A 92,884-nucleotide genomic window follows, 5' to 3' on the forward strand; every position below is an offset into this window, starting at 1 on the left:
GGACGTTGCCGTGCAGCTCTTTTTTTGTTATAATAGCTTTAACTTATTCCGCAATAGCTCAGTTGGTAGAGCGCACGACTGTTAATCGTGTTGTCGCAGGTTCGAGCCCTGCTTGCGGAGTTTTTTTGTACCCAATTATCAGGAATCTTCTGAATAGATCGTTTTATAATCTGTACTCAGCGTTCTTCATAGTTAAGGAAACAGTCAGTTTCTTAATCTGTGAAGAACATTTTTTTATGCTCGAAATACCTTCATGAACTGATTATTTAATTTAGATCTGTTTCTAGCCTATAGTCTAAGAAAAAACTACCCCCATATAAAATGGAGGCAGTTTTTTAGTGTATGTGTATTCTATGATTCTGCTTTTACAAAATTACTCTGCTTCATGGAAATGATAAATCGGTTCGTCTTTCTGTTCGTCGTAGTCAATTTCGAGGTCATAGCCGCTGAAAAACCAGTGGTCGTGCTCATTGGCGAAGTAAGTGACCCCATTTATTTCGGTCTGACCAAGAACTGCACCTTCAGGCTGATCGACACTCATTCCGACCGAGAAGCCGTCGTGTACTTCTGTCTTGCCATAGGTTTTACCGAAGAAGCGGATGGCATCTCCTTTTTCCAGCAGTAATTCCTTTTCAAACCAGTTAACGGCTTTATCAGTTACTGTTATATTCATCTAAAACATTCCTCTCTACTTATGATGGAGCATATATCTACTGTATCATTATTGGCAGTAAAGTAATATGAAAACAGACTCTTAATTCTCTTTTACGGGAAACCAGTTCGGTATTTGTCTAATAGTATGCCATAAATTCTCTGGGATGTAATAGGCCTGGGGCTGAGAAAGATTAATAGTTGTCTGAATAGTTTTTTCCTTACCTTCTTCGACCTTTTGTACCCATTTGGGATCGATTATCAGTTGTTTGCCGAGAGATACAAGGCTGGCATAGCGCAGCGTTTTCTCAGCGTCTACGGGCGTTTTAATCGCACCGACACCGATGAGAGGCACTCGATTATCGATATACTGTCCAATTTGCTCGGGAATCTGTTTCTTGTATTCTCTGAAGCCGACAATGGAAGGCTGAAAGTAGTGATTGACCGATAAATGCAAGTAATCAATATTTTCTGTAATTAAGGCATCCAGCAAGATATAGGTGTCGTCTAAACGGATACCAGGGGTCTCGATTTCTTCGGGAGAGAAGCGGTAGCCTAAGAGAAAACTCGTATCAGCATGTTTTTTGATTACTGACTGGCAGTGTCTAACAACTTCCACAGGAAAACGCAACCGATTCTCAATGGAACCACCCCAGTCATCTTTTCGTCGATTCGAATGGGGAGAGAAAAACTGCTGAAGGAGGTAAGTGTTCGCTCCGTGAAGTTCGACTCCGTCAAATCCGGCTTCGATTGCACGCTTAACGGCTGTTCCAAACTGGTTAATCAGAATGGTAATACCGGCGTCTGTCAATTCTTTAGGGGTATCGGCCCATTTCCTCTCTGCTCGTATCGCAGAAGGCGAGACGGGCTGTCGGCCACCATTGAATTGCCTTTGACTCATTCGACCGCCATGATATATTTGAAGGATGGCCTTCGAACCTTGCAGTTTAATAATCTGGGCAAGTTTTTTCAAGCCGTCAATATGACTGTCTTTAGCCACGCTCATCCCATTGGGAAACGCCTGGCCTTCTGATCCGATATAGGCACAGGCTGTGATAACTGCACCTGGACCGCCTGATCTGACCAGGTAATAGATTAGTTCTTCTTCAGTCACTTCTCCTTCAGGGGAACTGGAGCTGGTAGTCATGGGAGCCATTAAGATTTTGTTTTTTAAGGTTAGTCCATTTTTAAAGCGGTAGGGCTCTAAAAAACTATAAGTCATAAGATTCTCTCCATCCCTGTAAACGAGTCGGCTGAACCAAGTCGCTTAGTCAAGATACTTTATAAAAGTAAGTTCTCTATTCATTTTAAAGATTAGCTATTCAGTTGTCAATTAGCTCTCACTAAAGGATTTTGAGTAGATGTTATAGTATATAGCTATAGAATGGCGAAAGAGAAATGGGGCTGAAGGAACTATGAAAACGGAAAAGGAAAAAATGTGTGCAGGGGAAGTCTACAATCCACAGGACAACGAACTGGTTAAGGAAAGAGAGCGTGCGCATGGACTGACGCATATGTATAATCAGCTGGAAGACGACTATGCCAGAGACAAGTTGATACGAAACATTTTTCATACGATAGAAGGAAGCATACGTGTCGAACCCGGGCTGCGCGTGGATTACGGTTATAATATCCGAGTGGGAGATAACTTTTATGCCAATTTCAACTGTGTGCTGCTGGATGCCTGTCCGATAAACATAGGAAAAAATGCCCTTCTGGGACCAGGTGTATCGCTAGTCACACCGGATCACCCGCTGGATTCTGTTCAGCGTTACAATGGCCTGGAGTTTGCGAAGCCGATAACAATAGGTGATAACTGCTGGATAGGGGCGAATGCCACTGTCGTTGGAGGGGTGACGCTGGGTGATAATGTTGTCATAGGTGCAGGAGCAGTCGTGACCAAATCATTTGGTGATAATGTCGTACTGGCAGGGGTCCCTGCAAGAGTAACAAAAACTATTCCATAAAAAAAAGCTGGAAGGCTAGCCTTCCAGCTTTTTGCTTTGTAGACTCATTTATTGTGCAGTATAGCCGCCTTCGACAGGTAATGTAATACCGGTCAAGAACTCATTTTCTGCAATGAATATCACGGCATGAGCAATTTCTTCGGGCTGTCCCAGACGACCGATTGGGTGTTTGTCTACGAGGTTGTCGTAGTATTCCCCTAGAGCTTCTCTGTTTACCATGCCTGATTCGACATAGCCAGGTGCTACTGCTGCACAGCGAATATTGTCTTTTGCATATTGTAATGCAAGTGATTTGGTCATCAGGACCACAGCACCTTTAGATGCATTATAGGCATAAGCTGTTGGTTCGCCGACCAATCCAAGAATGGAGGCACAGTTAACAACGACTCCGCCACCGTTCTTTTTCATTTGCTGGACAGCGTATTTGTTACCGAAGAAAACACCGTCCTGGTTGATTTTAATGACTTTGTGATAATCTTCATAGGTTAACTCATGTGTTTCTCCTTGTGCACCAATACCGGCGTTGTTGAAGATGACATCAAGTGACCCATATGTTTCAACAGTCTGCTCAACTAGCGCTTTAACGTCCTCTTCTTTAGAGACGTCTGCTTTGATGAAGGTGACATCACCTTTATCACTTAGCCGATCAGCGTGTTTTTTACCGTCTTCTTCATTGTAGTCACTGAGAACCACTTTAGACCCTTTATCTAGGAAGGCCTCAACAGTTGCCAGTCCAATTCCTGATGCTCCACCTGTCACGATGACGACTTTTCCTTTTAGATCATTCATCCAACACACTCCTGTTCGTATTTTATTTCACAAGTTCATTATACAACAGTTGACATATTTTACAACAGCAAAGGCTTACATGGTTAATGATGTAAGGTTTTAACCGACAAATCAAAATTAATTTCAGTGAAATGAATAAATGTGAGGTGTCAGAACCCATCAGGTGTTAAGGGCTTAGTCACCTTGCACAAAACATTTCCACTTTTTTTGTGCACGTTTACATAGCATGAATAAACCGTTTACAATAGAATAGGGATTGTCAACTAAACAATGTTTTGATTCCAGTAACTCGAGAATCAATTATCTTTGTAATAGGAAAGGTGATTATTAATGGTAGAAATGGCAATGAAAAATATTTATAAGCGTTATGATAACTCAGACGATTTTGCGGTATCCGATTTTGACATGCGTGTCAAAGACAAAGAATTTATCGTATTCGTTGGACCTTCCGGTTGTGGTAAGTCTACAACACTTCGTATGATTGCTGGTTTGGAAGAAATTACAGACGGCGAACTATGGATTGGTGACACAATGATGAACGATGTTGCACCTAAAGATCGTGACATCGCGATGGTATTCCAGAACTACGCGCTATACCCGCACATGACTGTATTTGACAACATGGCTTTCGGTCTTAAGTTACGTAAGTATAAAAAAGACGAAATCAAGAACCGTGTAGAAAATGCTGCCAACATCTTAGGATTGACAGAACTGCTTGACCGTAAACCGGCTGCTTTATCCGGTGGACAGCGTCAGCGTGTGGCGTTAGGCCGTGCGATTGTTCGTGATGCTAAAGTCTTCCTGATGGATGAGCCTCTATCTAACTTGGATGCAAAACTGCGTGTAGCGATGCGTGCGGAAATTGCGAAACTTCACCAGCGTTTGAACACAACTTCAATCTACGTTACACACGATCAGACTGAAGCGATGACAATGGCTGACCGAATCGTTATTCTTAAAGACGGTTTCATTCAGCAAATCGGAACACCTAAAGAAGTATACGATACTCCTGTCAACATTTTCGTTGGTGGATTTATCGGCTCACCAGCTATGAACTTCTTTGACGTAACGCTTAACGGCAACAAAATTACCAATGGTGATGGCCTGACTCTTGAAGTGCCACAAGGTAAATTGAATACATTAAACGAACATGGCTTCAAAGACGGTGCGAAACTGGTATTTGGTATTCGTCCGGAAGACATTAAGAGTGAGCAGGTAGCACTTGATGCTTCTCCTGGTTCAGTTGTTACTTCAAAGATTACAGTTTCCGAGCTTTTAGGTGCGGAAACAATGCTTTACTCACAAGTCGGAGATACCGAGTTTATTGCTCGAGTAGATGCGCGTGACTACCATACACCGGGTGAAAATGTTGACCTGGCATTCGATATGGGTAAATCACACTTCTTCGACCCTGAATCAACTGACGTTATCCGTTAATTTTAGGGTAACCTGGTTGACCTAATTTAGCCCCCTTTTTTCCTCTCTGGTATGCAGTTGTATACTCAGAGAGGTTTTTTATTTGTCAAAATAACGTTTATAAAGCCTGTTTTTTAGTGTAAAATAGAATTATTATTATAAAATAATGTATAAGATAGAAAGGGGATTATGCTGCAGCCATTATGCATGCAGCAGACTATACAATATGACTAAAAATAGAGGGTTTGAACCCGTATCAATATATGAAAAAAATTCAATCGATTTACCCAAACGGGCTACCAAAGGATCGGCAGGCTACGATCTGACGGCTGCAGTGGATATCACAATTCCATCCGTATTTAAAGCCTTAAAAGCAGAGGACCCTGAAGGCAATCCAATGAAATCTACACTGATTCCAACGGGAGTCAAAGCCTATATGCCGGAAAATGAATACCTTCTGCTGGCTAACCGGTCAAGCAATCCGATGAAAAGACAGCTGGCTGTACCAAACGGTATCGGAGTTATAGATGCTGATTACTACAATAACGAAGGCAACGAAGGCGAAATTTTTGTCCAGGTGATCAACTATGGGCTGGAAGATGTTCAGATTAAAAAAGGCGAGCGTATCGCTCAAGGCATTTTCACCCCTTATCAGGTAGTGGACAATGAGACAGATGAGTACGATGTGCGTACAGGCGGATTCGGCTCAAGCGGAAGATAATTGAACTGTAAAAGGAGTTTCCAATTTGGCAAAGAAAAAGGCAACAGTATTTGTATGTCAGAACTGCGGAACAGAATCACCGAAGTATTTAGGCAAATGTCCTAGCTGCGGTGCCTGGAACCAGATGGTGGAAGAAAAAATACCGGACAAGACAGACAGCCGCAGTCGGGTGACAATGGCTGGAAAGAAATCCAAAGCCGAACCGATTACGGACGTGACTCTGGAGAAAGAAGAACGAATCAAAACGGACCTGGTTGAGTTTAACCGCGTTTTAGGTGGAGGTGTGGTCCCTGGTTCGCTTGTTCTGATTGGTGGAGACCCCGGTATCGGAAAATCCACACTGCTTCTTCAAGTGTCTGCTCAATTGAATCAGAAAGGCGGCAAGGTTCTGTATGTATCCGGGGAAGAAAGTTCGTCTCAAATAAAAATGCGGGCCGAACGACTGGAACTGAGAGGGGCCGATTTCTATCTGTATGCTGAAACAGAGTTGACGGCCATCCAGGAAACCATTGAAGACCTGAAGCCGGACTACGTGATTATTGATTCGATTCAGACGATGCATCACGCAAACATCGATAGTGCGGCGGGAAGTGTCTCCCAAGTAAGAGAGTCAACCTCATCATTGATGCAGATTGCCAAAATGAATGACATTGCCATCTTCCTGGTCGGACACGTGACCAAGGAAGGAAACATTGCCGGACCGAGAATGCTCGAGCACATGGTGGATACCGTTCTTTACTTTGAAGGAGAAAGACACCATACATTCCGTATTCTCAGGGCAGTCAAGAACCGTTTTGGGTCGACTAATGAAATAGGTATTTTTGAAATGAAGAATGGCGGGCTGGAAGAAGTCTTGAACCCGTCACAGCTGTTTCTCGAAGAACGTCTCTCAGGAGCGACCGGTTCAGCAGTTGTCGCTGCAATGGAAGGGACCCGTCCCATCCTCGTTGAAATTCAGTCACTGATTTCGCCGACAGTCTTCGGCAATGCCAAACGTACGGCAAGTGGATTGGATTACTCACGCGTGTCCTTAATTATGGCTGTGCTGGAAAAAAGAGCGGGACTGCTTTTACAGAATCAGGATGCCTATCTGAAGGCTGCCGGTGGAGTTAAGCTGGATGAACCAGCTATTGATCTGGCAATAGCCATTAGTATTGCCTCCAGTTACAAGGAAAAAGAAACGAAACCGACCGATTGCTACATTGGTGAAATTGGGTTGACGGGTGAAATACGCCGAGTCTCAAAAATTGACCAGCGCGTGAATGAGGCAGCAAAATTAGGATTTAAACGTGTATTTGTACCGAAAAATAACATGGACGGCTGGACATTTCCAAAAGATATAGAAGTTGTCGGCTGCACAACGCTGCACGACGCAATCAGGCGAGCCTTTTCGTAAAGAAAAAGGCGGCCTGAGTTCGTTTTTCAGCGTTTACCTGTTATACTTATAGAGCAATAGACTAGTTAAAAGGAGGGAAGATATGGTAGCAAAATTGATAATTTTAACCTTTGCTCTGGTTGGAGGCAGTCTGGGATATAACCTGTTCCCCGACTTGGTCGACAATTGGGCAGCGGCGCCTGGCTGGCTGCAGAATCCGGTAGTGGGCATGGTAATTGGAGCGGGGTTATTTTCTATACTATCCTTTCAGTCAATCAAACCGATTGAAAAAGGGATTCAGCGGGTTGAAAAAGCATTCGGGCAGTTAAGCATTGCCTACCTCATGTTCGGAAGTGTGGGTGCGATTATTGGACTTATTCTTGCTGTATTAATTAATTTATCACTCATTGCACTGAATATGATTATTATTAGTGACGTCGTTCCACTGATTGTCACCGTTGTTCTGGCTTATATGGGCTTCCAGTTTGGAACATCAAGACGAGAAGAAATTAGACGATTCTTTACCACAAAGACGGCGAAGACGGAAAATGATGATGTGCTTGACCGTAAGGAAGGCGATTCTTTCAGAAAGTATAAGGTGCTGGATACCAGCGCCATAATAGACGGTCGCATTCTCGATGTGGTTCAGACAGGCTTTCTGGAAGGGACCTTTGTGGTTTCACATTATGTCCTGAAAGAGCTTCAGTACATTGCCGACTCTTCAGACAGCTTGAAACGCGTGAGAGGGAGACGTGGTCTGGATATTTTGAATGCGATGCAAAAAGACGAGGCAATTCAGCTGGAAATGGATGACAGTTCTATTCCTGAAGCGGAAGAAGTTGACTTGAAATTGGTGCATCTGGCAAAAAAACTGGATGGTATGATTGTAACCAATGATTTTAACTTAAATAAAGTAGCCGAATTTCAGAATGTTTCCGTACTGAACATCAACCAGCTGGCCAATGCGGTCAAACCGGTTGTAATTCCCGGAGAAGAAATGCGAGTCATGATTGTCAAGAACGGAACTGAGCGGGCTCAGGGTGTGGCCTATCTGGATGATGGGACGATGGTTGTTGTCGAAGAAGGCAAGCACCATATGAATGAGCGCGTAGATGTGGTGGTCACGAGCTCTCTGCAGACGAATGCAGGGCGCATGATTTTCGCCAAATTAGTTAACGATCAGAAAACATTGAATGACCGGAATGATGGGGAATGACGGACGACTATGCAGCGATTTTACTTGCAGCCGGCTCTGCTTCACGGTTTGCTAATGAGGACCGGTTAAATAAAGTATTAATGCCCTTGAATAACCGGCCGGTCTTTGACTATTCCCTGCGTCTTTTCCTTGAAGACGAGCGGTGTCAGACCGTCGCGCTGGTTACCAGAGAAGATGAACAGGCGCTCTTTCAGGAGCAGCTGGAGTGCCTGTATGGCACGATTCCAGCTAAGGTAAACTGGGTTGAAGGTGGACCGGAACGGCAGGACAGCGTTTCTTTGGCACTGGCTGAAGTGACGGTGGAAGACAGTGGTACTGTGCTGGTGCACGATGCTGCGCGCCCTTTTCTTACAATGGACCTGATTAATAAGTTAATGGCTGAACTGAGGGAAAGCGAGGCCGTCATCCCTGTTATTCCTGTAACTGATTCGCTGAAAGAGGTAAAAGGAAATGTAGTTTCAAGGTCTCTGTACCGTCCGGATATCCGACGCGTTCAGACACCACAGGCCTTTTCAGTAGCAGTTTTAAAGGAAGCCTTTAAGCAGGCAAGGGATGAGCAGTTTTATGGAAATGAAGAAGGTGAACTGGTTGAACGATCAGGTCATCAGGTGAAGACAGTTGTCGGTGAGGAAATGAATTTTAAACTGACGACGCAACTGGATTACCAGCTGGCCATCTCTTTAGTGGCTAACGGCTGGCTGAATAAACTTGACTAACGGTTATTGTGGCGGAAGCAGCCGAATAATGGTAAGTTAAGACTATTGCAAGAGGAAAAAGGAGAGAATATAACATGACAGATAAAGTCCGTGTACGTTACGCGCCTAGTCCGACTGGGCATCTGCACATTGGAAATGCTCGAACCGCACTATTTAATTACTTATTTGCCCGTCATCACGGTGGGGATTTCATTATTCGAATCGAAGATACAGACCGCAAGCGCCAGGTGGAAACAGGCGAACAGAGCCAATTGGACAACCTTAAGTGGCTTGGCATTGACTGGGATGAAAGTGCAGATGTAGGAGGCCCTTATGGACCATACCGCCAATCTGAACGACTGGATTTCTACGACCCGCTTATCGATCAGCTGCTTGCCAGCAACCGTGCGTATAAATGCTACTGTACGAGTGAAGAACTGGAAGCTGAACGTGAAGCGCAGCGTGCCCGCGGAGAAATGCCGCATTACAGTGGCAAGTGTGCTAACTTGACTGCTTCTGAGCAGCGTGAAAAAGAAGAAGAAGGCATCACGCCGGTTATTCGTATCCGTGTACCGAAAGGCAGCACCTATACTTTTGACGACATGGTAAAAGGCACGATTACATTCGAAGCTGATTCTGTTGGAGGCGACTGGGTTATCCGCAAGCGTGACGGCATGCCGACGTACAACTTTGCCGTTGCCGTTGATGATCATTATATGAAAATCACCCATGTTCTGCGTGGAGATGACCACATTGCCAATACGCCTAAACAGATGATGGTTTATGAAGCCTTTGAATGGAAAACACCTGAATTCGGGCATATGACGCTTATTATCAACAGTGAAACAGGTAAGAAGCTAAGCAAGCGTGACGAGACGATTCTTCAGTTCATTGAACAGTACCGCGAACTGGGCTATCAGCCGGAAGCATTGTTTAATTTCATTACATTGCTGGGCTGGTCTCCGGTGGGAGAAGATGAGCTGTTCAGTAAACAGGAATTTATCGATATGTTTGACCACAAGCGTTTAGGGACATCACCGGCTGCATTTGATGACAAGAAGCTGGAATGGATCAGTAACCAGTACGTGAAAAATATGGACTTGGATGAACTGACATTAAAAGCTGTTCCTCACCTTGTTAAAGCAGGCTACGCGAGTGAAAATCCGACACCGGAACAAAGTGAATGGGTTAAAAAGTTAGTCAGCCTTTATCAGGAACAAATGAGCTATGCTGCAGAAATCACGAAGCTGGCTACATTATTCTTTGAAGATTCACTGGAATTTTCCGATGAAGAAAAAGAAATATTGAATGGCGAAACGGTGCCACAAGTGCTGGATGCCTTTGCTAGCCAGCTAAAAGAAGTCGAGCCTTTTGAAGCTGCTGCCATTAAAAAATCAATCAAAGCTGTTCAGAAGGAAACCGGAGTAAAAGGCAAAAACCTCTTTATGCCGATTCGTGTGGCCGTTACCGGTCAGCAGCATGGACCTCAGCTGAATGATGCCATTGAACTGCTTGGAAGAGACAAAGCTCTGGCGAATCTGGAAAAAGCGAAAGCTGCCATTCAGTCTTAAAAAAGTTTAGGGAAACGAATGCGAACGAGGCAAGCCATAGCCATGCAACCGGAACGGTGTTCAACGGGTTGTATGGCTTTTCCCTTTAATTCACCTGGATAAAGGGAAGCAGCCGGAGCTAAATTCTTGTATACTATAAGTGACTACTGAAAGAGAAAGGAGTCTGTGCATGATTCAGCTGTACAACACATTGACTCGAAAAAAAGAAACCTTTGTCCCGATTGAAGAAGGAAAAGTAAGAATGTACGTCTGTGGACCGACTGTCTACAACTATATTCATATCGGTAACGCACGCAGCACGGTTGCCTTTGATACCATCAGGCGCTACTTGACTTACCGTGGATTTGAAGTCAACTATGTGTCCAACTTCACTGATGTGGATGATAAAATTATCAACGCGGCTGCCGAGCTGGGCAAAACTGCTCCGGAAGTGGCCGATACCTTCATTAAAGCTTTTTACGATGATACAGAAGCTCTTGAAGTCCAGAAGCCGACGCACTCCCCTCGTGTGATGGAAAATATTCCCGAAATCATCAGCTTCATTGAAGCACTGATTGACAACGGCTATGCTTATGAAAGTGACGGCGATGTGTACTACCGGACGCGTAAATTCAAGAAGTACGGAAAATTGAGCCGAATTTCACTGGATGAACTGGAACTGGGCGCCAGCAACCGTTTAGGCGAAGAAGCTACTAAGAAAGAGGATCCACTCGATTTTGCCTTATGGAAAACAGCCAAAGAAGGCGAAATCAGCTGGGATTCACCTTGGGGACTCGGACGACCGGGCTGGCATATTGAGTGTTCTGTTATGGCAACGAAATACTTGGGCGATACGATTGACATTCACGCCGGTGGTCAGGACCTGACCTTCCCGCACCATGAAAATGAAATTGCCCAGACGGAAGCGAAAACATGCCAGACCTTTGCGAATTACTGGATTCATAACGGTTTTGTCACGATGAATGATGAAAAAATGAGTAAATCGATAGGGAATGTCGTTCTCGTTAAAGAACTGCGCGAACAGCATGACCCTAAAGCCCTGCGCTTCTTTATGTCGACAGCTCATTACAGACGTCCCATCAACTATTCTCAGGAAGCAATAGAAGAAGCCAAGACGAACTTGAACCGGATTGAGACAGCCTACTTTAACATGCGCCACCGTCTGAATCAGGCAGAAGCCTCTCAGGAAAATGACGACAAACTACTGACGCAGATTACTAACTTCAAAGACCAGTTCATCACTCAGATGGATGACGATTTCCAGAGTCAAAATGGCATTACTGTTGTCTATGACTTGGTTCGATTCATGAACCGCTACATGGAAGGAGCTACTGTATCCCAGCGTGTGTTGGAAGCCGGGATTGGTCTCTTAGACGAGCTGATGGATGTTTTCGGCATTCAACTCTCAGTAGAGGATGACCTGCTGGATTCGGATATCGAAGCACTGATTGAAGAAAGAGAACAAGCCAGGAAAGACAAAAACTTTCAGCGTGCGGATGCCATCAGAGATCAGTTGAAAGACCAGAATATTATTCTGGAAGACACACCTCAAGGCATTAGATGGAAGCGAGGCAGCGGGAATGACTAGAACCGTTGACCCCAAACTCATCAATGGACTGGCGCTTGCCTATATGGGCGATGCCGCTTATGAGTTGCGAATCAGGGAGTATCTGATTTTTGAAGGCCAAACAAAGCCCAACGTCCTGCACAGCACGGCGACCCGCTATGTATCCGCCAAGGCACAGGCTTTCCTGGTCGACCGTCTGACAGAAGCAGATAAACTGACAGAAGAAGAGTGGTTATACTTCAAGCGTGGCCGGAATGCGAAAAGTTACTCCAAAGCAAAAAATACCGATGCACAGACTTACAGCTATTCAACCGGTTTTGAAGCCGTCATGGGCTTTTTACACCTGACGGAACAGACGGACCGCTTGAACGACTTGATCAGCTGGTGTATTGAAGAAATCAGCCAGACACTATAGAATCGACCGAAAGGAGAAGTGACATGCCAAAAAAACCGTATAACAAAAAAGGAAACGACAGAAAACCAAAGAAGAGTCGTATTCATTCAAATAAAGAGACGAAACGACCCGATGTCGTGGAATCAGACAGTGAATCTGATGAAATGGTCTACGGACGCAATCCCGTACTGGAAACCTTGCGCTCAGAACGTGACGTGAACAAACTGTTCGTTCAGGACGGTTTATCCGGCGAAAAAATCGACCGAGTGGTCAATGAAGCCAAGAAACGAAAAGTTCAGCTGTCCTTTGTACCGAAAAGCAAGCTCGATACCTTATCTGACGGAGGCAATCATCAGGGGCTGGTTTTAGCCGCAAGTCCAGTCAACTATGCGTCGATAGATGACTTGTTTGACGTAGCGAAACAAAAAAATGAAGAACCGTTTTTCCTATTACTCGACGGCATTGAAGACCCGCATAACTTGGGGTCCATTTTAAGGACAGCCGATGCCAGCGGGGTACACGGCGTCATCATACCGAAACGCCGTGCAGTTGGCCTGACCTCTACTGTAGCAAAAGCCTCAGCCGGAGCGATTGAACACGTTCAAGTTGCCCGGGTCACCAATATGGCCCAGACCATTGACGAACTGAAAGAGCGTGGCCTGTGGATTTTCGGAACCGACATGAAAGGGAAAGACTACCGTCACTGGGACGTTTCTTCTCCAATCGGACTTGTCATCGGCAGTGAAGGAAAAGGCCTGTCCCGACTGGTTAAAGACAAAGTTGACGAAACGCTGACGATTCCCATGATAGGAGACGTTCAGAGTCTGAATGCCGGTGTGGCTTCCGGCCTGTTGATGTATGAAGTCTACCGCAAGCGTCATTCGCTGTAATTAAAAAACAGGGTAAAGGTAGCGGTTCAACCGCTGCCTTAGCCTATGTTAAACATATGAAAATTTCTGAGAGGAGGGGAGTCAAGTGAAGAAAGAACTGTTATTTGTGGATGGTTATAACATGATAGGAGCCTGGCCGGAATTGGTCAAGCTGAAGCGACAAGACAAGATTGCCGATGCCCGGGACGCCTTGCTGCACGAGTTGAGCAACTACGCTAACTTTGAAGGCATTGAAGTGCGGATTGTGTTTGATGCCCAGCTGGTACCCGGACTCACCAAGCGCTACGACAAGTATAACGTGGCCGTCATCTTTACCAGTGAAGGCGAGACAGCCGACAGCTACATTGAGAAAGCAGTCGGGGAGGAAAATTTGCTGATCACACACGTGCAGGTCGCTACATCTGATTTGGCCGAACAGTGGATTATCTTTCAAAGGGGCGCAACCCGAAAGTCCGCCAATGAACTGTATAAAGACATAAAGTCTGCGAAGAAAAAAATCGCTATCGACAGCGCCCTTTACCGCATGCAAAGCAAAACACGCAACTCCCCTTTGAAAGAAAAAGATCAGGACTTGCTTAAAAAGCTCTATGTTGAAATGATTGGAAAAAAGTTTGAAAACAAAAAGTGAAACGGTGCACATATGAATCGTGTAGAATATGAGAAGTCATATTCTATGCGGTTTTTTTGTATCTATCGACTTTTTTTCATGAGAATAATCTCACAATTGTAATAATGTTAATGACTATTTAAATAAAAGGATAGTATAATAAGTGAAACGCTTTCATGTGATACAAACTACTACTATAATAATTGCTCTGCTCTGTAATTGAAAAATACAATCTACAGAAGGAGAGAAAGGATGCAGACGACTAACGAAGAAACGATTGCTTTTAAAGAGAAAAAAACGTTTAAAGATTTCAGTGAGCCGGTTGACGATACCCTTATTCAAAGAATTCAATCCGGAGAATCGCAGCTTTATCCCGAACTGTTCGATCAGTGTCAGCCCATTATTAAGCGTACTACGTATCGACGATACATAAAGGGATACGAAAGAGACGATTTATATCAGGAAGCTTGTCTGGTAATAGTCCAGGCGAGTCAAAAGTACGAGTGTAATAAAGGGATGAATTTTAACCAGTATGTCTGCCTATGTATTGATAACCATTTCCATCGGCTTATTCGTTGGAACAACGCGGTGAAGAGACGATCGATACGGGAGTCATTGTCGCTGGAAGGTGTCATAGAGGAAAACGGGTATCAGCTGGTCGGCTTCTCACAAGCAATTCAGCCGGAAGACAAGCCGATAATCAATGAAACCGTAGAGGAATATCTGTGCAAACTGTCCACTTTTGAAAAAGAAGTGTGTTTGAACTGCTATTTAGGTTATTCATATGATGACATTGCTGAAAAATTAAACTGCACGCGAAATAAGGTAGTAAATGCTAAACATCGATGCACTGAAAAATATAGAAAATTATATCTATAGAAAATTAACAATAGGGCATATGTTCGAGTATTAGAATGATCAGTGAAGAGTTTCAGTATTGTGTAAAGGAAAAAGATGATGAGAGGACTATCAAAGAGGCGGAGTGATACCAATAATCACTGTGCTTTTTTTGTGGAGATGTTCATATGCGCCATTGAGCGCATATGTTCTTTCTTAAGGAACCTTAAGTACTTTTTCCATTTAACTCAACTGATGAAAAAATGGTGAGTGACTAGTTAATCGCATATAGACCAGTGACTCAGAGAGAAAAACATCTGGAGATTAGGGTTAAAATGTCTTTAACCCTACACTCAAAGGAGTAGGCTGATGGAGTTACCGGTCAACTGCCGTTACACCCGTACTCACGGAAAATATTGACCTGAGCTGCTGGTCAAACAGCCTTTGTCCGGCAACCCAAACAGAAAAAGCAGCTGAGATACTGGCCAAATCAGCTGTCCTTAGGCACTCAAAATTATTTTTGCATCGAGTTACGGGCCAAGACTCAAGGCATGCATCCAATTCCTCTAGGATAAGGGGCAGCTGTATGTAGTCTAAGTTTTCACTAGAGGACATATTTAGTTACAGACAAAAAACCTGTTTCTTGAATAACTGACATTCAGGAAACAGGGCTTTATCTTATACTAACGTATTGGCTATCTGCTTATGGTCGTTTTTACTGCTTTTTTTTTCCTCATGCGCCTTTTTGAAGCGTTGGATGGTGGTGACATGGGCCATTAAGAAATTGGCTGCGATGCCAATGCCGATACCGGACAAGATGCCGAAAAAGGAAAGGACGGGTAGGTATAAAAGCACCGTCCAGGTCTGCGCAATGGTACTGGCCACTAAGAGCTGGCCCAGGTTATGGAGAATCCCGCCTGTCGCACTGACACCAATCACGGTGACACGTTTGCCGCCGATAAATTTGACGATGAGCATGCCAACATAACTCAGCATGGCTCCCGCAAAACTGTACATAAAGGTAGAAATTGTTCCGCCGAGTAAAGTGGTCATCAAAAGCCGCATAATGACGACTTTCAGACTATCTTTAAAAGGAAGCGTATAAATAGCTACAATAATAATTAAGTTGGCCACACCGAGTTTCGCCCCGGGGGCAAAGGCGAATGGAAAGGGTATGCTGCGTTCGACCAGACCGAGTATGACGGCTTGAGCGGAAAGCAGGGATATATAGATCATTTTCTGGGTACGATTCATTGGAATCCTTCTTTTCTAGAGTGGTTTCTTCTATAGAGTATTGTCGCACAAAACGGCTCATCAAGCTATAATGATTAAAGCAATTTTATGTTGAATCTAATCTTGTGAAAACATAGACAGAGTACCACTATTACTGTAAGATGTACAGTGAAAAAGAAAGGGAAGGAAACTGACTATGTTTACGTGTAACAAGACAAAAGCATTATCAATTATATTGCCTGTATTATCACTTACACTATTTGCCTGTAATGAAGAAGACTCAAGAAATTTGGCTAATCAGCCTTATGAACGGACTGAATTCTTGTTAGGAACAGTTGCGAATATGCGCGTCTTTAATGAAGGCGGAGAAGAAGCCATGGACAAGGCATTTGAGCGCGTTCAGGAACTCGATGAATGGTTTGCGATGCAGAATCCGGACTCCGAGATTTCGGAAGTCAACCGTCAGGCTGGGATTGAACCGGTAGAAGTATCAGACGAAGTCTTTTTAGTCATGGAACGGGCCCTTCACTATGCTGAAGAGTCAGGTGGCAGTTTTGATCCGACCATTGGAGCTATTACCTCACTCTGGGGAATCGGACAGGAATACGCAGCCGTACCCGATCAGGATGAGCTGGATGCCGTCCTAGAAGTAGTAGACTACCGACTGGTGGAACTGGATGAAGAAAATCAGACGATTTTCCTACAAGAAGAAGGCATGGTCCTGGATTTAGGCGCGATTGCTAAAGGCTACATTACGGATGAAGCCGCTCGTGTACTGGTTGAAGAAGGCGTCAATACAGCCATTGTTGACTTGGGTGGCGATATCGTCGTTGTGGGAAACAGCACGCGTGGGCCGGACGATCCATGGAATGTCGGCATTCAGAATCCTTACGGTGACCGTGGGGATATTATTGGCATGGTTCCAGTTACAGACCGTGCAATTGTCACCACAGGGATTTATGAGCGACTGGTTCGTGACGGAGATGATGAATACCATCACCTGATGAACCCGGACACCGGCTACCCGTTCCAGAACAACATTTCAGGAATCAGTGTGATTGCGGACAACGCGATGGATGCGGATGCCCTGGCCAATATCGCTTTTTCTTTAGGAGTAGAAGACGGCTTGGATTACATCAATGGTCTTGAAGGTGTGGAAGTCATCTATACAACTAATGAGCGGGAAGTATTTGTTTCAGAAGGCATCACCGATGATGTAGAAATTAACCACAATGACTTCGAAAAGGTTAATTAAGCCGATTTGACAGTGTTTTCAGTTAATGGTAAAGTAATGAAGACTTTGAAATAATGTCAGATGAAACTGAAGTGAGGAAACAATCCAATGAAAAAGAAACTGGCTTTGGCCTGTATTGAATGCGGATCGCGTAACTATACGAAAGAAGTAGGCGCAAAAATCCGAACAGAACGTCTTGAAGTAAAAAAATATTGCCGCTATTGTAAAAAACACACACTGCACAGAGAAACAAAGTAAGCAGCTGAAGCAGTGACAGACCGACTAAATACCTTTTAGCGAGAGGAGTTCCCAATGAATAAAGTTAAAAAGTTTCTCGGAGAAGTAAAGTATGAACTGAGCGAAACAACCTGGCCGACTAAAGAAGCAATGAAAAAGAATACCGCTACTGTTTTTGGAGTGATGGCATTCTTCGGTGTCTTCTTTTATGCCGCTGACTCAGTGATTACCTTTTTATTGAACTTAATTTGACAAACAGGATTAAGAGTAGATTTAACAAACCTGACGTGCTATACTACGTAGCGAGAACAGGCGGAAAACCTTTCTTCCAGATAATGGAGGAAGGTTTTTTTATTACAGACAAAGAAAAAGGAGACTATTAAAATGAGCGAATTAGAAAGTGCTAAAGCATGGTACGTTCTGCACACCTATTCAGGTTATGAGAATAAAGTGAAGCAGAACCTTGAATCCCGTGCCAGCAGTATGAAAATGGAAGACAATATCCTGCAGGTTTTGATTCCTGAAGAAGAAACAACTCAGGAAAAAGACGGCAAGGTTGAGTCAGCTACAGAGAAAATCTTCCCGGGCTACGTTCTGGTTGAAATGATTATGTCAGACGATGCCTGGTATATAGTAAGAAATACGCCTGGCGTAACAGGTTTCGTCGGCTCTCACGGAGCTGGAAGCAAGCCGTCACCACTGTTGCCTGAAGAGGTAGACCAGATTCTGCGCAGCATGGGCATCAACCCACGTAAAGTACAGATGGATGTTGAAGTGGGCGAGCGCATTAAAATCGTTGGTGGAGCATTTGCAGGCATGGAAGGTACCGTTACGGAACTTGAAGGTGACAAGGGTAAAATCAAGGCATCTGTTGAAATGTTCGGACGCGAAACCAATGCGGAACTGGACTACAATCAAATTTCCAAGCTGGACGACTAAAAAAGTATTGCAGAAAGAACCGAGTAGTGGTATACTATATCAGTGCGCCTTGTATGCTTATGTATACGAGAGGGCATGTTTTATAGTGGGAGAGGAAAACTGAAACCTCATTTAACCACTCACGGACTAAAGTCAAGGAGGTATGTCTCGTGGCAAAAAAAGTTGTAAACGTCGTGAAACTGCAGATACCCGCAGGGAAAGCTAATCCGGCTCCCCCAGTAGGACCTGCACTAGGACAAGCGCAAGTAAACATTATGGGATTCTGTAAAGAATTTAACGCTCGTACAGCAGATCAAGCTGGAATGATCATTCCGGTTGTAATCTCAGTATACGAAGACCGTTCATTTACATTTATCACAAAAACTCCACCTGCAGCAGTATTGCTTAAAAAAGCAGCTGGCGTTGAGTCTGGTTCAGGCGAACCAAACACTAAAAAAGTGGCATCTGTAACACGCGATCAAGTTAAAGAAATCGCAGAAACAAAAATGGAAGACCTAAACGCAGCTGATGTAGAAGCAGCTATGCGCATGGTTGAAGGTACAGCACGCAGTATGGGATTCACTGTCGAAGGATAATGAATTTGCCCCCATTGCTTGCTGCCTCCGCGACCAGCTGACTAAGGAGACTTGTTCAGCCAAGCTGTAAAGACAATGGTTTTTACGCTTTTGCGGAGATCAAGTGGGAGGTTAAACCGCTAATACCACACTAAGGAGGAAATATAATGGCGAAAAAGAGTAAAAAGTTCGTAGCTGCTTTGGAAAAAGTAGACCGCGAAAAACAATATGATGCGACTGAAGCATTAGAATTAGTTAAAGAAATCGACTACGCCGGATTCGACGCTACTATCGAAGTAGCTTACCGATTAGGTGTAGACCCTAAACAAGCTGATCAGCAGATTCGTGGCGCAATGGTATTGCCGCACGGAACTGGTAAAACTCAGACTGTAATCGTATTTGCTAAAGGCGACGCTGCTAAAGCTGCTGAAGAAGCAGGAGCAGATTTCGTAGGAGACAGCGACCTTGTAGAAAAAGTTCAAGGTGGATGGTTAGACTTCGACGTTGTTGTTGCTGCACCGGATATGATGGCTGAAGTAGGTAAACTTGGACGTGTCTTAGGACCTAAAGGCCTTATGCCTAACCCTAAAACAGGAACAGTTACACCTGACGTAGCTAAAGCTGTTAACGATATTAAAGCTGGACAGGTGACATACCGTGTTGACCGTCAGTCAAACGTACACGTGCCAATTGGTAAAGTATCATTTGATATCGACAAACTGAAAGAAAACTTGGCAGCTCTTCACGATGTTATCGTGAAAGCAAAACCTGCAAGTTCTAAAGGTGTTTACATCAAGAACATGGCAGTTGCAAGTACTTTCGGACCTGGTGTTAAAGTAGACACAAGCACAGTTCTTAAATAAAAAATTTAATTTTTCTTGACCTGCACGACATAGCTTGCTATAATAGTGCAGGTTAAGGAATTAACTTTAATTGAATATGCATTGATGAATGAGAGCTAATTGACGGTAAGGTGATTACCGGATAGGCAGCTTGATAATACCGAAGACAGTATGTGGCCTTGTGCCTTAATATCATACCGAGGATAAAGTGATGAACAATCAATTTACACTCCCTCTATGTCTACGGTGACATGGGGTTTTTTTATTCCATAAATTTCGTTGAGGAATATGGTATAAAGTTGAATCCTCATTTCAATCGATCAGGAGGTGAAACATCAATGAGTAAAGAGCATGTTATCGCGAAAAAAGAAGAGATTGTTAAAGATCTGACTTCTAAATTTCAAGAAGCACAAGCAGTAGTAGTTGTAGACTACCGTGGTTTGACAGTAGGCGAAGTAACTGAATTACGTAAGCAATTGCGTGACGCAGGTATCGAAATGCGCGTATTGAAAAACACCATGTTACGTCGTGCGGCTGAAGCAGCTGAATTATCAGAATTAGTAGATGTCTTCAAAGGACCTACAGCTGTAGCATTCAGTAATGAAGAAGTTGTTGCACCTGCTAAAATTATCGCAGAATTTGCGAAAGACGCAGAAGCACTTGAAATCAAAGGTGGCGTATTGGAAGGTAAAGTTGCAACTGTTGAGCAAATCAACAAAATTGCTAAACTACCAAGCCGCGAAGGCCTACTTTCAATGCTATTATCTGTCCTACAGGCACCTATGCGAAACACTGCATTGGCAGTCAAAGCAGTTGCAGAGAAGAAAGAAGAAGAGGAAGCTGCATAAAGCAGATTTTCCCACTAACAGCGAACTGTGCTTAGGCACAGCCTGTTAAACCCAAAAAACCTAAATTAAATGGAGGAAAACAAAAATGGCATTAGATATTGAAAAAATCATTGCTGACTTGAAAGAGTCAACAGTTGTTGAATTAAACGACTTAGTAAGCGCAATTGAAGAAGAATTCGGCGTTGAAGCAGCAGCACCAGTAGCAGCAGCAGGAGCTGGAGCAGCAGCAGCAGCAGAACAAACAGAATTTACAGTAGAATTAGCATCAGCTGGTTCAGCTAAAATCAAAGTAATCAAAGCAGTTCGTGAAGCTACTGGTCTTGGCTTGAAAGAAGCTAAAGCATTAGTAGACGGAGCTCCTTCAGCAGTTAAAGAAGGCGTTTCTAAAGACGAAGCTGAAGAATTGAAAGCTAAATTAGAAGAAGCTGGAGCTTCAGTAGAAGTTAAGTAATCCAACTTTTCTAAATAAATGCGATTTAAATCCCTCTGACGTAAGTATTTATGTCAGAGGGATTTTTTGCATTCTACTTTTTTGTGTCATTTTTCAGATTGTGTAGGAATACGGCCGGATATTTGATAAAATTGTTCTTTGAAGTGACATGTCACTTTTGCCTATCAGAATTAGGAAGAGAAATAGAAAGGACAATTAAAAAATGAAAAACGAAACGTATCCTCAGCGTATTGACTATGGGGTCATCTTATCGGTCATGCTGCTGGCCATTATCAGTATAGCCTCGCTTTATTCCACCACCGTCTTAATTGACGGGGCCGGTCTGGGAATGACCATCAGACAAATTGTCTGGTATGGTGTAGGGGTTATTGCCGTTCTTGTCATCATGCAGTTTAACTCCGAACAGCTATGGAAAATGACGACGTACCTCTATGTAGCCGGCTTGGTTATTTTGTTATTAACTTTGGTGTTTTACGATCGCGAAATCGCGGCCAGAACTGGAGGGAACAGGTGGGTTACGCTAGGACCTTTAGGAACAGTACAGCCATCTGAATTCGTAAAGATTCCTTATATCCTGATGCTCGCTAAAGTCGTAACGAAGCATAACAGCTTGTACCGAGTGCGTGAATATAACTCTGATTTTCTTTTGATTGGAAAGTTAGCTGTGATTGGGCTTGTTCCAGTAGTTATCGTATTTATGCAGCGTGACTTAGGAACAGCTTTGGTCTATATTTCCATCTTGATTGGTGTCCTTTTGTTATCAGGTATTAAATGGCAAATATTACTGCCGGTCTTCTTATTTGTTACAGCAGTCGGAGTAACACTTATTGTTCTGGTTGTCTACAATAGGGAGTTCCTGTTGAATACCGGCTTGTTTAGACCGTATCAGTTCGCGCGTATCGATACGTGGTTGAATCCGCATCAGGGAACGAGTGACACCTCCTATCAAATTGTTCAGACCTTCAAGGCAATCGGCTCGGGCGGCGTATTTGGGAAAGGCTTTGGCGTCAGTGAAGTCCATGTTCCGGTTAGAGAATCCGATATGATTTTTGCGACAATTGGGGAAAACTTCGGTTTTGCCGGCGGCGCTTTTCTGATTTTTGTTTATTTCATCCTTGTGTATCATATGATTAAAGTGGTTTATGACACAAAAAATGAATTTTATGCTTATATTGCCACTGGGGTTATTATGATGATTGCGTTCCACGTGCTGGAAAATGTTGGAATGAATATCGGCCTGCTGCCGATGACAGGTATTCCTTTGCCTTTTGTTTCTCAAGGGGGATCATCCCTTCTAGGGAACATGATGGGCGTCGGCTTGATTATGTCCATGCGTTACCATCATAAATCGTACTTCTTTTCTGGAGAAGGCGAAGAGTTTCACCCAGGTACGTAACGGGTTGAAGGAGAGAGGGTTATCAGAATGTTGCGAGATCGAATCAATTATGTAGACAAGTTAATTGTCATTCCCTATTTTACCTTGACGCTGTTCAGCATTATCATGGTTTACAGCGCAAGCAGCTACAGCGCCCTGATGGATTACGGGAACCCCCATCATTACCTGCCCCGTCAGGCTACTTATGTGATTATAGGTTATATAGTCTTTGTCTTTGCGTTTACTTTTCCGATTAAAGCAATGAAGAATAAACGGTTCGTCCAGATGGGTACAATTGTTACAGCAATCTCTCTGCTTCTTCTATTGATATTCGGGCGTGAAATTTATGGTGCAAGACGATGGATTGAAACACCCTTCTTTAATATACAGCCGGCTGAATTTGCTAAATTTATGGTGATCTGGTACTTGGCCTATATTTTGTCTATTAAACAGAAGAAGATTGCCGAAGATTTTTTTAAAGCAATTGTGGCGCCAATGATTCTGGTATCTGCCATTGTACTGTTTATCTATATCCAGCCGGATACCGGTTCGTCCTTTATCATTGTCCTTATTGGAGCCGTTATGATCTTCGCTAGTGGCGTCTCGCCTAAGTTAGGTTTGGGCTTTGGTGTAGCAGGTGTCTCACTGCTGCTGGGTTTGTCTCAGTTAATCAGACAATACGGCACGCGGCTGTTCTTTCTAAATGAATACCGCTATAACCGGTTCCTGGGTTTTTGGGATCCGTTTACGCTAGCTGAAGGCGCAGGAATGCAGCTGGTTCACTCCTACTATGCACTGAGTCGAGGCGGTATTTTGGGCGTCGGCTTTGGAGACAGTGTTCAGAAGACCGGTTTTCTGCCATTTCCTTATACAGATTTTATCGTATCGATTATTGGAGAAGAATTTGGCCTGGTGGGCATTTTTATCCTGCTGGCGACATTAACTATAATGGTGTCCAGACTATTTCTGACAGCGGTAAGAGCTCAGCACTCTTTTGATTCACTCCTGTGCATCGGTATCGCAACCATGTTTATGGTTCAAGCCTTTATCAATTTAGGCGGTGTGATTGGCATCATGCCCATTACCGGACTGACTTTTCCATTTGTGAGTTACGGCGGTTCCAGTATGATTGTGCTTTCGGCTTCCATTGGACTGGTAGCGAATATCTCTGCCCGCGTCAATTACAATAAAGCCATCAGACTATACGGTAAGGAGGAATAATATGCGTTTATTTATCAAACAGCAAGTATTCTCTTTAAATGACAAGTTTTCTGTGAAAGATGAAAATGAAGCTGACCGTTTTTATGTGGAAGGGCAGTTCATGGCTTTGGGTAAAAAGTTGCGTGTCTACACGCCTGATCATGAGGAAGTCATCTACATTGAACAGCAGTTATGGAAACTTCTGCCGGAGTATGACTTATACAGTGGGGAAGAAAAAGTAGCGACCATTAAAAAGGAGTTTGCCTTTTTCAAAAACAACTACACCATTGAAGGGCCGGGCTGGGAAATTGACGGATCGATTACTGCTCATGACTATGTCATAAAAAGTCAGGGGCGAGTCATTGCTGATATCAACAAAAAATTTCTATCGTGGGGAGATACCTATGAAATCATTATTCACGACGAATCTCAGCTCCATTTGCTGCTGGGCATTGTCATCGTGATTGATTGTGTAATTTCCGCATCGAGAGCAAATAACAGTTAAAAAAAGCGCCAGACAAGAGAATGCATCTTGTCGAGGCGCTTTTTCTGTGTTCGCTCTCAGTCTTTTATGCTGTGTCGCAAAGAAGAAAAGAGGATGAATAAGTTGATGCCGTGAAAGACCAGTGCGGTCACGAAGGCAGGCACATAGGATCCGGTAAAATCAAAGACGTAGCCGACGACGGTCATGGACAAGGCGCCTCCGACACCGGCGATAAATGAGATAATCGGAAAGATACGAACATATAGCTCCTTTCCGAACAGTTCGGTGGTCAGAAGCGGGAAGGCAACTGCCGGAACTGAGAAGACAGAACCGAAGACGAAAGACCCGGCTATCTGAGCCGCCGGATGCGATACAGACAAGAGCAGAAGAATGCCGGCAATGTTAATCAGTATCATGATGACGGCAGCCTTCATAACGCCAATCGTATCACTGATAAAACCAATCAGCAGCTTGAAGGAGATGTTACCGACCATTACAGCGGAGAGCATAATTCCCCCGACCTGTGTTGATAACAGGTTAGATTCTGCAAAACCGGGCAAGTGCTGGGAAATCCCTGTGATGGACGTATGCATCAAGCCGATTAAAGCAAGCAGCACAAAAGATTTTTGTGTGTATGAGAAATTTGTCCAGTTTGCTTTCCTGATGACTTTCCGCGAGCCCTCTTCATTCTCGTCGTGACCATACGGCAAGTAACCGTCATCTTTGGGATTGAAACTGTAAGGATACAGGATGGCAGGCAGGACAAAGAGAAACATTACCAGTCCCATTACAATAAAACTGTTTTCCCAGCCGACGGATTCAATCAGGGAAGTAAAGACGGGAGAAAAGATAGCCCCGATAATGCCGCTGAAGCCGAAGGAAAGACTCATGGCGAAGCCTTTTTTCTTTTCAAACCAGTTGTTGACTATGGTGGACAGTGGAACCATGGCGTAAAGGCCGGTTCCGATTCCTCTGAGGATACCTAACAAGTAAAAGACCCACATCGTAGTGGTGAACGCCATAAGAATGGTCGATAGAGAAGCAAGCAGTGCCGAAGCAGTTAAAACAGGCTTCCAGCCGAACCGGTTTAGTAGTGGAGCGAAGTATAAAGACACAAAGGATAAGGCCAGTGTTGAAAGTGTGGCGTGCATAGCAAACGTTCCTCTGTAAACGTTCAGACTTTCTGATACCGGTGTGTAAAACACGCCGATAACATTCAAGTTTATACCGACTGCGCTGGCGGACATGCCGCATGCAATAGCCAGTACCAACCAGTGCTTAAGTGATTTAGCTGGATTTGTCATATATGAATGTACCTCTTTCTAAGTATAGTTACTAACTAGTATACTAGTCCCCTATAACTAAAGCAAAGCCGGAATGATAGGAAAAAATTTCAAACAGCAGTTGCATTATTTTTGACAGACTGGTACACTAATAGCAGCAAAGCTCCTTTAAATCTATCCCGTGAGGTAGAAAAGGATGGAAAAACTTCATTTTCTATTAATTGAACGGTCTAAACGTGCAGGCAGAACTGTACTACCGATGAATTAGTGGATTCCATCTTACTCTAAAGGTCCTTTTGCGTAATGTAAAGGGCATTTTTTTATGCCTAAAAAACGACAAAAGAGAGGACGATAAGTAATGGCAGTACAACAACGACCGTTAATACTAGATGTGGAGGCAAAACCTGCACCACTCAAAGGACTATTTTTAAGCTTACAGCACGTATTTGCAATGTTCGGGGCTACGATTCTAGTGCCCATCTTACTGAACATGCCCGTATCCGTCGCACTTCTGGCAAGTGGAGTCGGAACAATCATTTATCAGATAGCTACAAAAGCGAAGGTACCCGTTTACTTGGGATCATCTTTCGCCTACATTGCCGCCATGCAGATTGCAATGGAACAGATGGGCGGAGACATCAGTGCAGCACAGACCGGAGTCATCATGGTCGGTTTACTCTATGTTATTATAGCAGGCATTATTAAATACACTGGGACAGCCTGGGTTGATAAAATTCTACCCCCAATCGTTATCGGCCCGATGATTATGGTCATTGGTCTTGGCCTGGCAGGCAACGCGGTCACAAATGCCGGTTTTGTCGCAGATTCAGACTGGCGCATCATATTCGTCGCCGTAGCAACTTTCCTGATTACAGCATTTATTAATACGAAAGCCAAAGGATTTTTCAAAATCATCCCCTTCCTGATGGGGATTGTCGGAGGCTACATTATAGCAGTGGTGCTCGGCATAGTCGATTTCTCACCGGTGGCAGAAGCAAACTGGTTTGCCTTGCCGCAGATTCACCTGCCATTTCAAACAGAGACATTTGACAGCTACTCCTTCTACTTTGGACCGGAAACGTGGGCGCTTCTGCCAATCGTTCTGGTGACAGTAGCGGAGCACATCGGCGATCACTCTGTTTTAGGTAAAATCTGTGACCGCGAATTCCTGAAAGAGCCCGGATTAAAACGCACATTGATTGGTGACGGGGCTGCAACAGCTGTATCAGCTTTCTTCGGAGGGCCGGCTAATACAACTTATGGTGAAAATACCGGTGTCATCGGCATGACCCGTATCGCATCTGTTTCGGTAATCAGAAACGCAGCGTTTATCGCGATAGCCTTAAGTTTCATGGGTAAATTTACAGCCTTAATCTCAACTATTCCAGCACCTGTACTCGGCGGCATGTCCATTCTGCTCTACGGGGTCATCGCCAGTAACGGACTAAAAGTTATGATTGAAGACAAAGTCGATTTCAATCAGACAAGAAACCTGATTATTGCCAGCTCCATGCTAGTCATCGGACTGGGCGGAGCAGTGTTCGACATCGCCGGCTTCGTGACACTTTCCGGAACAGCCCTGAGCGCTATGGTCGGAATCATCCTGAACCTGATTCTACCAAGAGAAGAACCTGAATATGAATCACAACTCCAGGAAGACGTTGAACAGAATAAATCAGACAAGACATCTAAAGCGGGCAAGCTGCACCTGAGCAGTGAAGCGTAAAACGCCAGCTAAATGAAAGAAAGAATAAACAGCTGTTCTGCTTCTGATGGGGCTTAAGCAGAAGGCAGTCTGTTAGAACCATCAATATTATTATATACAATAAACTGATAACACCTTTCTTGAACTGAGCGACTAGGCTTTGTAATAAGGAAGGTGTTTTTACATGCTTTTATTAGATGATATGTTTGGTATAGTAAAGATGTTAGATTAGGTGAACAAAGAACAAGGGTGCAAAACTATACTAATCAAAGGACTGATCATATAATGGCATCGCCACTTGATAACCCATTTCTTAATAAAGGAACGGCATTTACCTTGGATGAAAGAAAACAGTACAATCTTCAGGGGCTGATTCCTTCTAAAGTAGAAAGCATTGAGGAACAGGAACAGAAAATACTTAATCAATTGAACAAGCTAGAAACACCTATAGATAAACACCATTACTTAATGTCCATCTATGCGGATAATAGAACATTGTTTTTCTATACTATAGAAAGACACGTCAAAGAGATGCTGCCAATTATTTACACACCTACAATTGCTGAAGCGGTTAGAGGATTCAGTGAAAAGTACTCCTCTTTTCAGGATGCAGCTTATTTATCGGTAAATGAGCCGGAAAACTTAGAATCCAGTTTGCGAAATGCAGCAAAAGATTTGAAAGACGTTAAATTGATGGTCATAACAGATGGAGAGGGAGTACTTGGCATTGGTGACTGGGGGATCAATGGGGCAGCCATTTCAATTGGCAAGTTAGCAGTCTATACTGTTGCGGCTGGTATCAATCCTAGCCAGGTCTTACCTGTAGTCATAGATGCGGGTACGAATAATGCAGAATTACTGAAGTCACCAGACTACCTTGGACATAAACAGAACAGGCTGGAAGGAGAGAGCTACTTATCTTTTATTGAAAAGTTTGTACAGACAGCTACTCAATTATTTCCTCATGTTTTACTGCACTGGGAAGATTTTGGCAGGGGACATGCGGAAGAGATATTAAACACCTATAGTCAATCCCACTGTACATTTAATGATGATATACAAGGAACGGGAATCATGATGGTAGCTGCACTTAATTCTGTAGTTAAGATAACCAGAAAACCTCTATCCGACCAGAAAATAATGATTTTTGGAGCGGGAACTGCCGGTGTAGGCATAGCAGATATGATTTATATGGAACTGTTGGCTAAAGGGTTATCAAGCGAAGAAGCCAAGCAGCGGATTGTACTCTATGACCGTTATGGTGTGATTCACACTGGACAAAGCAACTTGACAAAAGGACAGTCGAGATATGTAATTCCTGAGGAAATATTACCAGCTATCTCAGACAGTCTTTTAGAGGCAGTGCATGCTTTCAAGCCAACAGTGTTGATAGGCAGCTCCGGCCAGACAGGGGCATTCAGTAAAGAAGTCATAAAAGCTATGTACCAATACAACAGTCGGCCTGCAGTTTTCCCGATTTCAAATCCGTCAGAATTGGCGGAGGCAAAAGCTGAAGATATCATAAAATGGACCGAAGGGAATGGATTAGTTGTTACGGGAAGTCCGACAGAACCATTTGAGTATGGTGAGCATACTTACGCTATTGGCCAGGCTAACAATGCCTTGCTGTACCCAGGCCTGGGTCAAGGACTCGTCCTTACAGAATCCCACCATGTAACGGATGGCATGCTTCTGGCTGCTGCGCATTCAATCAATGATATGCAGGATTTTTCAGAACCAGGAGAAGCGCTTCTCCCAGATGTCAGTCAATTGAGAGAAGTATCAAAGCTGGTCGCGACAGCGGTTGTCAAAAAGGCAGTAGAAGATAAAGTTAACCGTGTGTCCATAGATGATCCAGAAAAAGTGGTAGAAGAAAATACATGGGGAGCTGAATACTGAACGATTTTTAAAATAAACAGTATAATTGAGTTTAATGCAAAGAACTGGTCGTAACTGGCTATGATGGTGTGATGCTTAGAAAGGTTGTTGGAATTATGAATAAACGAGTAGCGAAAGATGCGTTTGGTAAAATTGAAATTGAAGAGGATCGTCATTGGGGAGCTCAGACGCAGCGCAGCTTACAGAATTTTGCGATTGGATCAGAGAAAATGCCGATAGAACTGATTCGCGCGTATGCATTAATTAAAAAAATGGCAGCTGTAACGAATGCTGAACTGGACTTGCTGGATAAGGATAAAGCTGATGCAATAGCAGAGGTCTGCAATGAAGTGATTGATGGCCAGTGGGACGATCAGTTTCCGCTAGCCGTTTGGCAGACTGGTAGCGGTACGCAGACAAATATGAACATAAATGAAGTTGTCGCACATATTGCATCTGAAAGAACCGGCTTGAGTATTCATCCCAATGATGATGTCAACAAAGGTCAGAGTACGAACGATACTTTCCCAACGGCCATGCACATCGCCTCAGTTAATTTATTGAAGGAAAAACTGATTCCCGTTCTCCAAAATGTTCAGGAAACACTGGAACAACTAGAAGATAAATACAGTGATGCGATAAAAATCGGGCGCACCCATTTACAGGACGCCACTCCGGTTACATTCGGGCAGGAAGTGAGTGCCTGGAAAGAGATGATGAAACAGAACGAGGCAATGATACATCAGACGTTAACGCCACTGCTCAGCTTACCGCTTGGCGGCACGGCAGTCGGAACAGGATTGAATACACATAAAGACTTTTCGATGAGAGCAGTAGAGAAAATCTCAGAGGCAACCGGCATAGCTTTTGAAGACAGTCCCAATAAGTTTCACGGCTTAGCCAGTAAAGATGCTTTCGTCTTTGCTCACGGGGCTTTGAAATCACTCGCGGCAAATGCCATGAAGATGGCTAATGATGTGAGGTGGCTGGCCAGTGGTCCTAGAAGTGGACTGGGAGAAATCACCATCCCGGCTAATGAAGCAGGCAGTTCGATTATGCCTGGAAAAGTGAACCCGACTCAAGCTGAAGCTTTGACGATGGTCTGTGTACAAGTAATGGGAAACGACACCACTATAGGGATTGCAGCATCACAAGGTAATTTTCAATTAAATGTCTATATGCCGCTTATCGCCTACAACATGCTTCAAAGCATCACGCTTCTCAGTGACAGCCTGGATTTGTTCAACGAGAAGTGCCTGAAAGGTCTTACGGTGAATGAAAAGAAAATGGATCAGCTGGTTGAACAGTCTTTGATGCTGGTGACAGCATTGGCACCCCATATCGGCTACGACAACGCCAGTCAAATTGCCAAGAAAGCCCATGAGGAAGAATTGACATTGAAAGAGGCAACGGTGCAGCTGGAAATCTTGACTGAAGAAGAGTTTGATACACATATTAAGCCTTCAGATATGGTTTAAGGAGCAGAACTGTAAGTATACAGCGGGGAGAACGCTCCTCTTTTAAGTAGAAATGAAGTTCAGGGCTTTAAAATTTTGCTGAACTAAAGAATACTCCAGAAATATGAAGTTCGCTGCAGCGAAGCAAGTCTGAACTTCAGCAAACGGGACATCAGTGAAGTTCAACAAGCATAAAGAACGCTGAGCTCCACCACTACAGGCTTGTCGCAGGCTGGACAGCATAGTATACTGAAAGTAACGCTTAATTATGAAAAAAGAGGAGACGCGACATGTCCGATCACTACTTTACGTCCAAACCTACTACTAAAAAAAATGAAAAAACAATCGAAGCTACTTTAAAAGGAAACAAGCTGACTTTCACCACCGATGCGGGCGTTTTTTCTAAAGACCGGGTGGATTTCGGTTCCCAGGTCATGATTGAAGCCATAGATGATTCTGTTTTTCCAAACGAAACGGTTCTCGATGTCGGCTGCGGTTATGGACCGGTTGGACTATCGCTGGCTAAGGCCAACCCTAGTCTCAAAATTGACATGATTGACGTCAATGAACGTGCACTGGATTTGGCGAAAAAGAATGCAGAGAATAATGAAATAGATACAGTTTCTGTCTTTCAGTCATCAGTCTATGATAACGTGGAGAAGACAAACTACGGGGCGGTTATTTCCAACCCACCTATCCGAGCAGGCAAACCGACCGTGCACAAGATTATCACGGATGCAAAAAATCACCTGGCAGACGGAGGCGTGTTGATTATCGTCATTCAGAAAAAACAGGGAGCGCCGAGCGCAAAGAAAGTCATGGAAGAAACATACGGGAACGTCACCCGAATTGGTCTGGATAAAGGCTACTGGGTTCTGCAGTCCGTCAAATAAAGAATAGACTCCTGAGTGCTGGTCATAATAGAACAGCGCTCAGGAGTTTTCATTTGACATTTGACTCTTGACATCTACTTGATTTTTATGTAAACTTAATAGACGCTAAACAAAGTATGAAAATAAAACCCGTACGAAATATTGTCCGGACGCGGTTTTTGAAGCAAAACAAAAGAATGTGTGATGATTCAGGATGATTCTTTCACGACTCTTTTGTATTTTTTTTGGTCTAAAATAGGGTTAACGCCCTGTTTTTAAACGTTTGTTAACAATTGTAACACAATTGTAATATAAAAAAACGGGTGATCAAATACAGCAATTGCTTTTGAATATGACGGCTAGTGATTATTTATGAGGGGTGAAGAGGTTGGCAGGCCAAGATGTGAAATACGGCAAGCACCGTACACGTAGAAGTTACTCACGAATTAAAGAAGTATTGGAACTTCCAAATTTAATTGAGATTCAAACTAACTCGTACAGATGGTTTTTAGAAGAAGGATTAAAGGATATGTTTAAGGATATTTCTCCTATTGAGGATTTTTCCGGGAACTTATCTTTGGAATTCACTGATTATAAATTGCAGGACCCTAAATATTCAGTTGACGAAGCAAGACAGCATGATGCAAACTATTCTGCACCATTATATGTAAAGCTTCGCTTAATTAACCAGGAAACTGGAGAAGTTAAGGAGCAGGAAGTATTCTTTGGAGACTTCCCGTTAATGACAAATCAGGGAACATTCATCATCAATGGTGCCGAACGTGTTATCGTTTCTCAGCTTGTTCGTTCGCCGGGCGTTTACTTCAGCCCTAAAGTTGAAAAGAATGGCCTGGAAGGTTTCGGTTCGACCGTTATTCCTAACCGTGGCGCATGGCTGGAATATGAAACGGACTCAAAAGGGTTGTCAAACGTTCGTATTGACCGTACCCGTAAGATTCCATTAAGTGTACTTGTTCGTGCATTAGGATTCGGGTCTGATGATGAGATTCTTGATATCTTTGGTTCAAATGAAAGCCTACTGGCTACAGTTGAAAAAGATGTACACAAGAACTCTGCGGATTCTCGCGTAGAAGAAGCATTGAAAGATGTATATGAACGTCTGCGTCCGGGAGAGCCTAAGACAGCTGACTCTTCAAGAAGCTTACTGACGACACGTTTCTTCGATCCGAAACGTTACGACCTGGCACGTGTGGGTCGCTACAAGATGAACAAGAAACTGGATCTTAAAAACCGTTTAATAGGACTGACTTTAGCTGAAACACTGGTTGACAGTGAAACAGGCGAAATCATTGCTAAAGAAGGAACGCTAATCAACCGTGAAGTTATGGATGAATTAGGTCCACTCTTGGATAATGGCTTGAACTCTGTTACATTGCATCCTTCAGATGAAGGCGTCGTTCCAGAACCAATCGAACTGCAGATTGTTAAAGTCTATTCACCTCAGGACAGCGACCGTGTCGTTAATGTCATTGGTAATGCAAACCCTGACCGTGAAGTGAAGTATATCATTCCGGCAGATATGATTGCCTCTATGAGTTATTTCTTCAACCTTCAAGAAGGTATTGGAGAAACTGACGATATTGACCACTTAGGAAACAGACGTATCCGTTCTGTAGGGGAACTATTACAGAATCAGTTCCGTATCGGTTTGTCCCGTATGGAGCGAGTTGTACGTGAACGTATGTCTATTCAGGACACGTCTACGACAACACCTCAGCAGCTAGTCAACATCAGACCAGTTGTTGCGTCTATTAAAGAATTCTTCGGTTCCTCACAGTTGTCTCAGTTTATGGATCAGACCAACCCACTGGGCGAGCTGACTCACAAGAGACGTCTGTCTGCTTTAGGACCGGGTGGATTGACGCGTGACCGTGCCGGTTATGAAGTGCGAGACGTTCACTATTCTCACTATGGCCGTATGTGTCCAATTGAAACGCCTGAGGGACCAAACATCGGGCTGATCAACAGTTTATCAACCTATGCTAAAATTAATGAATTTGGTTTTATCGAAACGCCGTATCGTCGTGTAGATAAAGAAACCGGTCGAGTAACCGAGACCATTGATTACCTGACAGCAGATGAAGAAGACTTGTATGTTGTTGCTCAGGCGAATGCACCGCTTAACGAAGACGGTTCATTTGTCAATGATCTGGTACTTGCCCGTACGAAAAACAATAACGAAGAGCTAGATGCTTCGCTGATGGACTACATGGATGTTTCACCTAAACAGGTTGTCTCTGTAGCGACAGCAAGTATTCCATTCCTTGAAAATGATGACTCCAACCGTGCCTTGATGGGTGCGAACATGCAGCGTCAGGCTGTGCCATTGATGCAGCCGGAAGCACCGCTTGTCGGAACAGGTATCGAGCACACTGCCGCACGTGACTCTGGAGCAGCTGTTATTGCTGAACATCCTGGTGTCGTTGAATACGTTGATGCAAATAAAGTTAAAGTGAGACGTGAAGACGGAACACTGGACTATTACAACATTGCTAAATTCAAACGATCAAATGCTGGAACGTCTTATAACCAGCGTGCATTAGTCAGACACGGTGAACAAGTGGACAAAGGAGACATCTTAGCCGATGGACCATCCATGGAAAATGGTGAAATGGCACTGGGACGCAACCCGTTGATTGCCTTCACTACATTTGACGGCTATAACTTTGAAGATGCGGTTATCATGTCTGAGCGTCTGGTTAAAGATGATGTCTACACTTCCATTCATATTGAAGAATATGAATCAGAAGCACGTGACACAAAACTGGGACCTGAAGAAATTACACGAGAACTGCCTAACGTTGGTGAAGATGCACTGAAAGACCTGGATGACCGTGGTATTGTCAGAATTGGTGCGGAAGTGCACGACGGCGACATCCTTGTCGGTAAAGTAACGCCTAAAGGGGTATCCGAACTGTCTGCGGAAGAAAAACTTCTGCACGCTATCTTTGGAGAAAAAGCCCGTGAAGTAAGAGACACCTCTCTTCGTGTGCCACACGGTGGCGGCGGAATTGTTCACGACGTGAAGATATTTACGCGTGAAGCCGGTGACGAACTGTCTCCAGGTGTCAATTACCTTGTTCGTGTATTCATTGTACAAAAACGTAAGATTAACGTAGGGGATAAAATGGCTGGACGTCACGGAAACAAAGGTGTTGTTTCCTTGATTCTTCCAGAAGAAGACATGCCGTTTATGCCTGATGGAACACCGGTCGACATTATGCTTAACCCACTAGGGGTACCGTCTCGTATGAATATTGGACAGGTTATTGAACTTCATATGGGGATGGCCGCACGTAAACTGGGCATTCACATCGCTTCACCGGTATTTGACGGAGCGAATGAAGAAGAAGTCTGGGAAACAATTAAAGAAGCGGGCATGGATGACGATGCAAAAACTGTTCTCTTTGATGGACGTACAGGTGAAGAGTTTGATAACAAAGTGTCAGTTGGAGTCATGTACTTCATCAAGCTGGCGCACATGGTCGACGATAAACTTCACGCACGTTCAACTGGACCGTACTCACTTGTTACTCAGCAGCCACTCGGTGGTAAAGCTCAGTTCGGTGGACAGCGATTCGGTGAGATGGAAGTTTGGGCACTTGAAGCTTACGGTGCAGCGTATACCCTTCAGGAAATTCTGACTTATAAATCAGATGACGTAGTCGGACGTGTGAAAACGTACGAAGCCATCGTTAAAGGTGAGAAAATTCCGAAACCAGGGGTACCTGAATCATTCCGCGTATTAGTCAAAGAATTGCAGTCGCTTGGACTGGATCTTAAAGTTCTGGATATCGATAAAAATCCAATTGACTTAGAGGACAGCGATGAAGATGACGAGTTCGGCAATGTCGACTCACTTGAAAAAATGAAAAAAGAGCAAGATGAAAAACGTGCTGTAGAGGCCAAAGAAAAAGAAGAGCTTGCGCGTGCTGAAAGTGAAGCGGAAGAAGCCGCTGAACAGCAGGAACAGGAATAATCAGATGGACAGGGGGAGGTCACTTACTGACCTTCTCTCCTGTCATCTATGAACAAACAGGAGCACTAGGGCAGCTCTGTAATCTACTAAAGGGAGGTAGCCCCTTTGATCGATGTAAATAAATTCGAAAGTATTCAGATAGGATTGGCTTCATCAGATAAAATTAGAAGCTGGTCATTTGGAGAAGTTAAAAAACCAGAAACAATTAATTACCGTACACTAAAACCAGAAAAAGACGGACTATTCTGTGAAAGAATATTTGGACCGTCTAAAGATTATGAATGTTCGTGTGGAAAGTACAAGCGTGTGCATTACAAAGGGATCGTCTGTGACCGTTGTGGCGTTGAAGTAACCAAGTCCAAAGTTCGTCGTGAGCGTATGGGACACTTGGAACTGGCAGCACCGGTTACACACATCTGGTACTTTAAAGGTATCCCGAGTCGTATGGGACTTGTTCTTGACATGTCACCCCGTGCACTTGAAGAAATTATCTACTTTGCATCATATGTAGTGACTGAACCAGGTGATACACCACTTGAGAAGAAACAGTTGATGACTGAAAGAGAATACCGAGAGCGCCGAGCGCAGTACGGGAATGCTTTCCAGGCAGAAATTGGTGCCGAAGCCATCAAGACGCTTTTAAACGATGTAAAACTTGAAGATGAAGTTAATGAACTGAAAGAACTGCTTCAGTCAGCAACAGGACAGAAACGTACGCGCGCCATTCGTCGTCTGGATATTCTGGAAGCATTCAGAAATTCAGGAAACGATCCGGCATGGATGGTTATGGACGTTGTGCCGATCATTCCTCCTGAGCTGCGCCCAATGGTACAGCTTGAAGGTGGACGTTTCGCAACAAGTGACTTGAACGACTTATACCGTCGTGTCATCAACCGTAACAACCGTCTGAAACGCCTGCTGGACTTGAATGCGCCGCACATCATTGTACAAAACGAGAAGCGTATGCTGCAGGAAGCTGTCGATGCATTAGTTGATAATGGTCGTCGAGGCCGTGCCGTTACCGGACCGGGTAACCGTCCGCTTAAATCACTATCACACATGCTGAAAGGGAAACAAGGACGTTTCCGTCAGAACTTGCTGGGTAAACGTGTCGACTATTCTGGTCGTTCGGTTATCGTTGTTGGACCAAGTCTGAAAATGTACCAGTGTGGACTACCGAAAGAAATGGCAATTGAACTGTTTAAACCATTTGTCATGAGAGAACTGGTTGCCAGAGAAATTGCCAACAACATTAAAAATGCGAAACGTAAAGTTGAACGCATGGACGACGAAGTCTGGGCAGTACTCCAAGACGTTATCCGCGAACACCCTGTACTGCTTAACCGGGCACCGACGCTTCACCGTTTAGGTATCCAGGCATTTGAACCGGTCTTAGTTGAAGGGAAAGCGATCCGTCTTCACCCGTTAGTCTGTGAAGCCTACAATGCCGACTTCGATGGAGACCAAATGGCTGTTCACGTTCCACTTAGTGATGAAGCGCAGGCTGAAGCCCGCATTTTGATGCTGGGTGCTCAGAACATCCTGAACCCTAAAGACGGTAAGCCCGTTGTTACACCTTCACAGGATATGGTATTAGGTAACTATTACCTGACAATGGAAGATAAAGGCAAAGTCGGAGAAGGTATGATTTTCTCCAGCCACGCTGAAGCACTACAGGCTTATCAGACTGGCTATGTACACCTGCACTCAAGAATTGCCGTGCATACATCGTCACTGCCTAACAAACCCTTTACTGAATGGCAGAAAGACAAGTATCTGCTCACAACTGTCGGTAAGCTGATTTTCAACGAAATCATGCCACCGGAGTTCCCATACTTGAACGAACCGACTCAGGCAAATCTTGAAAAACAGACACCTGATAAATATTTCGTGCCTTATGGAACAGATATTGTTAAGCACATTCAGGAAGCAGAACTCGTATCACCATTTAAAAAGAAAAACTTCAGTAATGTCATTGCCGAAGTCTTTAAACGATTCCAGGTAACTGAAACATCTAAAATGCTGGATAAAATGAAAAACCTAGGGTACAAGTACTCGACTAAGTCTGGTATTACAGTTGGTATCGCTGATATTTCCCACCTTGAAGAAAAAGGGGAAATCCTTGATCAGGCTCACAAGCAGGTTGACCGTATCAATGCGTCTCACCGCCGTGGTCTGATTACTGAAGAAGAGCGTTATACTGCCGTTATCGAAGTCTGGACGAAAACGAAAGATACCATCCAGAATCACTTGATGACGACCCTTGATAATCACAACAACATCTTCATGATGAGTGATTCCGGAGCGCGTGGTAACATCTCCAACTTTACCCAATTAGCGGGTATGCGTGGACTGATGGCAGCGCCGAGTGGACGTATCATGGAACTGCCGATTACATCCAACTTCCGAGAAGGTCTGTCCGTTTTAGAGATGTTCATCTCCACTCACGGAGCCCGTAAAGGAATGACGGATACGGCGCTGAAGACAGCCGACTCAGGATACTTGACCCGTCGTCTAGTTGATGTGGCACAGGATGTTATCATTCGTGAAGAAGACTGTGGAACAAAACGCGGTCTGGACGCGGAAACGATTCGTGACGGTTCTGAAGAAATTGAAGGACTGGAAGAACGTATCATCGGGCGTTATGCACGTAAAACAGTTAAGCACCCGGAAACTGGTGACATACTGGTACGTGAAAACGAACTGATTACTGAAGACATCGCAAAAGTAATTGTGAATTCAGGCATCGAGCAGGTAACCATTCGTTCCGCCTTTACATGTAACACCAATCACGGTGTATGTAAGAAATGTTACGGACGTAACCTGGCAACTGGTCGTGAAGTTGAAGTGGGCGAAGCAGTCGGAACAATCGCTGCTCAGTCTATCGGAGAGCCGGGAACACAGTTGACCATGCGTACATTCCACACAGGTGGGGTTGCCGGAGACGATATTACTCAAGGTCTTCCGCGTGTTCAGGAAATATTTGAAGCAAGAAATCCTAAAGGGGTTGCGACTATCTCTGAAGTTACCGGAGAGGTTATTTCCATTGAGGAAAACCCTAGCGAGCGAACAAAAGAAATCACCATTAAAGGTGCGACCGATACGCGTACGTATACACTGGCAATCAATGCCCGTCTGAAAGTCAAAGAAGGCAGCTTCGTTGAACGTGGAGACGGACTGAATGAAGGTTCAATTGAACCGAAACAATTGCTTGCTGTCAGTAACGTGCTTAAACTGCAGAACTACATGCTGCAGGAAGTACAGTATGCTTACCGTAGTCAAGGGGTGGAAATCGGAGACAAGCACATCGAAGTAATGGTTCGCCAGATGCTTCAGAAAGTGCGCGTTATGGATCCGGGTGACACCAGCATTCTTCCAGGAAGCCTCGTAGATATCTACGACTTCAAGGAAGCCAATAAATCAACCTTGCTGTCCGGTGGTTTACCGGCAACAGGTCGACCAATACTACTTGGTATTACTAAAGCGTCACTTGAAACAAACAGCTTCTTGTCCGCTGCATCCTTCCAGGAGACAACACGTGTCCTGACAGATGCTGCGATTCGCGGCAAGAACGACCAGCTGATTGGTTTGAAAGAGAATGTTATTATCGGTAAATCTATTCCAGCCGGAACAGGTATGAAAGTCTATAATGATATGGAACCAAAAGAAGTTGGCGTAGTCAGCGAGAATGTCTACAGCATCAGTGAAGATTCACCAGCTGCTGAACAGACTGAAGAGTAACAAAATAAAGAGGAGACAGGGCAGCCAAGAAGCTGCTCTGCCCGCCTTTATTTATAAGAAAAGTTTTTAGATAATGTTGACAACCCTGTGTGGTCGTGGTATTATGCTATAGGTGCTTTTGTGTACAGATTCCTGTTCTAGATTTGTCTAGCTCAATTAGAGTTTACAGTCGTTCTGACTGACGCATAAGAGCCGAATAACCCTGCATATCAATGGTTTTTGAAGGTAAAGCGATGTCGCTTCATTGCGATTATTCTTTTTTGCCAAAAAAAGAACCACCTGGATGTGTGGACCTAGAAGAATGATATTTTTCAAAGAATATATGGAAGGAGGAAACATCAATATGCCTACAATGAATCAACTAATCCGTAAGCCTCGTAAGTCTAAAGTGAGTAAATCTGAGTCACCTGTGTTGAACAAAGGGTACAACACTCAAAAACGTAAACAGACTACAGTATATTCTCCACAGAAACGTGGTGTTTGTACTCGTGTCGGAACAATGACTCCTAAAAAACCTAACTCAGCGTTACGTAAATATGCTCGTGTGCGTTTATCAAACATGATCGAAGTAACTGCTTATATTCCGGGTGAAGGACACAACTTGCAGGAACACAGTGTAGTACTTATCCGTGGTGGTCGAGTAAAAGACTTGCCGGGAGTACGTTACCACATCGTTCGTGGAGCGCTTGATACTGCTGGAGTTTCTGACCGTAAACAAGGTCGTTCTAAATACGGAACTAAAAAAGCAAAATAATTAAATTAAAAGTGGCGTGAGGCGTCAAGCTCAACCCGACATATACAGAAAAACCGCTAAAGATGAAGGTCGCATAAGCTTTGCTTATCGACATAACTAATCTGTAATCGGCTAAAGCCGAAACAGCTTCGTCAAGCAAGTCGAAGACTGCACAGCGAATTTTTAATGTAGATGGAGCGGGGAGCTGCCGAACGAAACTAGATAAAAATTAAAAGTGGCGTGAGGCGTCAAGCTCAGCGCACAAAATCTGAAACCATTATTCCCGAAAGGAGGAATTTGAATGCCTCGTAAAGGTCCTGTAACAAAACGTGATGTATTGCCAGATCCAATGTACAATTCTAAATTGGTTTCTCGTTTAATCAACCGCTTGATGGTTGATGGTAAACGTGGAAAAGCATCAACGATTTTGTATGATGCATTTGATACAATTAAAGAACAGACAGGAAATGATCCAATGGAAGTGTTTGAACAAGCACTGAAAAACATCATGCCTGTATTAGAAGTTAAAGCTCGTCGTGTAGGAGGTTCTAACTACCAAGTACCTGTAGAAGTACGTCCTGATCGTCGTACAACTCTAGCTCTACGTTGGTTAGTTAACTATGCACGTCTACGTGGTGAAAACACCATGGAAGACAGACTAGCTAAAGAAATCATGGACGCAGCTAACAACACTGGTGCTGCTGTTCGTAAACGTGAAGAAATCCACCGCATGGCTGAAGCAAACAAAGCGTTTGCTCACTACCGTTGGTAAGATTTGGAGTATTTGGTTCAGCCGCATAGAACAACTCTGTGCGAAGAACCTGCTTCAACTTCCCGTTTAGTTATTCGTAATCATGGAAACATGATGTAATTTATTAAAGAGAGGTGTAACGATTAGTGGCTAAAAGAAAATTTCCGCTAGAGAAGACACGTAATATCGGAATCATGGCGCACATCGATGCTGGTAAAACAACCACGACTGAGCGTATCCTTTATTACACTGGCCGAATCCACAAAATTGGTGAAACGCACGAAGGTGCTTCACAAATGGACTGGATGGAGCAGGAGCAAGAGCGTGGAATTACCATTACTTCCGCTGCGACAACTGCTCAGTGGAACAACCACCGTGTTAACATCATCGACACTCCTGGACACGTGGACTTTACCGTTGAGGTAGAACGTTCATTACGTGTACTTGATGGAGCTGTTGCTGTTTTGGATGCACAGTCAGGTGTTGAACCACAGACAGAAACTGTATGGCGCCAAGCAACTACTTACGGCGTACCTCGTGTAGTATTCGTCAACAAAATGGATAAATTAGGTGCTGACTTCCTGCATGCAAACGAAACACTGCATGACCGTCTGCAAGCTAATGCTCACCCAATTCAATTACCAATTGGTGCTGAAGATGACTTCGTCGGTATTATCGACTTGGTTAAAATGAAAGCATTCATGTACGGTAATGACTTAGGTACTGATATTACTGAAGAAGAGATTCCAGAAGATTACATGGAACTTGCTCAAGAATGGCGTACTAAGCTAGTTGAAGCTGTTGCAGACATGGATGAAGAACTCATGATGCAATACCTTGAAGGAGAAGAAATCTCTGAAGAGCAGCTTAAAGCTGGTATCCGTCAAGCAACTCTAAGTGTTGACTTCTACCCAGTACTTGTTGGTTCTGCCTTCAAGAACAAAGGTGTTCAGTTACTTCTTGATGCGGTTGTCGATTACCTGCCATCTCCTCTAGATGTTCGTGCCATTGTTGGTCACAAACAAAGAGATGAAGAAGCAACTATTAAAGTTGAAGCCGGAGATGATCAGTCATTCTCAGCTTTAGCATTTAAAGTAGCAACAGACCCGTTCGTTGGACGTCTGACTTTCTTCCGTGTGTACTCAGGTACATTGGAATCAGGTTCTTACATCCTTAACGCAACAAAAGATACGCGTGAGCGTGTCGGTCGTATCCTACAGATGCACGCGAACTCTCGTGAAGAGATTTCTGAAGTGTTCTCTGGAGATATTGCTGCTGCCGTTGGTCTTAAAGATACAACAACAGGAGATACTCTATGTGACTTGGATCACCCAGTTATCCTTGAATCAATGGAATTCCCTGAGCCTGTTATCCAGGTAGCTATTGAGCCTAAATCAAAAGCTGACCAGGACAAAATGGGTATTGCTTTACAGAAACTTGCTGAAGAGGATCCAACTTTCCGTGCTGAAACAGATCACGAAACTGGCGAAACTATTATCGCTGGTATGGGTGAGCTGCACTTGGATATCATCGTTGACCGTATGAAACGTGAATTCAAGGTTGAAGCGAACGTTGGGGCACCTCAAGTATCTTACCGTGAAACATTCACCAAACAGGTTCAATCTGAAGGTAAATTTGTTCGTCAGTCTGGTGGTAAAGGTCAATTCGGTCACGTATGGATTGAATTTACTCCAAACGAAGAAGGAGCAGGTTTTGAATTCGAAGATGCAATCGTTGGTGGGGTTGTTCCACGTGAATACATCCCAGCAGTTAAATCTGGTCTTGAAGCGTCACTGGACAACGGTGTTCTTGCCGGCTATCCATTAGTAGACGTTAAGGCTAAATTGTATGACGGATCTTACCATGATGTCGACTCAAACGAGACTGCATTTAAAGTTGCTGCTTCATTAGCTCTTAAAAATGCTGCTCAAAAAGCAGGCGCAGTTATTCTTGAGCCAATGATGGCTGTTGAAATCACTGTACCTGAAGATTACATGGGTGATATCATGGGTCACATTTCTGCTCGTCGCGGAAATATCGAAGGTTCTGAACAGCGCGGAAACGCAACAGTTGTTAGAGGAAGCATTCCACTAGCAGAAATGTTCGGTTACGCAACTGCATTACGTTCTGCAACTCAAGGTCGCGGAACATTTACAATGCAATTCGATCACTATGAGCAAGTGCCTAAGAGCATTGCTGAAGAGATCATCAAGAAAAACGGCGGACAGTAATCACTAACCGTCTCATTGGCAGGCCGGCACTCTTTTTGACATCACCTGGTGAAAGAAGAAAGAGCGCTGTGATTTGCCAAATGAATTGATTTTATACCGTTCTATCGGTATAATTAATTAGTGGAAATAGGAATAGAAAAATCTTTTTCTATTTAAAAAAGAAGATAACCCTAAGGAGGAAATGTTTAAAATGGCTAAAGAAAAATTTGACCGTTCCAAGCAGCATATGAACATTGGAACAATCGGACACGTTGACCACGGTAAAACAACTTTAACAGCTGCAATCACTACAGTACTATCTAAGAAAGGTTATGCACAAGCACAAGCATACGATTCAATTGATGGTGCTGCAGAAGAGAAAGAACGTGGAATCACAATTTCTACTTCACACGTTGAGTACGAAACTGATACACGTCACTATGCACACGTTGACTGCCCAGGTCACGCGGACTACGTTAAAAACATGATCACTGGTGCTGCTCAAATGGACGGAGCTATCTTGGTAGTTTCTGCTGCTGACGGACCAATGCCTCAAACTCGTGAGCACATCCTGCTTTCACGTCAGGTTGGCGTTCCTTATATCGTAGTATTCTTGAACAAAGTTGACATGGTCGACGACGAAGAATTACTAGAATTAGTTGAAATGGAAGTTCGTGACCTATTAAGCGAATACGACTTCCCAGGCGACGACATTCCTGTAGTTGCTGGTTCTGCTCTTAAAGCTCTTGAAGGCGATGCAGAATACGAAGAAAAAATCCTTGAATTAATGCAAGCTGTAGATGACTACATCCCAGCTCCAGAACGTGACTCTGCTAAACCATTCATGATGCCAGTTGAGGACGTATTCTCAATCACTGGTCGTGGTACGGTTGCAACTGGTCGTGTTGAAACTGGTGAAGTACGTGTTGGTGATGAAGTTGAAGTTATCGGAATTAAAGACACTGCTAAAACAACTGTTACTGGTGTTGAAATGTTCCGTAAATTACTAGACTACGCTGAAGCTGGAGACAACATTGGTGCTCTTTTACGTGGTATGTCACGTGACGACATCGAACGTGGACAAGTTTTAGCTAAACCTGGTTCAATTACTCCACACACAAAATTTGACGCAGAAGTTTATGTTCTTTCAAAAGAAGAGGGTGGACGTCACACTCCATTCTTCACAAACTACCGTCCGCAATTCTTTTTCCGTACAACTGACGTAACTGGTGTTGTTGAGTTACCAGAAGGTACTGAAATGGTTATGCCTGGCGATAACACAAACATGAGCGTTACTCTAATTTCTCCAATCGCTGTTGAAGACGGAACTAAATTCACTATCCGTGAAGGTGGCCGTACTGTAGGAGCTGGAGTTGTTACTAAGATTGTTGAGTAATCTCAATCTTAACTAATGATTTTAATCTTAAAGAGCGTTTAGAAGTTTTTCTTCTAAACGCTCTTTTTATATACAATTATAGTTTTTCCTGTATCTTTCCGCTTAATGGATGAGGAGTACGGGGGTTCTTTTTCAAATCCGGCAGAGTGAGCAGCAGATCGAGACTATTCAAAAGAATACGCTGCTGTTCGGAAGTCGGCTTCTGGTTTTTGCTTCGAGGCCCGTAGAAGGCTTCATCGGCTAAGCTGATAAAGCGGTCAATTGTCCTGGAATCATCTGTATTGTCAGTGATAAATGGTTTCCACTGATACAGGTAATTTTCAATAGTCTGACCGGCTCGTCGTTTCAGCCTGAAGTTAAACAGTCTAAGAACCAGATTGGAAGCCGCATGTAATGTCAGCAGGTTTTTTTGAAGCGCCAATTTTGAAAGGAAAGTTGCAGCTCTCCAGCGGAATATGGCAATAAAGAGACTGAGTGTGAGGGCAGCGACGAGAAACAGGTTAACCAGAAGGGAACGTGATCTGGGAGTCTCGCCATTACCGTATGGCTGTCCGTCACTTTCCGATAGCTGGTCATCTACAGAACTTCCTTCACCGGCTTCAGGTGTTTCAGAAACGTCTTCTTCAGCATCCAGCTCCAAATCTTCTGTTTCGAGATCGATGAAATCGTCTTCTGCAAAGGAATACGTTTCCCCAACCACAGTAGCTACCGGTTCAGGATTGGTCATCGGGTTAGCAAAGGATGGGCTTGGTTCAAAGGGAACCCAACCGTAACTTGGAAAGAACACTTCTACCCAGGAGTGGGCATTGGCGTTGCTTATTTCAAAAAAAGTTTCCCCATTGTCATCTGTATACTGACTACCGGGTGTAAACCCTTTTGTCCAACGGGTAGGGATACCGACTTCTCTCAGCAGGATAGCCATTGCTGACGAAAAATTATTGCAGTAACCGATTTTTGATTCGAATAGAAAGTGGTCCACATAATCTCCGCCGTCTGGTGTATTTTCAACTTCAAGGAGACTATAGCGGTATCCGCCGTCTTCCTTTAAATACTGCTCGATGGCTCTGACCATTTCATATTCGCTGGATAGGCCATCAGTCAGCTCATGAGCGAGTTCTCTGACACGCTGAGGTAAAGACTCAGGAATCTGCAGTTCGTTTTCAAACCAGATATCTACTCCGCTTACACTATCATCGTGGGCATCATCCGCTTCTTCCATCATTTCTCTGTAAGCATTGTTGTAGTAATCTCTCCAGCCATCATCTGCACGAAGTAAGTCATCGTCAAAGCGAGAAGGGAAATTGCGGTCGTAAGACACTGAGTATTCAAGCAGTTCGCCCTCTTCCAGTTCTGCAAAAAACAAAGCGCTGTCCTCGTATCGCTCAATGGAATAGGTGGAGTCGCTTTGGCTGTCCAAGTCATACAAGCCGTATGGATAGACAAGATAACCCAAATCGTCAAGCCAGTCGATTCCAATTATAGAGAGATCCTCTGAGGAGCGGAGTAGGTTACGGTCTTCAGCAGACATAGTATAGTCGTAAAGGACATTATAAGGCATGGCTATTGTTTGCGTAGTCTCTTCCTCTTCGTCACTTGCCCACCCAAGTCCGTTATACTCGGTCCGGTGCAGGACTTTCCAGTAATGAGGAGTGCTGGTGTAAGCTGTGAACAGGCTGGTGTAGTCCTGTCTAAGCGGTCCGCCTAATTCTGAGTCATCAAAGCCCATGCCGGTGCGTCTGTAGCCAATGCCACTCGTATAGTCATTGATCCAGTCGAAAAAGCCTTGTTCATCCAGGTTTCTCTGGTAGGCTTGTGTATGCCCTTCTACCCATTCCTGGGTGGGACGCCCGCGTTCTATTCCCCATGAAGACAGTGAGGTCAATGTAAATGTAATTAAAGCGGTCAAACTGATAGTTCTGACAAAGTGGAAGGGCGTTGTTCGAGTGGTCATGTGCATCAGGGAAATGAAGAGAAAGCCGAAGCCTATGAGTCGAATCATCTCAGGCAGAATCGTGTTGGAACTGAACGTATGCACCAGCAGCAGATAGACAAAAGCTATCAAGAAAGATGGAAAGGCCAGGTGTTTATGCACGCTCAAATAAGTGAGCAGGGTAATGAGAATGAAAAAGAGGGTCATGAGCAGAAACTGGGGCGTTTGAGAGAGTTCCCCGGCAATAAGCAGCGTTAACTGCTCTCTTAAAAGTGCTGCGGAGTCCCTTAACCAGCCAACTGGCCAGAGCGAATCGCTGTGATCTCTGAAAAGATAATACAAATAGGAAAGAGTCAGCATGCCTTGGCCGGCGAAAAATACCCACCCTTTATGGAAGGCGACTGCCAGAACTTGTGTAATAAGAAAGAAAAGCACGAGGCTTTCTATGCCGGAGACCCGATTCAGCTGAAAGCCGTAATGCAAAACCGGTAAGAAGACTGCAGCATGCAGAATACCGATAAGGCTGTCTTTGAAGAGTGCTAAGCCTGTTCGTTGGTTCGTCATCTGTCACCCTCCTTTCAGAAAGTGAAGTGTGTGTTCGTCTAGTATGGTAACTGCCGGGTCTTCTGTCAAACCACTTGGTGCAGTGGCATCACTGGCCATGATAATCAGGTGGTTTTTCCCATTGGCCAGCAGGCGTCTCAGTATATGGGAGGTGTCCTCGCCAATGGAAGCCGGTTGGATAGTCAGAAAGTGCTTGGGTGTGTATTTGATGTCTGCCTGAAGATTAAACTCACCTATCAGGTGCAGATTGACTTTGAACGTCTGATTCAGTTCTTTGTAAAGGCTGTAGGTGACACTCAGGAGAAACTCAAAATCCGTCGGTCCACCTCCATAAAAGACCAAGTCGAATGGCGACTCTTCAAGAGTGTCGTAGTCCTTGACCAGCCACTGGCCACGTCTCAGACTGCTTTTCCAGTCAATAGAACTGATATTGTCCCTGTCCTGATAAGATCGGATTTCTTTGACGTAAAACTCATGAAGAGAGGAATACAGCACCGGCATCAGGGTCTGGGAAAGCTTTCTCATCAGCTCAGCCCGTTTTGACTTCTGGATGACTGTCGGATAGATAGAAACAGCAATCGGGATAGCATAGCTGAGCCGCCTTGGAAATATTCCAAACAGGCCAGTCGAATGCAGCGTCAGTGTCAGCTCATCGTGATACCCTCGGGAGAGCTCTATCGGCTCAAAGGTGACGTTTACTTTACGGGCCAGGAAAGTAGACCGGTGAAGCGTATGCTGCTGGCTGTCTTTAAACAAGGTCAAATCAACTGAAGACAGCAGGAGGGGAAAGCCTCTTCTGCTTTGGACAGCTAATGAAACCACAATCTGATTGCTGTTGATTTTATCCCAGTCAATGGAGCTGATGACGGGTGTATGCCGGGATGATAGGAAAGCCAGCAAGAGAAGAAGACTGAAAGCATAAAGCAGAAACCAGGCGACGGTAGTCGAAAAAGTCAGCGTATATAAAATAACAAGTGCGTATAAAAAAAAGTACCAGATAATTTGCAGAACGGAACGATTCAATCCCATGCGCGTTTTCCCCTAGTCGTTGGCACAACTAAATTGGCGGCCAGATCGTCAATAAACGTATCGATCTCAGTTTTCGTCATGTCATTTTCAAAAAGCAGACGGTGGCGATAGACAGGTTTCAGGACAGTCAGAATATCCTGAGGGGTAACAAAATCTCTGCCTTCCACCAGTGCATTCGCGCGAGCAGCCGACAGGAAATACTGGTTTCCCCGTGGACTGACGCCTAGACGGATAGCTGAGTGCTCTCGGGTTAGCGTAGCCAGGGAGATGATGTAGTGGAGCAGGCGCTCTTCTACATAAACATGCTGGACAGCTTCTTTAAGCGATAAAAAATCATCCAGAGACATGACAGGGTCAAGCTGCTCAACTGCTTTCTGCTGATCTGGAGCGGCAAGCATGGTCACTTCCTGGTCGGTGGTTGGATACCCAAGCGATAGCTGAAAGAGAAAGCGATCAAGCTGTGCTTCGGGTAAGGGATAGGTTCCTTCATACTCGATAGGGTTTTGTGTAGCTAATACAAAAAAAGGTTCAGGGAGTCGGTAGGTCATTCCGTCAACGGTCACCTGTTTTTCAGACATGGCTTCAAGCATCGCAGACTGAGTACGCGGGGAGGTCCGGTTAATCTCATCTGCCAGCAGGAGCTGATTAAATATAGGCCCTCTACGAAAATCGACGAGTGCGCGGTCCGCATGGGGGACGGTATAGCCTATGATATCTGACGGGATAAGGTCGGGCGTAAATTGAATACGTGAAAAATCAGCCGCCAGACACTTGGCGATGGTCCGAATCAAGAGAGTTTTCCCAACGCCCGGGATGTCTTCAAACAACACGTGACCGCCTGCCAGCATGGCAACAATAGTCAGCCGTGTCACTTCTTTTTTTCCGATAATAATCTGATCAGCTGCGTCGATAAGCTGATGCAGCTTGTCTATAGACTGAACGGTCTGCTTTGAGAAAGTCATAGGGGGAACTCCTTTAAATAGAATAATTGATTGTTTCGGGTTAATATACTGTTTTTATTATTGTATAGAGAATGCCCCGGCAATACAAACGTTTTCAACGGCCTGATGCGGACATGTCGCTTATTTTATGCTTTCCTGCTGATGCGGAAATAAAATAATAGAAACAGGGCATTTTAAATTACGATTAAACGAGTTTCTTCTATATATATACGGTTGTATTTAAAAATATAGGAGTGGTCTGCTCAATTTTTAGGGCTCTTTACTAGAAGAAATCCATTTGTGTCAGAATAGTGAAGAAAGCCCGTCTTTTCTCTATTTTTCGAGGGGTTAAGGTGTTAATGTCCAGTCGAATACACTATAATTGTAAAAGTTGGTCATCAAGTCCTGCAGAGAACACGAAATGTCTGAAAAAACTCAATTAATTCAAGAAAAACACTTGATATTGAGCTGTGTTGTCTGTATACTTGTATAGGTGTCTGTGAGAGAAGCTGTTTCAGCGAATCTATCAAACCTGTGTAACGATAGTTATGTTGGGGGGGCATCAATCATAGAACCACGGCTAGGAAGCGAGAGGTTACGACACACCCGGATGCATTGCCATGGAGGGATGTTGAAAATTTTCGTGGAGCTAGGTTTATTTCTTAAATAAGCGAAGGAGGGAAAAATCATGGCAAATCAAAAAATTCGTATTCGACTAAAAGCTTACGAGCATCGAGTACTAGATCAATCAGCTGATAAAATTGTGGAAACGGCAAAAAGAACTGGGGCAAACGTATCTGGTCCAATCCCATTGCCAACTGAACGTAAACTTTACACAGTTATCCGTTCACCGCACAAATACAAAGATTCACGTGAGCAATTTGAAATGCGCACACACAAACGTCTTGTAGATATTCTAAATCCTACACCAAAGACTGTTGATGCGTTGACTAAACTTGACTTACCATCAGGCGTAGATATCGAAATTAAACTATAAAACAGAACATAACAAAATTATTATAACGGAGGTGTAATCATGACCAAAGGAATCTTAGGAAAAAAAGTCGGAATGACTCAAATCTTCAGCGAAACAGGTGAATTAGTTCCTGTAACAGTTGTTGAAGTGAAACCTAACGTTGTTTTACAAGTTAAAACAATGGAAACGGACGGTTATAACGCTGTTCAATTAGGTATCGAAGATAAACGTGAAGTTTTATCTAACAAACCGGCACAAGGTCATGTTAAAAAAGCTAACACGGCTCCTAAGCGCTTCATTAAAGAATTCAGAGATGCAGAGCTTGGGGACGTAGAAGTTGGAAACGAAGTATTAGTAGACACATTTGCAGAAGGCGATATCGTCGATGTAACAGGAACGTCTAAAGGTAAAGGATTCCAGGGTGTTATTAAACGACACAACCAGAGCCGCGGACCTGAAACACATGGTTCACGTTACCACCGTCGTCCTGGTTCAATGGGTATGGCTACTCATCCAGGTCGTGTATTCAAAGGTAAAAAATTAGCTGGACGTATGGGTGGCGAGCAAGTCACTGTACAGAATCTTGAAATCGTTCGTGTTGATACTGACCGTAACGTTTTACTGATCAAAGGTAACGTACCTGGATCTAAGAAATCACTCGTTCAAATTAAAACTGCAGAAAAAGCAGACAAGTAATAGATTAGGAAGGGAGGACTAGCAGAATGCCAACTGTAACGTTATTTAAACAAGACGGAACGCAAAATGGCGATGTAACATTAAATGATGCAATCTTTGGTATCGAACCAAACGAAAGTGTTGTTTTTGATGCAATCACTATGCAACGCGCTTCTTTAAGACAAGGAACACACGCAGTAAAAAACCGTAGCGCAGTACGCGGCGGAGGACGCAAACCATGGCGTCAAAAAGGAACAGGACGTGCTCGTCAAGGGTCAATCCGTTCACCACAATGGCGTGGAGGAGGAACAGTCTTTGGACCAACACCTCGTTCTTACGCATACAAACTACCTAAGAAGGTTCGTCGCTTAGCGATTAAATCTGTTTTATCTACTAAAGTAGCAGATGAAGAGATTATCGTAGTAGACGGCTTGAACTTCGACTCACCAAAAACTAAAGAGTTCAGAGCGGTACTAAATAACTTAGATGTTAATAGAAAAGCTTTGGTTGTCTTAGAAGATGACAATGAATTTGCAAAACTATCTGCACGTAACATTCCTGGAGTTAAAGTTGTAGCTCCTAACAATGTATCTGTGCTGGATGTTGTTGCGCATGACAAACTCATCTTGACGAAGGCTGCTCTGGAAAAAGTAGAGGAGGCTCTTCAATAATGGATGCACGTGACGTAATCAAACGCCCGATCATCACAGAAGCTTCTATGTATGCTATGGACGACAAAAAGTATACCTTTGAAGTGGATGTTCGTGCTAAAAAACCACTAATCAAAAAGTCTGTTGAACAGATTTTCGACGTAAAAGTTGATAAAGTTAACGTAATCAACACAGCGCCTAAACCTAAGCGTATGGGACGTTATGAAGGACACACTAAAAAACGTCGTAAAGCGATTGTTACTTTAACAGCAGATTCAAATGATATTAAATTATTCGGAGACGAAGAATAATCAAATAAACTGAAACTAGTATTATAAGGAGGGAATCACGTGGCGATTAGAAAGTATAAAGCAACCACAAACGGACGTCGTAACATGTCAGGGTCTGATTTTGCTGAAATCACATCAACAACACCAGAAAAAAGTTTGTTGAGACCAAACCCTAAACGTGCTGGACGTAACAATGCTGGTAAAATCACTGTCCGTCATCAAGGCGGCGGCCACAAACACAAATATCGTGTGATTGATTTCAAACGTCAAAAAGATGGCGTTCGCGGTATCGTTAAAACTGTAGAATATGATCCAAACCGTTCTGCTAACATTTCATTGATTCAATATGAAGACGGAACAAAAACGTATATTCTTGCACCTAAAGGACTTAAAGTAGGAACTGACATCTACTCAGGTCCAGAATCGGATATCCAAGTAGGTAATGCATTACCATTAGCAAACATTCCTGTTGGTACGTTCGTTCACAACATTGAACTGAAACCTGGTAAAGGCGGACAACTGGTTCGTTCTGCTGGAGCTTCTGCTCAAGTATTAGGTAAAGAAGGCAAATACGCATTGGTTCGTTTAAGCTCAGGCGAAAGCCGTCTTATCCTGCAAAGCTGCCGTGCAACGGTTGGTACTGTAGGAAATGAACAGCACGAACTAATTAACATTGGTAAAGCTGGACGTAGCCGCTGGTTAGGCAAGCGCCCAACTGTTCGTGGTTCTGTAATGAACCCTAACGATCACCCACACGGTGGTGGTGAAGGTAAAGCGCCAATCGGACGCCCAAGCCCAATGTCACCATGGGGTAAACCAACTCTTGGTAAGAAAACCCGTAAAGGTAAGAACCGTTCAGATAAACTTATTGTACGTCGTCGTAAAAAGAAATAATTAACTGACGCACACACTGAAAGCTAAAGATATTAAGGGGACAGACCCCAAAAGGAGGGCAATACATGAGCCGTAGTTTGAAAAAGGGACCTTTCGTCGACGATCACCTGATGAAAAAAGTTCGTGAAATGGATGATGACAACAAGCGTGTAATTAAAACATGGTCACGTCGTTCAACTATTTTCCCTAACTTTGTAGGTCACACCATTGCCGTATATGATGGAAGAAAACACGTGCCAGTCTATGTTCAAGAAGACATGGTTGGACACAAACTAGGTGAGTTTGCACCAACAAGAACGTACCGCGGACACGGAAAAGACGACCGCACAACTAGACGTTAATAGCGAAGGGAGGATACATTCATGGCAGAAACAGTAACAGCAGCTAAAGCAACTGCTCGCATGGTTCGAATCGCACCACGTAAAACACGTATGGTCGTTGATACCATTAGAGGGAAAAGTGCTGCAGAAGCTATTTCTATCCTTCGCTTCACTAACAGAGGAGCAGCGGAAGCGGTAGAAAAAGTTTTAATGTCAGCAATTGCAAATGCTGAACACAATTACGATATGGATATTGAAGAATTAGTCGTAAGCGAAGCCTATGTAAATGAAGGAGCAACCTTGAAAAGGTTCCGCCCTCGTGCAAAAGGTGCAGCTTCACGTATAAACAAACGAACAAGCCACATTACAGTAGTGGTATCAGAGAAGAAGGAGGGGTAATCAATGGGACAGAAAATAAATCCTCATGGACTGCGTGTTGGCGTAATCCACGATTGGGACGCTAAATGGTACGCAGAAAAAGACTTTGCAGAAAAACTACATGAAGATATTGCTGTTCGTGAGTACATTGCTAAAAAACTAAGTGATGCCTCCGTTTCTCGAGTAGAAATTGAACGTGCAGCAAACAGAGTAAACGTATCTATTCACACTGCTAAGCCAGGTATGGTTATTGGTAAAGGTGGTTCTGAAGTAGATGCACTAAGAAATGGTTTAAACAACCTGACTAACAAGAGAGTACACGTAAACATCGTGGAAATTAAGAAACCTGATCTGGATGCTACTTTAGTAGCTAAAAGTATCGCTGATCAATTAGAAAACCGTATTTCTTTCCGTCGTGCACAGAAACAGGCAATCCAGCGCGCTATGCGTATGGGAGCTAAAGGTATCCGCACAATGGTAGCCGGTCGACTAAACGGAGCAGACATTGCTCGTAGCGAAAGCTTTTCAGAAGGGACAGTTCCTTTGCATACTCTTCGTGCAGACATCGATTACGCTAACGAAGAAGCCGACACTACTTACGGTAAACTCGGAATTAAAGTATGGATCTACAAAGGAGAAGTTCTTCCTGAGAAAATTGAAGACAAGAAAGGAGGGAAATAATCATGTTAGTACCAAAACGTGTAAAGCACCGTCGTGAATTCCGTGGAAAAATGCGCGGAGAAGCTAAAGGTGGTAAAGAATTAGCTTATGGTCAATATGGTTTGCAAGCTGTTGATTCAGTATGGATCACAAGCAGACAAATCGAATCAGCTCGTATAGCGATGACTCGTTATATGAAGCGTGGTGGGAAAGTATGGATTAAAATTTTCCCTCATAAACCAGTGACAGCTAAAGCAATTGGTGTTCGTATGGGTAAAGGTAAAGGCGCACCTGAAAGCTGGGTAGCACCCGTTAAACGTGGTAAAATCATGTTTGAAATCGGTGGCGTATCTGACGAAGTCGCTCGCGAAGCATTGCGTTTAGCTTCACACAAACTACCCGTTAGAACTCGGATAGTAACTCGTGAAGAAAGTGGTGACTCAAATGAAGGCTAGTGAATTAAAAGGCTTATCCACTACTGAATTGATAGAAAAAGAAGCAGAATTTAAAGAAGAGCTATTTAACTTACGCTTTCAATTAGCTACTGGACAATTGGAAAACACCGCTCGTATTGGAGAGGTTCGTAAGAACATCGCACGCGTTAAAACTGTTTTGCGTCAAGCACAAACAGCGTAGTTTAGCGAGAGTGCAATAGCTTAATCAAAGGAGGCTAAAAAATGGCTGAACGTAACGACCGTAAGGTTTATCAGGGTAAAGTTGTTTCTGACAAAATGGATAAAACCATCGTTGTAGAAATCGCAACGCAAAAACAGCACCGTAAATACAAGAAACTTTTAAAGTATTCAACTAAATTCAAAGCACATGATGAAAATAACACAGCTAAAACAGGCGACGTTGTTAGAATCATGGAAACTCGTCCATTGTCTAAGGATAAACGATTCCGTTTATTAGAAGTGGTAGAAGAGGCAATCGTTCTTTAATAGAACAAGAAATTACCGCTTGGCGGTATGAAAGACAGCGAGAAGCAAAAGCTTCATCGTGAGTTTGAAAGGAGGATCCTAACGTGATTCAAACAGAAAGTCGTATGAAAGTCGCTGACAACTCTGGTGCACGTGAAGTGCTTGTCATTAAAGTATTAGGTGGCGCAGGCCGTCGTTATGCTAACATCGGTGACGAAGTTGTCGTAACAGTTAAAAACGCTACACCAGGAGGCGTTGTTAAAAAAGGTGACGTTGCTCGCGCAGTAATCGTTCGCTCAAAATCTGGTGCGAGACGCCCAGACGGATCTTATATTAAATTTGACGAAAACGCATGTGTAATTATTCGTGAAGACAAAGCACCACGTGGAACACGTATCTTCGGACCAGTTGCTCGTGAATTACGTGAAAATGACTTTATGAGAATTGTTTCGTTAGCTCCGGAAGTTTTATAATTCCGATATACGTCATAAGGAGGTGCGCTAGAGAATGTTTGTTAAAACAGGAGATAAAGTAAGAATTATTGCCGGTAAAGATAAAGGCCAAGAAGGAACTGTCTTGAAAGCAATGCCTAAACAAAACAAAGTAATCGTTGAAGGACTCAACATCATGAAGAAACATACCCGTCCTACTGGTATGGGACAAGAAGGCGGAATTGTTGAAACAGAAGCACCAATTCAAGTTTCTAATGTCCAGTTGATTGATCCTAAAACAAATGAACCTACTCGTGTAGGATACAAGATTGAAGATGGCAAGAAAGTTCGCTACGCTAAAAAATCTGGCGAAGCACTTTAATACAAAGTAGGAAAGGAGGGCATTCATAAATGACACGCCTTAAAGAAAAGTATAATAATGATGTACGTCCAACATTAGTTGAAAAATTTGAGTACACTTCACCAATGCAGGCACCAAAAGTTGACAAGATTGTTATCAACATGGGTGTTGGAGAAGCTGTTTCAAACACTAAAAACTTAGATAAAGCTGTAGAAGAATTAACATTGATTTCTGGACAAAAACCAGTTGTAACTCGTGCGAAGCGTTCAATCGCCGGCTTCCGTTTACGTGAAGGTATGCCAATCGGTACTAAAGTTACTTTACGTGGAGACCGCATGTATGATTTCTTAGATAAATTAGTTACTGTTTCATTACCTCGTGTACGTGATTTCCGTGGAGTGAGCAAAAACGCATTTGACGGACGTGGAAACTACACGTTAGGAGTTAAAGAGCAGCTAATTTTCCCTGAAGTTGACTATGATGATGTTGACAAAGTACGCGGGATGGATATCGTTATTGTCACAACTGCTGACACAGACGAAGAAGCTCGTGAATTACTCGGACAATTGGGAATGCCGTTCCAGAAATAACCTAAACTACCTATTAGGAGGGTAATATTAGAAATGGCTAAAAAAGCAATGATAGAAAAAAACAAAAAACCAGCCAAGTTTTCGACTCGTGAGTATACCCGCTGTGAACGTTGTGGACGCCCACACTCCGTATACAAAAAATTTAAATTATGCCGTATCTGCTTGCGTGAGCTAGCATATAAAGGTCAAATTCCTGGAATGAGAAAAGCAAGCTGGTAATCTTCCGGAATATATGCTGGGCAATATGACTTCTCGTTTAACTTCTTTTAAAGAAAACAAATGGAAGACAGCCGAGCAAAACTGAATGAGAAAACTTGCCGTAAAGGAGGCTACAACGAATGGTCATGACAGATCCAATCGCAGACTTTTTAACTCGTATCCGTAACGCAAACAACGCGCGTCATACGAAAGTGGAAATTCCTGCTTCTAACTTAAAAAAAGATATGGCCGATATCCTGAAATCAGAAGGTTTCGTTAAGGATGTTGAATTCGTGGAAGATGACAAACAAGGCATCGTCCGCATTTTCTTGAAATATGGTCAGAACAACGAACGTGTAATCACTGGAGTGAGACGTATCTCTAAACCAGGTTTACGTGTTTACGCTAACGCTGAAGAAATGCCAAAAGTGTTGAACGGTCTAGGAATTGCCCTAGTATCCACTTCACAAGGTGTTGTAACAGATAAAGTAGCGCGTGCTAAAAATATTGGAGGAGAAGTCCTCGCATACGTTTGGTAATCAGTAACAAAGATGAAGGAGGTGCCGGACTTTGAGCCGTATCGGAAATAAACTAATCACTATCCCAGAAGGTGTAGATGTAAATCTAGACGGAAACGTGATTACTGTTAAAGGTAAAAACGGAGAATTAACACGTGAATTAAGCCCAGTTATCGATGTAAACATTGATGGCAACGAAATGACTTTCTCACGTCCAAATGACTCTAAAGCTAGCCGTACTATCCACGGAACAACTCGTGCTGTTGTAAACAACATGGTTGAAGGTGTTTCAGTCGGATTTGAAAAAGTACTGGAATTAAATGGTGTTGGTTACCGTGCACAATTGCAGGGAAACAAGTTAGTATTAAACGTTGGTCTTTCTCACCAGGTTGAATTTGATCAGGTTGAAGGCTTAACTGTTGAAGTACCAAAAAACACTGTTATTTCTATTAAAGGTGCAAACAAAGAAAAAGTTGGCGCATTAGCAGCTAACATCCGTGCCGTACGCCCACCTGAGCCTTACAAAGGTAAAGGAATTCGCTACAGAGGCGAAAACGTACGCCGTAAAGAAGGTAAAACAGGTAAATAATCGTATAGAGTGGAACAGAAAAGCTATTAGCTTCACGTTCTGCTTGCGGCTTTACCAGTTAACCGGATAATCTCTGATAAAGAGAATCTTGAATAAAGAGGTGACAATTGTGATTTCAAAACCAGATAAAAATAAATTACGCAAAAAAAGACAAAAACGTATTCGCAGAAATCTTTCTGGTACTGCTGAGCGCCCACGTTTGAACGTATTCCGTTCGAATAAAAACATCTATGCTCAAGTAATTGATGACTTAGAGGGTGTAACGCTCGCAAGTGCATCTTCCTTAGATACTGACGTTTCAGGTGATTCGAAAGTTGAAGAAGCTGCTGCAGTAGGCGCTTTAGTTGCTAAACGCGCGAAAGAAAAAGATATTACGGAAGTAGTATTTGATCGTGGCGGATATCAGTACCACGGCCGCGTACAAGCACTAGCTGACGCAGCACGTGAAAACGGACTAAAATTCTAAAGAAAAGGAGGAGTTACAGTACATGTCAACTCATATTGATGCATCTAAATTAGATCTTGAAGATCGCGTAGTTGAGATTAACCGAGTTACTAAGGTTGTTAAAGGTGGACGTCGTCTACGTTTTGCTGCTTTAGTAGTTGTAGGGGATCGAAACGGACACGTTGGATTCGGTACAGGTAAAGCACAAGAAGTTCCTGAAGCAATCCGTAAAGCGATTGAAGCAGCTAAAACTAATCTTGTGGAAGTACCTATGGTTGGAACTACTCTTCCACACCAAGTTATCGGACGCCACGGCGGCGGTAACATCATCTTGAAACCAGCTGTAGCCGGTTCTGGAGTTTCTGCTGGAGGCCCAGTTCGTGCGGTTCTTGAATTAGCTGGCGTACAAGACGTATCATCAAAATCTGTCGGTTCAAGTTCACCTATCAACATGATTCGTGCAACAGTCGATGGAATTGGACAACTAAAACGCGCTGAAGACGTAGCTAAACTGCGTGGGAAATCTGTAGAAGAATTACTTGGATAAGGAGAGATGACACAATGGCAAACTTGGAAATTACTTTAAAGCGTAGTTTGATTGGTCGTCCTGTAAAGCAACAGCAAGTAGTTCAGTCATTAGGTCTTAAAAAAACCCACAGTACTGTGGTTAGACCAGATAACGACTATACAAGAGGCGCAATTAAACATATCGCTCATTTAATCGATGTTAAAGAAGTTTAATGAGTACAGAGTCTAACTAAAGGAGGTGCCAGGATTTATGAAACTTCATGAATTAAAACCTGCAGAAGGATCTCGTAAGACACGCAACCGTGTGGGTCGAGGAGCGTCTTCTGGTAACGGTAAAACATCCGGTCGTGGTCAAAAAGGACAAAAAGCGCGTTCAGGCGGAGGAGTACGTTTAGGTTTCGAAGGTGGACAAACTCCATTATTCCAAACTCTACCAAAACGTGGATTCACTAACTTCAACCGTAAAGAGTTCGCAATTGTCAACTTAGACACATTGAACCGTTTCGAAGAAGGAACAGAAGTTACTCCAGAACTACTTGTAGAATCAGGAGTAATCAAGAACGAAAAATCCGGGATTAAAGTTTTGGCGAAAGGAAACGTCGATCACAAATTATCTGTGAAAGCACACAAGTTTTCTGCTTCAGCTAAAGAAGCGATCGAAGCTGCCGGTGGATCAGTAGAGGTGATCTAAGGATGATCGAACTGATTAAAGGCGCAATTAAAGAGAAAGATGTTCGTAGCCGTGTTCTATTCACACTGGGTATCCTGATTGTCTTCCGTTTAGGAACACACATCACCGTGCCTGGTGTTAATGCACAAGCTTTAACAGAATTATCAGATACTGGCCTATTTAATCTTTTGGACACATTCGGTGGTGGTGCCCTGGGGAGTTACTCAGTTTTCGCTTTAGGTGTTTCACCATACATTACATCCTCTATCGTTGTACAGCTTCTGCAAATGGACGTTCTTCCGAAATTCAAGGAATGGTCCGAGCAGGGTGAAGTAGGACGAAAGAAATTAAATCAGGCAACGCGCTATTTAACGATTGTACTGGCTTTTTTCCAGGCAATCGGTATCTCTTACGGGTTTAATGCATTAACTGGACTTGGATTGGTAAGAAATCCCGGACCAGCAACGTATGTGACGATTGCAATTATCCTGACTGCAGGAACCATGCTGGTTATGTGGTTAGGTGAAATGATTACTGTGAATGGTTTTGGTAACGGAACATCCTTTATCATCTTTTCCGGTATCGTTGCACGTATCCCGCAGGATGTACAACAATTTTACAACACTCAGATCCGTAATGCAGGTGACGAAATCGTCAGCGCATGGGCTCTGACAGCGGCTATTATAGTCGTGTTTGTATTATTGGTATTACTGGTCACTTATATGGAAAATGCAAAGCGTAATATACCAGTGCGTTATTCTAAACGTGCAAGCACATCGAAAGACAGTGCTGTATTGCCTTTAAAAGTGAACTCAGCTGGAGTAATCCCAGTTATCTTCGCCAGTTCGTTTCTTATGACTCCACAAATCATTCTCGGTTACTTTGCTCAAGGTAATCAGGATGCCGCTTGGTTCCAGACATTGAATAGTATTTTCAATTTACAGGAACCACTTGGAGCAGCGCTTTACACGATTCTTATTGTTCTGTTTACATTCTTCTACGCCTTTATTCAGGTTAACCCTGAAAAAGCGGCAGAGAATCTGCAGAAACAAAACGGATATATACCAAGTGTAAGACCTGGACGAGCAACTGAAGAATACATTGGTTACATGCTTATTCGTTTAAGCACAGTGGGAGCGATTTATTTAGGAACGATTTCATTGCTTCCGATTATAGCTTCTGCTTTATTCAATCTTCCTGGTTCGATCGCACTAGGCGGAACAAGTTTACTCATCGTAGTTGGTGTGGCACTTGATTCTATGCGTCAGCTTGAAGGATTATTAAGTAAGAAGAGTTATCAGGGTTTCATTCAGCGCACTTAAGGTAACGCATTGAAATAGACGATTTGCCCGTTATAGCAAGATGATTTGTGTTGGGTGAATCGATCTTTTTCACGTTACGGCTGATGAGACGCTTTACAACTAAGGAGGAAGAATGATGAATCTAATCCTACTCGGTCTGCCGGGAGCAGGAAAAGGGACTCAAGCAGCAAAGATAGCATCTAAGTATTCTATCCCGCATATTTCCACTGGCGATATGTTCAGAGCTGCAATGAAGAACAAAACCACTCTAGGTCTTGAAGCGAAAAAGTATATGGATGCCGGCGAACTCGTCCCTGACGAAGTAACCAACGGTATTGTAAAAGAGCGTCTGCAGCAAAGCGACGCGAAAAGAGGATTCCTGTTAGATGGATACCCTCGCACATTGAATCAGGCTCAGGCACTTCAGCAGGCATTGGCCTCTTCTAATAGAAGAATCCAGCACGTTCTGTACATCAAAGTACCGAAAGAGATTTTGATGGAACGCCTAACCGGACGATTCATGTGTTCAAACTGTGGCGCGACGTATCACAAGACTATGAATCCACCAAAAGTGGAAGGCACTTGTGACAAATGCGGAGCACACGATTTTTATCAGCGTGAAGACGACAAGCCGGAAACGGTTGAAAATCGTATCAACGTTAACGAAGAACAGACAGAAATACTTGCAAAGCACTATGCAGAGTATGATTTAGTTCGTGAGATCGATGGCGAGCAAAGTCCGAAAGAAGTATTTCAAGACATTGTGGACCTATTAAACTAGAGCAGTCCGATGTTTTTAATGAATCCTTGCAATGATTGTGTGCGCGTGGTATAATAGTACGAGCGCCAAAATAATGGTGTTTGAATCAATTATAACCAGCCAACGTAGTGAGAATACTCTTTCTCGCTATTTCGTGCGTACAGAAGTGAGATATCAAAGGAGGAAACCAGGCGTGGCAAAAGACGATGTTATAGAGATTGAAGGAACCGTTCTAGAAACATTACCAAACGCGATGTTCAAAGTTGAACTCGAAAACGGACATGAAATTCTAGCACACGTTTCTGGCAAAATTCGTATGAATTACATCCGGATTCTGCCTGGGGATAAGGTAACGGTTGAAATGTCTCCATATGATTTAACTCGTGGGCGCATTACGTATCGATTTAAATAAACTTAGGACTCCGAAGACTCAAGGAGGGAAAGTTCATGAAAGTAAGACCATCAGTCAAAAAAATGTGTGACAAATGCAAAGTGATTCGTCGTAACGGCCGTGTAATGGTTATTTGCGAAAATCCAAAGCATAAACAACGTCAAGGATAATAATACAGGAGGTGTAAATACATGGCTCGTATAGCAGGTGTAGACATTCCACGTGATAAACATGTGGTCATTTCACTAACATACATCTATGGAATCGGTAAAACAACAGCTCAGAAAGTTTTAGAAGCAGCTGGCGTACCTGAAGAAACTCGCGTACGTGAACTTACAAACGATCAATTAGATACCATCCGTGCTGAAGTCGATAAGCTTAAAGTTGAAGGTGACCTTCGTCGTGAAGTTAACCAGAACATCAAGCGTCTAATCGAAATTGGATCATACCGTGGCATCCGTCACCGTCGTGGTTTACCAGTACGTGGACAAAACACTAAAAACAATGCGCGTACGCGTAAAGGCAAAGCAGTCGCTATTGCTGGTAAGAAAAAATAATCACCAAAAGTTAGGAGGTTAATCTTCGAATGGCTAAAGCAAAAAGACCCGCTCGTAATCGTAAACGTAGAGTGAAGAAGAATATTGAACACGGAATAGCACATATCCGTTCAACATTCAACAATACTATTGTAATGATAACTGATGTACATGGGAATGCAATTTCATGGTCTTCAGCAGGTTCATTGGGATTCAGAGGTTCTCGTAAATCTACTCCCTTTGCTGCACAAATGGCTGCAGAAGCTGCTGCTAAAGGCGGAATGGAAAATGGCATGAAATCAGTTGAGGTCACTGTTAAAGGACCTGGATCTGGCCGTGAAGCTGCAATACGTTCACTTCAAGCAACTGGATTGGAAGTAACTGCAATTCGTGACGTAACACCGGTACCACATAACGGATGCCGTCCTCCAAAACGTCGTCGCGTATAATATTAAAAGATGTCGTTTTAGGATAGCGTGGACTAAACGTTTTGAAAGGGGTAAACGGACTATATGATCGAAATTGAGAAGCCGGTAATAGAAACAGTTGAGATCAGTGAAGATGGGAAATTCGGCAAATTTGTCGTAGAACCTCTTGAACGAGGATATGGGACTACACTAGGGAACTCCCTGCGTCGTATCTTACTATCATCTTTACCAGGTGCTGCCGTCACAAATTTACAAATTGATGGCGTTTTGCATGAATTCACTGCGATCGATGGAGTCGTCGAAGACGTCACTGCCATCATTTTGAATTTAAAACAACTCGCACTCAAGTTGTATTCTGAAGAAACAAAAACCATTGAAATAGATGTAGAAGGACCAGCTACTGTTACAGCAGCTGATATCATTTTTGACAGTGATGTTGAAATTATGAACCCTGATCTCTATATTTGTACTGTCTCTGAAGGTGGACACTTGCATGCACGCATGGAAGCCCACAAAGGCAGAGGATATGTACGTGCTGAACACAACAAACACGATGATATGCCAATTGGTGTATTGCCGGTTGATTCGATTTATACCCCAATCAGCCGAGTAAACTACCATGTTGAAAATACACGTGTTGGAGAAAAAGAACAGTACGACAAGTTAACGCTTGATGTATGGACAGATGGTTCTATCTCTCCGGAAGACGGTGTCAGTCTAGCTGCAAAAATCATGACTGAACACTTGAACATTTTTGTCAACTTGACAGAAGAAGCCCGCGAAGCTGAAATTATGGTTGAAAAAGAAGAAACACAAATGGAGAAAATGCTTGAGATGACTATCGAAGAGCTTGATCTGTCTGTACGTTCTTACAACTGTCTGAAGCGTGCCGGTATTAACACTGTACAGGAACTGACAAATAAAACGGAACCAGAAATGATGAAAGTCCGTAACCTGGGCCGTAAATCTCTGGAAGAAGTTAAACTTAAATTGGGTGAACTTGATTTAGGCTTGCGCGATGAAGAATAAAAACTGAACGGAATACTTTAAATAGTATTTCACTACTAGAGTCACTGTCATGATGATCATGCAGGACTTGTAATCTTTTAGTTAAGGGAGGATTTCGACGAATGGGTTATCGTAAACTAGGACGAGTAACTTCACAACGTAAAGCGATGCTTCGTGATTTGACATCTGATCTAATCATCAACGAACGTATTATTACTACTGTGACTCGTGCAAAAGAAACGTCTAAACTTGCCGATAAAATGATCACTTTAGGTAAACGTGGAGATTTGCATGCTCGTCGTCAAGCTGCTGCTTTTGTCCGTAACGAACTGGCAACTGTATCAGAAACTGAAGACGAAATCGTAGTACAAACTGTATTACAAAAATTATTTGATGATTTAGCACCTCGTTTTGCAGACCGTAAAGGTGGATACACTCGTGTATTGAAGACAGAACCTCGTCGTGGAGACGGCGCACCAATGGCTGTATTAGAGTTTGTTGAATCAGCAGAAGTTGCTGAAGAATCAGACGCTGAATAATTAAATAATCGATGAATTAGCATCAACCAAATCACTTTTGGATGTATGATGAGCGTTACGATGATGGATAATATTCCAAGTGTCTAGCTCAGTTTCTCTCGGGGGTATCCCCGGGAGGAGCGCATATATCGTAAAGTGTTTTTTTGTATGCAGAGGTAGCTTAATGTGTGATAAGAGATTATAGCTGGTTTCTTAGTAAGTGAAGGCATTTGACCAACTCAGGGTCTTTTAGTGGCATAAACTATGATTAAAGGGCGGTTAATCGTCTTTCGCAGTGTTAGTTTCATATGAAAGATGATTAAATAGAGTTAATCGTTCTTTAGAAAATTATATGCCCCTGAAGAACGATTAAAGTTGTTTTAATCATGCTTTAAATGATTGTCCTAGTCTGAAGAATGATTATATAAAGAACCGGCTGTTTTCCCGTTCGCTAGGTCTCGCTATTTGGGTGTCAGTGCCTAAAAAATTGTACGAACCGCGCTGCTGTACCATTTATAGGACTAAAGTCTAAATAGACTAAGCAATACATAGTAAACTGACCCATCGCGTAGGAGTCAGGTACGCAGTGTCAGTCAGCTGTCTAAACGTGTAAAAGTCTTGTTGTAAAGGCATACAGAGAGCATTTTCTATTGTTATCTCCAGTTGTTTTTGGTAATCTTGTACTGTTGACTTGCTGTCTTGACACCTCTATGTGTGTCAGTTTAAAAGTAAAATAAAAAGTTGAGGTATATCATGTCTGAAATTATAAATGTAGAGCATATTTCTTACCGCTATGATGATGAAGACCAGCGTCCTGCGTTGAACGACGTGTCGTTTTCCATTAATCAGGGTGAGTGGGTTGCCATTATCGGTCCTAACGGATCAGGGAAATCGACTCTAGCAAAAACGATTAACGGCCTTATTGAACCGGATGCTGGCAACGTGACGGTCGGTGGGCTTGAATTAAATGAAGAACATGTCTGGTCCATTCGCGAAATGGTGGGCATGGTGTTTCAGAATCCGGACAACCAGTTTGTCGGCTCGACGGTTCAGGATGATGTAGCCTTTGGCCTGGAAAACTTGGGTATTCCCCGTGATGAAATGCTGGAACGCGTACGTATTGCCTTGGATAAAGTTAATATGCTGGAATTTGCTGAGCGCGAGCCTGCCCGTCTCTCTGGAGGTCAAAAGCAGCGCGTCGCCATTGCCGGTATTGTTGCGCTGCGCCCGCAGATTATGATTTTAGATGAAGCAACCAGTATGCTGGATCCTCAGGGACGCGAAGAAGTGCTGCGGACGGTCAAAGAAGTAAAAGAACAAGAAGGCTTATCCGTTCTGTCGATTACACACGATATCGATGAAGCAGCAGCTGCCAACCGGGTTCTGGTCATGCGAGACGGCCAGATGATTCAGGAAGGCACACCGGAGTCCATCTTTTCATATGGTGAAAAACTGGTTGAAATGGGACTGGACCTGCCATTTCCGGAGCGGCTGAAATCCTCACTAAAAAAACAGGGGATGGAAGTGCCGCATGATTATTTAACAGAAGAAGGGATGGTGGATTGGCTATGGACATACGTTTCGAAGAAGTAGGGTACACGTATCAGAAAGGTACGCCTTTTCAGAGCAAGGCACTCCATGACATCAATCTATCCATCAAGCACGGCTCATTCACTGCTCTCGTCGGTCACACAGGAAGTGGAAAGTCTACTGTGCTTCAGCATTTAAATGCGCTGAAAAAGCCGACTAGCGGACAGGTGACGATTGGTGACCGTGTCATTACTCATTTCTCAGAAGATAAGGGCTTGAAATCCTTAAGAAAAAAAGTCGGGATTGTCTTTCAGTTTCCCGAAGCTCAGCTATTTGAGGAAACAGTGGCGAAAGATATTGCCTTCGGACCAAAAAACTTTGGCGTGTCTGAAGAAGATGCGCTGGCTAAAGCAAAAGAACTCCTGCCATTGGTCGGCCTGGACGAGTCATTTATGGAACGGTCGCCATTTGACCTCTCAGGGGGCCAGATGAGACGTGTGGCGATTGCTGGGGTACTGGCACTCGAACCGGAAGTTCTTGTCTTAGACGAGCCGACAGCCGGCTTAGATCCACAAGGGCGCAAGGAGATCATGGATATGTTCTATGGTTTGTACAAAAACCAAGGATTGACGATTATCCTTGTTACGCATCAGATGGATGATGTGGCGACCTATGCTGATCATATGATTGTACTGGAACAGGGAACAGTCATGAAAGAAGGACATCCGAGAGAAATCTTTAAAGAAGCTGGCTGGTTGGCAAGCATGCAGCTAGGTGTCCCGTCGACTGTTCGTTTTGCTCATGAGCTGGAAGAAAAATTTCAGTGGACATTTGACCCGCTGCCTTTAACGACAGATGAGCTGGCGCTTCAGATGAAAGACAAGCTGGCAAGCAAGGCAGGTGAGCGCATATGATGGAGAAACTGATTTTTGGACGCTATATACCCGGTCATTCATTTATACACCAGCTCGACCCGCGAGCTAAACTGACGAGCGCCATCTGGTTTATTGTCATTATCTTTCTGGCAAATAACTGGTTAACTTATCTAGTGCTGGCACTCTTTGTCCTGACAGCCATCAAACTGTCTGCCATCAATCCGAAATTCTTTATTAATGGTGTAAAACCATTAATCTGGCTCATTCTGTTCACGGTCATTCTGCAGATACTCTTTACAAGCGGTCAGACTATCTGGTTCCGTTTTGGACCAATAGTGATTTCGCAGGAAGGTATCTTGAACGGGGTCTTCATCTTTATGCGTTTCGTGCTGATTATTTTCATGTCAACGATTTTGACTCTGACTACGATGCCGTTGTCTTTGACGGATGCCATTGAGTATCTGCTCAGACCACTGGCAGCTGTTAAAGTACCGGTGCATGAGATTGCGTTGATGCTCTCGATTGCTCTACGGTTTGTACCGACATTAATGGATGAAACCGAGAAAATCATGAATGCTCAGCGAGCAAGGGGGATTGACTTTGGTGAAGGGAATATTTACCAGCAGATGAAAGCTATTGTGCCTCTGCTGATTCCCTTGTTCGTCAGCTCATTTAACCGTGCTGAGGAACTGGCAACCGCCATGGAAGCGCGCGGCTATAAAGGGGGCGAAGGCCGGACGAAATACCGCAAACTATCCTGGGAATCACGTGATACCCTGGTGATTGCAGCGTTCGGTATTTTATCTGTCAGCCTGTTTTTCTTAAGAACCTAATGCGGAAGGATAAAGATGCGAATCTTTATCCTTTTCTTTTTTTAAGAAGGAAAATACTCGTCAGCGGACGAGTATTTACTGAACTTGTTGAAGGGGGTGGCTTTGGGTTAAAATTGAAGCGAAACGGGTTGAGTTGGAGAGCGTGATCAGCTTGAGGTTGCGGAAATTGAGGCAACTTAGGTAGACTGGAAGAGGAGACTTAGCTGAGTTTGCCAAAGTTGGGTAGTCTTTGGCAGACTCTATTGCGTCAAGTCACCCAGTTAACCGAAGTAGCCTGCTGTTTAGCAGACTCAGATCTGAATTAATTTGAGTTTGCTAAAGTACGAGGAAGTTCAGCAAACTCGGCAGAAATTCCCGCTGACATTACCCAAGTTGGGCAAAGTTCGGTAAAGTGAGCAGAATGTTCAGCTGGAGTTTACCAAACCGGCATCGCCTTCGGTATACTGAAGGCAGTCGCTCTTGTGAGTTAACCGAAAACCCACCAAATTCGGTAAAGTGAGTAATAAATTCTATTGAGTTAACCAAAGACAGCTCAACCGTAAAAAAAGCAATCAGATACGACACTTTACCTCGCCAACGGCACACATACATATTACTCAACTACAGAAAAGGAAGAACAAGATGACCACATACCGATATAAGGCGCTTATTACCTACGATGGAACAGATTTTGCCGGCTTTCAAATTCAGTCTAATGCACGAACAATCCAGGGTGAGCTGGAAGCATCATTAAAAAAGCTGGCTAAAGGGGAAAAGATTCGAATCCATGGCGCCGGTCGAACGGATGCAGGTGTTCATGCCAGGGGCCAAGTTGTTCATTTCGACTTTCCATTTTTTATTGAACTGGAAGGGATGCAGAAAGCATTGAATGCAATGACGAGCTCTGAAATAGCTGTGACTCATATCGAGCTGACGGACAAAGACTTTCATTCTCGCTTCCAGGCAAAGGGGAAAATGTACCGCTATACAGTAGACAACAATCGCTTCCGGGATCCTTTTTTGAGACGCTTTGCCAGTCATCACCGCTACCCGATGGCTGTGGAGCCGGTTGAAGAAGCCTTGCAGCACTTACTGGGAACGCATGATTTCACTAGTTTTGCCTCTACACACGGAGAAACATCTCACAACACACGAACTATCTACCAGGCAAGCGTCGAGGTAAATGAAGCAGAAAATAAATGGGTCTTTACTTTTATAGGGAACGGTTTTTTATATAACATGATTCGCATCATCATGGGAACCTTACTGGAAGTGGCGGACGGCAGACGTCCGGCTTCAGATATCCCTGTTATTCTTGAAGCAAAAGATCGCGAAGCAGCTGGAAAAACAGCGGCACCTGAAGGCTTATGTATGGAACGGGTCTATTATGATGAGGAAGACATTCCAGGCAGGCAAAAATAAGGAGGCAGCGTGATGGTTAAAAAGACGTATACAGTAACTGGACTGCCGGTTGAAGCCGAATACAGTGACCGCGAAGTGGAAGAGCTGTTTGTGCCACTTTTGAACACCTTGGTTCAGTTAAGAAAAAACAAGGGTAAGCGAGTCATTGCTTTTCTGTCGGCGCCGCCGGGTTCAGGAAAAACAACCCTGTCTCTATTTCTGGAAGATTTATTCAAAGAACGTCATTCTAACTACTCATTCCAGTCTATTTCAATGGATGGCTTTCATCAGCCAAACCGATACCTGGACCGTCATACGATTAACCGGGAAGGTAAAGAACAGCCGCTGAGGAAGTATAAAGGCATTCCGGAATCCTTTGATGCAGAAAAGCTCACTGAACGCATCACGGCACTCACTTCACGTGAAAAAGTGGAATGGCCGACCTATGATCGTCTGCTTCACAATGTCTCTGACAAAACGGAAGAGGTAGATGCCGATATTATCCTGGTTGAAGGGAATTACCTCCTGTTGGACAAGCCGGTTTGGAGAGAACTTAAACTATTAAGCGACTATACGATTGCCATAAACGCAGCGATGGATGAACTCGAAGAACGTCTGGTTGAAAGGAAGCAAAGAGGAGGGACCTCTCCCGAAGAAGCCTATCAGCACGTTTTACGTACAGATAAACCAAATGCCGAGCTGGTACTGAACCATTCCCAGACGGCTGATTTAGAATTAACTTTAAAAGACGGAAAATTAAAAAAAAGCTAAGCCATAACAACCTTGTTTTAAGTAACGAATAGTCTGTCAGAAGACTGTCCAGTTGCTTAAAATGAGGTTTTTTATTTTGTTTAAAAAATCCATTTTTTCTCCATAACTGATGACTATACTGAAGGTACAAAGAAATAGGAGGATGGAAAATATGAAAAAATTACTCATAGGTACACTCATAATAGGTGGCTTTACAGGCTCTGCACTCGTATCGGACCAGCTCTTTTCAGTAGCTGCATCAGAGGTTGAAGAAGTAGAAGAGAGAGAAGACGACTGGAACTGGGAAGAACACAGAAATCAAATGGGAAGTCACATGAACAGCATGCATGGAAGCCGAGGTCGCAGACAGTCTGACCGATTCAGAGACCGCGAAGAGTTGACTGAAGAAGAATGGAATGAACAGCAGGAATTAATGGAAGAAAGACACAACAGCATGTGGGAGAAGAGAAACGAAGCCTTTGAGAACGATGAATTAGATGATGAGTTCAGCCCAGGCAATCGCTTCTTCAATAACCGCCGACAGCACATGACCGGTTTTAACTTTGACTCCTTCGAAGATATGAGAGAGTGGATGGAGGAGATGCATGAATCCTTTTCTACTAGAAGAGGAATGCGTTACAGGTTCCAGGATGAAGAACTAGAAGACCTAGAGGACGGAGAATATGAGAGACCATTAAATCGCGGTTTCATGCGACGGTTTAACAGTGAAGAGAGAGACTAAATCTTAAACTAGGTATAGAATGAAAAGACATTTCATGAAAGAAGGGCAGTCTGACTTCTTTTGTGAAATGTTCTTCTATATAAACAAGAGTGCTGATTGTAGAAGCCTCCCATTATCCGTTATACTTTACCTATGGAACAACAACAATTAGACGTTAAGAAATCATTAATAATCGTAGAGGAGAGACTGTCAAATGGCTCACTCAAATGAAACAATAAAAAAGCGGTACGACCGTGTGTCCGGTCTATACGATATCATGGACCGTATGATGAAAGACAAGTGGCGTGAGGATCTACTGAAAGACGTCAAAGGTAAAGTGCTGGAAGTAGGGATTGGAACAGGCAAGAATCTTTCATTTTATCCTGAGGGTATTGAATTGACCGGCGTTGATTTCAGCCCGAAAATGTTGAAAAAAGCGCAGGAAAAAATAGATGAGTCAGCTTTGTCCTATCCTGTGATACTTAAAGAGATGGATATACAGCAGCTCGATTTCTCTGATAATACCTTTGATTATGTTGTGTCAACGTGCGTATTCTGTTCTGTTCCAGACCCCGTAAAAGGATTAAAAGAACTGAAACGCGTCTGTAAACCGGATGGAAGAATAATTATGCTTGAGCATATGAGAAGTGACAATAAAATAGCCGGCAAAGTAATGGATTTGCTGAATCCTATCCCTGTAACTATCTGGGGAGCAAACATCAATCGTGATACACTAAAAAATATTGCAGAAGCCGGTTTGACCTTTGAAAAAAAAGAAGATTTGGCAGGAAGTATTGTCAGAAAAATGAAAGTCTCACCAAATAAAACGCATATTACGTGAAAAGGAGTCTCCTCTATATGAATATACTGGTTGTGGATGATGAACAGTCCATTCTAGAAATTGTCGAAGCTTATTTGACCAAGGATGGCCATAAAGTCTATAAAGCAAAAAATGGAGAAGAAGCGTTTGAGCAGTTCGGCATGGAGTCGATAGACTTTATTGTTTTGGACATCATGCTTCCAGATTATTCAGGATGGGAGATCTGTGAACAGATTAGGCAAGAATCTGATGTACCCATTATCCTGCTAACAGCCCGTTCAAATGAACAGGATGTCATAAAAGGCCTTCAACTGGGAGCTGATGATTATATAAAAAAACCGTTCAGTCCGAAAGAGTTACTGGCACGTATCAGCACCGTCAGCAGGCGGCTGAATTCCAAGCGTGAAACGGAAGAAAAATGGGTGTTTAATCAGGGGCGTCTGGTGATTTTTCCAGAGCAGCTGGAGGTTCTGGTAAATCAAGAGCGGGTCATTTTGACACACACTGAATTTGATTTATTGAGAATAATGGCAGGCGAACCGAAACACGTTTTTTCACGAGAACAGTTACTTGAAAAGGTAAAAGGTCTGGAAGCGACAGCTATGGACAGAGTCATTGATTCGCACATCAAGAACCTGCGATCAAAAATAGAAGAAGATCCTAAAAAACCAGAGTATATCGAAACCGTTCATGGGGCAGGCTACCGGTTTGGAGGGAAATATGAAAAAAACACTATTTAGCCATTTATTCATTTATATTTTAAGTGGAAGTATACTCGTTATCGGACTATTTAGCTTGATGACCTTTCAAATAGCCGGAGACCGCTTTGATGATTATCTAAGTGATCGTTTTTTAGCCGAAAGAGAAGAAGTAGTTGAATCGATTGAGTCGGCTTATTTAGGAGACAACACCTGGGACAAGCAGTTGCTTGATGTGGTTTTACAGAATGCCATGCATAACCACATTGTTTTGCGCCTGGAAGATTCAGAGGGGGATGACATTATTAGTCAAGAGTCTTCTCCTAGGAGACAGCACATGAGAGGGATGCGGATGGGCGGACTGACTCCTGGAGAGGACTGGCTTGAAGAAGAAGTGACTCTCGAAATACAAGGAGAACAGGCGGGAACGCTTTTCCTGACGTACCCGGGTATACAGAGTTACTCAGCTGAAGAAGAAGGATTTCTTGAGGAATTAATGTGGCTGATTTTTATGATGGGGGTGCTGTCAGTAGTGATTGCAGTCCTTCTCGCTTATTTGATATCCAAACGGTTGAGCAGACCGATTGCAGAAACGAGTCAAATGACTCAGGCATTAGCAAAAGGGGAGCGCATCACACATACGTCCGCAAATGAAAACATTAGAGAACTGGCATCTTTGCATAACAGTGTAATGACTTTGGCAGAACAATTGGAGCAGCAGAAACAAATACGCGATCAGCTGGCATCAGACCTTGCTCATGAAGTACGGACACCACTGACTGCACTGCAGGGAAATATAGAAGCAATGATAGATGGTGTGTGGGAGGCGACGCCAGAGCGTTTAATTAGTTTGAATAACCAGGTCAAACGTTTGACCCATTTGGTTCAGCTTATTGATCAACTCGAAACGACCGATGCAGCTAGTGGAAAACTGGCTATCGAAAATGTCAAACTTAAAGAACTTGTTGAGACGAGTGTACTGGCCTTTGAACAGCAGGCAAATGAAAAAGCCATTCGAATGAGCTATCACATACCAAATATAATTATCGAGGCAGATAAGAATAAACTTGCGCAAGTTTTAACGAATTTACTGGTTAATGCCATTAAGTTCACCCCGGAAAAAGGGTCCATTACCGTGGATGCAAAAGAAGAAAAGGATACTTTACTGCTGACAGTAAGAGATACAGGCATGGGCATTCCTCCTGAAAATCAGCCCTTTGTTTTCGAGCGGTTTTATCAGGTGGAACCGTCACGTAACAGCGAACTGTCTGGTCAGGGAATCGGGCTGGCTGTTGTAAAAAGTATTATAGAGGCTCATCAAGGAAGCATTGAACTAAACAGTCAAATGGGGCAAGGCACTGCCTTTATTATCAGGCTGCCATTAAAGCAATAAAAAGAGAATGACCAGCAGTCTGTTTAGGACTGTCTAGCCATTCTCTTTTTGGTAATTTTTATAGTAAATGTCTATCCATTTTAGTGCGTATAGTTGTCGAAGTACCCCTGAATGTAAATGATTGGTGTACCTTTGTCTCCGCTTCCGGAGGTCAAGTCTGACAATGACCCAATCAAATCAGTCAGACGTCTTGGCGTTGTTCCCTGAGCTTCCATGGCTCCAACCAAATCAGCCTGTTTATTAACGATATGTTCAGATATAGCCACTTTCAGATCTTCGCCACGAAGATGCGAGAAGTTGTTGTCAGCCAAATATTTCAGCTTCACTTCATTAGGTGTGCCGTCAAGGCCAGACGTATAAGCCGGAGAAACGACCGGGTCAGCCAGTTCCCAGATTTGTCCAACAGGATCCTTGAAGGCACCGTCACCGTAAATCATGACTTCAACCGTCTTTCCTGTGATGTCTTTCAAACGTTCTTGGATGGCATCGACTAAAGGTTGACCGTCATTTGGAAACAATTTGACGGTTTCTTCTGTTGCCTTGTTTGAACCCAAGAGTCCATAAGCAGAATTAAAACCACTGCCGTCAATCGGTGAAGACAGAACGTCATCTAGACCATATACACGCTCGGCACCAGCAGCTGTTACCAGTCGTTTCGTACGGAAGCGGCTGTGAATGTCGCAAGACAGTACATTTTTCGTGTAGTCTACGATGGTTTTTGCATCATTTGAAAAGATGACTTCACACTCAGCGCCTTCTTCTTCAACGAGAGATTTATAGAAGTCGATGTAGTCCACACCGGTAAAGGGATGTTTGTCGTAGCCGAAGTAATTTCTAAAATCAGCTTCGTTCAATACGTCTGACCATGGATTGATGCCGTTTTTATCCAAGTCATCCAGTGACACCAAGTGATTGCCAACCTCATCTGACGGGTAGCTCAAAAGCAGAACAACTTTTCCAGTTCCGCGGGCAATACCTCTTAATATATTAGAGAAACGGTTACGGCTCAAAATCGGGAAGACAACTCCAACTGTTTCACCATCATATTTCCGACCGACATCTGTTGCGATATGGTCAAGTGTCGCATAGTTTCCTTGCGCACGAGCAACAATAGATTCGGTAATGGTTACGATGTCACGGTCCATAATCTCGTAACCTTCTTTATCAGCGGCTTCCAAAACGGTATCCACAACGATGGACTCCATGTTGTCCCCTTCGTTGATAATCGGACTGCGAAGCCCACGTACAACTGTTCCAACTGCTCTACTCAAACTGATCTCTCCTAAATAGTTTAAATTATTTTAATTAATAGTAAAATAGGCTCAAAAACCCTTATATAGTATACCTAAAATGTGAAAGGATTAAAATCACATCTGACTATTTTAGTGTAGAAAGGCATTCCATCCTGTCACAAGTTTCAAGTACAATAGATTAATAAGCACATTCGATGTATATAAAGGAGCAAATTTAATGTACCGAGTTATTCATCAGCTAAATGAACGTAATTTTGATCGACCTATTACTAAAAGTGAAGCAGCCGTTCTAGATTACCTCAAAGAAAATTTCAGAAAAATCCCTCATGAAACCGTGGTAAAGATAGCACAGGAGAGTTATACCTCTCAAGCGACCATCAATCGTACAGCCAAACTGCTTGGATTCAAGGGGTTCAGTGAATTGAAGTATGCTATTAAAGAAGATGTGGACTTAATAAATACAGGGACGCATAATCATATTCGCAACACAGAATATATTTTGTCAAAAATAGATTTTGAAAGCGCAGACTGTTTAATTAAAGAACTATTTAGAAAAAGACAAAAGTTACTTCTATTCGGTCTCGGGGCATCCAATGTATCTGCTCAATACATGGCCAGGCAGTTGCATTATCTAGGTATTCCAGCAATTGTCGTCTCCGAGCTGCAGATGCTGAAAAGCTTTCAAGACTACACTATTTTAATCTTATCCAGTTCTGGAGAAACCCAGCGCTGTCTTCAAATCATGCATGATGCAAAAAAAGTGAATATGGATGTATTATCCATAACTAAAACACACTCATCAATTATGGAAGGAAGCTTGTGTGCTTTTCATCATGATGTGGCTATCGATAAGATGGACGGAATATCACGTGAGCAGCAGCTGCATATGATTTTAATGATAAACGAAGTTATCAACAAATTGAAGTGGCAGTATTTTTCTGCGAACAATTAATAGATATAAGTGGGAGATAGAGCCAAAGGTCATTTTATGTAATGGCCTTTTTGTTAGGGGTTGGATTAAATCCTTTTTGGATAATTATCCGTAGTTTTGGAAAGCACTTACACGATTAAGGTTTATACTTAGTTTACAAATAAAGCACTTACATGAAGGAGATTATTATGAATAGAGATATACAGATTCTGATGCACACCCATTGGGATCGTGAATGGTACTTTACAAAAGACGAGACTAAAGTTCTCTTGCGTAACCACATGCAGGAAGTAATGGAGTACCTGGAAAGTAATCCAGATGCCATTTATATATTGGATGGGCAAAGTGTGATGATTGATGATTATCTTGAAATGGAACCGGATGCAGAAGACAGAATGAGAAGCCTTGTAGACAATGGCCAATTAAGAGTAGGACCCTGGTATACCCAGACAGACTTGCTGCTTGTTCACGGCGAATCCATTTACCGAAACCTTTATTACGGAATCAAACGTGCGAGAGAATTTGGTAATCCTATGCTGGTAGGCTATGCGCCGGATACATTCGGTCACGCCAGCCAAATGCCTCAGATCTATAAACAGTTTGGAATTGAGTCATCCTTTTTCTGGAGAGGCTTCAGTGAGCTGAAAGCTGAGAAATCAGACTTCTCATGGAGAGGCATAGACGGCACGGAAGTCGTTGGGGTCAACCTTGCAACTGGTTACCAAGGCGCAAAGTATCTGGAAAATGAGGACGAACAGTTACAAGCTCGGATGCAGAAAATCATGTCTGTATTGGATAAGTACTCTGCCTCGAATGCCCGTCTCATTATGAACGGTCATGATCAGATGCCTATTCAAAAAAATATTAAAGAGGTCATGGAAAAAATCCGTCGACTTTACCCTGAAGATACTGTCAGGATAAGTGATTTCGAATCATACGTAGAGGCTTTGGACAAGCAATCGCTTGAAGTAGTATCCGGGGAATTGATTGACAGCAAACATGCCCGTATCCACCGTACCATCGGGTCGACTCGAATGGACATCAAACTACTGAATACGGAAATAGAGAACAAGTTATACAATGTACTTGAGCCGCTTGCTGTAATTGGAGAAAAAGCGGGGATACCTTATCCCCACAGTGTTGTTGAAAAGATTGCAAAACTTCTGTTTGGCACTCATGCCCATGACAGTATCGGAGGATGCAATTCTGATAAAGTGAATCAGGATATCAAGCAGCGCCTGCTGAACGCTCTGGAAATGGTGGATACTCAGATTGAACTTCACCTGCGTCTGTTGACAATGGGAGATAAAGAAAATGAGTATACAATAGCTGTAGTGAACGGCTTGCCTGAAAAACGCGAGAATCAGACAGTGACCTTTGACATGCTGACACGATCGCAGTCGTTTGATTTGTTCGATGAGAGTGGAGAGAAAGTCGCATACTCAATTATTTCTCAGCATGAAGAAGATGCGGGGCTGATTGACAGACAAGTGGCTGCTCGCCTACAGGATATCAAAGTCTGGAGAACTTATATTGCTGTAAACGTTAAATCAATCGAGGGATTAAGTGCTGCTTACTACACGTATCAGGAAAAAGATGACAGCGTCAGTCAGCCGACTGAAGAAACCGGTGGAAGCATTGAAAATGAATACGGACGATTATCAGTCGTGGATAATAAACTTCAATATGAATCCTTGAAAACAGGCAAAGTTTATTCCAACGTTCTTTCCATTGAAAACAGCGGCGATGCTGGTGACAGCTATGATTATTCTCCTCCGGTAAAAGACTGGATTATCACCAGTGCAGAGTCGGCCAGAATCAGTCATTCGGTCAAGAAAACGGAACACTATCAGAAGATGGCTGTTGAGTTGGTGATGTCAGTTCCTGAGACAAGCCAGGATAGAGAAAACGAAGAAGCAACGAAAGAAATCAGCTTTACGGGAGAGTTCACCCTTTATCCAAATGATTCAAAAGTTCATGTAGAACTTAACCACACCAATCAGACTTTTGATAACCGCTACCGAGCAGTCATTCAAACCGGCATTCAAACGGACCAGGTGAAAGTAGATGGGTACTTGAGTACGCAGGATAAAGACGTATACAACGAAAAGGCTTTGGAAATCTGGGAAGACGATAACTGGGTTGAAAAACCTGTCAGTATTGAAACGGCTCAAAGCTTTGTAACATTGAAGGATAAAGATAAGCAGTGTACGGTTTATACAGAAGGCCTTAAAGAGTACGAAGTACTGGAGGACCGCATACACCTGACGCTGTTTAGAACATTCTCTCATTTAGGTAAACGCAACTTGGTGAATCGACCGGGGAGACCATCAGGAATTGAGATTGAAACGCCTGATAATCAGTTGATAAATGAATCCTTTACTTTCCGATTTGCCTTTGACTTTACTGGGACAGAGCAGGAAAGCAGACGAGCGAAAGAATTCTTGACACCTTTGGTAGGTTACCAGCAGAAAGAATTCAACCGCTTCAATATCAATCCGAGAAACACAGTTACTAAGACACATGACTTTCTATCTCTTGATTTAAATGAACTGACAGTTTCGGCTGTGAAGCTGACTGAAAAAGGAGACTTGTTCCTTAGAGTATTCAACCCTTCAGCTACTAAGATAACAGTTGATTTACCAGGCGTATCTTATCTTGCAAATCCTATGGAAGAGAAGGGTGAAGAAATAAATAATTTAGCGTTAAAACCACAAAAAATCGGTAATGTCATCATTAAACGATAAAAGAAAAGGAGTTTTACCATGACAAATTTTAAGAAAAATTTCCAGAGTTTCGGAAAGTCGTTACTGTTTCCCATTAGTCTCTTATCATTTATGGCTATATTTCTAGGCCTCGCAGCTGCGCTTCAAAATCCAAACATCATTGCAGGAGCACCGTTTTTAGGCAATGAAACCCTACAGAATATATTTGGACTCATTAGACGGATTGCCGGATTGCCTTTTGGGCACTTGCCTTTGTTGTTCGCTATGTCTATTCCTCTAGGTATGGTCAAGCGAGACAAGGAAGTTGCCGTTTATGCCGGAGCGGTTGGCTATATCGCCATGCTTTTAGGTATGAGTTATTTCCTGCAGGTCCAGGGCTTTACAGCTGACACCACCTCTATAGACTATCTGATGAACACTGAGGGGCTAAGCCAGGTTGAAGCGACACTCCAGAACTCATTATTCACTCAGACTTTAGGAATTTTTGTTTATAACACAAATGTTATCGGAGGAATCATTGCAGGTCTGATGGGCGTATTCCTTCACAATAAATTCAGAGAAACTGAGTTGCACCAGTCTTTAACTTTTTACAGCGGAAAACGATTTGTACCAATCGTGGCTGCACTAGTGATGGTTGTCGTGGGACTACTCCTGACATTTGTCTGGCCGCTGGTTAATATGGCTATTATCTGGACAGGTGAATTGATCAGTGAGAGTGGATATTTTGGAACCTTCCTATACGGCTTCACTGAAAAAATCATTAATCCGACTGGGCTGCATCACATTTTGAACCAGACATTCAGATTCACAGCATTGGGCGGAGTTGAAAACATCGAAGGGGAGTCACTGGTTGGAGCGTTACAGATTTACTTGTATCAGTTGGACAACAACTTGCCATTCTCCACTGAGGCAACACAGTATCTTGCCCAAGGGAAAATTCTCCACATGGTATTCGGCATGCCTGCTGCAGTATTAGCGATGTACAAAATGGCACTACCTGAAAAAAGAGACCGTGTACTGAAGTTCTTCCTTGCAGGTTTGACAGCCGTTATTCTGACAGGAATCACTGAACCCATTGAGTTTACATTCATCTTTATCTCTCCAGTACTTTGGATTGTCAATGCCATCTTTGCTGGGCTTGCTTTCTTAATTCCGGCACTGTTCGGAGTTGCAATCGGAAATATTCAAGGTGGGATTATTGACTGGATCGTATTCGGAGTCTTCCAGGGGATGGATACACGCTGGTACATTTTCTTAATCGCAGGACCTATTTTCTTCGCCATGTACTATTTCAGTTACACATTCATCATTTCAAAATTTAATGTCATGACTATCGGACGACGAGCAAATGATTTTGACGATGAGGAAGAAGAGTTTGAAGGTGTTACAGTAGAAGAAGCAGACCGCAAGACAGCTGAGTATATCGTAGATGGACTTGGTGGCATGAGCAATATTGTAGATGTTGACAACTGTATCAGCCGCTTGAGAGTAGAAGTGAAAGATGGGCAGCTGGTTCAGGAAGATTTACTGAAGAAAACTCAGCCGAATGGAATCGTCAGACCTGATGGTACAACGGTTCATGTTGTCTATGGTGGTCGAATTTCCAAGATGAGAAACATTGTGGATAATTACATGTATGAGTTGAAAAATAATCAGTAAGACTGAGATTGAAATAGTAAAGGAGAGTTTTGACAATGAAGAAAAATAACATTGTATTAGTAGGGGGCGGGTCAACATGGACGCCAGGAATTTTAAAAGCCATGACAACCCATTTAGATGAGTTTGCTCTGAACCGAGTAGTCTTATACGACATAGACGAAGAGCGTCAGGAAGTCATCGGTGAGTTTGCCAAGATTCTATTTAAGGAAGAGGCCCCGGAAGTCGAACTTGTCTATACGACAGATAAGGAAGAAGCGTATAAAGATGTCGATTTCGTCTTTTGTCAAATGCGAACGGGCGGCTTCGCCATGCGTGAAAAAGATGAAAAGATTCCCTTAAGCTTTGGCGTGGTCGGTCAGGAAACATGTGGTCCAGGTGGATTTGCATATGGTCTTCGTTCAATTAAAGATATGGTTGAAATGGTTAACGATGTCAGACGCATCAGCCCGAATGCCTGGATTCTGAACTATACAAATCCAGCGGCGATTGTAGCCTTGGCTCTGGATAAACTCTTCCCTGAAGAAGATAAGATTTTAAACATCTGCGATCAGCCTGTGAACCTTTTGCGTTCATATTCTAAGCTGATTGGTCATGATGTCAATAAACTTGAACCTGTCTACTTTGGGTTAAATCATTTCGGCTGGTTCACCAATATATATGACGAAACCGGGAAAGACCGGGCACCTGAATTAAAGGATATTATCCTGAACGGCGGCTTCAGACCTGTCGATGCAGAGCAGCGTGATCAGTCGTGGCTTGACACCTATGCAATGGTGGAAGATATGCTGATAGACTTCCCTGAGTATCTGCCTAATACGTACTTGCAGTATTATCTGTATCCTGAATACAAAGTATCCACTTCCGATCCGAATCGTACACGGACCGATGAAGTAAGAGACGGCCGGGAAAAGAAAGTATTTGCTGAATGCCGTGACATTGTCCAAAAAGGAACAGCCAAGGATTCCAAAGTCGTACACAATGATGCCCACGGGGACATGATGGTGGAAGTGGCAGCTTCTATAGCAAACAACCTGCGCAAAACCTTTGTAGTGATGGTAAGAAATGACGGAATCGTTTCAAATTTACCGGACGACAGTATGGTTGAAGTAGCCGCTTCACTTGGAGCAAACGGGCCTGCTCCATACGCAGTAGGAAAAATCGATACCTTCTACAAAGGATTAATCGAGAACCAGTATGCGTTTGAAAAGTTAACGGTGGAGGCTTACATGGAAGAGTCTTATGGCAAAGCACTGCAGGCTCTTACCTTGAACCGTACAATTGGCGATGCGAAAAAAGCGCGCAAAGTGCTCGATGCTTTAATCGAAGCGAATGCCGCGTATTGGCCTGAACTGAAATAAGCGGTAATAAGGAAGCGTGACGGTTAGTTTCCGTCACGCTTTTTTACTATACTGAATAGTAACTAAAGTGATACTGTTCAAATAAACCACAGAGAAATTAAAGGAGTAAAAAAGATGAAAATAATTGCAGCAATCGATTCCTTCAAGGGATCGATGACAAGCGAGCAGGCGAATCAGGCAGTAAAAAGAGCCCTGCCGCAGCACGAAGTCATCAATTTCCCCATAGCTGATGGAGGAGAAGGAACAGTGGATGCCTTCACCGCCCTTGAGAAAGGTGACATAGTTACGCAGACAATCACTGGGGTAAATGGCACTCCGTATAAAGGGAAATGGGGCTGGATATCAAAAGATAATACGGCTGTGATTGAAGTCGCTGAAGGAGCCGGCATCATTCAGGCGAAAGAAGACACTTTCCATCCTAGAAATCATACAAGTTTTGGTGTCGGTGAGCAGATTAAGCACGCACTTGATTACGGTGCAGAAACCATCATTCTTGGCTTGGGTGGGAGCGCAACAGTTGATGGGGGAATAGGCATGCTTCAGGCTCTAGGTGTGACATTTAAAGATGCAGACAATGAGCCCTTACCGATACTGCCCGTCAATTTGGCAGAGGTGCAATCTATTGATACCACTCATCTTGATGAGCGGCTGAAAAAAGTAACCATTGAAATGGCTTCGGATGTGTCCAATCCCTTGCTGGGAGAAAATGGAGCCGTTTCGGTTTTTGGTGAACAAAAAGGTCTCTTGAAGGAAGAGATGTCGCATTACGAAAAGACTCTGGTTCATTATGCAGAACTAATCAGTCGGGCCACTGGTACAGACCATAAATATGAAGCAGGGGCAGGAGCCGCAGGCGGTATTGGGTTTGCGGTTCAGTCTTTCTTTCAATGCAAGTTTCAAAGTGGGCTTACCTTATTAGCTGAACGGGGAAAGTTGCATCTGCTGCTGGAGGATGCAGACTGGGTTATAACCGGAGAAGGTAAATTTGATAATCAATCACTCCAAGGTAAGGTTCCGATTGGCATAAGCCGCATGTCAAAAAAATCAGGCGTATCAGTGCTAGTCTTTGCCGGAAAAATTGAAGAAGGCTTAACTCATTTTCCTGAAGAAGGGATTAAAGCAATCCTGCCAATTGTTGATGCACCAATGTCTTTAAAAGAAGCCATGACTAATGGTCCTATCCTTCTTGAGAGAGCAGTCAAGCGGGCTTTTCACTTGATTGAATCAAATAGGTAGATAAAAATCTACAGATTTTTATCTCTCATCATGAAATCAATTATCTTAGCTAGCCAACTGAGAGAGTCGTGGAAGAGCGAGTTGACCATCCTGGCGCCCAGCTATCTAACTGAGAGAGCATGGGAAGAGCGAGTTGTCCATCCTGGCGTCCAGCTATCTAACTGAGAGAGCATGGGAAGAGCGAGTTGTCCATCCTGGCGTCCAGCTATCTAACTGAGAGAGCATGGGAAGAGTGAGTTGACCATCCTGACGTGTAGCTAGCCAACTGAGAGAGTCGTGGAAGAGCGAGTTGCCCATCCTGGCGCCCAGCTAGCCAACTGAGAGAGCATGGGAAGAGCGAGTTGTCCATCCTGGCGTCCAGCTATCTAACTGAGAGAGCATGGGAAGAGCGAGTTGCCCATCCTGGCGCCCAGCTATCTAACTGAGAGAGCATGGGAAGAGTGAGTTGACCATCCTGACGTCTAACTAGCCAACTGAGAGAGTCGTGGAAGAGCGAGTTGTCCATCCTGACGTCCAGACATCCAACCAGCCGAATGCTTCTCCCAGAACACAGGTGTCGAGTGCAAATTCTCAAAAAAGAATACGCTTAATGATAAACTGAGAGAAATAGAGCATTATCCAGTATGTCATAAACGTTAAGGACGTGAATACACTTGCAGACGATACGAACATACGCAGAGGCTTATCCAATTATTGCTAACATCATTATTTTTGCTTTAGTATCAGTGGTTCTGCTTATACTGAGACGCTTTTTGATGAACCGTATGTACAACCGGCTGAAAAACACGAGTAACTGGTATGTGACGCGCAAGGTAGCCAAGTGGATAAATAACCTCATGCTGGCCATACTCTTTCTCTACATATTTGGAAGTAACCTGACTGGCTTTACAACAGCCATTGGGTTGGCGGGTGCCGGGGTTACCTATGCTTTGAGAGAAGTCATCGTCAGCTTTGCCGGCTGGTTTGCCATTTTATTTGGAGACTTTTTCAACACAGGCGACCGAGTGCTCCTAGGAAGCACCAAAGGAGACGTCATCGATATTGGCGTGCTGCGGACGACTTTGATGGAAATGGAAGAATGGGTGGATGGTGACCAGTACACCGGCAGAATTGTCCGTGTGGCGAATAGCTCCATTTTTACGGCTCCTGTATACAATTACACCGCTGATTTTCAGTTTCTATGGGATGAAATCCATATTCCCCTTCGGTTCAACAGTGACATTGACTATGCAAGGGCCATGCTTTTGGAGGTAGCTGATGAGGTCATTGGAACGTATCATGAACAGTCTGAAAGAGAATGGACAGAGATGAAACGTCGATTTAGAATAGAGAATGCTTCACTGAAACCCCAGGTGTTTGTCTCATTTGATGACAACTGGGTTAAAGTCAGCCTCAGGTATGTTGTAGGTACTAGAGAACGCCGTAAAATCAGAGACGAGCTCTTCCGAATGATATTGAAACGAATTAAAGCATCTGAAAATAAACTTCAGCTGGCCTCTGAGACCATTGAAATCGTTCCATCAGAAGATTAAAATAAAGAAGAGAAAAAGCCTGGATCATTGCTTTTGATGCAGGCTTTTTACATAAATAGTAAATAAAATAAGGAAGTGAACGTTTTGGGAGAAGACCTGATAAAACGAACCCGCTATCCAAACACTGTGCAGTCGATTGCAAAAGAGTTGAAGGAGCTGGGCTTAAAGAAAGATGCTATTGTTCTGGTGCATAGCTCTTTATCAAAAGTCGGCTGGGTTAACGGTGGTGCAGCCGCATTTATAGATGCATTGATGACCGTGATTGATCCGGAAGTCGGCACTTTAATTATGCCAGCACAGCCGGGAGACTGGAGCGAGCCGTCTAACTGGCAGAACCCACCCGTTCCGGAAAGCTGGTGGGAGACTATTCGGGAAACAATGCCTGCTTTTGATCCGGATAAAACACCTTGTCCGTCGATGGGAGTAGTGGCTGACTTGTTCCGAACCTATCCGAATGTGAAGAGAAGCAGTCATCCAGCGGTATCCTTCTGTGCCTGGGGAAAAGAGGCGGAAGAACTGACAGCAGACCACAGCCTCAACTTTGGCTTGGGAGAGCAGTCTCCTCTGAAAAAGCTTTACGATAAAGATGCCCTGGTTTTAGCTGTTGGAACGGATTATGATACGTCGACGGCGATGCACCTGGGAGAATACCGCGCCCCTAACCCGGCCCTAACTGAAGAAGGGGCTCCGATTCTGGACAACGGTAGACGAGTATGGCAAACCTATACTGATATTGAGTTGAACGAAGATCAGTTCATTTCAGTTGGTAAACAACTGGAAGACAAAGGGTTAGTCACTCAAGGTCAGATAGGGAATGCCCAGACCAAATTATACAGACTAAGAGGCGCAGTAGATCAATCAGAACTGTATTTTACTGAATTCAGAAATTAGACTAAATAATAAAAGAGGAAGAAAAAATGCAGATAAGATTTGAAAGAGTCGGACTGAACGAGCTGGAGACACTTCAGTCAATTAGCATTGAAACATTCAAGGACACATTCGAGAAAGATAATACTGAACAGGATATGGCTGATTACTTGTCTACTGCCTGTAGTAAAGAAAAGTTGAAAGCGGAACTTGAAAACGATAACGCCTTTTTCTATTTTCTATACTTTGAAGATGAGCTGGCTGGCTATATGAAGCTTAATCTTAAAGAAGCGCAGACAGAGAATATTGCCCCGGCTGGCTTGGAAATCGAGCGGATTTATATTCGAAAAGACTATAAGCGTAAAGGCTTGGGATCAATAATGCTAGATAAGGCTTTCGAAATGGCTGAAAAGCAAGACTGCACAAGTGTCTGGTTGGGTGTGTGGGAGCATAATGAACCGGCGAAAGCTTTTTATAGAACAAAAGGATTCGAGAAAGTCGGAACGCACTCTTTTTACATGGGAGAAGATAAGCAGCTGGACTGGATTATGCAGGTAAAGCTGTTAGAAAAGTAAGCAATTGTTGGTAAAATGCTTTGAATAGTTAAAAATGTATTGTAATCATTCCTGTGACTTGGTATAGTAACTATGGAATAAAAAATTAAATACGGAAGATCCTGGGAGTCTCGAATTGGAGGCTGAGAGTGATGTATATCAGACCAGTAACCTGATCAGCGTAATGGCTGCGTAGGAAGTATCTTATATATTATGGCTCTTTCCTATGGATTTTTTTCGTTTGGAGGAGTATTTTTTTATGTCAAAAAACTATGTCAACTACGGAAGTTGTGCAGCTGGAAAGCCTGGTTCCACTATGGAAACCACTGGCGCACGGTTTAACTTATCACCAATGAGTGATGATTTTTTCTCAATTATTTTGGGGGCAATCAAGCAAGTCGATTTATCGAAAGTATGGGCGGAGACTGATCATATTTCTACCGTTTACCGGGGAAAAGAAGAAGCTGTCTTTGATGCACTGAAAGCGGCGTATCTCTATGCCTATAAAGAAGGCGTGCATATGACGCTGGAGGCTACTGTTTCAAAAGGCTGTCCTGGTGATTCAGACAGTGATTACACACTGGAAATGGATAACCCACGCGTCAACAATGAAGAAACAAAAGCTATCGACTTCCCGGTTATCGGAAAATTTGCCTTATATCCAATGGGCTCGGACAATTACATGGGCACCATTGCAAAAGTGGTCAACGAAGGTATTGACCGCGGTGTGGTGACCGGATCTGGTCATTACGGCACTAATCTGGGCGGCAGCTCACAGGAAGTCTTCGACTATTTAGAATATGTCTCCAACACTGTAGGTAAAGAAGTCAGTCACTACGTCAGCCAGTTCACTCTGCACTGCAATGTACCAGAAGGAGATGTCCAATGAACAGAAAACCATTAAGTCTCAGAGACTATTTACTCATGTCACTGATTGCCGTTGTTTTTGGGATTGTCTTTTTAATGGCTGTATATGCAGGAACGGCTTTGACTGCTGTACTGACACCGATGGGACTCGGCATACTCGGCTATGAACCTTTTTATGGTATCTGGTACTCGGCAGCCCTCGTCACTACCTACATGATTAGAAAACCGGTAGTCGGTGTTGTCACTGAAGTGGCCACTGCACTCGTGCAGATTCTTTTAGGGAATATGTTCGGAGCCATCGTACTGATTTCCGCTTTTATTCAGGGGATGGGCGTCGAGCTGGCCTTCTTTGCTACTCGGTATGAAAAATATACCTATAAAGTATCGATGCTGGCTGCCGTGATTACCACACTATTCTCCTTTGTCTGGACAGGTTACAGGGACAACTACCTGGCTATGAACGGGGGTATCGTCCTGGCGATTTTCGTCATCCGTCTGTCGAGCGCCTTGTTCTTCACCGGTTTCGTGGCGAAATGGTTGTGCGACAAGCTGGATGAAGCCGGCGTATTGAATCACAACCTGAAAGCCAGTGAAGCCGTTGAGTGAAACGGTTCTGTCAATTGAAAATTTGACATTTGAAATAGAAGGAAAAAAGTTGATTGACCAAGTCAGTCTTGATATTCAAGCGGGTGAGACCGTCCTTCTCTGCGGGAGAAGTGGCAGTGGGAAGAGCACCCTGGCTAATTTGATAAACGGCTATTATCCTGAGTACGGTGGAAAACAGTCTGTTGGCCGACTTGCCATAAAAGATCAGGATATAAGCGGGCAGTCGGTAGTGGAGCGCTCAGACAAAGTGCAGACGATTTTCCAGAATGCGCGGCTGTCATTTTCCATGCGAACGTTGAGAGAGGAAATGGTCTTCTGCCTGGAAAATACCCGGACACCTCTATCAGAAATTAACGGCATCATCGAGGAGAAAGCAGCTGCCTTTCAACTGACTGATTTGCTGGACCGATCTTTTGACGACTTGTCTGGAGGGGAACTGCAGAAAGCAGCTTTTGTCTGTGCCTCGCTGACCGATGTGCCGCTCTTTATCATGGATGAACCCTTTGCCAATATGGATGAAGACACGATGCAGACTTATACTAGCTATATCAAAGAGCTGACTGCCAATGGGAAAGCTGTTCTGATTATCGACCATCACGTCAAAAGGTGGATGGGTGTAGACCGCTGGCTTCTGATGGCTGGCAATCAGCAGCTCACGGATTTGTCTGAGCTGACCAATCAGCAGGATAAAATTAGTCGATTGATAGAAGAAGGAATCTGGCTGGATGAGCTAGAATTAAACAGAAATCCAGTTCAATCGGATGAGTCTATATTAGAACTGGACGGTGTATCCGTTTTTTATGAAGAAACCGTCCGCCGTTCATTCTTCAAAAAAGAAACCACGGTTCATACACTGATAGAGGACGCCAGCTTTGAACTGAAAAAAGGGTCACTTGCTGCCTTGATTGGCCCAAGTGGTGTCGGTAAATCGTCATTATTCAAGGCGATTTTAAAAGCGTCCCCTTACAAGGGAGACATTCGACTTAATCAAGATGATACAAAGAAGCTTAAGCCTAAAGACCTCTATGCTCAAGTGGGCCTAGTGTTCCAGGATCCATCTCTGCAGTTTGTCAAAACAACCCTCTTAGAGGAGATGGCAGTCAGTCTGCGAGCTTGGGAGACGGTTGCGGAAAGCCAGGTTGAACCGGAAGCGAGAGCGATTTTGGCTAAACATGGCTTCGAACAGAAAGAACAGCAGTCACCCTGGGTTATCAGTCAAGGTCAGCAGCGCCGTCTGGCGGTCATCTGCATGACTGTCGGCAAGCAGCAGCTACTCTTAGTTGATGAGCCGACTTACGGACAGGATGCGACCAATGCCAAACTGATTATGGATAAACTCAGTGAACTGTGTCAGGCAGGGATGACTTGCCTGTTTACCAGTCACGACCGTCATCTGGTTGACGCTTATGCTGATCAAATTTTTGAAATCAAAGAGAAGAAGGTGTGGAAGCAAAGATGATTGATTCAATCAACCCGACCGCAAAAACAGTCGGAATTCTTTTAGGCAGTATCGCTTTAGGGCTTACTTTTGAGTGGCGAGTCAATCTGGCTGTTTCATTTTTAGGGATACTGTTTCTAGCTACTTCCAGGCGCACCGAGCCTGCCCGGCTGATGAAAGTAATCCTGCCGCTTGCGGTGATTTCGATGAGTTACTTCTTTACCGGCTGGCTATTTAGTTCCCAAGGCGTTCAATTTGCTTCTGGCGCTTCTGATTTAGCCTTGCCGACAGGACGAGATTTGGTGAATGGATTGAATCTGAGTTCGCGCATTTTTGCTTTTGCGATGCTGGGAATCAGTTACGGAATGACAACAGACTCCGGTGAACTGATTGCCAGTCTAATTCAGCAGGCTAAGATGCCGATGAAGATGGGCTACGCTATTTTGACCGCAGTGAACCTGACCTCACTTATCAAGACTGAACATGAACAGTCCAGATTGGCGCTTCAGGTCCGAAATATTCCTGTGAAGCCTCTGGACAGCAAGCCACTTTTTACGATGATGGTCCGAATGGTACGCTGGTCAGAGCGTTTATCTTTAGCTATGGAGTCCAAAGGCTTCAGCGAAGACCGCGTGATGCAGCTGCAGATGACCATCAAAAAAAGAGATATTCTTTTTGCAGGTGGACTGCCACTGTTTATTATTTTGTTAAGTCTTTTTATAGTGTAACTAGTTTCGTTTGAGTTGTAATAAATATGAAGCCAATATATCTGGCAATACGAAATGCCTTCAGGTTAAATACCTGGGGCTTTTTTGTGTTTACTTAGGTTTAAACTTGAATGTTTTAAGGGGTTCATATGAGATAGATTTGTATTTTAAATATTTAATTTTGTCATAAAATAGGGTTTACTTTTAACAATAAAAGTGTGTATAATGAATATACACAATATAATCATTTAGGAGGAGTTATGAATATACTTCTTTCGAGAACGACGGATAAGCCGATATATGAACAAATTAAAAATCAGATAAAGAAAAGTATTCTAAGCGGTGAGATGGTTGAAGGCGAGTCCCTGCCGTCAATGAGAAAGCTGGCTAAAGATTTGGAAGTCAGCGTAATAACAACTAAACGGGCATATGAGGATTTGGAGGCAGAAGGTTATGTAACGTCACTTGTGGGGAAAGGCACTTTTGTAGCTAAACAGGACGTAGATATTTTAAAAGAAAGTAAAGTTAGACAAATAGAAGACAATTTTAAAATCCTCATAGAGGATGCCAAGATGATTGGTTTATCGCTCGAAGATCTCCATGTACTTTTAGAAAACAAATTTAAGGAGGAAAGTGAATGACTAGAGATGCGATTGTATTAAAAGAGGTGAGTAAAACATTCGAATCTTTTTCAATAGACAAGCTAAGCTTTAGTGTAAAAAAAGGCTATATCACAGGTTTAATAGGCCCGAATGGTTCTGGAAAGACAACTACAATCAGGATGATTATGGGTTTGCTCAAATCTGGCCGTGGTTCAATAAAGATTTTCGGAGAAGAGATGGCAGGAAATGAAGAAAAGATAAAAGAACGCATTGGATTTGTCTGTCCTGAAAATAGCTATTACGATCACTTATCAGTTAAACAGACAGGTCGACTGGTCTCAGCTTTTTATAGAAAATGGGATAATGACCTCTTTTCTCACTACATAAACCTATTTGAACTACCTCTGAAATCCAAAGTCAGTCAATTATCAACGGGTATGAAAATGAAGTTGTCTTTATCTCTTGCACTCTCTCATCATGCTGACTTGATCCTCTTGGACGAGCCGACATCTGGACTAGACCCCCTTGTAAGAAGAGAGGTACTGGATATTTTGTCTGACATTATTCAGGATGAAGACAAAACGATTCTATTTTCAACGCATATTCTTAATGACTTAGAAAGAGTCGCAGACTACATTGTATTTTTAAACAAAGGACAGTTAGTGTGCAGTCAGTCAAAAGAGCAATTGCAGGATGAATTTAAGCTGATTAGGGGACCATCTGTACTATTGGACGCAGAGTTGAAAAGTTTGTTTATTCATCTAAAAGAGACAGATATGGGATTTCAGGGCTTGTCGAAAGAGCACCAGGCTTTCAAAGAGTTGTTTGGAGAGAAGGTACTGATTGAACCTACTTCAATAGAGGATATCATGGTGTATACACTGAAAGGAGAGCCTCATGCAAGCATTACTAATGAAAGAGTACTTAGTGAATAGAAAGCAAATTGTAATTGATTTCATTTTTTTAGCTATATTAATTCTTCTGAGAGGAATCATTGGGAATATACTATATCTTGGAATATTACTTAGCTGTTTTTCCCCTATCTCAAGCGAACTCAATGAGGGAATTGATAATGATATACTAATCAACAGCCTACCCGTTTCACGAGGGAAAATAGTGTTAAGTAAATATCTGTACAGCCTACTGACAGGGGTGTTTTATCTAGTTATTGTGTTTTTGATAAGTCTGTTCAATGGTCATTTTGAAGTCATTAGGGTTGGTGAATTGTCAGTAGCATTCTTGATTATCGCCTTGTATTTATCAGCGTATTATCCACTAAAATATTTAGTTGGAAAAGGGTTTGCTGTATTTAGTTTTATCGGCCATTTTATTATTCTATCCGCACTAGTTTATTCAGTATATATTCAAGGAGAGAACTTTGACTATTGGGGATTTCAAAGCTTGTATGATATGCTTTCTACACTTCAAATTATTATTTTAGTCATTCTTTTCTCATCAGCTTTACTGACGGTATCATATAGATTTTCAAGGGGATTGTACAGTCGTGAAGATTTCAAATAGTGAAGTGGTAGAAGAATAACTTTTCAGGTCAAAGAATTATTAAGAATACGAAAAGAAAGACCAAAGTTGATAGACTTTGGTCTTTCTTTTCGTAAATAAACGACTACTTACTTAACTTCTGTTTTTCCTTTTCATACTCTTCTTCCGAAATATCTCCTCGGGCGTATTCTTCTTCGAGAATATTTCTTACAGAATCATTGTCTTTAGGGTAGGTTCTGTTGTCCAGTATCTTCTTTAATACGACAAAAAGCAGAAGACCTAGTAGGATAAGAAAAATAACGATTCCGAGTATAATGTATATTTCAACGGGACCACCAAACAGGGTGTAGATGAAAAAATGCATGGGAACGCCTCCTCACGATTCTTTTTTTAATTATATCACAAGCGTTGCATGGTCATAAAGTATCACATGTATGTAAAGAGCAGGCCTGTTACATTCGAGAAAAAATAGAAGACTTAAGTGTTAATTTAGGTGGGAGTGTCTGATACTCTGAAAAAGCTTATACCGGCACTCTAGCATAATCGGTCCAAGGTGGTGATAGAGTAAGGAAAAAAAGTACAATTTATTTCAATTAAATCAGCTTTTCATGTTGACATTCATACTCGTTCGCGTTAAGATATAAGACGGTATTGTTTGCCGCCACTGTAGGCCTCGGAAACTTATATTGGATCAAACAATGAGAGTCTTTCCCCATTATATTAGCTCGGTACAGCTAAAGCCCGGGAAAGCAATTATTGCAGAAAATTGAATTTTGAATGAAAAATTTGGAGGTTAAGATCGTGCGTACAACATTTATGGCAAATGAAAGCAACATTGAACGCAAATGGTATGTAGTCGACGCTACAGACATTCCTTTGGGACGTCTATCAACAGTCGTTGCATCTATCCTACGCGGAAAAAATAAACCAACGTATACACCACACGTAGACACTGGTGACCACGTTATCGTAATTAATGCAGGCGAAGTAAAATTAACTGGTAAGAAAGCAAGCGACAAGATTTATTCTCGTCACTCAGGACACCCAGGTGGATTGACTCAAATGTCAGCTGGAACAATCCGTGCTCAAAGACCGGAACGTTTAATTGAAATGTCAATTAAAGGTATGCTTCCACACAACTCATTAGGACGCAAGCAAGTTAAAAAACTTCACGTATACGCTGGCCCTGAGCACAAGAACCAAGCTCAACAGCCAGAAACACTAGACATCACAAACTTGATTTAAGGAGGGACATCCATTGGCACAAGTACAATATAAAGCAACAGGTCGTCGTAAGAACTCAACAGCTCGTGTAATCATGACTCCGGGTTCTGGTAAAATTACTTTCAACGGTAAAGATATTTCTGAATATTTAAACTTTGATCACTTACATTTAGTAGTAAGACAGCCACTAGCTGTAACTGATACAGTAGACAGCTATGACATCTCAATTAATGTTCACGGTGGTGGATTCTCAGGACAAGCAGGCGCTGCTCGTCACGGAATCGCTCGTGCACTATTACTTGTAGATCCTGATTTCCGTTCAGCACTGAAATCAGCTGGACTTCTAACACGTGACCCACGTATGAAAGAACGTAAAAAACCAGGTCTTAAAAAAGCGCGTAAATCTCCACAATTCAGTAAACGATAAGAATACTGTGTATATGGAAATGGAGAACCCCATCAAAAATGGGGTTCTTTTTTTTAAGCACAAACCAGTTTGCTGAATTGTGACAGTTTGCTAGAGCCGTAGGAACGAAGTGACGTACGGATATAGTATGCGTAATGAGTGAAACGAATGAAACGAATGGAGCCTCAAAACGTTACCTTCTGGGGGATTCATGTGTTGCTCAAGAGATACAACAGCGAACCGCAATCAACAATAAATAAAGCAACAACTATAGAGGTGGTGGAACATATGACTCCAAAAGAAAAAATGCAGAAGCTGATAAAGAACAAGCAAGGCGGCGGAAAAGATATCCAAAGAAGTACAGCCAAAAACGACCAGAAGTACATGCGAAAAGCTCCGATTATATTTAAGTAAGCTTCTATACAGTATTTCAAGACACTTTCCTTCTGAAGGTGTTTTTTATATGTCTAACCGAAAACCGACCGTTCAAACAAAGAACTACCTTTTTACTAGACTGAGTCACAAAATTTCTCAAGTTCTCTCAAGTTCTCTCAAGTTCTCTCAAGTTCTCTCAAGTTCTCAGTCAAGTGTTATCGCATTACTTTTGTAATAGTGCCGTTTTGAAAGCTAGAATGTGATATGATTTTAATAACCGAATAAGAGTGATAGTATAAGCTGGATTTTATAATGAAGTTAGCCACCTAGGCTAATATAAAAAAACGCCATGTGAATTTCATGTTATATTGAAGTTACCACTAACTCTCAATAGACAGGATGAATTCACATGACGCACTCTAACG

The 92,884-nt window shown here is 43.2% G+C and carries 99 protein-coding genes, 1 tRNA gene, 1 riboswitch and 1 other annotated feature; of the genes, 90 read left to right on the forward strand and 10 right to left on the reverse strand.

Annotated elements, in window-relative coordinates; translation table 11 throughout:
* Positions 1–47 precede the first annotated feature (47 nt).
* Positions 48–120, forward strand: a tRNA-Asn gene (locus tag ACYVLS_RS01120).
* Between the two features lie 253 nt (positions 121–373).
* Here ACYVLS_RS01120 and ACYVLS_RS01125 read toward each other — a convergent pair.
* Positions 374–673, reverse strand: a complete 300-nt coding sequence (locus ACYVLS_RS01125; protein ID WP_460320268.1) for a HesB/YadR/YfhF family protein — start codon at positions 671–673, stop codon at positions 374–376.
* Positions 674–754: 81 nt separating this feature from the next.
* Positions 755–1,873, reverse strand: a complete 1,119-nt coding sequence (locus tag ACYVLS_RS01130) for an NADH-dependent flavin oxidoreductase (protein ID WP_460320270.1) — start codon at positions 1,871–1,873, stop codon at positions 755–757.
* Positions 1,874–2,066: 193 nt separating this feature from the next.
* On the opposite strand from ACYVLS_RS01130, the gene ACYVLS_RS01135 reads away from it, so the two are divergent.
* Positions 2,067–2,618, forward strand: coding sequence for a sugar O-acetyltransferase (locus ACYVLS_RS01135; protein ID WP_460320273.1), 552 nt, complete (start codon positions 2,067–2,069; stop codon positions 2,616–2,618).
* A 48-nt stretch (positions 2,619–2,666) separates the two neighbouring features.
* On the opposite strand, the gene ACYVLS_RS01140 is transcribed toward ACYVLS_RS01135, so the two are convergent.
* Positions 2,667–3,407: an SDR family NAD(P)-dependent oxidoreductase gene (locus ACYVLS_RS01140; RefSeq protein WP_460320275.1), complete on the reverse strand. Its 741-nt coding sequence runs from the start codon at positions 3,405–3,407 to the stop codon at positions 2,667–2,669.
* Between the two features lie 330 nt (positions 3,408–3,737).
* On the opposite strand from ACYVLS_RS01140, the gene ACYVLS_RS01145 reads away from it, so the two are divergent.
* The 11 genes from ACYVLS_RS01145 (at position 3,738) to ACYVLS_RS01195 (ending at position 14,738) form a co-directional block, all read left to right on the forward strand.
* A complete protein-coding gene (locus ACYVLS_RS01145) occupies positions 3,738–4,844 on the forward strand; it encodes an ABC transporter ATP-binding protein (RefSeq protein WP_460320277.1) in 1,107 nt (368 codons plus the stop codon).
* Positions 4,845–5,049: 205 nt separating this feature from the next.
* Complete coding sequence (gene dut / locus ACYVLS_RS01150; RefSeq protein WP_460320279.1) at positions 5,050–5,544, forward strand: dUTP diphosphatase; 495 nt, start codon at positions 5,050–5,052, stop codon at positions 5,542–5,544.
* 25 nt (positions 5,545–5,569) lie between these two features.
* Positions 5,570–6,940 carry a DNA repair protein RadA gene (gene radA, locus ACYVLS_RS01155; RefSeq protein ID WP_460320281.1) on the forward strand — a complete coding sequence of 457 codons (1,371 nt, stop codon included), beginning with the start codon at positions 5,570–5,572 and terminating at the stop codon, positions 6,938–6,940.
* An 82-nt stretch (positions 6,941–7,022) separates the two neighbouring features.
* The gene (locus tag ACYVLS_RS01160; protein ID WP_460320283.1) at positions 7,023–8,135 is read left to right on the forward strand and encodes a PIN domain-containing protein; all 1,113 of its coding nucleotides are present in this window, start codon (positions 7,023–7,025) and stop codon (positions 8,133–8,135) included.
* Positions 8,132–8,851, forward strand: coding sequence for a 2-C-methyl-D-erythritol 4-phosphate cytidylyltransferase (ispD, locus tag ACYVLS_RS01165; protein ID WP_460320285.1), 720 nt, complete (start codon positions 8,132–8,134; stop codon positions 8,849–8,851). Before ACYVLS_RS01160 ends, ispD begins: the two co-directional genes overlap by 4 nt.
* Positions 8,852–8,925: 74 nt before the next feature.
* A complete protein-coding gene (gene gltX, locus ACYVLS_RS01170) occupies positions 8,926–10,401 on the forward strand; it encodes a glutamate--tRNA ligase (protein WP_460320288.1) in 1,476 nt (491 codons plus the stop codon).
* A gap of 169 nt (positions 10,402–10,570) precedes the next feature.
* A complete protein-coding gene (cysS, locus tag ACYVLS_RS01175; protein WP_460320291.1) occupies positions 10,571–11,989 on the forward strand; it encodes a cysteine--tRNA ligase in 1,419 nt (472 codons plus the stop codon).
* The gene (locus tag ACYVLS_RS01180) at positions 11,982–12,383 is read left to right on the forward strand and encodes a Mini-ribonuclease 3 (RefSeq protein WP_460320293.1); all 402 of its coding nucleotides are present in this window, start codon (positions 11,982–11,984) and stop codon (positions 12,381–12,383) included. The genes cysS and ACYVLS_RS01180 overlap by 8 nt, the downstream gene beginning before the upstream one ends.
* A gap of 23 nt (positions 12,384–12,406) precedes the next feature.
* Complete coding sequence (gene rlmB / locus ACYVLS_RS01185; protein WP_460320295.1) at positions 12,407–13,252, forward strand: 23S rRNA (guanosine(2251)-2'-O)-methyltransferase RlmB; 846 nt, start codon at positions 12,407–12,409, stop codon at positions 13,250–13,252.
* Positions 13,253–13,337: 85 nt separating this feature from the next.
* On the forward strand, positions 13,338–13,880 hold the full coding sequence (locus ACYVLS_RS01190) for an NYN domain-containing protein (protein ID WP_460320298.1): 543 nt from the start codon (positions 13,338–13,340) through the stop codon (positions 13,878–13,880).
* 231 nt (positions 13,881–14,111) lie between these two features.
* Positions 14,112–14,738: a sigma-70 family RNA polymerase sigma factor gene (locus ACYVLS_RS01195; protein WP_460320301.1), complete on the forward strand. Its 627-nt coding sequence runs from the start codon at positions 14,112–14,114 to the stop codon at positions 14,736–14,738.
* A gap of 636 nt (positions 14,739–15,374) precedes the next feature.
* On the opposite strand, the gene ACYVLS_RS01200 is transcribed toward ACYVLS_RS01195, so the two are convergent.
* Positions 15,375–15,950, reverse strand: a complete 576-nt coding sequence (locus ACYVLS_RS01200) for a Gx transporter family protein (protein WP_460320303.1) — start codon at positions 15,948–15,950, stop codon at positions 15,375–15,377.
* 175 nt (positions 15,951–16,125) lie between these two features.
* Between ACYVLS_RS01200 and ACYVLS_RS01205 the strand changes: the two genes are divergently transcribed.
* The 11 genes from ACYVLS_RS01205 to ACYVLS_RS01255 all read left to right on the forward strand — a co-directional run bounded on the left by ACYVLS_RS01205 (position 16,126) and on the right by ACYVLS_RS01255 (position 24,114).
* A complete protein-coding gene (locus tag ACYVLS_RS01205; protein ID WP_460320305.1) occupies positions 16,126–17,184 on the forward strand; it encodes an FAD:protein FMN transferase in 1,059 nt (352 codons plus the stop codon).
* Positions 17,185–17,271: 87 nt separating this feature from the next.
* Positions 17,272–17,421: a 50S ribosomal protein L33 gene (gene rpmG, locus ACYVLS_RS01210; protein WP_460320308.1), complete on the forward strand. Its 150-nt coding sequence runs from the start codon at positions 17,272–17,274 to the stop codon at positions 17,419–17,421.
* 54 nt (positions 17,422–17,475) lie between these two features.
* Positions 17,476–17,652 (forward strand): preprotein translocase subunit SecE, encoded by a 177-nt coding sequence (gene secE, locus ACYVLS_RS01215; RefSeq protein ID WP_460320310.1) that lies wholly within the window; start codon positions 17,476–17,478, stop codon positions 17,650–17,652.
* 132 nt (positions 17,653–17,784) lie between these two features.
* A complete protein-coding gene (gene nusG / locus ACYVLS_RS01220; RefSeq protein ID WP_460320312.1) occupies positions 17,785–18,339 on the forward strand; it encodes a transcription termination/antitermination protein NusG in 555 nt (184 codons plus the stop codon).
* Between the two features lie 149 nt (positions 18,340–18,488).
* The gene (gene rplK, locus ACYVLS_RS01225) at positions 18,489–18,914 is read left to right on the forward strand and encodes a 50S ribosomal protein L11 (RefSeq protein ID WP_460320315.1); all 426 of its coding nucleotides are present in this window, start codon (positions 18,489–18,491) and stop codon (positions 18,912–18,914) included.
* Positions 18,915–19,060: 146 nt separating this feature from the next.
* Positions 19,061–19,756, forward strand: coding sequence for a 50S ribosomal protein L1 (gene rplA / locus ACYVLS_RS01230; protein WP_460320317.1), 696 nt, complete (start codon positions 19,061–19,063; stop codon positions 19,754–19,756).
* Between the two features lie 121 nt (positions 19,757–19,877).
* Positions 19,878–20,008, forward strand: a sequence feature (ribosomal protein L10 leader region).
* A gap of 65 nt (positions 20,009–20,073) precedes the next feature.
* The gene (gene rplJ / locus ACYVLS_RS01235) at positions 20,074–20,583 is read left to right on the forward strand and encodes a 50S ribosomal protein L10 (protein WP_460320320.1); all 510 of its coding nucleotides are present in this window, start codon (positions 20,074–20,076) and stop codon (positions 20,581–20,583) included.
* An 85-nt stretch (positions 20,584–20,668) separates the two neighbouring features.
* Positions 20,669–21,034, forward strand: coding sequence for a 50S ribosomal protein L7/L12 (gene rplL / locus ACYVLS_RS01240; protein ID WP_460320322.1), 366 nt, complete (start codon positions 20,669–20,671; stop codon positions 21,032–21,034).
* Between the two features lie 202 nt (positions 21,035–21,236).
* Positions 21,237–22,430: an FtsW/RodA/SpoVE family cell cycle protein gene (locus ACYVLS_RS01245; protein WP_460320324.1), complete on the forward strand. Its 1,194-nt coding sequence runs from the start codon at positions 21,237–21,239 to the stop codon at positions 22,428–22,430.
* Between the two features lie 27 nt (positions 22,431–22,457).
* Entirely contained in the window at positions 22,458–23,630 is a 1,173-nt protein-coding gene (locus ACYVLS_RS01250) for an FtsW/RodA/SpoVE family cell cycle protein (RefSeq protein ID WP_460320326.1), read from the forward strand.
* 1 nt (position 23,631) lies between these two features.
* A complete protein-coding gene (locus ACYVLS_RS01255) occupies positions 23,632–24,114 on the forward strand; it encodes an LURP-one-related/scramblase family protein (RefSeq protein ID WP_460320329.1) in 483 nt (160 codons plus the stop codon).
* A gap of 56 nt (positions 24,115–24,170) precedes the next feature.
* Here the strand turns inward: ACYVLS_RS01255 and ACYVLS_RS01260 are convergent, their stop codons facing one another.
* The gene (locus tag ACYVLS_RS01260; protein ID WP_460320332.1) at positions 24,171–25,397 is read right to left on the reverse strand and encodes an MFS transporter; all 1,227 of its coding nucleotides are present in this window, start codon (positions 25,395–25,397) and stop codon (positions 24,171–24,173) included.
* Between the two features lie 337 nt (positions 25,398–25,734).
* Here ACYVLS_RS01260 and ACYVLS_RS01265 point away from each other — a divergent pair, with 337 nt between their 5' ends.
* The 10 genes from ACYVLS_RS01265 (at position 25,735) to tuf (ending at position 44,119) form a co-directional block, all read left to right on the forward strand.
* Positions 25,735–27,102, forward strand: a complete 1,368-nt coding sequence (locus tag ACYVLS_RS01265; protein WP_460320334.1) for a uracil-xanthine permease family protein — start codon at positions 25,735–25,737, stop codon at positions 27,100–27,102.
* A 228-nt stretch (positions 27,103–27,330) separates the two neighbouring features.
* The gene (locus ACYVLS_RS01270) at positions 27,331–28,980 is read left to right on the forward strand and encodes an NAD-dependent malic enzyme (protein WP_460320337.1); all 1,650 of its coding nucleotides are present in this window, start codon (positions 27,331–27,333) and stop codon (positions 28,978–28,980) included.
* Between the two features lie 95 nt (positions 28,981–29,075).
* Positions 29,076–30,437: a class II fumarate hydratase gene (fumC, locus tag ACYVLS_RS01275; RefSeq protein WP_460320340.1), complete on the forward strand. Its 1,362-nt coding sequence runs from the start codon at positions 29,076–29,078 to the stop codon at positions 30,435–30,437.
* 269 nt (positions 30,438–30,706) lie between these two features.
* Positions 30,707–31,309 (forward strand): class I SAM-dependent methyltransferase, encoded by a 603-nt coding sequence (locus ACYVLS_RS01280; protein ID WP_460320343.1) that lies wholly within the window; start codon positions 30,707–30,709, stop codon positions 31,307–31,309.
* 358 nt (positions 31,310–31,667) lie between these two features.
* On the forward strand, positions 31,668–35,288 hold the full coding sequence (rpoB, locus tag ACYVLS_RS01285; RefSeq protein WP_460320346.1) for a DNA-directed RNA polymerase subunit beta: 3,621 nt from the start codon (positions 31,668–31,670) through the stop codon (positions 35,286–35,288).
* A 105-nt stretch (positions 35,289–35,393) separates the two neighbouring features.
* A complete protein-coding gene (gene rpoC, locus ACYVLS_RS01290; RefSeq protein WP_460320349.1) occupies positions 35,394–39,029 on the forward strand; it encodes a DNA-directed RNA polymerase subunit beta' in 3,636 nt (1,211 codons plus the stop codon).
* A gap of 343 nt (positions 39,030–39,372) precedes the next feature.
* Positions 39,373–39,783 carry a 30S ribosomal protein S12 gene (gene rpsL, locus ACYVLS_RS01295; RefSeq protein WP_460320352.1) on the forward strand — a complete coding sequence of 137 codons (411 nt, stop codon included), beginning with the start codon at positions 39,373–39,375 and terminating at the stop codon, positions 39,781–39,783.
* A 280-nt stretch (positions 39,784–40,063) separates the two neighbouring features.
* Positions 40,064–40,534 carry a 30S ribosomal protein S7 gene (gene rpsG, locus ACYVLS_RS01300; protein ID WP_460320355.1) on the forward strand — a complete coding sequence of 157 codons (471 nt, stop codon included), beginning with the start codon at positions 40,064–40,066 and terminating at the stop codon, positions 40,532–40,534.
* Between the two features lie 125 nt (positions 40,535–40,659).
* Positions 40,660–42,744 carry an elongation factor G gene (gene fusA, locus ACYVLS_RS01305; protein WP_460320358.1) on the forward strand — a complete coding sequence of 695 codons (2,085 nt, stop codon included), beginning with the start codon at positions 40,660–40,662 and terminating at the stop codon, positions 42,742–42,744.
* A 190-nt stretch (positions 42,745–42,934) separates the two neighbouring features.
* Positions 42,935–44,119, forward strand: a complete 1,185-nt coding sequence (gene tuf, locus ACYVLS_RS01310; protein ID WP_460320361.1) for an elongation factor Tu — start codon at positions 42,935–42,937, stop codon at positions 44,117–44,119.
* A 76-nt stretch (positions 44,120–44,195) separates the two neighbouring features.
* Here tuf and ACYVLS_RS01315 read toward each other — a convergent pair whose 3' ends face one another.
* Genes ACYVLS_RS01315 through ACYVLS_RS01325 form a run of 3 tightly spaced genes read right to left on the reverse strand, consistent with a single transcriptional unit; the run spans position 44,196 to position 48,604 of the window.
* Positions 44,196–46,613 carry a transglutaminase-like domain-containing protein gene (locus tag ACYVLS_RS01315; protein WP_460320364.1) on the reverse strand — a complete coding sequence of 806 codons (2,418 nt, stop codon included), beginning with the start codon at positions 46,611–46,613 and terminating at the stop codon, positions 44,196–44,198.
* A 3-nt stretch (positions 46,614–46,616) separates the two neighbouring features.
* Positions 46,617–47,642 (reverse strand): DUF58 domain-containing protein, encoded by a 1,026-nt coding sequence (locus ACYVLS_RS01320; protein WP_460320366.1) that lies wholly within the window; start codon positions 47,640–47,642, stop codon positions 46,617–46,619.
* Positions 47,633–48,604 (reverse strand): AAA family ATPase, encoded by a 972-nt coding sequence (locus ACYVLS_RS01325; RefSeq protein ID WP_460320368.1) that lies wholly within the window; start codon positions 48,602–48,604, stop codon positions 47,633–47,635. The genes ACYVLS_RS01320 and ACYVLS_RS01325 overlap by 10 nt, the downstream gene beginning before the upstream one ends.
* Before the next feature lie 667 nt (positions 48,605–49,271).
* On the opposite strand from ACYVLS_RS01325, the gene rpsJ reads away from it, so the two are divergent.
* The 38 genes from rpsJ (at position 49,272) to ACYVLS_RS01515 (ending at position 72,618) form a co-directional block, all read left to right on the forward strand.
* The gene (gene rpsJ, locus ACYVLS_RS01330) at positions 49,272–49,580 is read left to right on the forward strand and encodes a 30S ribosomal protein S10 (RefSeq protein WP_228588849.1); all 309 of its coding nucleotides are present in this window, start codon (positions 49,272–49,274) and stop codon (positions 49,578–49,580) included.
* Between the two features lie 39 nt (positions 49,581–49,619).
* The gene (rplC, locus tag ACYVLS_RS01335; protein WP_460320371.1) at positions 49,620–50,255 is read left to right on the forward strand and encodes a 50S ribosomal protein L3; all 636 of its coding nucleotides are present in this window, start codon (positions 49,620–49,622) and stop codon (positions 50,253–50,255) included.
* Between the two features lie 26 nt (positions 50,256–50,281).
* Complete coding sequence (gene rplD, locus ACYVLS_RS01340; protein WP_460320374.1) at positions 50,282–50,905, forward strand: 50S ribosomal protein L4; 624 nt, start codon at positions 50,282–50,284, stop codon at positions 50,903–50,905.
* Positions 50,905–51,195 (forward strand): 50S ribosomal protein L23, encoded by a 291-nt coding sequence (gene rplW, locus ACYVLS_RS01345; RefSeq protein ID WP_460320377.1) that lies wholly within the window; start codon positions 50,905–50,907, stop codon positions 51,193–51,195. The genes rplD and rplW overlap by 1 nt, the downstream gene beginning before the upstream one ends.
* A gap of 39 nt (positions 51,196–51,234) precedes the next feature.
* Positions 51,235–52,068, forward strand: a complete 834-nt coding sequence (gene rplB, locus ACYVLS_RS01350; RefSeq protein WP_460320379.1) for a 50S ribosomal protein L2 — start codon at positions 51,235–51,237, stop codon at positions 52,066–52,068.
* Between the two features lie 65 nt (positions 52,069–52,133).
* On the forward strand, positions 52,134–52,409 hold the full coding sequence (gene rpsS, locus ACYVLS_RS01355) for a 30S ribosomal protein S19 (RefSeq protein WP_228588854.1): 276 nt from the start codon (positions 52,134–52,136) through the stop codon (positions 52,407–52,409).
* Positions 52,410–52,430: 21 nt separating this feature from the next.
* On the forward strand, positions 52,431–52,787 hold the full coding sequence (gene rplV / locus ACYVLS_RS01360; RefSeq protein ID WP_091635965.1) for a 50S ribosomal protein L22: 357 nt from the start codon (positions 52,431–52,433) through the stop codon (positions 52,785–52,787).
* A gap of 3 nt (positions 52,788–52,790) precedes the next feature.
* Entirely contained in the window at positions 52,791–53,447 is a 657-nt protein-coding gene (gene rpsC, locus ACYVLS_RS01365) for a 30S ribosomal protein S3 (protein WP_460320383.1), read from the forward strand.
* Between the two features lie 2 nt (positions 53,448–53,449).
* Positions 53,450–53,881, forward strand: coding sequence for a 50S ribosomal protein L16 (gene rplP / locus ACYVLS_RS01370; RefSeq protein ID WP_228588857.1), 432 nt, complete (start codon positions 53,450–53,452; stop codon positions 53,879–53,881).
* Positions 53,871–54,062 carry a 50S ribosomal protein L29 gene (gene rpmC / locus ACYVLS_RS01375; protein ID WP_460320386.1) on the forward strand — a complete coding sequence of 64 codons (192 nt, stop codon included), beginning with the start codon at positions 53,871–53,873 and terminating at the stop codon, positions 54,060–54,062. The genes rplP and rpmC overlap by 11 nt, the downstream gene beginning before the upstream one ends.
* A gap of 41 nt (positions 54,063–54,103) precedes the next feature.
* Positions 54,104–54,367 carry a 30S ribosomal protein S17 gene (gene rpsQ, locus ACYVLS_RS01380; protein ID WP_460320388.1) on the forward strand — a complete coding sequence of 88 codons (264 nt, stop codon included), beginning with the start codon at positions 54,104–54,106 and terminating at the stop codon, positions 54,365–54,367.
* An 83-nt stretch (positions 54,368–54,450) separates the two neighbouring features.
* Entirely contained in the window at positions 54,451–54,819 is a 369-nt protein-coding gene (gene rplN / locus ACYVLS_RS01385; protein ID WP_228588860.1) for a 50S ribosomal protein L14, read from the forward strand.
* A 34-nt stretch (positions 54,820–54,853) separates the two neighbouring features.
* Positions 54,854–55,159, forward strand: coding sequence for a 50S ribosomal protein L24 (gene rplX / locus ACYVLS_RS01390; protein ID WP_228588861.1), 306 nt, complete (start codon positions 54,854–54,856; stop codon positions 55,157–55,159).
* Between the two features lie 29 nt (positions 55,160–55,188).
* Complete coding sequence (gene rplE / locus ACYVLS_RS01395) at positions 55,189–55,728, forward strand: 50S ribosomal protein L5 (RefSeq protein WP_460320392.1); 540 nt, start codon at positions 55,189–55,191, stop codon at positions 55,726–55,728.
* 33 nt (positions 55,729–55,761) lie between these two features.
* On the forward strand, positions 55,762–55,947 hold the full coding sequence (locus ACYVLS_RS01400; RefSeq protein ID WP_228588863.1) for a type Z 30S ribosomal protein S14: 186 nt from the start codon (positions 55,762–55,764) through the stop codon (positions 55,945–55,947).
* A 119-nt stretch (positions 55,948–56,066) separates the two neighbouring features.
* Positions 56,067–56,465 (forward strand): 30S ribosomal protein S8, encoded by a 399-nt coding sequence (gene rpsH / locus ACYVLS_RS01405; protein WP_228588864.1) that lies wholly within the window; start codon positions 56,067–56,069, stop codon positions 56,463–56,465.
* A 31-nt stretch (positions 56,466–56,496) separates the two neighbouring features.
* Positions 56,497–57,033 (forward strand): 50S ribosomal protein L6, encoded by a 537-nt coding sequence (gene rplF / locus ACYVLS_RS01410; protein WP_460320396.1) that lies wholly within the window; start codon positions 56,497–56,499, stop codon positions 57,031–57,033.
* Between the two features lie 100 nt (positions 57,034–57,133).
* Complete coding sequence (rplR, locus tag ACYVLS_RS01415; RefSeq protein WP_460320476.1) at positions 57,134–57,499, forward strand: 50S ribosomal protein L18; 366 nt, start codon at positions 57,134–57,136, stop codon at positions 57,497–57,499.
* 22 nt (positions 57,500–57,521) lie between these two features.
* Entirely contained in the window at positions 57,522–58,025 is a 504-nt protein-coding gene (gene rpsE / locus ACYVLS_RS01420) for a 30S ribosomal protein S5 (protein WP_228588867.1), read from the forward strand.
* A 14-nt stretch (positions 58,026–58,039) separates the two neighbouring features.
* Entirely contained in the window at positions 58,040–58,219 is a 180-nt protein-coding gene (rpmD, locus tag ACYVLS_RS01425) for a 50S ribosomal protein L30 (protein ID WP_228588868.1), read from the forward strand.
* A 37-nt stretch (positions 58,220–58,256) separates the two neighbouring features.
* Positions 58,257–58,697 carry a 50S ribosomal protein L15 gene (rplO, locus tag ACYVLS_RS01430; RefSeq protein ID WP_460320399.1) on the forward strand — a complete coding sequence of 147 codons (441 nt, stop codon included), beginning with the start codon at positions 58,257–58,259 and terminating at the stop codon, positions 58,695–58,697.
* A gap of 2 nt (positions 58,698–58,699) precedes the next feature.
* Entirely contained in the window at positions 58,700–59,998 is a 1,299-nt protein-coding gene (secY, locus tag ACYVLS_RS01435; protein ID WP_460320401.1) for a preprotein translocase subunit SecY, read from the forward strand.
* 115 nt (positions 59,999–60,113) lie between these two features.
* Entirely contained in the window at positions 60,114–60,758 is a 645-nt protein-coding gene (locus ACYVLS_RS01440) for an adenylate kinase (RefSeq protein WP_460320479.1), read from the forward strand.
* 172 nt (positions 60,759–60,930) lie between these two features.
* A complete protein-coding gene (infA, locus tag ACYVLS_RS01445) occupies positions 60,931–61,149 on the forward strand; it encodes a translation initiation factor IF-1 (protein ID WP_034299926.1) in 219 nt (72 codons plus the stop codon).
* Positions 61,150–61,184: 35 nt separating this feature from the next.
* On the forward strand, positions 61,185–61,298 hold the full coding sequence (gene rpmJ / locus ACYVLS_RS01450) for a 50S ribosomal protein L36 (protein ID WP_034299928.1): 114 nt from the start codon (positions 61,185–61,187) through the stop codon (positions 61,296–61,298).
* Between the two features lie 21 nt (positions 61,299–61,319).
* Entirely contained in the window at positions 61,320–61,685 is a 366-nt protein-coding gene (gene rpsM / locus ACYVLS_RS01455) for a 30S ribosomal protein S13 (protein WP_228588872.1), read from the forward strand.
* Positions 61,686–61,714: 29 nt separating this feature from the next.
* Positions 61,715–62,113, forward strand: a complete 399-nt coding sequence (gene rpsK, locus ACYVLS_RS01460) for a 30S ribosomal protein S11 (protein WP_091481939.1) — start codon at positions 61,715–61,717, stop codon at positions 62,111–62,113.
* A 63-nt stretch (positions 62,114–62,176) separates the two neighbouring features.
* Positions 62,177–63,121, forward strand: coding sequence for a DNA-directed RNA polymerase subunit alpha (locus ACYVLS_RS01465; RefSeq protein WP_460320405.1), 945 nt, complete (start codon positions 62,177–62,179; stop codon positions 63,119–63,121).
* Between the two features lie 101 nt (positions 63,122–63,222).
* The gene (gene rplQ / locus ACYVLS_RS01470) at positions 63,223–63,639 is read left to right on the forward strand and encodes a 50S ribosomal protein L17 (RefSeq protein ID WP_460320407.1); all 417 of its coding nucleotides are present in this window, start codon (positions 63,223–63,225) and stop codon (positions 63,637–63,639) included.
* Positions 63,640–64,371: 732 nt separating this feature from the next.
* Entirely contained in the window at positions 64,372–65,211 is an 840-nt protein-coding gene (locus ACYVLS_RS01475; RefSeq protein ID WP_460320410.1) for an energy-coupling factor ABC transporter ATP-binding protein, read from the forward strand.
* Positions 65,187–66,062: an energy-coupling factor ABC transporter ATP-binding protein gene (locus ACYVLS_RS01480; RefSeq protein WP_460320412.1), complete on the forward strand. Its 876-nt coding sequence runs from the start codon at positions 65,187–65,189 to the stop codon at positions 66,060–66,062. The genes ACYVLS_RS01475 and ACYVLS_RS01480 overlap by 25 nt, the downstream gene beginning before the upstream one ends.
* On the forward strand, positions 66,059–66,856 hold the full coding sequence (locus ACYVLS_RS01485) for an energy-coupling factor transporter transmembrane component T family protein (protein WP_460320414.1): 798 nt from the start codon (positions 66,059–66,061) through the stop codon (positions 66,854–66,856). Before ACYVLS_RS01480 ends, ACYVLS_RS01485 begins: the two co-directional genes overlap by 4 nt.
* A gap of 621 nt (positions 66,857–67,477) precedes the next feature.
* Positions 67,478–68,257 carry a tRNA pseudouridine(38-40) synthase TruA gene (truA, locus tag ACYVLS_RS01490; protein ID WP_346025028.1) on the forward strand — a complete coding sequence of 260 codons (780 nt, stop codon included), beginning with the start codon at positions 67,478–67,480 and terminating at the stop codon, positions 68,255–68,257.
* A 12-nt stretch (positions 68,258–68,269) separates the two neighbouring features.
* On the forward strand, positions 68,270–69,007 hold the full coding sequence (locus tag ACYVLS_RS01495) for a nucleoside/nucleotide kinase family protein (protein WP_460320417.1): 738 nt from the start codon (positions 68,270–68,272) through the stop codon (positions 69,005–69,007).
* Between the two features lie 151 nt (positions 69,008–69,158).
* Positions 69,159–69,728, forward strand: a complete 570-nt coding sequence (locus ACYVLS_RS01500; protein WP_460320419.1) for a hypothetical protein — start codon at positions 69,159–69,161, stop codon at positions 69,726–69,728.
* A gap of 193 nt (positions 69,729–69,921) precedes the next feature.
* Positions 69,922–70,548: a class I SAM-dependent methyltransferase gene (locus ACYVLS_RS01505; RefSeq protein ID WP_460320421.1), complete on the forward strand. Its 627-nt coding sequence runs from the start codon at positions 69,922–69,924 to the stop codon at positions 70,546–70,548.
* Positions 70,549–70,565: 17 nt separating this feature from the next.
* Positions 70,566–71,267 (forward strand): response regulator, encoded by a 702-nt coding sequence (locus tag ACYVLS_RS01510; RefSeq protein ID WP_460320423.1) that lies wholly within the window; start codon positions 70,566–70,568, stop codon positions 71,265–71,267.
* A complete protein-coding gene (locus ACYVLS_RS01515) occupies positions 71,248–72,618 on the forward strand; it encodes a sensor histidine kinase (protein ID WP_460320426.1) in 1,371 nt (456 codons plus the stop codon). Before ACYVLS_RS01510 ends, ACYVLS_RS01515 begins: the two co-directional genes overlap by 20 nt.
* Positions 72,619–72,698: 80 nt before the next feature.
* Here the strand turns inward: ACYVLS_RS01515 and ACYVLS_RS01520 are convergent, their stop codons facing one another.
* Positions 72,699–73,889, reverse strand: a complete 1,191-nt coding sequence (locus tag ACYVLS_RS01520) for a coenzyme F420-0:L-glutamate ligase (protein ID WP_460320428.1) — start codon at positions 73,887–73,889, stop codon at positions 72,699–72,701.
* A 199-nt stretch (positions 73,890–74,088) separates the two neighbouring features.
* Between ACYVLS_RS01520 and ACYVLS_RS01525 the strand changes: the two genes are divergently transcribed.
* The 15 genes from ACYVLS_RS01525 (at position 74,089) to ACYVLS_RS01595 (ending at position 90,475) form a co-directional block, all read left to right on the forward strand.
* Positions 74,089–74,823, forward strand: a complete 735-nt coding sequence (locus ACYVLS_RS01525) for a MurR/RpiR family transcriptional regulator (RefSeq protein ID WP_460320430.1) — start codon at positions 74,089–74,091, stop codon at positions 74,821–74,823.
* A 167-nt stretch (positions 74,824–74,990) separates the two neighbouring features.
* Positions 74,991–77,549: a glycoside hydrolase family 38 N-terminal domain-containing protein gene (locus ACYVLS_RS01530; protein ID WP_460320432.1), complete on the forward strand. Its 2,559-nt coding sequence runs from the start codon at positions 74,991–74,993 to the stop codon at positions 77,547–77,549.
* 18 nt (positions 77,550–77,567) lie between these two features.
* On the forward strand, positions 77,568–79,187 hold the full coding sequence (locus tag ACYVLS_RS01535; protein ID WP_460320434.1) for a PTS transporter subunit EIIC: 1,620 nt from the start codon (positions 77,568–77,570) through the stop codon (positions 79,185–79,187).
* Between the two features lie 35 nt (positions 79,188–79,222).
* Positions 79,223–80,545 carry a 6-phospho-alpha-glucosidase gene (locus ACYVLS_RS01540; protein WP_460320437.1) on the forward strand — a complete coding sequence of 441 codons (1,323 nt, stop codon included), beginning with the start codon at positions 79,223–79,225 and terminating at the stop codon, positions 80,543–80,545.
* A gap of 114 nt (positions 80,546–80,659) precedes the next feature.
* Positions 80,660–81,781: a glycerate kinase family protein gene (locus ACYVLS_RS01545; RefSeq protein ID WP_460320439.1), complete on the forward strand. Its 1,122-nt coding sequence runs from the start codon at positions 80,660–80,662 to the stop codon at positions 81,779–81,781.
* A 653-nt stretch (positions 81,782–82,434) separates the two neighbouring features.
* Complete coding sequence (locus tag ACYVLS_RS01550) at positions 82,435–83,313, forward strand: mechanosensitive ion channel family protein (protein WP_460320442.1); 879 nt, start codon at positions 82,435–82,437, stop codon at positions 83,311–83,313.
* 84 nt (positions 83,314–83,397) lie between these two features.
* Positions 83,398–84,204, forward strand: coding sequence for an AAC(3) family N-acetyltransferase (locus ACYVLS_RS01555; protein WP_460320444.1), 807 nt, complete (start codon positions 83,398–83,400; stop codon positions 84,202–84,204).
* 26 nt (positions 84,205–84,230) lie between these two features.
* A complete protein-coding gene (locus ACYVLS_RS01560) occupies positions 84,231–84,755 on the forward strand; it encodes a GNAT family N-acetyltransferase (protein WP_460320447.1) in 525 nt (174 codons plus the stop codon).
* 91 nt (positions 84,756–84,846) lie between these two features.
* A riboswitch (TPP riboswitch) is annotated at positions 84,847–84,951 on the forward strand.
* A gap of 42 nt (positions 84,952–84,993) precedes the next feature.
* Complete coding sequence (locus tag ACYVLS_RS01565; protein ID WP_460320450.1) at positions 84,994–85,623, forward strand: YkoF family thiamine/hydroxymethylpyrimidine-binding protein; 630 nt, start codon at positions 84,994–84,996, stop codon at positions 85,621–85,623.
* Complete coding sequence (locus ACYVLS_RS01570; protein WP_460320453.1) at positions 85,620–86,207, forward strand: ECF transporter S component; 588 nt, start codon at positions 85,620–85,622, stop codon at positions 86,205–86,207. The genes ACYVLS_RS01565 and ACYVLS_RS01570 overlap by 4 nt, the downstream gene beginning before the upstream one ends.
* A gap of 49 nt (positions 86,208–86,256) precedes the next feature.
* The gene (locus ACYVLS_RS01575) at positions 86,257–87,666 is read left to right on the forward strand and encodes an ABC transporter ATP-binding protein (protein ID WP_460320456.1); all 1,410 of its coding nucleotides are present in this window, start codon (positions 86,257–86,259) and stop codon (positions 87,664–87,666) included.
* The gene (locus ACYVLS_RS01580; RefSeq protein WP_460320458.1) at positions 87,651–88,373 is read left to right on the forward strand and encodes an energy-coupling factor transporter transmembrane component T family protein; all 723 of its coding nucleotides are present in this window, start codon (positions 87,651–87,653) and stop codon (positions 88,371–88,373) included. The genes ACYVLS_RS01575 and ACYVLS_RS01580 overlap by 16 nt, the downstream gene beginning before the upstream one ends.
* A 239-nt stretch (positions 88,374–88,612) precedes the next feature.
* A complete protein-coding gene (locus ACYVLS_RS01585) occupies positions 88,613–88,993 on the forward strand; it encodes a GntR family transcriptional regulator (protein ID WP_460320460.1) in 381 nt (126 codons plus the stop codon).
* Positions 88,990–89,889: a phenol-soluble modulin export ABC transporter ATP-binding protein PmtA gene (pmtA, locus tag ACYVLS_RS01590; RefSeq protein ID WP_460320463.1), complete on the forward strand. Its 900-nt coding sequence runs from the start codon at positions 88,990–88,992 to the stop codon at positions 89,887–89,889. The genes ACYVLS_RS01585 and pmtA overlap by 4 nt, the downstream gene beginning before the upstream one ends.
* Entirely contained in the window at positions 89,852–90,475 is a 624-nt protein-coding gene (locus tag ACYVLS_RS01595; RefSeq protein ID WP_460320465.1) for an ABC-2 transporter permease, read from the forward strand. The genes pmtA and ACYVLS_RS01595 overlap by 38 nt, the downstream gene beginning before the upstream one ends.
* A gap of 103 nt (positions 90,476–90,578) precedes the next feature.
* On the opposite strand, the gene ACYVLS_RS01600 is transcribed toward ACYVLS_RS01595, so the two are convergent.
* Positions 90,579–90,818, reverse strand: a complete 240-nt coding sequence (locus tag ACYVLS_RS01600; RefSeq protein WP_460320468.1) for a hypothetical protein — start codon at positions 90,816–90,818, stop codon at positions 90,579–90,581.
* Positions 90,819–91,255: 437 nt separating this feature from the next.
* On the opposite strand from ACYVLS_RS01600, the gene rplM reads away from it, so the two are divergent.
* The 3 genes from rplM (at position 91,256) to ACYVLS_RS01615 (ending at position 92,498) form a co-directional block, all read left to right on the forward strand.
* Positions 91,256–91,699, forward strand: a complete 444-nt coding sequence (rplM, locus tag ACYVLS_RS01605; protein WP_460320470.1) for a 50S ribosomal protein L13 — start codon at positions 91,256–91,258, stop codon at positions 91,697–91,699.
* Positions 91,700–91,712: 13 nt separating this feature from the next.
* Positions 91,713–92,105, forward strand: coding sequence for a 30S ribosomal protein S9 (rpsI, locus tag ACYVLS_RS01610; protein ID WP_460320472.1), 393 nt, complete (start codon positions 91,713–91,715; stop codon positions 92,103–92,105).
* 147 nt (positions 92,106–92,252) lie between these two features.
* Entirely contained in the window at positions 92,253–92,498 is a 246-nt protein-coding gene (locus tag ACYVLS_RS01615) for a hypothetical protein (RefSeq protein WP_460320474.1), read from the forward strand.
* The last annotated feature ends 386 nt before the right edge of the window (positions 92,499–92,884 follow it).

The sequence above is a fragment of the Alkalibacterium psychrotolerans genome (genome assembly GCF_054784355.1).

Coding starts and splice junctions, on each gene's coding strand:
- ACYVLS_RS01125 (WP_460320268.1), bottom strand. CDS start 673: ATGAATATAACAGTAACTGATAAAGCCGTTAACTGGTTTGAAAAGGAA.
- ACYVLS_RS01130 (WP_460320270.1), bottom strand. CDS start 1,873: ATGACTTATAGTTTTTTAGAGCCCTACCGCTTTAAAAATGGACTAACC.
- ACYVLS_RS01135 (WP_460320273.1), top strand. CDS start 2,067: ATGAAAACGGAAAAGGAAAAAATGTGTGCAGGGGAAGTCTACAATCCA.
- ACYVLS_RS01140 (WP_460320275.1), bottom strand. CDS start 3,407: ATGAATGATCTAAAAGGAAAAGTCGTCATCGTGACAGGTGGAGCATCA.
- ACYVLS_RS01145 (WP_460320277.1), top strand. CDS start 3,738: ATGGTAGAAATGGCAATGAAAAATATTTATAAGCGTTATGATAACTCA.
- dut (WP_460320279.1), top strand. CDS start 5,050: ATGACTAAAAATAGAGGGTTTGAACCCGTATCAATATATGAAAAAAAT.
- ACYVLS_RS01160 (WP_460320283.1), top strand. CDS start 7,023: ATGGTAGCAAAATTGATAATTTTAACCTTTGCTCTGGTTGGAGGCAGT.
- ispD (WP_460320285.1), top strand. CDS start 8,132: ATGACGGACGACTATGCAGCGATTTTACTTGCAGCCGGCTCTGCTTCA.
- gltX (WP_460320288.1), top strand. CDS start 8,926: ATGACAGATAAAGTCCGTGTACGTTACGCGCCTAGTCCGACTGGGCAT.
- cysS (WP_460320291.1), top strand. CDS start 10,571: ATGATTCAGCTGTACAACACATTGACTCGAAAAAAAGAAACCTTTGTC.
- ACYVLS_RS01180 (WP_460320293.1), top strand. CDS start 11,982: ATGACTAGAACCGTTGACCCCAAACTCATCAATGGACTGGCGCTTGCC.
- rlmB (WP_460320295.1), top strand. CDS start 12,407: ATGCCAAAAAAACCGTATAACAAAAAAGGAAACGACAGAAAACCAAAG.
- ACYVLS_RS01195 (WP_460320301.1), top strand. CDS start 14,112: ATGCAGACGACTAACGAAGAAACGATTGCTTTTAAAGAGAAAAAAACG.
- ACYVLS_RS01200 (WP_460320303.1), bottom strand. CDS start 15,950: ATGAATCGTACCCAGAAAATGATCTATATATCCCTGCTTTCCGCTCAA.
- ACYVLS_RS01205 (WP_460320305.1), top strand. CDS start 16,126: ATGTTTACGTGTAACAAGACAAAAGCATTATCAATTATATTGCCTGTA.
- rpmG (WP_460320308.1), top strand. CDS start 17,272: ATGAAAAAGAAACTGGCTTTGGCCTGTATTGAATGCGGATCGCGTAAC.
- secE (WP_460320310.1), top strand. CDS start 17,476: ATGAATAAAGTTAAAAAGTTTCTCGGAGAAGTAAAGTATGAACTGAGC.
- nusG (WP_460320312.1), top strand. CDS start 17,785: ATGAGCGAATTAGAAAGTGCTAAAGCATGGTACGTTCTGCACACCTAT.
- rplA (WP_460320317.1), top strand. CDS start 19,061: ATGGCGAAAAAGAGTAAAAAGTTCGTAGCTGCTTTGGAAAAAGTAGAC.
- rplJ (WP_460320320.1), top strand. CDS start 20,074: ATGAGTAAAGAGCATGTTATCGCGAAAAAAGAAGAGATTGTTAAAGAT.
- rplL (WP_460320322.1), top strand. CDS start 20,669: ATGGCATTAGATATTGAAAAAATCATTGCTGACTTGAAAGAGTCAACA.
- ACYVLS_RS01245 (WP_460320324.1), top strand. CDS start 21,237: ATGAAAAACGAAACGTATCCTCAGCGTATTGACTATGGGGTCATCTTA.
- ACYVLS_RS01250 (WP_460320326.1), top strand. CDS start 22,458: ATGTTGCGAGATCGAATCAATTATGTAGACAAGTTAATTGTCATTCCC.
- ACYVLS_RS01255 (WP_460320329.1), top strand. CDS start 23,632: ATGCGTTTATTTATCAAACAGCAAGTATTCTCTTTAAATGACAAGTTT.
- ACYVLS_RS01260 (WP_460320332.1), bottom strand. CDS start 25,397: ATGACAAATCCAGCTAAATCACTTAAGCACTGGTTGGTACTGGCTATT.
- ACYVLS_RS01265 (WP_460320334.1), top strand. CDS start 25,735: ATGGCAGTACAACAACGACCGTTAATACTAGATGTGGAGGCAAAACCT.
- fumC (WP_460320340.1), top strand. CDS start 29,076: ATGAATAAACGAGTAGCGAAAGATGCGTTTGGTAAAATTGAAATTGAA.
- ACYVLS_RS01280 (WP_460320343.1), top strand. CDS start 30,707: ATGTCCGATCACTACTTTACGTCCAAACCTACTACTAAAAAAAATGAA.
- rpsL (WP_460320352.1), top strand. CDS start 39,373: ATGCCTACAATGAATCAACTAATCCGTAAGCCTCGTAAGTCTAAAGTG.
- rpsG (WP_460320355.1), top strand. CDS start 40,064: ATGCCTCGTAAAGGTCCTGTAACAAAACGTGATGTATTGCCAGATCCA.
- tuf (WP_460320361.1), top strand. CDS start 42,935: ATGGCTAAAGAAAAATTTGACCGTTCCAAGCAGCATATGAACATTGGA.
- ACYVLS_RS01315 (WP_460320364.1), bottom strand. CDS start 46,613: ATGACGAACCAACGAACAGGCTTAGCACTCTTCAAAGACAGCCTTATC.
- ACYVLS_RS01320 (WP_460320366.1), bottom strand. CDS start 47,642: ATGGGATTGAATCGTTCCGTTCTGCAAATTATCTGGTACTTTTTTTTA.
- ACYVLS_RS01325 (WP_460320368.1), bottom strand. CDS start 48,604: ATGACTTTCTCAAAGCAGACCGTTCAGTCTATAGACAAGCTGCATCAG.
- rpsJ (WP_228588849.1), top strand. CDS start 49,272: ATGGCAAATCAAAAAATTCGTATTCGACTAAAAGCTTACGAGCATCGA.
- rplC (WP_460320371.1), top strand. CDS start 49,620: ATGACCAAAGGAATCTTAGGAAAAAAAGTCGGAATGACTCAAATCTTC.
- rplD (WP_460320374.1), top strand. CDS start 50,282: ATGCCAACTGTAACGTTATTTAAACAAGACGGAACGCAAAATGGCGAT.
- rplW (WP_460320377.1), top strand. CDS start 50,905: ATGGATGCACGTGACGTAATCAAACGCCCGATCATCACAGAAGCTTCT.
- rpsS (WP_228588854.1), top strand. CDS start 52,134: ATGAGCCGTAGTTTGAAAAAGGGACCTTTCGTCGACGATCACCTGATG.
- rplV (WP_091635965.1), top strand. CDS start 52,431: ATGGCAGAAACAGTAACAGCAGCTAAAGCAACTGCTCGCATGGTTCGA.
- rpsC (WP_460320383.1), top strand. CDS start 52,791: ATGGGACAGAAAATAAATCCTCATGGACTGCGTGTTGGCGTAATCCAC.
- rplP (WP_228588857.1), top strand. CDS start 53,450: ATGTTAGTACCAAAACGTGTAAAGCACCGTCGTGAATTCCGTGGAAAA.
- rpmC (WP_460320386.1), top strand. CDS start 53,871: ATGAAGGCTAGTGAATTAAAAGGCTTATCCACTACTGAATTGATAGAA.
- rpsQ (WP_460320388.1), top strand. CDS start 54,104: ATGGCTGAACGTAACGACCGTAAGGTTTATCAGGGTAAAGTTGTTTCT.
- rplX (WP_228588861.1), top strand. CDS start 54,854: ATGTTTGTTAAAACAGGAGATAAAGTAAGAATTATTGCCGGTAAAGAT.
- rplE (WP_460320392.1), top strand. CDS start 55,189: ATGACACGCCTTAAAGAAAAGTATAATAATGATGTACGTCCAACATTA.
- ACYVLS_RS01400 (WP_228588863.1), top strand. CDS start 55,762: ATGGCTAAAAAAGCAATGATAGAAAAAAACAAAAAACCAGCCAAGTTT.
- rpsH (WP_228588864.1), top strand. CDS start 56,067: ATGGTCATGACAGATCCAATCGCAGACTTTTTAACTCGTATCCGTAAC.
- rpsE (WP_228588867.1), top strand. CDS start 57,522: ATGTCAACTCATATTGATGCATCTAAATTAGATCTTGAAGATCGCGTA.
- rpmD (WP_228588868.1), top strand. CDS start 58,040: ATGGCAAACTTGGAAATTACTTTAAAGCGTAGTTTGATTGGTCGTCCT.
- rplO (WP_460320399.1), top strand. CDS start 58,257: ATGAAACTTCATGAATTAAAACCTGCAGAAGGATCTCGTAAGACACGC.
- secY (WP_460320401.1), top strand. CDS start 58,700: ATGATCGAACTGATTAAAGGCGCAATTAAAGAGAAAGATGTTCGTAGC.
- ACYVLS_RS01440 (WP_460320479.1), top strand. CDS start 60,114: ATGAATCTAATCCTACTCGGTCTGCCGGGAGCAGGAAAAGGGACTCAA.
- rpmJ (WP_034299928.1), top strand. CDS start 61,185: ATGAAAGTAAGACCATCAGTCAAAAAAATGTGTGACAAATGCAAAGTG.
- rpsM (WP_228588872.1), top strand. CDS start 61,320: ATGGCTCGTATAGCAGGTGTAGACATTCCACGTGATAAACATGTGGTC.
- rpsK (WP_091481939.1), top strand. CDS start 61,715: ATGGCTAAAGCAAAAAGACCCGCTCGTAATCGTAAACGTAGAGTGAAG.
- ACYVLS_RS01465 (WP_460320405.1), top strand. CDS start 62,177: ATGATCGAAATTGAGAAGCCGGTAATAGAAACAGTTGAGATCAGTGAA.
- rplQ (WP_460320407.1), top strand. CDS start 63,223: ATGGGTTATCGTAAACTAGGACGAGTAACTTCACAACGTAAAGCGATG.
- ACYVLS_RS01475 (WP_460320410.1), top strand. CDS start 64,372: ATGTCTGAAATTATAAATGTAGAGCATATTTCTTACCGCTATGATGAT.
- ACYVLS_RS01480 (WP_460320412.1), top strand. CDS start 65,187: ATGGACATACGTTTCGAAGAAGTAGGGTACACGTATCAGAAAGGTACG.
- ACYVLS_RS01485 (WP_460320414.1), top strand. CDS start 66,059: ATGATGGAGAAACTGATTTTTGGACGCTATATACCCGGTCATTCATTT.
- truA (WP_346025028.1), top strand. CDS start 67,478: ATGACCACATACCGATATAAGGCGCTTATTACCTACGATGGAACAGAT.
- ACYVLS_RS01495 (WP_460320417.1), top strand. CDS start 68,270: ATGGTTAAAAAGACGTATACAGTAACTGGACTGCCGGTTGAAGCCGAA.
- ACYVLS_RS01500 (WP_460320419.1), top strand. CDS start 69,159: ATGAAAAAATTACTCATAGGTACACTCATAATAGGTGGCTTTACAGGC.
- ACYVLS_RS01505 (WP_460320421.1), top strand. CDS start 69,922: ATGGCTCACTCAAATGAAACAATAAAAAAGCGGTACGACCGTGTGTCC.
- ACYVLS_RS01510 (WP_460320423.1), top strand. CDS start 70,566: ATGAATATACTGGTTGTGGATGATGAACAGTCCATTCTAGAAATTGTC.
- ACYVLS_RS01515 (WP_460320426.1), top strand. CDS start 71,248: ATGAAAAAAACACTATTTAGCCATTTATTCATTTATATTTTAAGTGGA.
- ACYVLS_RS01525 (WP_460320430.1), top strand. CDS start 74,089: ATGTACCGAGTTATTCATCAGCTAAATGAACGTAATTTTGATCGACCT.
- ACYVLS_RS01530 (WP_460320432.1), top strand. CDS start 74,991: ATGAATAGAGATATACAGATTCTGATGCACACCCATTGGGATCGTGAA.
- ACYVLS_RS01535 (WP_460320434.1), top strand. CDS start 77,568: ATGACAAATTTTAAGAAAAATTTCCAGAGTTTCGGAAAGTCGTTACTG.
- ACYVLS_RS01540 (WP_460320437.1), top strand. CDS start 79,223: ATGAAGAAAAATAACATTGTATTAGTAGGGGGCGGGTCAACATGGACG.
- ACYVLS_RS01545 (WP_460320439.1), top strand. CDS start 80,660: ATGAAAATAATTGCAGCAATCGATTCCTTCAAGGGATCGATGACAAGC.
- ACYVLS_RS01560 (WP_460320447.1), top strand. CDS start 84,231: ATGCAGATAAGATTTGAAAGAGTCGGACTGAACGAGCTGGAGACACTT.
- ACYVLS_RS01565 (WP_460320450.1), top strand. CDS start 84,994: ATGTCAAAAAACTATGTCAACTACGGAAGTTGTGCAGCTGGAAAGCCT.
- ACYVLS_RS01570 (WP_460320453.1), top strand. CDS start 85,620: ATGAACAGAAAACCATTAAGTCTCAGAGACTATTTACTCATGTCACTG.
- ACYVLS_RS01585 (WP_460320460.1), top strand. CDS start 88,613: ATGAATATACTTCTTTCGAGAACGACGGATAAGCCGATATATGAACAA.
- pmtA (WP_460320463.1), top strand. CDS start 88,990: ATGACTAGAGATGCGATTGTATTAAAAGAGGTGAGTAAAACATTCGAA.
- ACYVLS_RS01595 (WP_460320465.1), top strand. CDS start 89,852: ATGCAAGCATTACTAATGAAAGAGTACTTAGTGAATAGAAAGCAAATT.
- ACYVLS_RS01600 (WP_460320468.1), bottom strand. CDS start 90,818: ATGCATTTTTTCATCTACACCCTGTTTGGTGGTCCCGTTGAAATATAC.
- ACYVLS_RS01615 (WP_460320474.1), top strand. CDS start 92,253: ATGAAACGAATGGAGCCTCAAAACGTTACCTTCTGGGGGATTCATGTG.